This is a genomic window from uncultured Erythrobacter sp., assembly GCF_947499705.1.
GTDB lineage: Bacteria > Pseudomonadota > Alphaproteobacteria > Sphingomonadales > Sphingomonadaceae > Erythrobacter.
In genome coordinates, this window is sequence record NZ_CANMPJ010000001.1 from 97,501 (window position 1) to 212,843 (window position 115,343).

94 protein-coding genes, 2 tRNA genes and 2 rRNA genes (1 of these 98 running past the window's edge) are annotated in these 115,343 nt (G+C 58.4%); 47 read left to right on the forward strand and 51 right to left on the reverse strand.

Going from position 1 to position 115,343, the window contains the following annotated elements:
* Nucleotides 1–269 precede the first annotated feature (269 nt).
* The 4 genes from Q0837_RS00375 to Q0837_RS00390 all read left to right on the forward strand — a co-directional run bounded on the left by Q0837_RS00375 (nt 270) and on the right by Q0837_RS00390 (nt 5,595).
* A 23S ribosomal RNA gene (locus Q0837_RS00375) occupies nt 270–3,060 on the forward strand.
* Nucleotides 3,061–3,194: 134 nt separating this feature from the next.
* Nucleotides 3,195–3,309 (forward strand): 5S ribosomal RNA (gene rrf / locus Q0837_RS00380).
* Between the two features lie 118 nt (nt 3,310–3,427).
* Nucleotides 3,428–3,504: transfer RNA gene (locus tag Q0837_RS00385), tRNA-Met, on the forward strand.
* 108 nt (nt 3,505–3,612) lie between these two features.
* Nucleotides 3,613–5,595 (forward strand): serine protease, encoded by a 1,983-nt coding sequence (locus Q0837_RS00390; RefSeq protein ID WP_298463748.1) that lies wholly within the window; start codon nt 3,613–3,615, stop codon nt 5,593–5,595.
* A 55-nt stretch (nt 5,596–5,650) separates the two neighbouring features.
* Here Q0837_RS00390 and Q0837_RS00395 read toward each other — a convergent pair whose 3' ends face one another.
* Nucleotides 5,651–5,929 (reverse strand): hypothetical protein, encoded by a 279-nt coding sequence (locus Q0837_RS00395; RefSeq protein ID WP_298463750.1) that lies wholly within the window; start codon nt 5,927–5,929, stop codon nt 5,651–5,653.
* Nucleotides 5,930–5,961: 32 nt separating this feature from the next.
* Nucleotides 5,962–7,965, reverse strand: coding sequence for a TIR domain-containing protein (locus Q0837_RS00400; protein WP_298463753.1), 2,004 nt, complete (start codon nt 7,963–7,965; stop codon nt 5,962–5,964).
* A 62-nt stretch (nt 7,966–8,027) separates the two neighbouring features.
* Here Q0837_RS00400 and Q0837_RS00405 point away from each other — a divergent pair, with 62 nt between their 5' ends.
* Nucleotides 8,028–10,148, forward strand: coding sequence for a hypothetical protein (locus Q0837_RS00405; protein WP_298463756.1), 2,121 nt, complete (start codon nt 8,028–8,030; stop codon nt 10,146–10,148).
* 104 nt (nt 10,149–10,252) lie between these two features.
* On the opposite strand, the gene Q0837_RS00410 is transcribed toward Q0837_RS00405, so the two are convergent.
* The 9 genes from Q0837_RS00410 to Q0837_RS00450 form a co-directional block, all read right to left on the reverse strand.
* Nucleotides 10,253–12,124, reverse strand: coding sequence for a methyl-accepting chemotaxis protein (locus Q0837_RS00410; protein ID WP_298463759.1), 1,872 nt, complete (start codon nt 12,122–12,124; stop codon nt 10,253–10,255).
* A gap of 93 nt (nt 12,125–12,217) precedes the next feature.
* Nucleotides 12,218–14,032, reverse strand: a complete 1,815-nt coding sequence (locus tag Q0837_RS00415) for a methyl-accepting chemotaxis protein (protein WP_298463761.1) — start codon at nt 14,030–14,032, stop codon at nt 12,218–12,220.
* Nucleotides 14,029–15,564 carry a bifunctional diguanylate cyclase/phosphodiesterase gene (locus Q0837_RS00420; protein WP_298463764.1) on the reverse strand — a complete coding sequence of 512 codons (1,536 nt, stop codon included), beginning with the start codon at nt 15,562–15,564 and terminating at the stop codon, nt 14,029–14,031. The genes Q0837_RS00415 and Q0837_RS00420 overlap by 4 nt, the downstream gene beginning before the upstream one ends.
* Before the next feature lie 112 nt (nt 15,565–15,676).
* The gene (locus Q0837_RS00425) at nt 15,677–16,543 is read right to left on the reverse strand and encodes a CheR family methyltransferase (RefSeq protein ID WP_298463766.1); all 867 of its coding nucleotides are present in this window, start codon (nt 16,541–16,543) and stop codon (nt 15,677–15,679) included.
* 4 nt (nt 16,544–16,547) lie between these two features.
* The gene (gene cheB / locus Q0837_RS00430; protein ID WP_298463769.1) at nt 16,548–17,693 is read right to left on the reverse strand and encodes a chemotaxis-specific protein-glutamate methyltransferase CheB; all 1,146 of its coding nucleotides are present in this window, start codon (nt 17,691–17,693) and stop codon (nt 16,548–16,550) included.
* Nucleotides 17,690–18,055, reverse strand: a complete 366-nt coding sequence (locus Q0837_RS00435; RefSeq protein WP_298463771.1) for a PleD family two-component system response regulator — start codon at nt 18,053–18,055, stop codon at nt 17,690–17,692. Before Q0837_RS00435 ends, cheB begins: the two co-directional genes overlap by 4 nt.
* A gap of 55 nt (nt 18,056–18,110) precedes the next feature.
* A complete protein-coding gene (locus Q0837_RS00440) occupies nt 18,111–18,563 on the reverse strand; it encodes a chemotaxis protein CheW (protein WP_298463774.1) in 453 nt (150 codons plus the stop codon).
* The gene (locus Q0837_RS00445; RefSeq protein ID WP_298463777.1) at nt 18,560–20,917 is read right to left on the reverse strand and encodes a chemotaxis protein CheA; all 2,358 of its coding nucleotides are present in this window, start codon (nt 20,915–20,917) and stop codon (nt 18,560–18,562) included. The genes Q0837_RS00440 and Q0837_RS00445 overlap by 4 nt, the downstream gene beginning before the upstream one ends.
* A gap of 60 nt (nt 20,918–20,977) precedes the next feature.
* Nucleotides 20,978–22,345 (reverse strand): MATE family efflux transporter, encoded by a 1,368-nt coding sequence (locus Q0837_RS00450; protein ID WP_298463781.1) that lies wholly within the window; start codon nt 22,343–22,345, stop codon nt 20,978–20,980.
* A 135-nt stretch (nt 22,346–22,480) separates the two neighbouring features.
* On the opposite strand from Q0837_RS00450, the gene Q0837_RS00455 reads away from it, so the two are divergent.
* Nucleotides 22,481–23,245 carry a class II aldolase/adducin family protein gene (locus Q0837_RS00455; RefSeq protein WP_298463784.1) on the forward strand — a complete coding sequence of 255 codons (765 nt, stop codon included), beginning with the start codon at nt 22,481–22,483 and terminating at the stop codon, nt 23,243–23,245.
* Nucleotides 23,246–23,277: 32 nt separating this feature from the next.
* On the forward strand, nt 23,278–23,841 hold the full coding sequence (locus Q0837_RS00460; protein WP_298463788.1) for a (2Fe-2S)-binding protein: 564 nt from the start codon (nt 23,278–23,280) through the stop codon (nt 23,839–23,841).
* A gap of 3 nt (nt 23,842–23,844) precedes the next feature.
* On the opposite strand, the gene Q0837_RS00465 is transcribed toward Q0837_RS00460, so the two are convergent.
* Complete coding sequence (locus tag Q0837_RS00465; RefSeq protein ID WP_298463791.1) at nt 23,845–25,968, reverse strand: TonB-dependent siderophore receptor; 2,124 nt, start codon at nt 25,966–25,968, stop codon at nt 23,845–23,847.
* 149 nt (nt 25,969–26,117) lie between these two features.
* On the opposite strand from Q0837_RS00465, the gene arsC reads away from it, so the two are divergent.
* The gene (gene arsC, locus Q0837_RS00470) at nt 26,118–26,462 is read left to right on the forward strand and encodes an arsenate reductase (glutaredoxin) (protein WP_298463794.1); all 345 of its coding nucleotides are present in this window, start codon (nt 26,118–26,120) and stop codon (nt 26,460–26,462) included.
* A 5-nt stretch (nt 26,463–26,467) separates the two neighbouring features.
* Here arsC and Q0837_RS00475 read toward each other — a convergent pair whose 3' ends face one another.
* Together Q0837_RS00475 and Q0837_RS00480 are read right to left on the reverse strand one after the other, a co-directional pair.
* Nucleotides 26,468–27,832, reverse strand: coding sequence for an MFS transporter (locus Q0837_RS00475; RefSeq protein WP_298463796.1), 1,365 nt, complete (start codon nt 27,830–27,832; stop codon nt 26,468–26,470).
* Between the two features lie 60 nt (nt 27,833–27,892).
* Nucleotides 27,893–28,735, reverse strand: coding sequence for a hypothetical protein (locus Q0837_RS00480; protein WP_298463799.1), 843 nt, complete (start codon nt 28,733–28,735; stop codon nt 27,893–27,895).
* A gap of 81 nt (nt 28,736–28,816) precedes the next feature.
* Here Q0837_RS00480 and lipB point away from each other — a divergent pair, with 81 nt between their 5' ends.
* Both lipB and Q0837_RS00490 read left to right on the forward strand, forming a co-directional pair.
* Complete coding sequence (gene lipB, locus Q0837_RS00485) at nt 28,817–29,506, forward strand: lipoyl(octanoyl) transferase LipB (RefSeq protein ID WP_298463802.1); 690 nt, start codon at nt 28,817–28,819, stop codon at nt 29,504–29,506.
* Entirely contained in the window at nt 29,503–29,745 is a 243-nt protein-coding gene (locus Q0837_RS00490; protein WP_298463804.1) for a hypothetical protein, read from the forward strand. Before lipB ends, Q0837_RS00490 begins: the two co-directional genes overlap by 4 nt.
* A 5-nt stretch (nt 29,746–29,750) precedes the next feature.
* Here Q0837_RS00490 and Q0837_RS00495 read toward each other — a convergent pair whose 3' ends face one another.
* Complete coding sequence (locus Q0837_RS00495; protein ID WP_298463806.1) at nt 29,751–30,866, reverse strand: alkene reductase; 1,116 nt, start codon at nt 30,864–30,866, stop codon at nt 29,751–29,753.
* A gap of 67 nt (nt 30,867–30,933) precedes the next feature.
* Here Q0837_RS00495 and Q0837_RS00500 point away from each other — a divergent pair, with 67 nt between their 5' ends.
* A complete protein-coding gene (locus tag Q0837_RS00500; protein WP_298463808.1) occupies nt 30,934–31,830 on the forward strand; it encodes a DMT family transporter in 897 nt (298 codons plus the stop codon).
* On the opposite strand, the gene Q0837_RS00505 is transcribed toward Q0837_RS00500, so the two are convergent.
* Both Q0837_RS00505 and nadA read right to left on the reverse strand, forming a co-directional pair.
* Nucleotides 31,827–32,378 carry a hypothetical protein gene (locus Q0837_RS00505; RefSeq protein WP_298463811.1) on the reverse strand — a complete coding sequence of 184 codons (552 nt, stop codon included), beginning with the start codon at nt 32,376–32,378 and terminating at the stop codon, nt 31,827–31,829. The genes Q0837_RS00500 and Q0837_RS00505 overlap by 4 nt on opposite strands.
* Complete coding sequence (gene nadA, locus Q0837_RS00510; protein WP_298463814.1) at nt 32,378–33,379, reverse strand: quinolinate synthase NadA; 1,002 nt, start codon at nt 33,377–33,379, stop codon at nt 32,378–32,380. Before nadA ends, Q0837_RS00505 begins: the two co-directional genes overlap by 1 nt.
* 105 nt (nt 33,380–33,484) lie before the next feature.
* On the opposite strand from nadA, the gene Q0837_RS00515 reads away from it, so the two are divergent.
* Nucleotides 33,485–35,104, forward strand: a complete 1,620-nt coding sequence (locus tag Q0837_RS00515; protein WP_298463817.1) for a class I adenylate-forming enzyme family protein — start codon at nt 33,485–33,487, stop codon at nt 35,102–35,104.
* 51 nt (nt 35,105–35,155) lie between these two features.
* Here the strand turns inward: Q0837_RS00515 and Q0837_RS00520 are convergent, their stop codons facing one another.
* On the reverse strand, nt 35,156–36,289 hold the full coding sequence (locus tag Q0837_RS00520) for a hypothetical protein (RefSeq protein ID WP_298463821.1): 1,134 nt from the start codon (nt 36,287–36,289) through the stop codon (nt 35,156–35,158).
* Between the two features lie 338 nt (nt 36,290–36,627).
* Nucleotides 36,628–37,506, reverse strand: a complete 879-nt coding sequence (locus tag Q0837_RS00525) for an MBL fold metallo-hydrolase (RefSeq protein WP_298463824.1) — start codon at nt 37,504–37,506, stop codon at nt 36,628–36,630.
* 193 nt (nt 37,507–37,699) lie between these two features.
* Between Q0837_RS00525 and glpK the strand changes: the two genes are divergently transcribed.
* The gene (gene glpK, locus Q0837_RS00530) at nt 37,700–39,169 is read left to right on the forward strand and encodes a glycerol kinase GlpK (protein WP_298463828.1); all 1,470 of its coding nucleotides are present in this window, start codon (nt 37,700–37,702) and stop codon (nt 39,167–39,169) included.
* Between the two features lie 19 nt (nt 39,170–39,188).
* Here glpK and Q0837_RS00535 read toward each other — a convergent pair whose 3' ends face one another.
* Nucleotides 39,189–39,653, reverse strand: coding sequence for a DUF1465 family protein (locus Q0837_RS00535; protein ID WP_298463830.1), 465 nt, complete (start codon nt 39,651–39,653; stop codon nt 39,189–39,191).
* Between the two features lie 152 nt (nt 39,654–39,805).
* The gene (locus Q0837_RS00540; protein WP_298469700.1) at nt 39,806–40,003 is read right to left on the reverse strand and encodes a DUF465 domain-containing protein; all 198 of its coding nucleotides are present in this window, start codon (nt 40,001–40,003) and stop codon (nt 39,806–39,808) included.
* A gap of 252 nt (nt 40,004–40,255) precedes the next feature.
* Here Q0837_RS00540 and Q0837_RS00545 point away from each other — a divergent pair, with 252 nt between their 5' ends.
* The 5 genes from Q0837_RS00545 (at nt 40,256) to tilS (ending at nt 45,960) form a co-directional block, all read left to right on the forward strand.
* Nucleotides 40,256–40,423 (forward strand): YdcH family protein, encoded by a 168-nt coding sequence (locus tag Q0837_RS00545; protein WP_298463833.1) that lies wholly within the window; start codon nt 40,256–40,258, stop codon nt 40,421–40,423.
* Nucleotides 40,424–40,491: 68 nt separating this feature from the next.
* Nucleotides 40,492–42,762 (forward strand): phosphoenolpyruvate--protein phosphotransferase, encoded by a 2,271-nt coding sequence (gene ptsP, locus Q0837_RS00550; protein WP_298463836.1) that lies wholly within the window; start codon nt 40,492–40,494, stop codon nt 42,760–42,762.
* 164 nt (nt 42,763–42,926) lie between these two features.
* Entirely contained in the window at nt 42,927–43,754 is an 828-nt protein-coding gene (locus Q0837_RS00555) for a helix-turn-helix domain-containing protein (protein WP_298463840.1), read from the forward strand.
* A gap of 202 nt (nt 43,755–43,956) precedes the next feature.
* Nucleotides 43,957–44,934, forward strand: a complete 978-nt coding sequence (locus tag Q0837_RS00560) for a hypothetical protein (RefSeq protein WP_298463843.1) — start codon at nt 43,957–43,959, stop codon at nt 44,932–44,934.
* A gap of 96 nt (nt 44,935–45,030) precedes the next feature.
* Complete coding sequence (gene tilS, locus Q0837_RS00565) at nt 45,031–45,960, forward strand: tRNA lysidine(34) synthetase TilS (protein ID WP_298469702.1); 930 nt, start codon at nt 45,031–45,033, stop codon at nt 45,958–45,960.
* Between the two features lie 27 nt (nt 45,961–45,987).
* On the opposite strand, the gene Q0837_RS00570 is transcribed toward tilS, so the two are convergent.
* The 5 genes from Q0837_RS00570 to zwf all read right to left on the reverse strand — a co-directional run bounded on the left by Q0837_RS00570 (nt 45,988) and on the right by zwf (nt 54,088).
* On the reverse strand, nt 45,988–46,884 hold the full coding sequence (locus tag Q0837_RS00570) for a L,D-transpeptidase family protein (protein ID WP_298463845.1): 897 nt from the start codon (nt 46,882–46,884) through the stop codon (nt 45,988–45,990).
* Nucleotides 46,885–47,025: 141 nt separating this feature from the next.
* Nucleotides 47,026–49,818 (reverse strand): phosphoenolpyruvate carboxylase, encoded by a 2,793-nt coding sequence (locus Q0837_RS00575; protein ID WP_298463848.1) that lies wholly within the window; start codon nt 49,816–49,818, stop codon nt 47,026–47,028.
* Complete coding sequence (gene glk, locus Q0837_RS00580) at nt 49,815–50,804, reverse strand: glucokinase (protein WP_298463851.1); 990 nt, start codon at nt 50,802–50,804, stop codon at nt 49,815–49,817. Before glk ends, Q0837_RS00575 begins: the two co-directional genes overlap by 4 nt.
* Nucleotides 50,804–52,609, reverse strand: coding sequence for a phosphogluconate dehydratase (gene edd / locus Q0837_RS00585; RefSeq protein WP_298463854.1), 1,806 nt, complete (start codon nt 52,607–52,609; stop codon nt 50,804–50,806). Before edd ends, glk begins: the two co-directional genes overlap by 1 nt.
* Nucleotides 52,610–52,618: 9 nt before the next feature.
* A complete protein-coding gene (gene zwf / locus Q0837_RS00590) occupies nt 52,619–54,088 on the reverse strand; it encodes a glucose-6-phosphate dehydrogenase (protein ID WP_298463857.1) in 1,470 nt (489 codons plus the stop codon).
* Between the two features lie 140 nt (nt 54,089–54,228).
* Between zwf and Q0837_RS00595 the strand changes: the two genes are divergently transcribed.
* From Q0837_RS00595 to Q0837_RS00605, 3 genes are all read left to right on the forward strand, one after another.
* A complete protein-coding gene (locus Q0837_RS00595; RefSeq protein WP_298463860.1) occupies nt 54,229–55,263 on the forward strand; it encodes a LacI family DNA-binding transcriptional regulator in 1,035 nt (344 codons plus the stop codon).
* Nucleotides 55,264–55,646: 383 nt separating this feature from the next.
* On the forward strand, nt 55,647–56,840 hold the full coding sequence (locus Q0837_RS00600; protein ID WP_298463863.1) for a S8 family peptidase: 1,194 nt from the start codon (nt 55,647–55,649) through the stop codon (nt 56,838–56,840).
* 42 nt (nt 56,841–56,882) lie between these two features.
* Entirely contained in the window at nt 56,883–57,644 is a 762-nt protein-coding gene (locus Q0837_RS00605) for a DUF6065 family protein (protein WP_298463866.1), read from the forward strand.
* Between the two features lie 14 nt (nt 57,645–57,658).
* Here Q0837_RS00605 and Q0837_RS00610 read toward each other — a convergent pair whose 3' ends face one another.
* Together Q0837_RS00610 and Q0837_RS00615 are read right to left on the reverse strand one after the other, a co-directional pair.
* A complete protein-coding gene (locus Q0837_RS00610; protein ID WP_298463868.1) occupies nt 57,659–57,925 on the reverse strand; it encodes a hypothetical protein in 267 nt (88 codons plus the stop codon).
* Nucleotides 57,926–58,153: 228 nt separating this feature from the next.
* Nucleotides 58,154–58,951: a transglutaminase family protein gene (locus Q0837_RS00615; protein WP_298463871.1), complete on the reverse strand. Its 798-nt coding sequence runs from the start codon at nt 58,949–58,951 to the stop codon at nt 58,154–58,156.
* A 245-nt stretch (nt 58,952–59,196) separates the two neighbouring features.
* Here Q0837_RS00615 and Q0837_RS00620 point away from each other — a divergent pair, with 245 nt between their 5' ends.
* Nucleotides 59,197–60,717 (forward strand): hypothetical protein, encoded by a 1,521-nt coding sequence (locus tag Q0837_RS00620; RefSeq protein WP_298463874.1) that lies wholly within the window; start codon nt 59,197–59,199, stop codon nt 60,715–60,717.
* A gap of 234 nt (nt 60,718–60,951) precedes the next feature.
* Here Q0837_RS00620 and rimO read toward each other — a convergent pair whose 3' ends face one another.
* Nucleotides 60,952–62,331 carry a 30S ribosomal protein S12 methylthiotransferase RimO gene (gene rimO / locus Q0837_RS00625; protein WP_298463877.1) on the reverse strand — a complete coding sequence of 460 codons (1,380 nt, stop codon included), beginning with the start codon at nt 62,329–62,331 and terminating at the stop codon, nt 60,952–60,954.
* A 72-nt stretch (nt 62,332–62,403) separates the two neighbouring features.
* Here rimO and Q0837_RS00630 point away from each other — a divergent pair, with 72 nt between their 5' ends.
* Nucleotides 62,404–62,811 carry a DUF1761 domain-containing protein gene (locus Q0837_RS00630; protein ID WP_298463879.1) on the forward strand — a complete coding sequence of 136 codons (408 nt, stop codon included), beginning with the start codon at nt 62,404–62,406 and terminating at the stop codon, nt 62,809–62,811.
* Here Q0837_RS00630 and Q0837_RS00635 read toward each other — a convergent pair.
* The 4 genes from Q0837_RS00635 to Q0837_RS00650 form a co-directional block, all read right to left on the reverse strand.
* Nucleotides 62,808–63,920, reverse strand: a complete 1,113-nt coding sequence (locus Q0837_RS00635; RefSeq protein WP_298463882.1) for a TrkA family potassium uptake protein — start codon at nt 63,918–63,920, stop codon at nt 62,808–62,810. The two genes, Q0837_RS00630 and Q0837_RS00635, sit on opposite strands and share 4 nt — an antisense overlap.
* Nucleotides 63,921–63,943: 23 nt before the next feature.
* Entirely contained in the window at nt 63,944–64,708 is a 765-nt protein-coding gene (surE, locus tag Q0837_RS00640) for a 5'/3'-nucleotidase SurE (protein ID WP_298463885.1), read from the reverse strand.
* Complete coding sequence (gene serS, locus Q0837_RS00645; protein WP_298463888.1) at nt 64,708–65,988, reverse strand: serine--tRNA ligase; 1,281 nt, start codon at nt 65,986–65,988, stop codon at nt 64,708–64,710. Before serS ends, surE begins: the two co-directional genes overlap by 1 nt.
* Before the next feature lie 100 nt (nt 65,989–66,088).
* Nucleotides 66,089–68,449: a TonB-dependent receptor gene (locus tag Q0837_RS00650; RefSeq protein ID WP_298463889.1), complete on the reverse strand. Its 2,361-nt coding sequence runs from the start codon at nt 68,447–68,449 to the stop codon at nt 66,089–66,091.
* 119 nt (nt 68,450–68,568) lie between these two features.
* Here Q0837_RS00650 and Q0837_RS00655 point away from each other — a divergent pair, with 119 nt between their 5' ends.
* On the forward strand, nt 68,569–69,204 hold the full coding sequence (locus Q0837_RS00655) for a TetR/AcrR family transcriptional regulator (protein ID WP_298463890.1): 636 nt from the start codon (nt 68,569–68,571) through the stop codon (nt 69,202–69,204).
* Nucleotides 69,205–69,212: 8 nt separating this feature from the next.
* Here the strand turns inward: Q0837_RS00655 and Q0837_RS00660 are convergent, their stop codons facing one another.
* Entirely contained in the window at nt 69,213–69,989 is a 777-nt protein-coding gene (locus Q0837_RS00660) for a hypothetical protein (protein WP_298463892.1), read from the reverse strand.
* A gap of 85 nt (nt 69,990–70,074) precedes the next feature.
* On the opposite strand from Q0837_RS00660, the gene Q0837_RS00665 reads away from it, so the two are divergent.
* Nucleotides 70,075–70,752: a Fe2+-dependent dioxygenase gene (locus tag Q0837_RS00665; RefSeq protein ID WP_298463894.1), complete on the forward strand. Its 678-nt coding sequence runs from the start codon at nt 70,075–70,077 to the stop codon at nt 70,750–70,752.
* A 12-nt stretch (nt 70,753–70,764) separates the two neighbouring features.
* On the opposite strand, the gene Q0837_RS00670 is transcribed toward Q0837_RS00665, so the two are convergent.
* The 5 genes from Q0837_RS00670 to Q0837_RS00690 form a co-directional block, all read right to left on the reverse strand.
* Nucleotides 70,765–71,472, reverse strand: coding sequence for a hypothetical protein (locus tag Q0837_RS00670; protein WP_298463897.1), 708 nt, complete (start codon nt 71,470–71,472; stop codon nt 70,765–70,767).
* A gap of 84 nt (nt 71,473–71,556) precedes the next feature.
* Entirely contained in the window at nt 71,557–72,471 is a 915-nt protein-coding gene (locus Q0837_RS00675; protein WP_298463900.1) for a hypothetical protein, read from the reverse strand.
* Entirely contained in the window at nt 72,468–74,297 is a 1,830-nt protein-coding gene (locus Q0837_RS00680; protein ID WP_298463903.1) for a glycosyltransferase family 2 protein, read from the reverse strand. The genes Q0837_RS00675 and Q0837_RS00680 overlap by 4 nt, the downstream gene beginning before the upstream one ends.
* 13 nt (nt 74,298–74,310) lie before the next feature.
* Nucleotides 74,311–75,864, reverse strand: a complete 1,554-nt coding sequence (locus Q0837_RS00685; RefSeq protein ID WP_298463906.1) for a hypothetical protein — start codon at nt 75,862–75,864, stop codon at nt 74,311–74,313.
* Nucleotides 75,865–75,907: 43 nt separating this feature from the next.
* Nucleotides 75,908–77,116: an NAD-dependent epimerase/dehydratase family protein gene (locus Q0837_RS00690; protein WP_298463909.1), complete on the reverse strand. Its 1,209-nt coding sequence runs from the start codon at nt 77,114–77,116 to the stop codon at nt 75,908–75,910.
* Nucleotides 77,117–77,606: 490 nt separating this feature from the next.
* On the opposite strand from Q0837_RS00690, the gene Q0837_RS00695 reads away from it, so the two are divergent.
* On the forward strand, nt 77,607–78,665 hold the full coding sequence (locus tag Q0837_RS00695; RefSeq protein WP_298463912.1) for an endo-1,4-beta-xylanase: 1,059 nt from the start codon (nt 77,607–77,609) through the stop codon (nt 78,663–78,665).
* Nucleotides 78,666–78,671: 6 nt separating this feature from the next.
* Here Q0837_RS00695 and Q0837_RS00700 read toward each other — a convergent pair whose 3' ends face one another.
* Complete coding sequence (locus Q0837_RS00700; RefSeq protein WP_298463915.1) at nt 78,672–80,582, reverse strand: HAMP domain-containing sensor histidine kinase; 1,911 nt, start codon at nt 80,580–80,582, stop codon at nt 78,672–78,674.
* A 99-nt stretch (nt 80,583–80,681) separates the two neighbouring features.
* On the opposite strand from Q0837_RS00700, the gene Q0837_RS00705 reads away from it, so the two are divergent.
* A complete protein-coding gene (locus Q0837_RS00705) occupies nt 80,682–81,335 on the forward strand; it encodes a response regulator transcription factor (protein WP_298463918.1) in 654 nt (217 codons plus the stop codon).
* A 27-nt stretch (nt 81,336–81,362) separates the two neighbouring features.
* Here the strand turns inward: Q0837_RS00705 and Q0837_RS00710 are convergent, their stop codons facing one another.
* The 3 genes from Q0837_RS00710 to Q0837_RS00720 all read right to left on the reverse strand — a co-directional run bounded on the left by Q0837_RS00710 (nt 81,363) and on the right by Q0837_RS00720 (nt 84,216).
* On the reverse strand, nt 81,363–82,415 hold the full coding sequence (locus Q0837_RS00710; protein WP_298463920.1) for a hypothetical protein: 1,053 nt from the start codon (nt 82,413–82,415) through the stop codon (nt 81,363–81,365).
* Nucleotides 82,416–82,489: 74 nt separating this feature from the next.
* On the reverse strand, nt 82,490–83,647 hold the full coding sequence (locus Q0837_RS00715) for a hypothetical protein (protein ID WP_298463923.1): 1,158 nt from the start codon (nt 83,645–83,647) through the stop codon (nt 82,490–82,492).
* Between the two features lie 47 nt (nt 83,648–83,694).
* Entirely contained in the window at nt 83,695–84,216 is a 522-nt protein-coding gene (locus Q0837_RS00720; RefSeq protein WP_298463926.1) for a hypothetical protein, read from the reverse strand.
* A 236-nt stretch (nt 84,217–84,452) separates the two neighbouring features.
* Between Q0837_RS00720 and Q0837_RS00725 the strand changes: the two genes are divergently transcribed.
* The 5 genes from Q0837_RS00725 (at nt 84,453) to Q0837_RS00745 (ending at nt 89,726) form a co-directional block, all read left to right on the forward strand.
* The gene (locus Q0837_RS00725) at nt 84,453–85,292 is read left to right on the forward strand and encodes a hypothetical protein (protein ID WP_298463929.1); all 840 of its coding nucleotides are present in this window, start codon (nt 84,453–84,455) and stop codon (nt 85,290–85,292) included.
* Between the two features lie 317 nt (nt 85,293–85,609).
* A complete protein-coding gene (locus Q0837_RS00730; RefSeq protein ID WP_298463931.1) occupies nt 85,610–87,193 on the forward strand; it encodes a ferritin-like domain-containing protein in 1,584 nt (527 codons plus the stop codon).
* A 28-nt stretch (nt 87,194–87,221) separates the two neighbouring features.
* Entirely contained in the window at nt 87,222–87,917 is a 696-nt protein-coding gene (locus Q0837_RS00735) for a hypothetical protein (RefSeq protein ID WP_298463934.1), read from the forward strand.
* Nucleotides 87,918–87,939: 22 nt separating this feature from the next.
* On the forward strand, nt 87,940–88,908 hold the full coding sequence (locus tag Q0837_RS00740; RefSeq protein ID WP_298463937.1) for a DUF692 domain-containing protein: 969 nt from the start codon (nt 87,940–87,942) through the stop codon (nt 88,906–88,908).
* Nucleotides 88,905–89,726, forward strand: coding sequence for a DNA-binding domain-containing protein (locus Q0837_RS00745; protein WP_298463940.1), 822 nt, complete (start codon nt 88,905–88,907; stop codon nt 89,724–89,726). The genes Q0837_RS00740 and Q0837_RS00745 overlap by 4 nt, the downstream gene beginning before the upstream one ends.
* A gap of 12 nt (nt 89,727–89,738) precedes the next feature.
* Here Q0837_RS00745 and rtcR read toward each other — a convergent pair whose 3' ends face one another.
* On the reverse strand, nt 89,739–91,325 hold the full coding sequence (gene rtcR / locus Q0837_RS00750) for an RNA repair transcriptional activator RtcR (RefSeq protein WP_298463943.1): 1,587 nt from the start codon (nt 91,323–91,325) through the stop codon (nt 89,739–89,741).
* Between the two features lie 258 nt (nt 91,326–91,583).
* Here rtcR and Q0837_RS00755 point away from each other — a divergent pair, with 258 nt between their 5' ends.
* From Q0837_RS00755 to rtcA, 3 genes are read left to right on the forward strand one after another with little or no spacing between them, the layout of a single operon-like run.
* The gene (locus Q0837_RS00755) at nt 91,584–92,822 is read left to right on the forward strand and encodes an RtcB family protein (protein ID WP_298463946.1); all 1,239 of its coding nucleotides are present in this window, start codon (nt 91,584–91,586) and stop codon (nt 92,820–92,822) included.
* 41 nt (nt 92,823–92,863) lie between these two features.
* Nucleotides 92,864–93,280, forward strand: a complete 417-nt coding sequence (locus Q0837_RS00760) for a hypothetical protein (RefSeq protein ID WP_298463949.1) — start codon at nt 92,864–92,866, stop codon at nt 93,278–93,280.
* On the forward strand, nt 93,277–94,299 hold the full coding sequence (gene rtcA, locus Q0837_RS00765) for an RNA 3'-terminal phosphate cyclase (RefSeq protein WP_298463951.1): 1,023 nt from the start codon (nt 93,277–93,279) through the stop codon (nt 94,297–94,299). The genes Q0837_RS00760 and rtcA overlap by 4 nt, the downstream gene beginning before the upstream one ends.
* A gap of 61 nt (nt 94,300–94,360) precedes the next feature.
* Here the strand turns inward: rtcA and prfH are convergent, their stop codons facing one another.
* From prfH to Q0837_RS00780, 3 genes are read right to left on the reverse strand one after another with little or no spacing between them, the layout of a single operon-like run.
* Nucleotides 94,361–94,978: a peptide chain release factor H gene (gene prfH / locus Q0837_RS00770; RefSeq protein WP_298463953.1), complete on the reverse strand. Its 618-nt coding sequence runs from the start codon at nt 94,976–94,978 to the stop codon at nt 94,361–94,363.
* Nucleotides 94,975–96,081 (reverse strand): RNA ligase RtcB family protein, encoded by a 1,107-nt coding sequence (locus Q0837_RS00775; protein ID WP_298463955.1) that lies wholly within the window; start codon nt 96,079–96,081, stop codon nt 94,975–94,977. The genes prfH and Q0837_RS00775 overlap by 4 nt, the downstream gene beginning before the upstream one ends.
* Nucleotides 96,081–96,818 (reverse strand): hypothetical protein, encoded by a 738-nt coding sequence (locus tag Q0837_RS00780; protein WP_298463959.1) that lies wholly within the window; start codon nt 96,816–96,818, stop codon nt 96,081–96,083. Before Q0837_RS00780 ends, Q0837_RS00775 begins: the two co-directional genes overlap by 1 nt.
* A 560-nt stretch (nt 96,819–97,378) precedes the next feature.
* On the opposite strand from Q0837_RS00780, the gene Q0837_RS00785 reads away from it, so the two are divergent.
* From Q0837_RS00785 to Q0837_RS00830, 10 genes are all read left to right on the forward strand, one after another.
* A tRNA-Leu gene (locus Q0837_RS00785) sits at nt 97,379–97,465 on the forward strand.
* Nucleotides 97,466–97,999: 534 nt separating this feature from the next.
* Nucleotides 98,000–98,740, forward strand: a complete 741-nt coding sequence (locus tag Q0837_RS00790; RefSeq protein ID WP_298463961.1) for an NUDIX domain-containing protein — start codon at nt 98,000–98,002, stop codon at nt 98,738–98,740.
* Entirely contained in the window at nt 98,727–99,722 is a 996-nt protein-coding gene (locus Q0837_RS00795) for an SPFH domain-containing protein (RefSeq protein ID WP_298463964.1), read from the forward strand. The genes Q0837_RS00790 and Q0837_RS00795 overlap by 14 nt, the downstream gene beginning before the upstream one ends.
* Before the next feature lie 11 nt (nt 99,723–99,733).
* Nucleotides 99,734–100,627 carry a hypothetical protein gene (locus tag Q0837_RS00800; protein ID WP_298463967.1) on the forward strand — a complete coding sequence of 298 codons (894 nt, stop codon included), beginning with the start codon at nt 99,734–99,736 and terminating at the stop codon, nt 100,625–100,627.
* Between the two features lie 408 nt (nt 100,628–101,035).
* The gene (locus tag Q0837_RS00805; protein WP_298463970.1) at nt 101,036–101,743 is read left to right on the forward strand and encodes a DUF4145 domain-containing protein; all 708 of its coding nucleotides are present in this window, start codon (nt 101,036–101,038) and stop codon (nt 101,741–101,743) included.
* A gap of 449 nt (nt 101,744–102,192) precedes the next feature.
* Nucleotides 102,193–103,314 carry a hypothetical protein gene (locus Q0837_RS00810; RefSeq protein WP_298463973.1) on the forward strand — a complete coding sequence of 374 codons (1,122 nt, stop codon included), beginning with the start codon at nt 102,193–102,195 and terminating at the stop codon, nt 103,312–103,314.
* A 6-nt stretch (nt 103,315–103,320) separates the two neighbouring features.
* On the forward strand, nt 103,321–105,225 hold the full coding sequence (locus tag Q0837_RS00815; protein WP_298463975.1) for a hypothetical protein: 1,905 nt from the start codon (nt 103,321–103,323) through the stop codon (nt 105,223–105,225).
* A complete protein-coding gene (locus Q0837_RS00820) occupies nt 105,226–106,338 on the forward strand; it encodes a hypothetical protein (protein ID WP_298463978.1) in 1,113 nt (370 codons plus the stop codon).
* The gene (locus Q0837_RS00825) at nt 106,335–108,278 is read left to right on the forward strand and encodes an HAD family hydrolase (RefSeq protein WP_298463981.1); all 1,944 of its coding nucleotides are present in this window, start codon (nt 106,335–106,337) and stop codon (nt 108,276–108,278) included. Before Q0837_RS00820 ends, Q0837_RS00825 begins: the two co-directional genes overlap by 4 nt.
* A gap of 27 nt (nt 108,279–108,305) precedes the next feature.
* Nucleotides 108,306–109,241 carry a PfkB family carbohydrate kinase gene (locus tag Q0837_RS00830; protein WP_298463985.1) on the forward strand — a complete coding sequence of 312 codons (936 nt, stop codon included), beginning with the start codon at nt 108,306–108,308 and terminating at the stop codon, nt 109,239–109,241.
* Here the strand turns inward: Q0837_RS00830 and Q0837_RS00835 are convergent.
* Nucleotides 109,235–109,726: an NADAR family protein gene (locus tag Q0837_RS00835; RefSeq protein WP_298463988.1), complete on the reverse strand. Its 492-nt coding sequence runs from the start codon at nt 109,724–109,726 to the stop codon at nt 109,235–109,237. The two genes, Q0837_RS00830 and Q0837_RS00835, sit on opposite strands and share 7 nt — an antisense overlap.
* Before the next feature lie 47 nt (nt 109,727–109,773).
* Between Q0837_RS00835 and Q0837_RS00840 the strand changes: the two genes are divergently transcribed.
* Nucleotides 109,774–110,118, forward strand: coding sequence for a hypothetical protein (locus tag Q0837_RS00840; protein ID WP_298463991.1), 345 nt, complete (start codon nt 109,774–109,776; stop codon nt 110,116–110,118).
* A 456-nt stretch (nt 110,119–110,574) separates the two neighbouring features.
* Here the strand turns inward: Q0837_RS00840 and Q0837_RS00845 are convergent, their stop codons facing one another.
* Entirely contained in the window at nt 110,575–111,624 is a 1,050-nt protein-coding gene (locus Q0837_RS00845; RefSeq protein WP_298463994.1) for a tyrosine-type recombinase/integrase, read from the reverse strand.
* Nucleotides 111,625–112,280: 656 nt separating this feature from the next.
* Here Q0837_RS00845 and Q0837_RS00850 point away from each other — a divergent pair.
* A complete protein-coding gene (locus Q0837_RS00850) occupies nt 112,281–112,766 on the forward strand; it encodes a hypothetical protein (RefSeq protein ID WP_298463997.1) in 486 nt (161 codons plus the stop codon).
* 1,668 nt (nt 112,767–114,434) lie between these two features.
* Here Q0837_RS00850 and Q0837_RS00855 read toward each other — a convergent pair.
* Both Q0837_RS00855 and Q0837_RS00860 read right to left on the reverse strand, forming a co-directional pair.
* Nucleotides 114,435–115,277: a TniB family NTP-binding protein gene (locus Q0837_RS00855; protein WP_298464000.1), complete on the reverse strand. Its 843-nt coding sequence runs from the start codon at nt 115,275–115,277 to the stop codon at nt 114,435–114,437.
* A protein-coding gene (locus tag Q0837_RS00860) for a Mu transposase C-terminal domain-containing protein (protein WP_298464003.1) crosses the window boundary here: on the reverse strand, nt 115,274–115,343 show its 3' end. 1,595 nt of this gene lie beyond the right edge of the window; 70 of the gene's 1,665 nt are visible here — the last part of the coding sequence; its start codon lies beyond the right edge, outside the window; the stop codon is at nt 115,274–115,276. Before Q0837_RS00860 ends, Q0837_RS00855 begins: the two co-directional genes overlap by 4 nt.

Sequence of the window (115,343 nt, forward strand, 5' to 3'; positions counted from 1 at the left end):
GGTAAAACTTCCGATTAGATGAAACGAAAGCAGATCCGGCTTAGGCCGGTCAGGCGGAACGTCCGCCGAACTTTGACATTGTGAATGGGTTTTTAAATCGATGCCGTGGCGGTATCGTCGCAAGGGTTCAGACCTTAGGGTTTGAGATCCGTACGCGATCGATATCATCACAAATCAATCAAATTGATTATCTGGCTGAGATAATTCCTCCGCATCATCGTTAAGACGCATGGCCGTTATGCAAGGCTGTCGTTGATGGTGTGGATTCTCAAGCGTGAGGTAAGAGCATTTGGTGGATGCCTTGGCATGTACAGGCGAAGAAGGACGTGGCACGCTGCGATAAGCGTCGGGGAGATGTGAGCAATCTTTGATCCGGCGATTTCCGAATGGGGAAACCCACCTTCACCATTTCTTTCATTGATCCCTCGGGGTCACTGAGAGAGGTGGAAAAGGTATCACCTTAGTGAATATATAGCTTTGGTGAAGCAAACCCGGGGAACTGAAACATCTCAGTACCCGGAGGAAAAGACATCAACCGAGATTCCCGTAGTAGTGGCGAGCGAACCGGGACCAGGCCAGTGCCTTTTCTATTATTAGCAGAACATTCTGGAAAGTTTGGCCATAGCGGGTGACAGCCCCGTATGCGAAAAGACTAGAAAAGGACTTGAGTAGGGCGGGACACGTGAAATCCTGTCTGAACATGGGGGGACCACCCTCCAAGCCTAAATACTCGTACATGACCGATAGCGAACACAGTACCGTGAGGGAAAGGTGAAAAGCACCCCGATTAGGGGAGTGAAACAGTACCTGAAACCGGATGCTTACAAGCAGTTGGAGCCCCATAGGGGGTGACAGCGTACCTCTTGCATAATGGGTCAGTGACTTAATCTAGCATGCGAGCTTAAGCCGTTAGGTGTAGGCGAAGCGAAAGCGAGTCTGAATAGGGCGACTGAGTATGTTGGATTAGACCCGAACCCCGGCGATCTAGGCATGAGCAGGTTGAAGGTGCAGTAACATGCACTGGAGGACCGAACCGTTTAATGTTGAAAAATTATCGGATGACTTGTGTTTAGGGGTGAAAGGCCAATCAAGCCGGGAAATAGCTGGTTCTCCGCGAAATCTATTGAGGTAGAGCGTCAGATGTATGCCGATGGGGGTAGAGCACTGGATGGGCTAGGGCTGCGCGAGCGGTACCAAACCTAACCAAACTCCGAATACCATCGAGTCTTGTCTGGCAGACAGACGGCGGGTGCTAAGGTCCGTCGTCAAAAGGGAAACAGCCCTAACCTACAGCTAAGGTCCCCAAGTCATTACTAAGTGGGAAAGCATGTGGGAATCCCAAAACAACCAGGAGGTTGGCTTAGAAGCAGCCATCCTTTAAAGAAAGCGTAACAGCTCACTGGTCTAAATAAGGGTTCCTGCGGCGAAGATGTAACGGGGCTAAAGTAATGCACCGAAGCTTAGGGTTCATAGTTTACTATGAGCGGTAGCGGAGCGTTCCGTAAGTTGATGAAGCCGAAGGGTAACCGACGGTGGAGATATCGGAAGTGCGAATGCTGACATGAGTAGCGATAAAGAGGGTGAGATGCCCTCTCGCCGAAAGACCAAGGGTTCCTGCGCAACGCTAATCGGCGCAGGGTGAGTCGGCCCCTAAGACGAGCCCGAAGGGGGTAGTCGATGGGAAACAGGTTAATATTCCTGTACCTGGAGATGTGTGACGGATGGCGGAAGTAGTGTGGCCTTATTGGATTGGTCATGCTGCCAAGTTGTTCCTGGAAATAGCCTCTCCGTATAGACCGTACCCGAAACCGACACAGGTGGTCAGGTAGAGTATACCAAGGCGCTTGAGAGAAGTATCCTGAAGGAACTCGGCAAATTGCCTCCGTACCTTCGGAAGAAGGAGGCCCCATCAGAAGGCAACTTTTGGTGGGGGGCACAGGCCAGGGGGTAGCGACTGTTTATCAAAAACACAGGACTCTGCTAAGTCGGCTTCAAGACGACGTATAGGGTCTGACGCCTGCCCGGTGCTTGAAGGTTAAGAGGAGGAGTGCAAGCTCCGAATTGAAGCCCAAGTAAACGGCGGCCGTAACTATAACGGTCCTAAGGTAGCGAAATTCCTTGTCGGGTAAGTTCCGACCTGCACGAATGGCGTAACGACTTCCCCACTGTCTCCAGGATATGCTCAGCGAAATTGAATTCTCCGTGAAGATGCGGAGTACCCGCGGTTAGACGGAAAGACCCCGTGCACCTTTACTGCAACTTCAGAGTGGCATTAGGAAGAAACTGTGTAGAATAGGTGGGAGGCTTTGAAACTTGGGCGCCAGTCCGAGTGGAGCCAATCTGTGAAATACCACCCTGCTTGTTTCTGATGTCTAACCAACTACCGTTATCCGGTAGTGGGACCCTCTGTGGTGGGTAGTTTGACTGGGGCGGTCGCCTCCTAAAGAGTAACGGAGGCGCGCGATGGTAGGCTCAGGCCGGTTGGAAACCGGCTGCGAGAGTGCAATGGCATAAGCCTGCCTGACTGCGAGACCGACAGGTCGAGCAGAGACGAAAGTCGGTCATAGTGATCCGGTGGTCCCTCGTGGAAGGGCCATCGCTCAACGGATAAAAGGTACGCCGGGGATAACAGGCTGATGATTCCCAAGAGCTCATATCGACGGAATCGTTTGGCACCTCGATGTCGGCTCATCACATCCTGGGGCTGGAGCAGGTCCCAAGGGTTTGGCTGTTCGCCAATTAAAGTGGTACGTGAGCTGGGTTCAGAACGTCGCGAGACAGTTTGGTCCCTATCTGCCGTGGGCGTCGATACTTGAAAGGAGTTGCCCCTAGTACGAGAGGACCGGGGTGAACATACCTCTGGTGTACCAGTCATGCCGCCAGGCGTGCCGCTGGGTAGCTATGTATGGACGGGATAACCGCTGAAAGCATCTAAGCGGGAAGCCTCCCTTGAGATTAGGTATCTTCGAACCGTCATAGACCATGACGTTGATAGGCTGGGTGTGGAAGCGCAGTAATGCGTGGAGCTAACCAGTCCTAATAGTTCATATCGCGCTTGAGAGTTCGCACTATCAACGACAGCTTTGCCTTGTTGGCATGCGCTGTCTGCGATGGAGGAATTCTTCAGCCAGATACGCCCAACACACCTTGAACAAGGTGCATCGATTTAAACCCGCATCCCACAAGCTTCATTGCTTGGTGGTCATAGCGTCTGTGACCCACCCGATCCCATCTCGAACTCGGCCGTGAAACCAGACCGCGCCGATGGTACTATGTCTTAAGGCATGGAAGAGTAGGTCGCCGCCAGGCATTGCAGCTTGTGGGGAGCGTGGTTCAAGAAAACCCATTCATAAGTCAAAGGGCTGGCCTTACAGGTTGGCCCTTTTGGCGTCTCTGGAACACTCTTCGGGACGCACACGCTAGGTGGCGCGGGATGGAGCAGTCCGGTAGCTCGTCAGGCTCATAACCTGAAGGTCGTAGGTTCAAATCCTACTCCCGCAACCAGCGTTCCTCTCAATTTGCAATGCTAGTCAGCCTCACTGGTTCCGGTGGGGCTTTTTGTCGTTCTGGCTGGAGGAAATTGAGAGGCGGTGGCAGTTCTTGCCGTGCGCCATGACCCCAGCTAGTTTTGGCAACGCAGTTCGGGGGAAAGCGATGCACTTCAAAGCGGCCTTACTTGGATTGGCGATCCTCGCTGTTCAGGTTTGCGCTGGAGAGGCCTTGGCTCAGGACCCGATCAACGGCGCTGTGCACGACGATACAAGCGAAGTGTTCGCTGAGAACGGCGAAACGCCGGTTCTTCTTCTCCGTTTGTCCGATGATCTGCAGCCCGACCAGCGCGTGGCTGCGGAAACCGTGATCGGGTCCCTCCCGACAATTGCCGTCGGCGCAGGTGCAACGCATCAGATCGCGCCGCACCCTTCGATGGGAGAGCTATTGGTCCTCCACGAAATTCAGGGGGCCGGCCCTTTCGAACGTTTCGCACTCGATGAGCAGCTGGAACGTCGTGGTGCGATGCCGCTCGATGCGGTCTACGAATTCTACACCTCCGATTTGGCTCTTGAGAATGCCTGGGCCTCCAACGTTCCTCTGCCGATCGAGCTTGGCGATATCGAGCAGAGCGGTTTTGCGGCACATCTACGCGAGCGACTGATGGTGTTGGCGCGGCGCGCGGCCCTCGTGAATATGGCGCGGCACAACAGCTCGGGGAGCATCTCGGTTTGTGTCAGCAACACTTTGCCGCCCGCTAGCCTCTGCCCCACGCCGCGGCAAGGCCGGAGGTGGAACGAAGTCTCGGAGAGCGAACCGATCTACATCACTGTCGAGGCGGACAAACCACTCGCCAAATTCGTCTCGATTGCGGCGATCAACCGTGACGGCGGCGTCAGGCATGTGATGACAGGAGAGGCGGCTGCGTATCTGACCGAACCCGCACCAATCGTCGGCCAAGCATCGCGTGACGAAGTAGCCGCTCAGAGCCGATGGATATTCGCACCGGATAGCCCGCTAAACGAGCAGCTGGCGCCTGGTCATCACGACTTGCTCATCCTGACCAGCGAGCGGCCCATTCCGACTTCTCTATGGGGGCAGAGCCTGACGGGGACCGTTTCTTCGGATGTTTGTGCCGAGCCGTTCGAGGCTGGGTTATGCCGCGCCATGCAGGGCAAAAGGGGGAGCTTGGCACCTGATCAGGAGCACGACATCACCGTCATCCCTGTCGCCGTGCGCGGCTTTGTTCCCAGGACTCGCCGACTGGTGAGGGGATCGCCCGCCAGCCGCGCCGTGTCACTATGGCAGGCACAATTGCTCCGCTACCGGAAGATCGAGCTTGATACGCGAACAGCGAGCGGCAGAAACAGGTTCAGCTTCAAACAGTCGCACAAATGCGGCGGCGCTTATATCGGGGATGGGTTCGTGTTGACTGCCGCGCATTGCATTCCGGATGATGTCAGCGAGATGCGGATACGACTTGGTTCGCGCAACATCGCCCATGGCGGCCAGACGTTCAAAGTGCGCTCTCTGGTCCAGCACAAAAGAGGAAATGCGCGAGCTCGGCGGGTCGATCTGGCGGTCATTCAGCTGAAGGCGTCTGCCGAGGACTTGCGTAAGCTCGGAAACAACTTGCAAGAAGTTCCACTCGCCACCGATCGCAATCCCCGCTTTGTCGACGCCAGCGGCCTGACGGTCACAGGCTGGGGTTTCCAGAAAGCACGGCTGCCGGGGCAGACCGGATGGCTGGCCGCCGACGGGACCCGGCAAACGCAGCCCGATAGATTGAGCCAGCTCGTGCTTGATCAGGTCGACATGGCAGAGTGCCGCGCGCGATCAGAATACTCGGCCTATCTTTCACGAGACATACTGTGTCTGCGCGGCGCAATTCGGGGGGGAGATTCCTGTTCTGGTGACAGCGGCGGGCCGGTTACCAGCCGCTCTGCGAGTGGGCGGCGATTGGTAGGGATCGTCTCAAGCGGGATCGGTTGCGCTTTCGAAGACCTTCCGGCGGTCTATGTGAAGGTCGCCCAGCATACGGGCTGGATCGACCGAGCGAAGGCCAAGATGCGCAATTCGCGCGCGGGATATTACGAATTGGATTGAACGCCTTCCCTCACGCGTTGGTGCGAGGGAAGGCGAACAAGTCTGTCAGGCGATGTTACTCGCTGGAGCGGCGATCACCAGGGCCGGTAGGCGCCATATCGTCTTCGTCCGGCGTCGTGCGGTCGCCCGGCCCGGTGCGATCATCGCTATCGTCACCGTCATCCCCATCATCGCCGTCATCGTCCGTGCGCTCATCGACTGGATCGCCATCGTCCTCTGGGACGTCGCTGGCCATCATCGTGTCTTCGGTTTCGTCCGCCTCTTCAGGCGCACATGCGCTGAGGCCCAGCGCTATGGCGCTTCCCAGTCCGAAATAGATTGCAGTTTTTCTCATTAGAGTTCCTCCTGTTTTAACACTCACCATAATCAATCAAAGCCGAGCCGCGCCAGCATCGCCGCAAAACGGGGATGCTGCCGGATGGGGTCCAGCAGTGGGTCGTTTTTCAGCTGGATCAGCCCGCCGTCGCGCGCCTCCCATGCTGCATCCAGTGCACCAAGCGCCTCTTCTTCGTCGCCCCATTGCGCGTGAACCTGCATATATTGGTAGTTGCTCTTGTCGCCTTGCCGATCGCGCAATTCGCCAAAATGCTGCTGCGCCGCCGCGCTATTGCCGAGGCTTTGCTCCGCGATGGATAGTCCAGTCTTTTGCCAAACGAACCTGCGTTCTTTTTCGAACGACTCCTTGGCGGCCTGAACATCGCCGAGCGCCAGTTGTGTGATACCCACGAGGTAATGCGACATGGACGCATTCGCCTGCATGGTGAGAGCATCCCTGAAGCGCTCAATCGCAGCGTCATATTGCCTGGAATCATATTCGATATTGCCGGCGAAGCGGAACACGCGAGAATTGAGCGGGTCCAGCCCGAGTGCGCGGCCAATCGCTTCGCGTGCGGCCGTGAAATCGCCCATCCGCGATCGATACACGGCATAACGACTTTGGATTTCGGCGTCGCCCTGACCGAACTCTACCGATTTTGCATAGGGTTCGCGCGCCTTGTTCATGGCCAGCAATTCGTTCGCGTAGATGTAGCCAACAACGCTGTGACCGTCGGCAAATTCCGGCGCCAGGCGGATAGCCTCGCGCGCTGACTTCAGGCCCTCTTCAGCCCCTTTGTCGCGCTCTGACCGGTCACCGTACAGCGTGCCGATCAAGGCAAGAGTGCGCCCGCGCATTGTATGAGCGGCGGCGTAGGACGGATCGATCGCGATAGCTTCGTCGAACTTGGTGAGAGCCGCGCGGTCGCTCGCTTCGTCGATGGCAGAATCGTACAATTCTTGCCCGCGAAGGAAGGCGTCATAGGCGGCGACATTTTCGGTTCCGCCCAGATCGGACTGATCGCTGTTGTCTTCGTCCGCGGTCAGTTCGCGGATGACGTTGGTCGCTATCTGTCCCTGTAGTGTCAAAATGCTGCCGACCGGCCCGACTTCCTCAATGGGCAGGAGAGTCCTGTCGGCGCGCCCTTCGATCAGCTCGCCCCCTACATCGAGCCTCTGTCCATCTAGCGCGACCCGGCCCGTCAGCAGGTAATCGACCTGCAATTCTTCGCAAATGGCGCTGGCTGTTTTGCCGCTTTCCTTGAGCGCCTGCGACGATGTTTGCGCCGCGACATGGAGCAAGGGGTTGCGCGATAGCTGGGTGCGGATCTGCTGCGAGATCCCGGACAGAATTGCCGATTGGTCGCCCGCTTCGCCGACGACGTCGAACGGCATCACGGCGAGGCGCTTCACGCCTCCTGCGCCGGTCCAAAGCCCGCTGCCCCATGCAGCGAGGCCGACGGCTCCAATCGCTGCCGCGCCGCCGCCTATGATCGCGGCACGGCGGTCTAGCTGAAAGCCCGATCTTGATGGTGCTGGCGCGGACGACGGAACGCTGCCGACAATAGTAGCTGGCGGACCCGATGGAATTTCGCCGCCTGCTGCACCGCGTTTCGCCTTGATCGCATCGATCAACTTTATCGTTTGCGGATCGCTTGCAGAGCCGTCGCTGGCCGACATGTCGATCCACTGGAACTGGCGGAACCCGAGCGGCGGCAAGCTGCCATCCATGGATACCGGGATCAGAACACTGCGATCGCGCCCGCGCGTCGCCTCATCATGAACCCAGTGCGACGCGATTGAGGTCTTGGTCCACAGCACGACGACCGCCGCGGCATTTTCAAGGTTGAACTCGGTTACCTGATGAAAGCGCGTGCCGCCTTCCAGCATACCGTCCCACCAGACGGAGATGCCTGCGGCCTCCATCGCGTCAAAAATTTGTTGGGCGCGCGGTTGGTCAACCCGCGAATAGCTGAGAAATACATCAGGTCCGCGTTCGCCAGCTTGTGCGCCCGAACCTTCGTTCGGCGCTGGTGGTTGATCTGAGCCGCCCATTCGTCCCCTAAGGCTATCACTGCTTTGGCTTTCAGGTGCGACCCCATTTCGTATAAACGCAAGTGTTATCGCAGGTTATCGCATCTGTCGAACCCCTGTGGTGCTTGCTGGCATGGAATGACGTCGATACATGGAAGATCGGGTATCCGGCATTGGGGGTAGGAGCGATCTCATTGGCAGCAAACAACCGGTCTGCGCTTGCCCCGCCTCTGCCGCAGCCGGTCATGGCTATTGGGGTTACCGGTCATCGCAGTTCACATCCCTCCTTCCCAAAGGATCCGGAAGAGCTGATTGCGGCTGTTTCGGAGTGTCTGGAGGCGATTGAGAAAGAGGCGAGGGCAGCGCAGATCGTTGGTCTGGACGATCCCGGCCACGGTTTCCGACTTGTCACTTTGCTGGCTGATGGCACGGACCACATCGCTGCAGACGCTGCTCTTGCACGCGGATGGGAATTGGCGGCCCCGTTGCCGTTTGGCGCGGATCTGAACCGGGCCATTAATGCGCAACCAAAGGACGCAGCCGATGCTCGCGCGATCCTGCATGGGGATCAACCGCGCGATCCGGCAACGGCGAAGCGGGCTGATGCGATCAGGGACTTGTCAGCCGAAGCGGTAAAGTTCGAGCTTGCGGAGCAGGATGCAGAGATCGAGCGATGCTTTCTTTCCTCGCTCGGAGCCCCTGAAAATGCTGAGCACGCGGCATCCTTCCTCTATCAGGCGTCGCACCGTGCCGGGCTTGCAGGACGAATCCTGATTGAGCAATCCGACGTTCTCATCGCGGTTTGGGATGGTGAAAGCACGGTCGCATCGGGCGGAACGGGTCACACGGCTGTCCTCGCTCTTGAGGCCGGCGTTCCGGTCATTTGGATCGACCCTGCCGCTCCTGAAAATGTCCGGGTCCTGCATTTTCCCGAGGCTCTTCAGGCACCCGGCGATCCCATCGAAAAGGCAAAGTTCGGTATCGAACTGCAGAGCATCATAGGCTCCAGCATCGGGCTGGCGCCATCGGATACGAAGGGACGCTTTGCGGGGCTGGACGCTCTTGCGCCAGAATTGTGGCGCGCTTCCAGTTCCTTTCTCAGTCACGCCTATCGCCGGATTGAGGCGTTGTTCGGCGAACACAAGTGGGGCCGGAAATTCCGCTCAATCAAAGAGCGTTATGAGCGCCCCGAGGAGATCGTTGAGGGAAGCGCCGCAGATTTGATCGCAGCGCTTGGGCAGATCGGGGGCGAGAGGCATTCAATCCATAGTACCGCCGAAACCAGCGTCCTTCCGCACTTCGCCTGGACCAATGCGATCGCTTCGATGACAGCCGATCGCTATCGCTCGGGTATGGTGATGAACTTCGTCTTGGGCGCGATGGCGATCATTTCCGGCGTCCTGTATCTTCCACTGGTCGACACGTCGCAGAAATGGATGTTCGCGGCGGTCGAACTGGCGATATTGCTGGCAATCGTGGTCAACACCGCTGTGGGTCAGCGATCCCGATTGCATGGACGATGGCTGGAGACCCGCCGGGCAGCCGAGTATTTGCGGCATGCGCCCTTGCTTTATGCCTTTGGCGTTGCCCGGCCATTGGGTGAATGGCCCAGCCCGCTTAGGAGCCAATGGCCTGAATGGTATGCGCGCATGATCTCCAGAGGCATGGGCTTGCCGTCGGTGCGGATCGACCATCAGCATTTGCGCGCGGCGGCTCGCGTGCTCCAGGACCATTTTGTCGTTCCTCAACGGGACTACCACCTTTCGAAAAGCAAGCGTCTGCACACAGCGCATCATTCGATTGAGCGTTTGGCCGAACGGCTGTTCGCATTGGCTATCGCCATCGTTGCCTCATATCTCGCATTGTCCGGGGCGTCGGCCTTGGGCTTTGTCGATCCCGCGCTGCCCAAAGGGCTTGCCAAGTGGTTCACAGTGATCGCGGTCGCACTGCCGACGATCAGCGGCGCGCTCGCGGCGATTGGCTATTTCGGGGACTTTGACCGGTTTGCCGACATATCGCAGGCGGCGGCGCAAAAGCTGGATGGACTGGCGATCCGGATCGACCTCTTTCTGACATTGCCGGACGAGCGACTGACCTACGATCAATTCGCCGATCTGGCCCGAACCGCAGACGAGCTCGCCTTTGGAGAAATCCAGTCGTGGCAGGCCGTGTTCAGCGGTAAACGGACGACGGTGCCTGCTTAGATGGGATTAGGCGTTACGCTGCGGCCGTCACCACTTGTCACGTCGTTTCCCGACCAACGCGGCCGGGAAGTAAACTGGATCGAAAGGCAATCGCAGCTTTCGACTTACGCTTCGCGCACGCGCTGGAGGAATGCTTTCACCTGATCGCCGAGTGTCGAAGCTTGCACTTCGAGATCATTGGCACTTGTCAGCACCTGACTTGCGGCTGCTCCGGTAGATAGCGAGAGTTCGCGGACGTCTTCGATATGTCCAGCAACCTTCTCTGTGCCGCGCGCGGCCAAATCGATGCTTTGGGCGAGATCCTGTCCAGCAACCGACTGCTGATCGACCGCGCTGGCGATGGAAACGGCGGTTGTTTCCAGTTCCTTCACCTGGCCGGCGATTGAGCGCAGCGCATTCACGCTGGCTCCGGTTGTGTCCTGCATTGCCCGGATCTGGTCGGCGACCTGTTCGGTTGCACGGCTGGTTTGCATCGCCAGTTCTTTCACCTCGCTCGCGACGACAGCAAAGCCGCGCCCCGCTTCGCCGCCGCGCGCCGCTTCGATTGAGGCATTGAGCGCGAGCAGATTGGTTCGCTGAGCGATGGTTTGGATCAGTTCGACGATCTGGCCGACTTGTTCCGCTGAATCGGCCAAGGCTGAAATCGTTGTGTCAGCCTCGCTGGTGGCATCGGTTGCCAGTCGTGCAAGATCGCTTGAGGTTGCGGCCTGACGGCTGATCTCTCCGATCGACAGGGCAAATTCATCACTGGCCGCTGCGGCCGACGTTGCACCCGAATTGGCATCCGCCATGTCCTGCGCAACCAACGTGGTTCGGGCGCTCGTTTCCTCGGCGGTTTCAGCCATCTTGGTGGCGGTGCTGTGAAGCTCGCTCGAGGCGTCTGCCACCTTGTGCACGACCTCACCGACAGTGCGTTCGAATTGCTGTGCGACTTCGGTCAGCAGCTTGGTCTTGTGGGCTTCGGCTTCTTCGCGTTCGCGTTCACGTTCGCGCTGCATCTGTATTTCTTCTTCGGCGCGCTGCGCTCTTTCGCGGGCCCAGGTCTCAAGCTTGCGGTTGGCGCGTTTGAATAGATCCAGCGCAGAAACCATGTCGCCGATTTCATCTTTGCGATCGCGCCCGGCGATTTCGAAATGACGATCACCTTTTGTCAGGCGGATCATGCCCTCGGTCACTTCGCCGATCTTGCGGGAGAAATCGCGTGAGAGGTATGAAAGGCCGAGCAAGAGGATCAGTCCGGCGATCAGTCCAAGCCCGGCGACAATCAGCACCATCGTGAAGAAATAGTCGACACCGGTCTGCTTGATGGACTCGCTTGCGGAGGTGAGGTCATCGGAGAAATTCTGTGCTTCTGCGACCAGTGCATCACCGCGATCCGAGACTTGGTAGGCAAGGGCTTCGGATGCCTCAGAACGTCCCTCGCTCTGCATCACAGAAATGAGCTGCCCGAATGTCGCATTGTATTCGGTCAGATCGGTCTGGATCTTGTCGGCACGCGGGGAAAGCTGCGGGATGTGCTGCCCAACCACGCTGCTAATCTTGTCGAGTTGCTGGACGGCGGTCGAAAAACTCTCGCGCCGCCGCTCCAATACGGCTGGCTCGCGCTCGAATATGAAGCGGGCGGAATGGTAGCGAAGCTCGCCGGTCGTTCCGTGGAACTCGGACGAAGTGACGACTGCAAGCTGGACTTCGTTTGAGACTTGGTATCGGGACCAGAGTTCATTCAGACCAAGGCCGAGCACGAGCGACATGGCGAAGCCGATGGCGAAGAAGCTGCCGAAGATCGTGTGAATTTTTGAAGCAAGCCTGAGGTCGCGAAACCAGCCAATGCGTTCGATTGACGTTTTTGGGGCGTTTTCGGGCAATACATCCGCTTCAGCAGCGGGAAGGTCAGCCTGGAACTCGGCTAGCAAATCCTGCGGGAACTCGGGAACCGCATGTTCCTCAAGCTCATCCCGACTCGTCATAACATTCATGCCGCAATTCCCCCACGGGCCAATCGCGGCAATTCCTGAATGAAAATCCTTTATATTGTCTTGATCTGCTCCGTATTTGCCGCAGTCGAAGTCTTAACCCGTCCTTACCTTATTCAGGAACCGATCGACCTGCGTGCGCAGGGTCGCCGATTGCTCTTCCAGATCGGTCGCACTTGCCAAAACCTGGCTTGCCGCCGATCCGGTCGACAGTGAGAGGGCGCGTACATCTTCGAGATGACCAGATACCTGCTCGGTTCCGCGTGCAGCCAAATCGATGCTGCGGGCAAGATCACGTCCGGCCAAGGATTGTTGGTCGACAGCGCTGGCGATCGCGACGGCGGTCGTTTCGAGCTGCTGTACCTGATTTCCGATGGTCCTGAGCGCGCTGACACTTGCGCCCGTTGTGTCCTGCATACCGCGAATTTGCTCGGCAATTTGCTCGGTCGCGCGGCTGGTTTGCATTGCCAGATCTTTCACTTCACTGGCGACCACCGCAAAGCCGCGTCCGGCTTCACCGCCGCGCGCCGCCTCGATCGAGGCGTTGAGCGCCAGCAGGTTCGTCCGTTGCGCAATCGTTTGAATCAATTCGACAATCTGACCAACCTGTTCGGCGGAGTCTGAAAGAGCAGAGATTGTGACATCTGCTTCACTGGCAGTGGCCGTTGCCTTGCGTGCCAGCTCTGCAGATGTGGCCGCCTGGCGGCTGACTTCACCGATCGACATGGCAAATTCGTCGCTTGCCGCGGCGGCTGCCGTAGCGCCGCGATTGGCTTCGCCCATGTATTTCGAGACTTCGCCTGTTCTTGTGCTCGCCTTCTCCGCAGTTTCGGCCATTGTGCCCGAAGTCGAATGAAGCTGGCTGGAGGACGATGCTACGCTGCTGACGACCTCGCCAACCGTGCGTTCGAACTGATCGGCGACGTCCTGAAGCGCTCGGTCGCGTTCCAGGCGAGCTTCCTCGCGTTCTGCCTCACGACGTGTCTGCTCTTCGAGCTCGGCATTGGCCTTTTCTGCCCGTTCTCGGCTGAGGCGCTCCAGACGCGAACCGGTTCTGTGGAACACCTCCATTGCCCGGGCCATTTCCCCGATTTCGTCCAATCGGTCCTTGCCCGGCACGGTGACGTCCTTGTCTCCGCTCGCCAGCTTGGACATCTGTGAGGTCAATTCGCGCAACGAGATACTGATGGTGCGATGCAGATATCGATCGGCGATCAAGGTCAAAATGGTGAGGATCACTGTCAGGCCGACCCAGATCGATAGCAACGTCCAAATCAGATCTGATTCCGATTCCGCGATTGCAGCTTCGTCCCGACCAAGACTGCCCGCGACTTCCAACGCCGCATCGAGCACGATACCACCATTAGTCTCGACATTGCTCGCCGAAGTAGCGCGAGTATCGGAATCGGCAGTTCCTGCATCAAACGCTGCGATTTCTCGGCGGAAATCGGCGACGCTTTCACCGATCAGTCCCAGTTTGGCATATGCGGACGGATTGGTTTCCATGACCATAGACCGGAGCGGTGCGATCTTGGATTCAGCCCGGTCAAGGCGATCCAGCGCCGCGCTGGCGCGTTCATCCTGCCCCTCCGCAAGATACATCTCTGTATGCCGCTGCGCTTCGCTGAGGTCGAACAGCAAACGTTCGGCAGCAATCACATTCTCATGCGCGTTTCTGACGCTTTCCGAACCCTGGCCAAGTTTAACAAAGCCGAACACAACAAACAGGCCTGCCAGCAGCGCGAAAGTCAGATTGATGCCGAAAAACACCCTGACCTTCTGACCGATGGAGAGCGCCGCGAACCAGCCTGTGGGACTCGTGCGAGCCGCTGCAGGTCCGGTGAATGAACCGGCATTCTCCGCCGCGTGCTCAGCGGCCAGGTCGGCGGCAATTTCCTGGATCGCAGTCATGCTGCTTTCCCGCTTTCTTGTGCAGGTTTCGGATGGAGCTGTGCTTCCTGCGCGGAGATGATCTGATCGATCTCAGCAGCTGGAAGAGCCTTGTAGAACAACCAGCCCTGGATCTGATCGCACCCTGCGGTCCTAACCATATCCGCCTGTTCATTGGTCTCGACGCCTTCGGCCGTCACCGCCATGTTCAGCGCCCGGGCCATTGCGATGCTCGACAACATCATGGCGCGGCTGCCGTCATCTTCGCCCGCCAGTTCGACCAGGCTGCGATCCAGTTTCAGCTTCTCAAACCGGAACTGGCGCAGGAACCCGATTGACGCGTATCCGGTGCCGAAGTCATCGAGTGCGATATTGACACCAAAGCCGCGGATCAGATCGAGCGTACGCTCTGCCACCACCGGGTCGAGGACGAGACAAGTCTCGGTAATCTCCAGCTCAAGCTGGTGCGGCGGAAACCCCGTGTCTTCGAGCACCTCACCAAGCTGGATTGGAAATTCGGGATTGCGCAATTGTGCCGCAGAAATGTTGACCGAAAGCGTTATGTCGCCCCAGCGCAGCGCATCGGACACAGCCTGGCGTAAGACCCAAAGACCTATCGCGTTGATCAGGCCCGATTCCTCAGCAACGGGGACAAAGATATTGGGGCCGACTTGGCGGCCGTCTGCGCGGTTCCAGCGCAGCAGCGATTCCACCGCGACGATCTCGCCAGTGCTGGCATTGACGAGCGGCTGATAGGCCAGAGCGAATTCGCCGTCGGCCAACCCGCAACGCATCTCATCGTCCAGCTCGCGCATTGCTTCGCGGCGCTGGTCGAACGTCTTGTTGAACCAGGTGCAGCGCATTTTGCCGCTGCGTTTTGAAGCATACATCGCGACATCGCTGCGGCGGAGCATTTCACTCGAAGGGAGGCGGTTGTCGGCTGTGCTGCGGGCCAGTCCGATGCTGGCCCCCATTGCGATCTGTCGGTCGCCGACTTGCACGGGGATCGAAAGTTTCTCCAGCAGTGATCGGCAGATGCCTTCGAGGATCGTGCCGGAAACGGGGCCGCTCATCACCGCTGCGAATTCGTCACCGCCCAGTCGGTAGCATGTGGCCTCGGATCCGCAGGACTCTCTTAAGAGTTCGGCGCATTGCTGGATCAGCTGGTCGCCAACAGCGTGGCCGTAATGGTCATTGACCTGTTTGAAGCTGTCCAAATCGACAAGCGCGATTGCAACTTCGTCACCTCCTTCGGAGAAGCGCTCGATATCGGCATGAAGGGCGCGGCGATTGGGAAGCTGGCTCAGACTGTCAGTGCTGCCCTGTGTTTCCAGTTCTCGAACGCTCGCAAACCCGGTCCATGCAAGCAGAAACAAGGTGGCGGCATAGACAAGGACACCAGCAATGAGCAGCGGCGCAACGGATACGACCTCAATCTGATCGCTGGCGATCACCGCCATTAGAATGAGAGCGAAGACGATGGAAAGGACCGCAAGCGGTACGGCAACCAGGCCGTTGGGCGTCAAGCGCCAAGGCTTGCTTAGTTCCAGCACCCAATATCCCCAAATGGCGCCTGTTAGCGCGGTTGCGACCGATGCGATTGGCTAACGATGTCAGGCTAAGGAAGCGTAAAGCTCAAGTGCAGCAAAAGCCGCAAAGGCAGCTTTAGACTCGGATTGTGCGCAACTCGGTCGCTGCGGAGAGGTCAATCGGCTTATACAGGCTTGCATGGTCAGCAACCGGGGCGAATTCCTGCGTCTGGCCGACCACGGTTTCCCCCGCGCCGAGCATAAGATATCCATCCGCTGCCAGCGCTCCGGACAGCCGTGAGAACGCTCTGTGCCGGTTCGGTTGAGCGAAATAGAGGAGCACATTGCGGCACAGGATCAAATCAACCGGCTGACGGACCGGAGCATCATCGAGCACGTTATGCTGGCGAAACCGCGCAAAGGCGCGGGTGCGATCGAGTATCTGCCAGCCTTGCTGACTTTCCTCGAAATGGGTCAGCATTTGCGTGACGCCAAGCCCGCGCTGGACCTCGAATTGGCTGTATAGGCCGCTTCGTGCCGACGCGATGGCGCTGTGCGACACATCAGTTCCCAGGATATCGATGGTCCAGCCGTTCCAGCGTTCTGCCTGATCGGCGAACAACATCGCCAGCGAATAGACTTCCTGCCCTGTCGAGCATCCGGCACACCAGATGGATAGCCGCCGACTATGCTCGCGCCGACTTGCGAGCTCCGGCAGAATATCTTCGGGCAATTGATCAAAAGTCGGCTTGTCGCGGAAGAAATAGGTTTCGTTGTTGAGCAGCGCTTCGACAACTTCCTGAGAAAGCTTGCGCCCCTCGATCGAGTTCTCGGGCTGTGCCAACAGGCAGACCAATTGATCGACATTCGTGATGCCGCGCTCGCGGAAAACACCCGCCAACGCGCTGCCGACACGCCAGCGTCTGCTTTCGGTCAATTGCTGCCCGGTTCGGGCGGCAAGCAGATCGGCGATTATCTGGTGGGAGGCTTGGCTGACTTCCAAGGGATCACTTCCGCGCCGTAGCGAGTGCGGGAGCCAGCGATACAGCGGCTTTGCCGAGTGCGTCAGGCGGGCCGACCAGACTTGTCAGCCCGGCCTTCGCAACCGCGCCCGGCATGCCCCAGACCGCGCTGGTATCCATGTCCTGCGCGAATATCGTACCGCCCTTGTCGAAAAGCTCCTGCGCGCCTTCTAACCCATCGCGCCCCATACCTGAGAGGATGATCGCCAATGCGTGGCCATCGCATGCCTGCGCTATGCTGCTAAGCATCGGGTCTACCGAGGGCATGCAACCGCTCCGCGCGGGCTTCGGCGATGTCCGGACGACCAACCGCTCGCCAGCCCTGCGCACCACCATGTGCCCATGCCCAGTGGCGACGGCGATTTCACCCGACCTGATCTCTGTTCCATCCTCGGCGATCTGGGTGGGCCGGTTGCTCGCGGCTTCGATCTGCCGGGCAAACACCGGGATGAAAGAGGTTGGCAGATGCTGAGTGATCAGGATCGGGAGATCGAATTCTTCAGGCAGAGTACGCAAAAAGAGATTCAGCGCGTGGATGCCGCCGGTGGAGGCTCCGATTGCAAGGATCTCAGGCCGCTTGGTCCTTTTGACCAGTTCCTCGTTCGCTGCGCCTCCAGCTTGAACGTTTTCAGTGGTTTCGACCTGCGCCGGATCGCGTCCACCCAACGCCCGAATCTTGCCAAGCAGCTGGCTTCGGTAGTCATCGGTGAAGCCTCCGGGGCGAGGTTTCAGCATCGTATCGGCTGCGCCCATCGATAGCGCCGAGATCGTATGCTCGGCCCCGTCTGCCGCTAGCGAGGAAACCACCAAAACCTCTGCGCCTTCACCGGTTTCCAGCAAAGCCGGTAGCGCTTCCAATCCCCCAATTCCGGGCATTTCCAGATCTAGCAGGATGACATCTACCGGCGTGGTTTTCAGCTGGGCAATCGCGCGTTCTGCGCTGCTCGCCGTGGCGACCACCAGCATTGCTGGATCGCCTTCGACCATGCGTTTGAAAATCGTCCGTACTGTCAAAGAATCGTCGACCACCATGACACGCACTTTGCCCGGCGCAGCGTCGGAACTGCGCTGCGATGAGGGTGCTGGGCTGTCCTTTGTCAGCCTGCTTTTGGAGGCCGTTGGTGCGTTCACGCGAAGCCGACCAACTGCAGCTTGATCTGAAGCGTTTCGTGATCGAATGGCTTCATTACGTATTCGTCGGCGCCGGCATCTATTGCCTCACGGATATGAGCGACATCGTTCTCTGTAGTGCAGAAGACAACTTTGGGCGCGTCTCCGCCCGGGCGCTGACGCAGCTGCACCAGAAATTCGATCCCGGAAAGCACCGGCATGTTCCAGTCTAGCAGGATCACGTCGGGCATGCTCTGCTCGCACTGATCGAGCCCTTCTTGCCCGTTCTCCGCCTCGTCTACAGAGAAGCCGAGCGTTTCAAGTATGTGTCGTGAAACTTTACGGATAACGCGCGAATCGTCGACGATCAGGCAGGATTTCATGGCGACCTCTATTTGGGGTTTTGCCGTACGCTAGGGCCCAGCCGTATATAATGGATTAAGCGGCAACCCCGAGATCGTCCTTTTTGTCCGCAGGTCCTGCGATCAGCGCTTCGAGATCGATCAACAATGCGGGGCCGAGCGTCGTTTCGATCATTCCTGTTGCCACTCGTGACCATTCGGGCCCAAATCCGCCCGTGACCTGTTCGGGAGTGGTGACGCTTGAGGTGATATCGTCGATGGCATCGACCACAAGTGCGTAAGAATGGCCACCAACATTCACAACAGCCGCACGCGGATCAGTGGGCCATTCAAGCTCTTCGAACCCCAGTGCCAGGCGGCAGTCGATCACGGTCAGCGCCTGACTGCGAAGGGCCGTTATCCCGGAAATATAGTTTGGTGCGCGCGGGACCGGGGCGACGGCTCCGACTTCGATGACTGATGTGACATCGTGCGCGTGTAGGGCGCAATGCCGCCCGGCTATCTTCGTCATGACCAACAGATCGTTCATGCGCGCCTCCTGTCGCCGGTCGACCGCAAAGCGGCTAACAGGCCTTCACGGTCATATCGGTAGATAGTGGTGTCATCGTCTGCGGCCTCGGGCTGGCTGCGCAGCCGGATCACCGCAGTGTCTTTTGCGTCGGGAGCAGGCTCAGCTTCCTCTGCGAGTACAATCGCGATTCCATCGCCTGAGCTCTTTCCGACGATGGCTTCGTAGCCAGCGGATTCAACCAACGGTGCTAGGATGGTGCGCGACCATTCGCTGTCGGGCAAATAGCATACAGGCCTATCGGTTGGCTGTGGTGGTTCGCCGTACCGGGCAAACAATTCGTGGCCGTCAACCAGCGTCACAGTGCCTTCGTTCACGAGTGTAATGCCCTCGACCAGCGGGTCGTCAGGCACAGGTTTCATCTCCTGCGTCAAAGGCAAGGCGTCATCGATGTCGCGCACCGCATAGAGCAGATCGCTTGCGCCATCGGTGAGGCGCAGGGTGCGAATCCGTTCTGCAGGAAGCGGCCCATCGGGAAGGCCGATCAGCGGCAGGATTGTTCCGTCGATGACGGCTCTGGAGGAACCGATCGTGCTTTCTACCGCGCTTGCGTCGACTGTTTCGATGCGTTGGACCAGATCCAGTCGAATGGCGCTACGGCGTCCGGCGAAATCTGTGAACAGCATCGCATGATCGGTGTCGCTGGTTGCCGCTACGACGCTCTCTTCCCCCTTGCGTTTGATCTGGGAACGCGTGTCGGAAACGAGGCCATTATTCTTTGCGATCAGCGGCATATCCAGGACCAGGATAGGCTGACCATCCTCCAGTAGCGTAGAGCCACCGTACAATTCGGTCGCCATAATAGCGCGCGGCATCGGCTTCACGACAAGATCGCAGATCGTGTGAATGGTATCGACTGCGAGCGCGAAGAGGTCTCCATTTGCGAGCCGCAGAAACACCAGAGTGGCGTCGCGTTCTTCGACACAAGGTTCGATCCCCAGGACATCGGCCAGGGATAGACACCGCGTGCGCCGATCCCGGAATGTCACGAGCGCGGTGCCGCCCACATGGGTGTAGTCGACGGTCTCGGTGCCGAGATGGACAATTTCCTCGACATAGCTTTGTGGGATGGCGAAGCGCTGGTTCCCCACTGTTACGGTAACGCCTGCAATGATCGAAAGCGTTAGCGGGACTTGCATGTAGAACAGAGTGCCCAATCCGGGGGTGCTGCTCACTATGATCGAACCACCGACTTTTTCCAGGTTCGCGCGCACCACATCCAGTCCAACGCCGCGCCCCGAGACTGTGCTGACCTCATCGGCGGTCGAGAATCCGGCCGTGAAGACGAGGTCAAGCAGTTGTCCGCTGTCCATTGCGTCGACTTGTTTTTCGGTGACGATGCCCTGGGCAATCGCTTTGCGCTTGATCTTGTCTTCTTCGAGCCCGCGGCCGTCGTCGCTGACCACGATCGAGATCTTGTTGCCTGATTGGCGCGCCGCGATCGCTATCGTGCCGGTTTCCGGCTTGTCGGCAGCAAGGCGATCCGTGGGTGCCTCAATGCCGTGATCAATCGCATTCCTGATAATGTGCGTTAGCGGGTCGCGAACCGACTCGATCATTTCTCGGTCGAGTTCCACATCGCCGCCTTCCAAATCCAGAACGACTTGTTTCCCGAGTTCGCTCGACAAATCGCGAACGAGCCGGGGCAGGGCTCCAAACAGGGTTTCGATCCGTTGCATCCGCATGCGGGTGATCGCGTCTCGGACATCGGACAGGATTGTGGTCAGCCGCTCGAACGGACCGTCGATGGTCGGCTGGGTTCCTGCCTGGCTCAGGCGGTGGGCCAGATCGTTGCGTGCCAGAACCATGTCTGAAACGCCGCTCATGACGCGGTCGAGCAGTTCTACAGGGAGGCGGATCGTACGTTGGGCAGGTATCGATGTGTCAGCCTTCTTCGCGAATGGTTCATCGCTTGCCGCTGTAACGACCGATTCTTCTGCGGACGTTTCTCCCGCATCCAGCGCCGCAATCAAAGCCTCATCGCCTCCGGTACCAAGTTCTTCGCCGGCTTCGATCGCATCGACCATCTCGGCAATTCTGTCGACGATGGCGAGCACTGCCGAAACCAGATTACTGTCGGCTTCGCGGCGACCTGCTCGGACATCGGCGAGCGCATCTTCTGCAGCATGACTGAGCGCCGCCAGGCGCGGAAAATCGAAAAAGCCGCAATTGCCTTTGACCGTATGGACAAAACGAAAGATCGTATCGAGCCGCGCGCGGTCGGCTGGATCGGCTTCCCAGGCGATGATTTCGCCTTCGCTGGCCTCCAGCATTTCCCGCGTTTCTGCGACGAATTCCGCCAGCAGTTCATCCATGTCGCCCGCGCCCCTGTTCAGTAGCAGAGACCTCTATGCCCGGCGATGGTTAATGAAGGGCTACTTCCCGCCCTGAGAAGCCGCGCTGGAGAAGAGCACGTAGCGGATGAGGAGAACGGCTGTGACCGCGCCGGTAAGATTGGCGGCCAGTTCTGCGGCATAGACCGCCGAACTGCCCCAGCTAGAATGGAGCAACCACGCAATCGGCAGCATGACTGCGAACACTCTAATTATCGACTGAAACAGCGCAAAACTCGCCCGGTCGACCGCGTTCAGGATGCCGTTGGCAACGATCAGCAGGCCGAATCCGGCGTAGCCCCAGGCGGCGATCCTCAGATAGAGTTTGAACTCTTCGATCACGTCTGGTTCGTCGGTGAAGAAGTCGGCGAACCATTCACCAGCAGCTACCATTGCGATGGCGATGCCGAGGCCCCACAGAATGCAGAACCCTCCGGCATAGATGGCAGCTTCGCGCGCGCGACCAAACTCTTTCGCGCCCCAGTTCTGGCCGACAATCGAACCGATGGAGCCGGAGAGCGCCAGAAGCGGGACCACAGCGAAGCTCTGCAACCGTCCGGCGGCGCCGAACCCGGCGACAGCCGCCTGTCCATCGAGTGCGACTACAGCTGTCAGGATCGAAAGGCCGATCGGGTTGATCGCATTGGAAAAGGCAGCGGGCACACCGACGCGCAAGATCGCGGCCATCGGCTCGATCACATTCCCTTTGAACATGAGCGCGGGATTGATCGGTATCGGGCTGCTGCGCACCAGCCATACGGCAGCGGCAACGCCGAAACCCCAGCCAATAATGGTGGCATAGGCTGCGCCGACGATCCCATACCCTTCAAAGCCGAGCGCTCCGGTGATCAGAAACGGATCGAGTATCCAGTTGGCGACCGCATAAGTGATCGAAACATAGCTGGTCTTGCGCGCTTCGCCCTGGCCGCGCAGAACCCCGTTGAGGCCCATAATCGCCAGGATCAGCGGAAAGCCGAGGGCGAACGGCTCCATGTACAGCTTGATCAGCGGCATCATCCGCTCATCGGCATTCATCAGCCGAAACAGCGGATCGATCAACGCGTAGAGCACGAGCCCCATCACGAGACCCGATGCGACGGCAAAGACGATCCCGAGATTGGCCCGGCGGGCCGCTTTCTCCGAATTTTCTTCGCCCAGAGCCCGGGCAACAACGGAATTGATCCCGACCATAACGCCCACACCGAGGCTCGAGAGAGCGACGGAGATCGGGAAGATGAAGGAGATTGCCGCCAGCGCGTCGCCGCCCAGCTGACCAATGAAATATGCGTCGACCAGCCCGATCGACATGATCGCGGCTACACCGATGATCATTGGCAGCGTCTGGCTGACCAAATGACCCGGGATGCTCCCAGTGACCAGTTTGGCCGTGCTGTTGCCGCTTCCGCTCATGAGCTTCGGCGCGTAGCGACGCCCCTCCATCTTGGCAAAGTCATTCGTCTAATAGGGGATGCAGGAATCCTTGTGCAGCGCCCCTTGATCATGCGATATGCTGGCCAAACGGATTTAAGCGGAAGGGAATCTCCGATGGCGACGCAGCTCAAACCGAATATCGAATGCAGCAAGGAAGAATGGCAAGCGCGGCTCGATCTCGCGGCGTGCTATCGCATTTTCGATCATCTCGGCTGGTCGGAATCGATCTACAACCACATCTCACTGAAGGTTCCGGGAGAGGAGGACACGTTCCTCATCAATCCGTTCGGCTTGCTCTACGACGAAGTTACCGCATCGAACCTCGTGAAGATCGATGTCGAAGGCAACAATGTCGGCGGATCGCCCTACATGGTGAACAAGGCGGGCTTCACGCAGCACGCCTATTTCCATAAGCATCTGGGTGAGCGCGCAGATGCGATCTGCCACGTCCATACCACTGCAACGATGGCAGTATGCAGCCACAAGGGCGGCCTGCTGCCGACCAATTTTTACGCCTGCAATTTCCAGAACCAGATCGGCTATCACGATTTTGAAGGCGTCACGGTCCGCGCTGAAGAAGGCGAGCGGCTGGTTGAGAACCTTGGCGATCACACCATCCTGATGCTGCGCAACCATGGCCCGGTGGTCATGGACAAGGGTATCCAGGGCATGTTCGTGAAGATGTGGGCGCTGCAACGTGCCTGCGAAATTCAGGTCGCTACGCTCGGCATGGGCGATCCCAACATCGTTCCGCAGGAAGTCGTCGATGTGCACCAGCGCGATATCTCTGTGATGGCCAGCCAGGGCGGTGCAGGTGTGTTCGATTTCGAAGCGTGGAAGCGTAAGGCCGACAAGATCGACGACAGCTGGCGCACCTGATCCTGAGCAAAATAGCAAGCTAGGATGCGCTGATGCCGCGCATGACCGTCAACAACAGGCCGATCGAGTTCGATCTCGATCCCGATATGCCGCTGCTTTACGCGCTGCGTGAGGCTGCGAACCTCACCGGCACCAAGAGTTGTGGCGGCGGTGATTGTGTCGGCGCGTGCATGGTGTTGGTTGATGGGACGGCTCTCCGCTCGTGCCGGATTACCATTGCCGAGGCAGAGGGCCGCTTCATCACGACGATTGAAGGACTGTCGCGTGACCGCTCGCATCCGGTGCAGCAGGCATTGGTTGCCGATCAGGCGATCCAGTGCGGATATTGCACGCCCGGCATCACCATCGCAGCGGCCGCTCTGCTTCAGCGCAACGTCTCGCCCACCAAAGAGGACATTGAAGCAGCAATTACCAACATGTGCCGCTGCGGGGTGTACCCGCGTTTGGTCGAGGCGATCCAGCGGGCTGGCAGGGTGACGCAGCGCAGCGAAAGTATCAGCGCAGCACCCGCACCCGGGATCAGCGCGGAGGACGCAGCGGAAACCGTCCCGGCATTGCGCGTTCCCTCGGATGCCGAAGCACCCGAGGGCGAATAGCTTCTAGAACCGTCCGGTAACTGCAATCCGCGCGTTGATCGGCGCACCGACCGTTGCCTGATGAGTCGCGTGCGAGTTCGGGAAGTACAGCGTGTCGGTCAGGTTCTCGACATTTACCTGAACCCGGAAATTGTCCGTCACATCGAAATAGGCCGCTGCATCGATCCGGGTGTAGGCGGGCAGCACGGCCGTGTTGCCGTTGTTGATGAAGCTTTCATCCTGATGGGTCAGGCCCAGCCCGATACCGAGGCGGTCGGTCAGGGTGATCTGGTTCCAGATCGAGAACATGTTTTCGGGCAGCTCGCGGGGGCGCAGACCGGTAGGACCAGCCTGTTCGACCTGCTCGCCATCGAGAAAGCTGTAGCCTGCTGAAACAGTCCAGCCGTCAGTCACCTGCCCCTGCAATTGCAGTTCAAAGCCCTGGATTTGCGAATCCACGATCACAAATGCGCCGGGGTCGTTGTCATCGACTTCCGGTGAGCTTTGCTCGATCTCGAAGATTGCAGCTGTCAGGCTGAGGCCCTGCATGAAATCCCATTTGATCCCGGCTTCAAGGTTCGTGAACCGGTCTGGCTCCAGCGCATCGTTGTTGCCATTGATATTGGCGAACTGCTCACCCGAACGCGGCAGGAAGCTCTCCGAATAGCTCGCATAGATCGAGATGTTCTCTTGCGGTTTGATGATGATACCGCCGCGCGGGGAAAATTCCTCGTCCTTGCGGGTGCGCAGGTCGGCGGCGGGCACATTCAGCACTTCGATGTCGAAGCTGTCGAACCGCGCGCCGACGACCAGACGGAGCCAGTCGGTGACCTTGATCTCATCCTGAATATAGGCCGAGAAAACATCGATTTCGACCTGGGTGAAATCGTTCAGGTCGTTGAATGTGTTGGTGGTCGGGATACCGTCGGCATTCACCCCTGTATTCCCGCGCAGAGCCAGAGGGCGGGTGGCGAGAAAGAACTCGCGATCATCCTGCGTGGTGTCGAAAAAGGAATTGAATCGGTCCTGATCGGACGAGGTGTTGATGTATTCCGCGCCCACCAAAAGCGTATGCCCAACGCTGCCGGTCTGGAACTCACCGATCAAATTGCCGGTCAGGATCAGGTTCTGCCTTGTGGTCGTATCGATATAGCCATCAAGTTCGACGATGTTGGTCGCCGGATCGTAATTTGTGGCGAAGAAGTTTGAATAGACCTTGTCATAATCGCCGTAGAACGCGCTGAAATTGGCTTTCAGGTTCTCGGAGAATTCGTGCTGGAGTGTGGCGCGGAGCAGGTGGGCTTCGAGGTCCGTGAAATTCTCTTCCGGGTCGGCAAATTGAACATCCTGGAGCGCTTCCACCGGGCGGCCATCGTCTCCGGTTGGAATGCCTCGATCAACGAAGCGTTCGTGGTCGGCGAACTCGTAAGACAGGTCGAGCAGCGTGTTCTCGCCGAGTTGGAATCGCACGGTCGGGTTAAAGCCAATCCGGTCGCCATCGTAGAAATCGCGGTGGTTGGCGAGGCTTTCGTAGGATGCATTCACCCGCACGGCGACATGCTCGCCGGCGGCAAGGTTGATGTCGCCCTGAATGCTGAATTCGCCGAACGTATCGACCGCGATCTGACCGCCGCCAAAGGTCTCGCCAATCGTACCTTTCTTGGTCACGCGGTTGAGGATGCCGCCCGTGCCGCCTCGCCCAAATAGTAGAGCGTTGGGGCCGCGCAGAATTTCGACCTGTTCGAGGTTGTAGAGACCGCGATAGTACTGAACGTCGTCGCGCACGCCATCAATGAAGAAGTCGGCCGTCGAGCGTACACCGCGAAACACGATGGCATCGCGGTGACCTTCACCCTGAGAGGTGTTCACGCCAGGCGTGTAATCGACGATCTGGCCGATGCTGGTGAAGCCGCGTTCGAGGATTTCCTCCTTCGTGGTGATCGTGACACTTTGTGGAACATCGATGATCGGGGTCGGCGTCTTCACCGAATTCACCTGATCAGAATAGAGCACGTCCCCTCGCACTTCGATCACGCGGTCGCCGTAAACGGCACTGTCCTCTGCCGTATCAGCAGTTTCAGCCGCCGCGGGGAATGCGAGAGCCGCGCATCCGAGGAGCAAAGCGGTGCGCGAAATCGTGTGAATCATGAGGTTCCTTCCGTCTGTGAGAAAGGCGCTATTGCAACTTATTCTCAACTGCAAGGAGGAAATTGCGAATTCGTCGCAAAAAGAGGGCGTGTGGCAATTCTGTCGCGCCTGCGGTAGCGGATCGGGCTGGAAACACGGGAGATTCGGCAATGAAGGCAACCATCTGGCACAACCCGAAATGCGGCACTTCGCGCAAGACGCTTGCCATTCTGGAAGAGCGCGACGGCGTCGACGTAACGGTGGTCGAATATCTCAAGAACCCGCCAAGCCGAGACAAGCTGGCGCAGCTTTACGCCGATGCAGGGATCACACCGCAAAAGGGCCTGCGCATTCGCGGTACCGATGCCAAGGAGCGCGGGCTGCAGGATGCCGATGCCGACACGGTGCTGGATGCGATGGCTGCCGAGCCGATCCTGATCGAGCGGCCCTTGGTCGAAACAGACAATGGCGTGCGCCTCTGCCGTCCGCAGGACGTGGTGCAGGAAATCCTCTGATCAGTTCAGCGATCGGTGGTGAGCACGCTGTCCGACTGCAGGCCGCGCCAGCCGAGGATCACTACGGCCAGACAGAGCGCGATGACCAAGCCAAAGCCTAACCAGTCGCTCACATTATAGAGCCAAACGCCGAGCGCGGGTGCGTAGATGAAACTTGCCCCTGCGACAGAAGCAACCACGCCGGAAGCTTGCCCTTGCTCGGCACGCGTAACCGCAAGTGAGGTGCCCGCCGTCGTGCCCGGTCTGAACAGACCGAAGCCGAGTGAAGCGATGGAATAGCCCAGCGCGATTGTGTGCAGTTCCTGCGCGGCACCAAGGATCGCGGTCCCGAATGCGGCGACAAGAATGCCGGAAAGGGTGGCGGCGCGCGGACCGAGGTTGAAACGCGGGATCAGCCCCCACTGCGCCAGCAGCGTCGCAATAGCGCCGCACATCAGCACGATCCCGACCGGACCGGCGCCAGCCTCTGGAGTGTCTCGCAAACCCAACCGGTCGAGCACCAGAAAGCCCGAAATGCCCAGGATCATTGCTTGCGCGTGGCCGCCGATCAGTCCGGCGGTGACCCACGGGCGAAGGCGCGGTTCGAACCATGAAAGCCGGGCCGGCTCATCATCGCTCGAACCATCATCACTGGCTTCGCCATAGTCATCTTGGCTGTCGCTTGGCGCGCCGGAGCCGCTCGAATAGGCGACGGTGCTTCCTCGTGCGGCAAATTGCGGCTCGTCATTGGGGAGCCGCCAACGCAATACCACAAGCGCCGCGACGCCCAGCAGCGCAAAGCAAATGAACGGTCCGGTCAAGCCAAGACCCATGAACGGCAGCACCATCAGCGGCGCGAGGGCAGGACCAATAACCGTCCCAAGACCAAAGCTGGATGCGATAAGGGAAAGCGCCTGTGTGCGTTCGCTGCGCGGCGTGCGCGAGGCGACATAGGCTTGCACCGCTGGCGGCGCGGCGCTTCCGAACCCGCCATAGAGGCTGCGTGCGGCAGCGAAGGCGATCAATGCCCAAAACGCGGTCAGCCAACCTGAAAGGCCTGCCCACAGCACCACTCCGCAAAGCGCCATCGACACGACGAAGCCGACCAGTCCCAGAGCCATCATCGCCTTGCGCCCGCGCCGGTCGGATCGCCTTGCCCAGATCGGAGCACAAACGACCCAGAGCAGGGCAGACCAGCTATAGGCGAGGCTTATCCAGACATCGTCGACTTCCAGCGCGGTGCCGATCGACGGCATCACCGATTGCATCGCGGTGTTACCCGCAGCCGTCACCAGCATGACCGTGAACAGCAACGCCATTCGCCCGCGCGAAATCGGGTTCGCGGCTGGCGGCGAATGCGCCGCGTCTAAATGGGTATCGGCTTCGGCCATGCTGACGCCGCGCTAGGCCAGCCAGCCAGCGCTTTCAATGCGGCACTGCGCCGCGCGCGCTTATTCGAACGTTTCCGTCATCGCTTCGCGCGAAGGGCCAGCCAATTGGCGGTGGACTGCTGCGAGCACCGCCAACAGCAGAGCTCCGACAGCGGCATTGATCAGCCCGGAAACCACACCATTGCCGATATTGGCAATCGATTGGTCGAAAGCAGAAAAGACTGTGCCCAGCACCATTGTGATCAAAAGCGAGACCACGCCGATGGCGATGATCAACAGGATGAAGAACGATATCAGACGGAATGAATTGCCCTTGGTCAGACTCCACGATCGCAGCATCGCCTTGAACGGGTTGAGCTCGCTTTCAATCGCGATGACAGGTGCGATCAGGGAGAATTTGACCACCAGATAGAGCACCACGCCAAGCAGCATGATTCCGATCAGGACTGCAAAGGCTGGAGGCAGGAACGCTCCAACGATCCCCAGCGGCAGACCGACCGCTATCCCGGCGAACAGGGCGACTAGGATCTGTGACACGAGATAAGACGGCGTGCTCTTTAAGCCTTGCATCAGCGCCTCCCCGACTGTCGGTCGTGTGCGGTCAGTGAGCAATGCAAGCAGACTGAGCGTCCCGGTGAACTGCGCGACAGCAAGGATAACGAAATACACCCAGTTATCGGTATATTGCTGCTGCAAGGCAGCGAAGGCAGCGTTCATCGCCACTTCGGGATCGGTGCCGGGAGGCGCTTCGACCGGGGTAGGGTTGATCGCTTCAGGCACGAACAGCGCGAGCGCGAAATAGGGCAGGAAGAAAAACAGCCCGACTACTGCGAGCACCGTGTCGCGATTGGCGCTCAGCATGGCTGTCGCCTCGTTCCAGGCCTGTCCCATGTTCAATTGCACGTCTTGATCCCCCAACCGTGTGGCGCGGTTTCGCGCCAATCACCTCTTGATAAGCGCGCTCAATGCCCCCACGCAAAGGCCATGGCAAGCGTTGCACAGCGGAATGACACTGGGGAAGCGGTCGAATGGCTCCGCGAGAGCACGCGTGTGCCCTACACACAGGCGCTTGAGACGATGGAAACCCGCAACCGCGCCATCTCCGCCGGAGAGGCTAGCGAACTGATCTGGCTGCTCGAACACCCACCGGTCTACACCGCTGGAACCAGCGCCGATCCGGCTGAGCTGGTCGATCCGCGGTTCGAGGTGATCGAGGCCGGGCGGGGCGGGCGCTACACCTATCACGGGCCTGGCCAGCGGGTCGGTTATCTGATGTTGGACCTGAACAAGCGCGGCAAGGATGTGCGCTGTTTCGTCCATGCGATTGAAGGCTGGGTGATCGCGACGCTGAGCGACTTTGGAGTCGAGGCGTGGCGTGCCGAGGGACGGGTCGGCATCTGGACGCAGGATATCGACGGGCGTGAAGCCAAAATCGGCGCCATCGGCGTCCGCGTACGGCGCTGGGTCACGATGCACGGCTTCTCGGTCAATCTCGACCCGGACCTATCGCATTTCGACGGCATAGTGCCTTGCGGGATCGAAGAGTTCGGCGTCACCAGCCTAGCGCGGCTCGGCAAATCAGTTTCGACCGAGCAATGGGACGAAGCTCTTGTCGCGCGCTCAGACGAATTTCTTGACGCGCTGGATGCAGCTGGGCGAAAGGCTTGCGGATGAAACGCGCTACAATCCTTCTCGCCCCCCTCCTGCTGTTAGCGACAGCGTGCGAAGATTCTGCCGATCCTGATACCGGCACGACCGAACAAGGTGGTGAGGTTGCGGGCGACGTGCTGGGCGGGTCGATCAGCGACGATATGATCCCGCTTGAGGAATTGCAGTCGCAATCTCCGCCAGCAGAACGGTCGGCAGATGACGCCGAAGAGGCCGCATCGGACGACGCGGCCTCCTCTGAATAGCTGAATTACGCAGCGCTGGCTTCGGCCTGCTCTTCTTCCATTGTTGGATAGTCGATGTAGCCCTGCGGGATCGGGAAGTACCAGCTCTTGGGCACATCCTTGTTCGGGTTGAAGGCCGCGCCAACCTTGATCCGTTGCTCCAGATCCGGGTTCGAGATGTAGGGACGACCGAAACTTACCGCATCGCAGCGTCCGCTCGTCACATCGTCATCGGCTTCCTGTGCGCTGTAATCCGAATTCAGGATCAGCGGGCCGGAATAGTTGGCGCGAATGACGGGGTCCTGCTGAGGCACATCGGTCTGGCCGAACGTGCCGTCCGGGCCGGGCTGGCGCAGCTCGACGAACGCCAGGCCCAGCTCTTCGCACACCTTGGCCGCAGCGCCGAAGGTCGCAGCCGGGTTGCTGTCATCGGTGCCTTGGGAATCGCCATTGGGCGAGAGCCGAATGCCGACGCGGTCAGCGCCCCATACGTCGATCAGCGCTTCGAGAATTTCGCGCATGAAGCGGGTGCGGTTTTCTGGCGAGCCGCCATATTCGTCAGTGCGCAGGTTGGTGCCGTCACGAAGGAACTGGTCGACCAGATAGCCATTGGCGCTGTGCAATTGCACACCGTCAAAGCCCGCCTTTTTGGCGTTCTCTGCCGCCCGGCGATAATCGCCGATTGTGCGCTGGATGTCCTCATGCGTCATCTCGCGCGCGGTTACATATTCCTGCTTACCAACCGGCGTGTGGGCTTCACCGGGAGCCTTGGTCGCGCTGGCCGAGAAAGGCGGCTGGCCATCGAGGAAGTAGGGGTGAACGATCCGTCCCATATGCCACAGTTGCATCACGATCAGGCCGCCTGCCTCGTGGACGCCTTTGACAATCGGCTTCCATGCTTCGGTCTGCTCGTCGGTCCAGATGCCGGGAGCTGACGGCCAGCCAAGGCCTTCCACACTGATGCCGGTTGCCTCGGTCAGGATCATACCTGCGCCTGCACGCTGGCGATAATAGGTGCCCATCATTTCATTGGGCACAAACATCGGATCGGCGGCGCGGCCGCGCGTGAGCGGGGCCATGAAGATACGGTTCTTGGCTTCGAGAGCGCCCATTTTCAGCGGCTGGAACAGAGCGTCATGCATTGGCGAAATCCTCGCGTTCAGTTTCAATTGGCTATTCACTTGGAGAAGTGAGCGCTAAGTCGCAAGCATGGAAAATGAGGGGGCCTCCGAAGCAAAACTTGTCAGCCCGCGTGGATGGTTGCTGCTGGCGGCCTTGCTTGGCGGCAATGTCGCGTTGGCTATGGGGCCATGGTTCGTGCGCGAGGCCGATACCGGGCCGGTGAGCGCCGCATTCTGGCGGCTGTTTCTGGCGCTGCCATTCCTGTTAGTTTTCGCGCGGGTTGCCGGTCAGCGCATCGGCGGGATGCCGCGCAAGACGCTGGTGCTGGTCGCCATCGGTGCGACCGCCTTCGCTATGGACCTTGCCAGCTGGCATGTCGGGATCGGCCTGACGCGGCTCGGCAACGCCACGCTGTTTGGCAATGCCGGGTCGATCATCCTGCTGTTCTGGGGCTTCATCGTCGCGCGCATGGTGCCGCGCGGGCTGGAGTGGCTGGCAATTGTCTGCGCGCTGGGCGGGGCGGCGATCCTGCTTGGGCGCAGTCTGGAGATTTCGACGCAGACCTTCGTCGGCGACCTGTTCTGCCTGACCGCAGGCGTGCTCTACGCGGTTTACTTGCTGACCCTGCAAGGCGAGCGGGCGCGGTTTGGGGCGTGGAGCCTGCTCGCATGGGTGAGCATCTTCGCCTGCCCGGTGCTGCTGACGCTCGCTTTGGTGCTCGGCGAGCCGGTGTGGCCGACAGACTGGACGCCGATCCTGATCCTGTTCGTCACCAGCCAATTGATCGGGCAGGGCCTGCTGGTGTATTCCCTCGGCCACTTCCCGCCGCTGGTGATCGGGCTAGCCTTGCTGACCCAGCCAGCGGTGGCAGCGGTGATTGGCTACGCGCGGTTCGGCGAAGTGCTGATGCCGCTGGATGTGGTCGGGATGGTGCTGCTCGGGAGCGCGCTGGTGGTGGCGCGGGCGACGCAGCGGCGGGCCTAGCTTGGATTGAGCGTGGCTATGCCGCAATGCTTCCTGATCTCGTCCGACAACCTATTGAGCAAATCCTCAGCCTCTCTCTCGGTCTCAATAATTAGCTTTTCATAAGTCGGCAGAAATTTCTGCCCATCAAGCTGCCCTTCTTTATACTTCTCTCGAAAAGCGGCTTCCACATCTCCGGTCTTAGAAACTAGAACTTTTAGTTTAGCAAAATCACCGGTGAGGCTTTGGAAGTAAACCCTCAAGATTAGATCAATACGCTCAAAGCTCCTTGCAAATCTCTCATCCTGTTGGACATTGAGATCGAACGCTTGATTGTAATCCAGTTCTCCAAGCATCACTCGTCGAAAAGTCATCGCCTGAGTCCCAGCAAGCATTTGCCACCGTTCAATCAGCGAATAAAGCTCTTCACCTCGTTCGAGGAAACGTTCGATGTCTCTTTCGCTTCTTGAGGCCTCTCTTTCTCGCTTTGAGAGGTCACGCTGAGCCAAGTATGCCAACAGCGCACCAAGAAAGCCCGTGACGACTGGCAGTAAGGAATCGAGCAGCATCAATCCGCCGAAAACGGCACCTTGCCCAGATCACCCAGACCTACAGTCCCGCCAGCCATGCCCAGCATCCGGTCCAGACTCCGCTTCGCTTTCAACCGCATACCTTCCTCGATCTCGATACGAGGCTCCAGATCGCGCAGGGCGGTGTACATCTTTTCCATCGTGTTCAGCGCCATATAGGGGCAGATGTTGCACGAGCAGTTTCCGTCGGCGCCTGGCGCACCGATGAAGGTCTTTTCGGGTAGCGCCTTTTCCATCTGGTGCATGATGTGTGGCTCGGTCGCGACGATCAGCGTGTCGCCTTCAAAGCTCTTCGCAAACTTCAGGATCGAGCTGGTCGAGCCAACGTGATCGGCGTGGTCGATGATCGTCGGCGGGCATTCAGGGTGCGCAGCGACCGGGGCATCGGGGTGCTTTTCTTTCAGTTTCAGCAATTCGGTTTCGCTGAACGCCTCGTGGACGATGCACACGCCCGGCCACAGCAGCATTTCGCGGTCGAACTTGCGGCTCAGCCAGCCGCCAAGGTGACGGTCAGGGCCGAAGATGATCTTCTGGTCGGCCGGGATCTGCTCAAGGATCGTTTCCGCGCTGGAGCTGGTGACGATGATGTCCGACAGCGCTTTCACCTCGGTCGAGCAATTGATGTAGGTCAGCGCGATGTGATCGGGGTGTGCCTCGCGGAAAGCCCTGAACTTCTCCGGCGGGCAGCTGTCTTCGAGGCTGCACCCTGCGTCCATATCGGGCAGGATCACGGTCTTTTCCGGCGAGAGGATTTTGGCCGTATCGGCCATGAATTTCACGCCGCAAAACAGGATCACGTCCGCATCGGTATCCGCTGCCTTGCGCGACAATTCGAGGCTGTCGCCCACGAAGTCGGCAATGTCCTGAATATCAGGCGTCTGGTAGTAATGCGCGAGGATCACCGCGTTGCGCTCTTTGCGCAGACGGTGGATTTCAGCGAGCAGATCGTCGCCCGATGGGATTTTGGTTTCGATGCTCATAAGTCTGATCCCGCTAACTTTGTTTCGTTCGATATAGAGAATGTGACGCAATTTTCGAGCGATTTCCGCGCATGCTGTGCTAGCCTCTCTGGCGGGGAGAAATGCATGTACCAGCTTGATCTGAAAGAGGCCTATTGCCCGGCGCAGGCGGACACCGAGTATCGCGAGCGCACGATTGAGGAGATGCTGCGCGAACAGGTGGCGGCCCGGCCCGGTGCCATGGCGCTGCGGGAATTGCTTGGCGATGGGACGGTCGGGCGCGAATGGACCTATGCCCAGCTTCTGGCCGACGCGGAGAAATGCGGGCGAGCGCTCGCCGCGCGGCACACCGCCGGCACACGGATCGCGATCATGGGCGGCAATTGCCCTGAATGGGTGCTGGTCCAGCTTGGCGCGGCGATGGCGGGGCTGACTATCGTTACGGTCAACCCGTCCTTCACCCCGCGCGAGGTGCGCTATGTGCTGGAACAGTCTGGGTCTGGCGCAGTCTATTACCAACCGCATGTGCGAGGGAGTGCACTCCGCCCGGTTGTTGATGAGGCCGCCGCAGGGCTGCCAGCTTCGGACTACATGATTGATATCGAGGATCACGCCGAACTGTTCTCTGGTGCAAGTGACGGCGAACTGCGCGAGAACAAGCCGCTCGATATCTGCATGATCCAGTACACATCCGGCACGACCGGCTTCCCCAAAGGCGTGTTGCTGCATCAACATGGCCTGGTGCAGAGCAATTATGACGTGTTCCATCGTTGGGGACTAAAGACCGGGCAGACGGTGACCTGTCCGTTCCCGCTCTTCCACACGGCGGGTAGTGCGGTGTGCGTTCTGGGTGTGCTGTCACATGGAGCCACTTTGTTACTGGTTTCCGTGTTCGATCCGGTCGCCGTCGCCAAGGCGATCGAGCGCGAGAAGCCCGAAGTAGTCGGCGGCGTCTCGACCATGATCTTTGCGATCATCGAAGCAGCGCGGGCGACCGACACCGATGTGTCGTGTGTCCAGACGGTCGTAAGTGGCGGTGCGATGGTGCAGCCCGAGCTGAACCGCGCGGCGCAGGAGACGTTCGGCGTGCCGATCTTGATCGTCTACGGCCAGACCGAAACCTCCCCCGCAATCACCGCCGCCTGGCCGACCGATACCGGCGCGGAACTGACCGAAACCATCGGTCAGCCATGCTCGCATATGGAAGTGTCGATCCGCTCGCCTAGCGACAATTCGGTATGCGCGGTCGATGAGCAAGGCGAGATCTGCATGCGCGGCTACAACATGATGGTCGGCTACAACGACAACCCGCAGGCGACCTCCGAAACGATCGACGCCAATGGCTGGCTGCACACCGGCGACCTCGGCAGTATCAGCGCGCGCGGCTATGTGAAGATCACCGGTCGCGTGAAAGAGATGATCATCCGTGGCGGCGAGAATCTGTTCCCAGCGGAGATCGAAGCCGCGCTGCTTGAGCACCCCGCGTTAGCTGAAGTAGCCTGCGCAGGCGTACCGGACGAGAAATGGGGTGAGATCGTCGCGTGCTTTTTGCGGCTCGCGGACGGCGCCGACCGACCTTCCGACGATGAGCTAAGAGTCTTCATCCGCGAGCGCCTGTCGCCGCAAAAGACCCCTGCGCATTGGGTGTGGGTGAAGGAGTTCCCGCTGACGGGTTCGGGGAAGATCCAGAAGTTTCAACTCGCGGAGAGCTTTGTGAAGGGGGAGTTGGACAGCGATTTAGTCTAATTTCCTGACAAGAGAGCGCTTGTTCTGCAAACCGTTCTATACCTCTGGTCATTAACGCTTCATCAAGTTGCCAGACAAGTCAGAAAACCAATTGAGTTCATCTTTAATATACTCGACCTTATCAATCCTGCTTCGGGCAATAGGTTTTTGCAGCATCTTCAACCGCTTATGAAATTCATCGATAGCGACGTCAAATTCAGCCAGATCGTCCTCCAAGAGGTGAATGTCGCAGAGCTCCCACAGTGCCAGATTTTGGTGGTCACCATCAGCTGCAAGCCTCGTGACATTCCTTAAGGTGTTCGAGGGCGCATGAGTTCCTCCGCCTATTGGGCATCCGTAATGAGCTAGTATTGATGAACAAATGTGGTTGAAGCACTCGTATGCGGAACGCCAAAACTCTGATTCAGTAGCATTATCTGATCTCAATATTACAAGATGGCTGCTTATTCTTTCTCTATCATGGCTTAATACTTCGCTGCGATTAGTTTCAAAAATTAGCCAAGGGTGAGGTAGTTGGGTTGCTAGGTCTTCGGCAAGAGAAATCATCGTATCAAAACGAATATGATAAATGCCTAGGCGTCTGATGCACTCAACAATCTCCGAGGACATATGATCTATGTTGCCGCTCGAAACAAATTCACTTAGTTTATAGCTACGACCGAGGACTTTTCGAATTAGTAATGGAATGAACGTTTCCACTACGTACTTGTAGGTAAGGGGTTGTGTCTCACCATCATCGAATACGATCATGTTGATATGTTTTGGGTTTCCGAAATTCCGAGCGTATTTCGAGGCTAACTCCTGCCTCTCTTTGATGGAAAGATCTAACTCTGCCATTCCTGTAATGGCGTGGGAGACTGCTCGACGAACATGGGCGGTAGAAAAGGCTCCGCCATCACGTTCAATTGATTCCTCGATGTATGGAAAAATGTGGAGTGCAATCGAGAGGGCGGTTCTTGCTGGAATCCCGATATTGACGAGCGAAGAAATAAGTTTCTCGGATTCGAATTCGGAAGCTGCATGAGTTGAAACTGCTAACTTTCCATATTTCACTTGGACTCTGCGATCTACTTCAGACAGACCTAATTCGACTTCCCTAATCGGCTTGTTTAAAAAAACTTTGCTGAAGTGATTGTCTCGACCTGCGACGACATTACCGTCGCCGTTGATATCTTGGTCTACCACGTCTTCGACCCTGCCGAACTTAATTATTATCGCGACCGGCAACTTTGTTTTCTTTGCCAGAAACGGATTGGATATGACCGCTGTTGTTCTTGTAAATACTGTTCACCCTAAATAGCGCGAAGACGGACACGCAAAGAGACAAGAACGAGCAGGCAACAGAAAAAATCTCGATTTCAGTCAAAGTATGGTTCCCCCTGATGATTGCGCATCTTGAACGTTAACTGTGCCAAATCAAGCGATTTGTGGCATCTCTTAGAACTGAATTTGGGGGCTTATGCGGTAATTGCCAAGATAAGGTCGACATCTCTTCCGACACACGTTCGCCGAAATGGGTTAGGTCAATTCTTCCGCCAAACTTCGCCATCCAGCGCCGCCAACCCGCGCTTTTCCAAGTCGATCAGATGCGCGGTCACGCTCATCTCGGCTGCTCCGATCAGGCGCTCGTCCAGCCCCTTGTACATCGCCGGGATGAAGTCCGAGACCGGGCGCGCGGCTTCGCCCAGCAACCGCAGGATCTGGTTCTCGCGCTGACGGCGGTGGCCGATCATGCCGCGCACCAATTGCTGCGGCTTGGTGATCGCGGCGCCGTGGGCCGAGTGGTAGACCTTGTCCTCGCGCGCCATCAGCTTTTCGAGGCTCGCCATGTAATCGCCCATGTCTCCATCGGGCGGGATCACGACGCTGGTCGACCAACCCATCACGTGATCGCCCGTGAACAGCGAAGCGCTTTCTTCGAGCGCGAAACACAGGTGGTTGGAGGTGTGGCCGGGGGTTGCGACCGCGGTCAGCGTCCAGCCTGTGCCTCTCATTTGCTCGCCATCTTCGAGCACGCGGTCGGGCGCGTAAGTCGTATCGAAGGCTTCGTCAGCGCGCGGCAGATCGGTCTTGAGTACCAGCGGCGCACAGCCGACGATGGGTGCACCTGTGCGTGTCGCCAAAGGCGCAGCGGCGGGCGAATGATCGCGGTGCGTATGCGTGCACATGATTGCCGCGACTTTAGCATCGCCGACGGCGGCCATGATCGCATCGATATGCGCGGGATCGTGCGGACCGGGATCGATCACCGCGCAGTCGGGGCCGCCGATTTCTCCAACCACATAGGTCTGTGTGCCGGTGTAGGTGTAGGGCGACGGGTTCGGCGCAAGCACGCGCTTGACCAAGGGTTCAAGCTGCTCAGCCTCGCCCGTGGGCCACGGTTTGGGGGGTATGCCTGCCATGCACTTGCATATGGAGAGAGGAGCCTGACCTGTCGAGTGCGAGCCCACCCCGCTGCAACTAGGCTCGCTGTGCTCACCAAGTTTCGCTCCCCTCCCGCTTGCGGGAGGGGTTGGGGGTGGGTTAGTCCCTCACCAATAGATCCTAAGGCGCGAGCATGTCGCGCTCACGCAGCGAAGCGGTACCGCAGAAAACATGGCCGACTACATTCTTGTCTTGGACGAAGGCACGACATCGACCCGCGCGATGCTGTTTGCGAGCGACGGAGTGCTTGCTGCGAGTGCGCAGAAGGAACTGACGCAGCATTATCCGCAAAGCGGCTGGGTCGAGCATGATGCGGCAGAGATATGGGACAAGACCTTGGCATGCGCCAACGAGGTAATCCCGAAGGCCGGCGGCGCAGCCATGATCGCGGCGATCGGCATCACCAATCAGCGAGAAACTGTGGTTGCGTGGGACAAGTCGACCGGCGAGCCACTAACTCGCGCCATCGTTTGGCAGGACAGGCGAACCGAACCGTTCTGCATTGAATTGCGGCAGGCGGGGCACGAAGCCGAGGTTCAACGGCGTACTGGCTTACTGCTTGATCCCTATTTTTCCGGTACCAAAATGCGCTGGATGCTGGACAATGTGCCTGAAGTTCGCGCGGCGGCGGACGAGGGCACGCTGGCATTCGGAACGGTCGAGAGTTGGCTGATGTTCAAGCTGACCGGCGGCGATCATGTCTCCGATGCGAGCAATGCCAGCCGGACGCTTTTGATGGAGCTGGCGGGCGAACAATTCGATGAGGGCCTGTGCGACTTGCTGGGTGTGCCGCATGCAGCCCTGCCGCGTGTGGTCGATATGTCGGGCGCGCTCGGTGAGACGGAAACTAGCCTGTTCGGACGCGCCATCCCGATCACGGGATTGGTGGGCGATCAGCAGGCAGCGACCATTGGTCAGGCCTGTCTTGCACCCGGAGAAACCAAGGCGACTTATGGCACTGGCGCTTTCGTGCTGACCAACCAGGGCAGCACGATCCCTCGTTCGGAGAACCGACTGCTTGGAACCGTCCTGACCCAGATTGGCGGGGAGCGGACCTATGCGATTGAAGGCTCCGTGTTTGTTGCGGGCAGCCTTGTCCAATGGCTGCGGGACTCGCTCGGCATCGTCGATGTCGCGAGCCAGACTGAAGAGCTTGCCAAGTCGATCCCCGATTGCGGCGGCGTTACCATCGTACCCGCGCTGTCGGGACTGGGCGCACCGCATTGGCGGGCCGAGGCGCGCGGCGTGATCACCGGCCTTAGTTTTGCGAGCGGCAAGGCCGAGCTGGCGCGTGCTGCACTCGAGGCGATGGCGCACCAGACATACGATCTGGCGCAGGCATTTGCCGCAGATGGTACGGCTTGGGGAACCTTGCGGATCGATGGCGGCATGGCTGCCAATGACTGGATGGCTCAGGACTTGGCTGACATGCTCGGTCTGCCCGTTGAGCGGCCCGACTTCATCGAAACAACCGCGCTTGGCGCTGCCATGCTCGCAGCTGCAGGGGCAGGGCTGTATCCCGATCTCGACAGTGCGGCGCAGACAATGCGCGGAAAACTCGCGCGGTTTGAACCGAACATGGAAGCGGATGTCAGGGAGGATCGGCTGACGCGCTGGCGCAAGGCGCTGGCGGCAGCCTAGTTCCTATTTGGCCTAGTTCCTATTTGGAAAGAGCACCTAGCTCGCGGCCGATCCGTTCCTGGAATGCACGAACGGGAGAGGCCAGCTCGTAATTCTGACGCCAAGCCGCATCAAGCCGCGCGACGCGGCGATGCAGCCGCTCGGTTTCATCGATCAAAGCACAAGTTTCCGGTTCGAGCATCTTAAGTTGCACCGGATCGGACGGACGGTTCTCAGGAAGCGCACCATGTTTGCGCACCTGAAACTCCGAAAGTTCGCCAGAGAAGAACGCCCGCTGATTTAGGAGCCATGCCAGAACATGCATCATGCGCGTGGTGGTCTTCAGGCCTTCGGTTGAAAGCGCGAGCCGAACCATGGTGTCTTCGTCATTCGCCGGGGTCTTTGCACCAAGCGCGAATACCGCTCTGACCTCATCGGCCAGAACGAGCGCTTCGCCATAGAGAGCCTCGATAATCGGGCGGGAAAGACTGGTGGTTCGAACCATGATTCGATCCCAGCGCTAGGCCTCGAATGCGCGCATCGCCAGCAGGCTAACGATATTTTCCCGGCGTTTTCGAAAAGCGTCCCGCGCCGGTACAGAAACGCCAAAGCGTTAGTGAGGCGAGCTGTTCTCGGGCGGCGATCAAGCGTGCCGCGCTAAGCAATTATGTCCGGCAGAAGGCTGTCTTCGATGATTGAAATCTGGTCCTTGAGCCGCAGTTTCCGCTTCTTCAACCGGGCGATCTGCAGCTGATCAGTCGATCCGGCTTCCGTCAATGCAGCGATCGCCGCGTCAAGATCGCGATGCTCGGACTTGAGCAATTCGAGCCGCTTCTGGAGCTCCTGCTCATTCATCCCGTTCATCACTCCCAATGCACCGAACGATTCGGTTTTCTGATACGCGCAAATACCGGCCAAAATTGGCGATCCTGCTCAGCGGGCATCATCAATCCACAACGATTCACCGCATGTCACTGCGACAACACCGATTCACCGGAATGAATAGGTTTGCAAGTTAATCATCTTGTGGTTTGATCCTGATGTGCGGTTCGTCCGCGAGACGAGTCGCTCCCCGGGGGCAATCCCCCGACATAAAGGAGAACATCTATGGCGTCGTCCGCAGCAACCTCCCACGTCAACGCGCTTGAGAACAAGCACGCCGGCCTCGAAGCGCAGCTTCGCGAAGAAATGGCCCGCCCAGCGCCCGACACTGCGACGATCCAGGCTCTCAAGAAACAAAAACTCAGATTGAAGGAAGAAATCACGCGCGCCTGAAGGCGCAGCGATTTTCTCTTTACGCGCGCTTTGATTTTGGCGTGCGGGTTCTCTAGGCCGGTCGCATCATGACCGCCGCTGCTTCTGCCCGCCAAATACTGACCCGCCTGCACGAGGTGATGGCTTCGCGCATGCACGCGCAGGGCAAGCTCGACCGGGTTGTGGAGATTGTCGGCGAGTGCCTGACGAGCGAGGTGTGCTCAATCTACCTGCTGCGCGAAGGCATGCTGGAACTGTTTGCGACGCAGGGCCTCAACCAAAGCGCTGTGCACGTCACGCGCATGGCAATCGGCGAAGGCCTGACGGGTACTATTGCCGACAATGCTGAAATGCTGAACCTCGCAGAGGCGAAAGCGCATCCCGACTTTCAATACAGGCCGGAAACCGGCGAGGAGAAATTCCATTCCTTCGCGGGGGTCCCGATTGTCTACCGCGAGCGTGCGGTTGGTGTGCTGTGCGTCCAGCATCTCGACCCGCGCCGTTACGAAGATATCGAGATCGAGGCGCTACAGACGACCGCAATGGTCCTGTCGGAATTGATCGCCAATGCCGAACTGGTTGACGAAGAAGAAGCGCGCGGTCTGAGCGAAGGGCATACCGGGACGCAGACGGTCAACGGTCTGACATTGGTCAAAGGACTTGGCGCGGGCCATGCTGTCTATCACCAGCCGCGCGTTCAGATCACGCAAGTGATGGCCGAAGATATCGAAGCTGAACGCCAAAGGGTCTACCGCGCGTTCGACAAGATGCGTGAGCAGATCGACAACCTGTCCAGCCAGGCGGAATTTGGGGTCGGCGGGGAGCATGAAGAGGTGCTCGCGACATACAAGATGTTCGCCTATGACGAAGGCTGGTCACGGCGCATCAACGAAGCGATCGACAGCGGTCTGACCGCCGAAGCGGCTATCGAGCGCGTTCAGCAGCACACCAGAATGCGGATGCGAGAGATCGACGACCCGCTTCTGGCCGACCGGATGCACGATCTGGAGGATCTTGCGAACCGATTGGTGCGGATTGTGTCCGGACAGCTCGGCACTGCCGCGTCGCAAGGTCTGCGCCGAGACACAATCCTGATCGCGCGCAATCTCGGTCCGGCGGAACTGCTCGAATATGATCGGCGCCGCTTGAAAGGTGTGATTCTGGAGGAAGGCTCGCTCACTGCCCACGTCGTTATCGTAGCGCGGGCGATGGGTGTACCGCTGCTCGGTCAGGCGAAGGGCATCCGCGGAATCATCCGCGATGGTGACGAGATATTGCTTGATGCGACCGCTGCCAATGCGGCCATCCGTCCCTCTACGCAGGTCGCCGAAGCATTCGAAGCACGCTTCGCCAAATCGCGCGAGAAGCAAGCTGCCTATGCCGATCTGCGGGACGTTGAGCCTTTCACGCGCTGCGGCACACGCATCCAGGTGATGATGAATGCCGGGCTGCGTGATGACATCAGCGCGCTGGCGATGACTGGTGCCGACGGCGTCGGTCTGTTCAGAACCGAGTTCCAATTTCTCGTCTCGGCGACCTTGCCACAGCGTGAGCGCCAGATGCGCCTCTATCGTGATGTGCTGGACGCGGCGGGGGACAAGCCTGTGATCTTCCGCACGGTTGATATCGGTGGCGATAAAGCGGTGCCCTATCTGGCTTCGGATATTGCCGAGAATGACGAGAACCCGGCAATGGGCTGGCGCGCCTTGCGACTGGCGCTGGAACGCGAAGGCTTGATGAAGGCGCAGGCGCGTGCGTTGCTCGAAGCGGGTGCTGGCAAGTCACTCTATGTGATGTTCCCGATGGTCTCCGAACCGTGGGAGTTCGACGCCGCCAAGGCCGTGTTCGACGAGCAGCTGGCATTTCTGCGCAAGCACAAAAAGCTGTTACCCGATGCGATACATTATGGCGCGATGCTTGAAGTGCCTGCGCTTGCCGAAGTGCTGGATCTGCTGCTGCCCAAACTTAGCTTCCTTTCGATCGGTACCAACGATCTGACACAATTTCTGTTTGCCGCCGACCGGGCCAACCCGAAAATCGCGCAGCGCTATGACTGGTTGAGCCACTCGATCCTGCGGTTCTTGCGGCGGGTGGCACAGGAGACCAATGGTAGCAGCGTTGATGTTGGTGTCTGCGGCGAAATGGGCGGTCGCCGGTTGGAGGCACTTGCCCTGCTCGGGATTGGATTCCGCCGCCTGTCGATCACGCCCGCTGCAGTCGGACCAATCAAGGAATTGGTGCGGAAGGTCGATCTGGCCGAGCTGAGCGAAGCAGTCACCGGCTGGCTCTCGGATCCCAGCGTGAACATGCGCGAGCAGCTCAGCGGGTGGGCGGCGGAGCGCGAAATCGAATTCGACTGAACCTGCGCCGCGAGCGCTGCGCCCCGTTTCCTGGGACCAACAGTGCTGCATGGCGGCCAAAGTGTTAGATTGTATTTCTTAGGCAGCGAATCGTTGACAGCGGGCACAACCGCCGATTTTGTGCGTAGTAATACCAACAACCACAGCAAAACGTGGGCCGGGTCATGAGCGACGAACAGGAAAGCGCAGTGCAGGAGCTGCCTCTTATGGGGGCAGGGGACAAGCTGCGCGCTGCTCGCGAGGCCATGGGCGTCGATATCGAGCACATCTCTGCGCAGACCCGCATTCCCAACCGCCATCTCGAAGCGATCGAGAAGGGCAAGTTCGATTCTCTGCCCTCGCGAACCTATGCGATCGGCTTTGCGCGGAGCTTCGCCCGGGAAGTCGGTCTGGATGATGTTGAAATAGCTGACGAGGTTCGCGTCGAGCTGGCGGATATGCAATCGCACCGCGCGGTGATGGCTGCTGGGATGGAGCCGGGCGATTCAGCCAAGCTGCCCTCAGCCGGTCTCGCTTGGTTCGGCGCGTTTGCAGCGCTTTTGCTGGCTGCCGGCGTCGTGGCGTTTGTAAGCACCTATTTCGGGGCTGGCACAGGGCCAGGTCCGTTGATCGCCGAAGGCAATGCAGCCGAAGCTGAAGTGGACGCCGCACTCGCGGAGAATTCCGCAGGTGCAACGGGTCCGCTTAGTTCGGCAGGCCAAGTGGTGTTCACCGCGCTGGAAGACGGCATCTGGGTCCGCTTTTACGAGGATGGCGGCGAACGCCTGCTGGAAAAACAGATGTCGAGTGGCGAGAGTTTTGAACTGCCCGCAGGCGTAACAGAGCCGCGAATCAATACCGGCCGTCCTGACGCATTTGCCATCACGATCAACGGGCAGGCTGTCCCGAAGCTCTCCGATGAGCCAGTTACGCTCGGCGATACTCCGATTTCCGCAGCGGCCCTGCTCGCCCGGGCCGATGTGCCCGACAGCGCTATACCTGCGCCAAACTGAACCTTTCTGCCCTATTTCCCCTGCGTATAAGATGCTTCCCGGTCTCGACTTGACGGGCGGCAACCGGCACAGATTCTGTCCGTGTTCATGCGCGGCATCCTAGATGTCGCGAAGCCATTTGGCCGCGAACGGCAGCATTAGGCAGCTACCGCGTGCCCGCTCGGAGAATTCCGGGAGCAATGAGAGAGGGAGCCGACCAGAGATGAAAAGCCTCGCCGCGAAGACAACCACTCGCCTATTGGCGCTTGCCGTTGGTGCCGCGACAATCGCGACCAGCCCTGTTCCGGCGCTGGCGCAGGACTCAGCAACTGACACCCGCCTGCGCAAGATCGAAGCCGAAATCCGCGCGCTGCAACGCAACGTCTTTCCTGGCGGAGATGGCCGGTTTTTCGAACCGCAGATCGCCGCGGGAGAAACTGGCAGCAGCAGCGCAAACACCAACGCCAGAACCTCAACCACGGCTGTGACCGACATCTTGGCGCGGCTTGATGCGATTGAGCTGCAGATGCAGCGTTTGACGGCGATCACCGAAGAAAACACCAATTCGCTCTCGCTGGTGCAGACCAGGTTGGCAGCGCTTGAAACGAGCGACACACCTGCGCTGGCAACAGAAACCGCTACGGAAGGCGAAGAAGCCGCGACTGACACCAATCTGGCGATCATGACCGGCGGCGCGTCGGGAGATGGCGCAACCCGTCAAATCGAAACCGAAACGGCGAGTGATGCTGTCCAAGGTCCGAGTGCCGAGCGGCTCGCAGCCGTCCAGGCGATCACCAAGCCGCAGACGGACGATTCAGCGGATGACGAGTATTCCTATGGCTTCCGCCTTTGGAATGCTGGCTTCTACCCTGAGGCTCGTCAGCAGCTTTCCGGCTTTGTGGAGCAATATCCATCCCACTGGCGTGCAACCTATGGCCGCAACCTGTTGGGACGCGCGTTTCTTGACGATGGCATGGCGGAAGATGCCGCTCGTTGGTTCCTGCGCAATTATCAGGCCGATCGCACTGCGGCCCGGGCGCCCGACAGCCTGCTGTATCTCGCCGAAGCGATGATCACGCTGGAAGACACGCGCCGCGCCTGCATCGCGCTTGCGGAGTTTGGCGAGACGTATCCGGCCGTCGCGAGCGGGCGTTTGTCGAGCAAGTACGAAGAAAGCCGCGGCAAGGTAACCTGCGAGTAAGCGTCTGACTGGACGCAGTAGGGGGCTCTCATTGATAGGCCAGTCGATCCCGAACTGATCCGCCGCTTTGCCGAGCGGCTAGAGCGTCTGTGGCCCATCGATGAGCGGACTGGTCCGCTGGGACTGGCCGTTTCAGGCGGTCCCGATAGTCTCGCTCTGTTGTTGCTCGCCAATGATGCAATACCCGGTGAGATTGCAGTCGCCAGCGTCGATCACGGCCTGCGTCCCGAAGCGGCTGACGAAGTGGCTCTGGTCAAAGCCGTTTGCAATCAGCACGACATTCCCTTCACCGGGTTGAGCACGCGCGTAGGCGCGGGGAACCTCCAGGCCAAAGCGCGCGAGGCACGCTACCGGGTGTTGACCGAGTGGGTGCGTGACAAGGGTATCGGTGCGCTGGCCACCGCACATCATGCCGATGATCAGGCGGAAACGCTGCTGATGCGGCTCGCTCGGGGAAGCGGGCTATCGGGCCTCGCAGGCGTGCGGGCTGCTGCGTATCTTACCGATGGAGAGACGCCTCTGCTTCGGCCACTCCTCGGGTTCCGCAAAGCCGAACTGAAGGAGCTGGTCGCAACTTCGGGCATCCAAGCGGTGAGTGACCCCTCCAATGAAGACACAGCTTTTGATCGGGTGCGGATCAGGCAGCATCTCGCCAACCACGAATGGCTTGGCGTCGACGCCTTGGCGGCGAGCGCGGAAAATCTCGCCGAAGCGTGGCGAGCAATTGAATGGTATGCCGGGCTCGATTGGGATGAGATGGTCCACCGCGAAGACGCGGCCGCCTTTCGGTACTACGTCAATGTCCCTCGCGTGATCGCGGTTGAGACGATCTGCCGCATTATCGGAGAGCTTGGCGGTTTGGCGACGCGCAGCGAAGCGGCGCGCGCTTATGACCGGTTATGGCGTGACGAAAACGCCTCACTATCCGGTGTGCTCATCGTGCCGGGTGCCGAACGGATTGAACCGACAGGAGTGACAATGCGGGTTTGGCGCTTCGCTCCGGAGCCACCGCGCAACACCAACTAGTGCGCGCGACCGCGCCCCAAAGCCGGTTCAACCGAGCTTGTCGCCGACGCTAACCATCTTGCCGCGCGTGATCACAACAACGTCACCGCGTTTGGCGATCGCAAACAATTTCTCGGCAAACGGATCGGGCACTCCGACGCAGCCATGGCTGGCGTAGCCGTTGATCACAGGCGAGCCGTGAATTGCGATACCGTCCCATGTCAGACGCAAGGTCCACGGCATCGGCGCGTTGTTGTACTTCTCGGAAACGTTGTCCTTTTCCTTGGTCAGGATCGGGAACTTGCCGACGGGCGTTGGGTGGCTGCGGGTGCCGAGCAGAGCCACTGCCGTGCCGATTTCGTGGCCATCGCGGAATGCGCTGATCACACGCGCATCAAGATCGACGGTGATGACCAACTTGCCCTTTTTGGGCGCGCGCGATTCGTCCCAGAACCACTCGCCATATTTGATCGTGCCGGAGACCGGCAGGATGCTTTTGATGACGAAGGGATCGTTGCTTGCAACCTGACGCGATGCAGCGGGCACGCGGGTCGTAGGTTGCGGTGTCGGCAGTGTTTGAACCTGAGGCTCAGTAATCATTCGCGCAGCCGGGCCGCGCGGAGGCTCGGTATTGGCCAAATCCGGGGTTTCTACAGGCGCCGCATCTTCCAAAGGCGGAAGGCCGGGTTCGAACGGCTCGGGCGATGCACCCGCTTCGACCGATGGGCCGTAAGGTTGAGGCAAGCTTGGATCAACCACCAGCGATTCTCCGCCGGTTGTTGGATCAATCTTGCGGATCGCATCTTCGGCTTCGCTGGCAACTTGCTCAGCAGCATCGGCCGCCTGACCGGCGGAAGACTGGCCGATGGCGATGGTGGCACCGCCGGTGACGGCAGCGATTGCCGCTGCTGCGGCAATGTGGAGCGGTTTGAGTCCCTTAATCATGCGGAGCATTATGCCCTGTTAGGCGCGTAATCTCCAGAGGCTAACGCAGCGGCGTCCCTGCGAGGGACGGAGGAACCGTGAATTCGTTAACGTGAATTCTTGTTACTTGCGCGGTATTTGGCCCTCGCACTGCGCCGCATCTTACCCATGCGCCCCAAAGTGATTGGCGATTGTCGTGCCGATTCGCAGCGACAGATTGTAGGCACTTTCAATCGGATCGATCAGTTCTCGCCCAATTTTCGCATAGCCCTCGGTCCCGCTATCCGGGTAATCGGCAGGAGCCTCTACCGCGAAATCCTGCGGTGCCGGGAAATGCGTTGGGAAGGCGCGGCGCATCTGCGCCAGCGCATCGTCGATCCGCAGCGAGAACACCATTTCGAGCACGTCTTCGCGGCTGATATCATTGGCTCGGCTGAAGACCGGCACCGACACCGCCTTAAGGAAGATGTGCTGCATCAGGGCGAGCCGCAAAGCCTGCGCCGCCCCGATCATGCGCCGGGTGGTCTCGCGATTTTCGTCGCGCTCTTCGGCGGGTAGCAGGTCGAGCAAGCGGTGGAATTTGAGTGCATCGACCCGCAAGCGTGAAGCTAGGCGGCGGAACACCCCGGTCCGGTCATCCTTGGTGAGATATTCGGCCAGCGTTTCGCAGGCGTTCGACAAATGCGGTTCGGTCCCTCGATATGGGCGACTGGCCCAATAGGCGGAGTTGAACAGCTCGCCATGAGCCGCGACAGTTTTGATACTGGCGAGCGCATTGGAGGCGCGGGCGAGGCGCAGCAATTGCTGCCCGCGCGGGCTTTCCTCGATCAGCGCGGCGAGTTCCTCATAAGAACCATCGGCTGCACTTCCGATCCCGGCGATGACATTCACCGGGTAGCCAAGCTGTTGCAGGATCGAGTTATGCGGAATGGCGCGGATCTGGCGCAGGTTCATATCGCGGTCGGCGGACAGGTCCGATTGACGGCGCGAGACACGGCTTCCGGTCGAATTCAGCAGACCCAGCCCGAACGCAGTAACTGCACGCGAATAGGTCGCGCTGCGCAAATGCTGGCGTTGATGCGCGCGGATTGCGCGGTAGAAATCGAGGCTGATATCGGTGCGTTCGTAGAGCGGGTCGGCGCAGACCTCGGAGCGCTCAGGCCCTTCGGTCACGATCCGCGTAAGTGTCGCTCTGGCGAGCTCTGGGGTTGCGAAGTGGAGGTATCCGTCGCCGCCCTGGAAACTGACCTCGGGTTCAAGCTCAATCCCATTGCGTACGAAACGACTGCGCGCCCACAGGCTCATTGGCCAGGTTAGTCGGTCTGCAAACCCGCTAGGGTGTGCACCGCGGCCCATGCTTTCGCCGTGCGTGTTGAAGATCAGGGCGGCGACATCGGTCAGGCCGTTATTCTTCATCGCCTGCGCAAGGCGGCCTTGAAGCCGCTCAATCGCAAGGCTGGCCGGAATCTGCCCGACAAACCGCCCGGCATCGGAAAAGCCGGTCTGGATGCATGCGCGACCGCGCAGGCGTACATAGTCGCGGTACTGCTCTTCCGAGCAGAGCGCTTCGAGGAAGCGTCCGCCGTGCTCAAGCGCGCTTTCGGTTTCGAACAGAGGTGAGACGTCGACTTTGTCTTCAATGCCGAACAGCTTTGCGAAATAGAGCGACGCGAGAATGGTTGAAGGCTGTTCACATTCGGCGATCAACATGCGGATTGGCGTATCGGCGTCGATGTGTTCGAGGATCTGCGCCATTGCCAAGAATTGCCTGATCGCGGTCGAGCTTTCGATGGCGAGGCTGGCAAAGTTGGTGCGCAGCGGCTGCACCTCCTCAAGCATACGCCGCAATGTCGCCATTGCACCCTTGCTGGCGAGATCGAGCGCGGTTGGGTCTTTCAGCCTGCTCCGGATTGCGTTGTGCAACTGCTTGGCGTTCACCCGGAAGTGGATGTGTCCCATTCCAAGCCCATCGGCGCGCATCGCCGCCGCGAGTGACTTGAGAGCAATCGCGAGCGCTGTTTCGGCGCCTTGGGCCTCATCTTCCAACGCGGCGATGATCGGCGCGAGCGAAGTGAGCTTGGCCGGATCGTTCGCGCTCAACCGATTGGCAGCAGCAGAAAGATCATTGGGCGCAGTCAGGTCTTCGGAGAAATTGCGTGCGCTCCTAGCCGCTTGCTCCGCCCCTGCTTGGAGCGTGGAGATCAGGTCATGGGCTGGATTGATCGCTTCAAGATCAGCGGCGTATCGTGACAGTCGCTCTGCCTTTTCCGAGAGCCTGAACCGGATGGAGGTGTACCACTTGATATCGGTACGCCCGTCCATGTCGTAGCCAACCCAGCTCGCAAAACGGAATGGGATTGGACGGAATTCCTGCCATTTATCAGGGAATTGCTGCGCCGCATGCTGCAGCATCTCCTGCACAATTTTGGACCGCGCATCTTGCGCATTGGCGAGCGCCTTCACCACTTCGCCGTGCTCGTAATCGAGCGTGACCGCAGGGCGTTCACCACTTGCGCTGCAAACTGTACGATCAACCGCGCCTTCGGAACTCGCCGCTTGCGCGACTGCGCTGGACTGGTCCGGGGTCAGCAAGAAGGTCGGGTGCGCTGTAAACACAGCATGCAGGAATGGCGTTTCCCAATGCGCCTTGAATGCATCGAAGTCGTCCTGATTGGACAAGGCGTCCGCCAATGCCGTCTGGTTCGCCTCAGGCGCAACCGGCGAGAGGTTTCGCTGCAACCGCGCGGCACGTGCCTGAAGGCTGGCACACTCCAGTTCTTCAACCAGCGCCTCGAGTGCTGAGAGATCCATGGTCCCTCCTTCGAGAGCGCGCGAAATCTCCAGGCTGAGCTGAAACACCGGATTGAACAGCGGCGTTTCGCGCGTGCGGACGTGCAACTGCTTAAGCCGTTCCAGCAGGTCGGGGACGGTGTTGAGGGGAATCGTTTCGGTCACTTGCAATGTTCCTGAGCAAAGGCGGCTGCGGCACCATACAGGCCCGGTTGCGGATGGACGATAAGTTTGACGGGCAAGCTGGCCATCAGGCTCGCAAATCGCCCTTTAGCGGCAAAGCGCGAGGCGAAGCCGGAAGCGAGAAGAGTTTCGCGGATACGGTAGCCAAGACCGCCAGCGATAACCACGCCCGATGCGCCCTGGATCAGTGCGATATCACCGGCAACCGATCCCAGCGCCAGACAGAACCGGTCGACCGCTGCGGCAGCAAGGCTGTCTTCGCCAGACATGCCCGCTGTCCAAACCTCGATATCGTCGAGCTCCATAACCGCACGGCCCTCCATAGCGGCGAGCGTGTGGTAAATGTCGACGATGGCTGGTCCGGAGACGACACGCTCGTCTGACACCCTTGTATGCCGTTTGCGCAACTGCGCGAGAATGGCGTCTTCGATCGCGTCAACAGGGGCAAAGTCTCCGTGCCCGCCTTCAGTTGCCTGGACGTGCGTTTCACCGTTTGAACCGCGCCAGAAATGGGCAACGCCCAGGCCGGTGCCAGGACCGAGTACGCTGATAGTGCCCGTTGCCGGTAGCTCGACCTCAGGACCGGCAAGGTGCAGGAACTGCTCGGTAGGCGCGCGGGAGGCAGCATGAGCGACCGCAGCAAAATCGTTGACTATCGTAAAACGGTCGCAGCCGAGCTTTTCCTCGATCAACGGCGGGCGGATGATCCACGGATTGTTGGTGAAGCGGATGATATCCTGTTTGATCGGCCCTGCGACCGCCATGGAGACAGCGTCGGGCAGGGCGCCGCCCATGCGCTCGCGGTAGTCTTCCCAAGCGGTTTGGAAGCTCGCGTGATCTTCCGTGTGCAGTGTGGCTGGTTCACCGAGTGCAATCGAGCCATCCTCGGCGATCGTCGCAATGGCGAAACGCGCATGCGTTCCGCCAATGTCGACCGCGACGATTTCCGTTGAGCCGCTCGTCGGCATCAGAGGCCCGCGCTCGCAAGCATAGCGGAGGCGCCTTTTTCAGCGCCGTCCGCGTGTGTTTGCATCATCCGGAACAGCTCCCGGCCGACACCCCATTCAACCTGAGGGTCCGGGGCGGGGGTGCGTGAGGATAGATCGGAATCGGTCGAAAGCGCGCCTGTTTCTGCGCATACCCGGATGACGTCTCCATCCCGAAGCAGGGAGAGCGGACCACCGCCTTTCGCCTCAGGCGTACAGTGGATCGCTGCGGGCACTTTGCCGCTCGCGCCTGACATCCGGCCATCCGTGACAAGCGCGACCTTATGCCCGCGATCCTGCAGGACGGCGAGGGAAGGCGTCAGCGCGTGGAGTTCGGGCATACCATTGGCGCATGGACCCTGGAAGCGCACGACTACCACGACGTCCTTGTCGAGTTCACCGGCTTTGAACGCTGCGACGACATCGTGCTGGGTTTCGAAAACACGGCATGGCGCCTCTACCGTCCAGCGATCGCGCGCTACAGCCGATGACTTGAAGCACGCGCGGCCCAGATTGCCGGTGACCAGCTTCATCCCACCATCGGGCTGGAAAGCCTCGCTCACCGAGCGGAGCATGGAGTCATCGCGGGTTTCGGTGATGGGTGACCAGCCAAGCTCTTCTTCTTCGAGCACGGGTTCGGAGGTGTAGGCCTCCATCCCGCCTTCCGAGACGGTCAGGATATCACCGTGCGCCAGCCCGGAATCGAGCAATGTGCGGATGACATAGGCCATGCCGCCTGCACTGTGGAACTGGTTCACATCGCCCGAACCGTTGGGATACACCCGCGCCAGCAGCGGCACGACGCTCGACAGCTCGGCCATGTCGGTCCAGTCGATCACGATCCCCGCCGCGCGCGCCATTGCGGGGATATGGATCGCATGGTTGGTCGATCCGCCGGTGGCGAGCAGGCCGATCACCGCGTTCACGATTGCTTTCTCGTCAATGACTTGAGCGAGCGTGCGCTCTGTGGTTCCGGCAAGCTCGGCAAGACGATGCACGGCGGCGCGGTCCAGGGCCTGACGCAGCTTGGTGCCCGGCGTGACGAAGGCCGCGCTGGGCACGTGCAGACCCATCATCTCCATCATCATCTGGTTCGAATTGGCGGTGCCGTAAAACGTGCAAGTGCCAGGCGAGTGATAGCTGCCCAGCTCGCTTTCGAGGAGCGCATCGCGGCCAATCTCTCCGGCAGCGTATTTCTGGCGGGTTTCCTGCTTCTGCTTGTTCGAAATACCCGACGGCATTGGGCCTGACGGCACGAAAACGGCGGGCAGATGACCAAACCGCAGTGCGCCGATGATGAGGCCGGGCACGATCTTGTCACAGATGCCGAGTGCAGCGATGCCGTCATACATCTGATGGCTCAGCGCGACCCCGGTCGAGAGCGCGATTATGTCGCGGCTGAAGAGGGAGAGTTCCATCCCGTCTTCGCCCTGCGTCACCCCGTCACACATGGCTGGCGTGCCACCTGCAACCTGCGCGGTGGCGCCGACCTCGCGGGCATAGATCTTCATCCGATCGGGATAGCGGCCATAGGGCTGATGCGCGGAGAGCATATCGTTGTACGCGGTGACGATACCGATATTGGGGCCGCGCTTGTTCTTCATCGCGTCCTGATCCTCCAGCGCCCCGGCAAAAGCGTGGGCGAGATTGGAGCAGGCGACGTCCTTGTGCTCGGGCTTACGGTCGCCCTCGCGCTTCATCAGCTCGAGATAGGCGGCGCGGCTGGCGCGCGAGTTTTCGATGACGCGCTCGGTTACCCGGTGGATTGTGTCGTTGAGACTAGTCATGCGCAAACCTCAATCATGCCAAGTGACTCCGTCGCGTTCGGTCAGGGCGATCGCTGCGCTCGGCCCCCAAGTGCCTGCGCCATAGGTTTTCGGTGTGATGCCTGCTTCTTCCCAAACAGCGCGGATCGCGTCGACCCAATGCCATTGTGCTTCGACCTCATCACGGCGGACGAACAGTGTCTGATCGGCCTTGATCAGGTCGAGAAGCAGCCGTTCGTACGCGATCCGGCGATGCTGACCGACAAAGGCGTCGGGCATGGTAATTTCGAGCGGCACTTCGCGCAGTTTCACCCCGTCGACGCCGAGGCCGGGAACCTTCGCCATCAGCGAGAGGGTGATGTTTTCTTCGGGCTGGATGCCAATCACGAGCCGGTTCGGCTGCATGTTGGATGCGCCGCCCTGACCTTCGAAGATCGAGTGAGGCACGCTGCGGAACTGGACGACGATCTCTGTCACCCTCTCCGGCAGACGCTTGCCGGTACGCAGATAGAACGGCACGCCTTTCCAGCGCCAATTGTCGACATGCGCCTTGATCGCGACAAAGGTCTCGGTGTCGGAATCCGTGCCCAGTTCGTCGTCATAGCCCGGCACTGCTTCGCCTGTGATTGCGCCTGCGCGATACTGGCCGGTCACGGTTTCGCTGGGTTCGACTTCGCGGAGCGCACGAAGCGCCTTCACTTTCTCATCGCGGACTGCGGTTGCGTCGAAGCTGGTTGGCGGCTCCATCGCCACCAGCGCGAGCAATTGCAGCATATGGTTCTGCACCATGTCGCGCAGCGCACCGCTATCATCGTAATAGGCGACCCGCGATTCCAATCCGACCGTTTCGGCGACGGTGATCTGGACGTGATCGATATAGTTCGAATTCCAGATCGGCTCGAACAGGACATTGGCAAAGCGCAGCGCAAGCAGGTTCTGCACGGTCTCTTTGCCGAGATAATGGTCGATCCGGAAAATCCGGTCTTCGCTGAAGGCTTCGGCTACAGCATCGTTGATAGCGCAGCTGCTTTGGAGATCAGTGCCGAGCGGCTTTTCGAGGCCGATGCGGACGTGCTCTCCGGTCAGGCCGGCATGCTGAAGCCCGGCAATGGTCGGGCCGAACAGGCTGGGTGCGGTCGACAAAAAAATCGCCAGACCGCCTTCGCCGTCTTCACTGCCTGACGGACCGACCTTTTCGGCGAGCGCGTCAAAGCCTTCGAGCGTGCTGGCGTCGAGCGCCTGATAGCTCAGCCGGTTGAGAAATTCGGCCATCCCTCCGCGTCGCTCATCAGGCAGGAACGTCTCCAGCGCTTCACGCGCCATCTGACGAAACTCCTGATCGCTCATCTCGCTGCGCGCGGTGCCGATGATGCGTAGGTTTTCAGGCAGCAGGTTGTCTGCGTCGAGGGCGCACAGCGATGGCAGCAGCATCCGCCGGGACAGATCGCCGGTCGCGCCAAACAGCAGCAGCCGGTCGGCTGAAATCACAGGTGCGGCCATTCGTCGGGTCTCCCATCGGCACAGCTATGGAACAGTGCCTATCCGTCCTAGCGCGATGCGCAAATCTCGGCCATAGGTTGCATAGCTATTCAAATGCGCGCCGCATGAAGTCAGGGGCGCTTTGCCGGAGGGATCAGGCTTTGGACGCGCCAAAAACAGACTCCGGGCGCAAACCCGGACGAGTCACCAGTTTCGAAGTCGCCGAACGCGCTGGCGTGAGCCAGCCGACCGTGTCGCGCGCGCTTTCTGGTTCTTCAATGATCAGCGATGCGACCCGCGACAAGGTGCTCGTTGCGGCCAAAGAGCTTGGCTACTTCGTCGATGAGCGAGCCGCCCGGCTACGGCGTGGACATACGGGCACGCTGGCGACAGTGGTGATCTGCAAGCCCGGCGGCGGCGCGCGTGATGTCAACCCGTTCTCCTATGCATTGCTCGGCGGGATTTGCGCAGCTGCTGCTGAGCGCGGTCTGGAAGTCCTCGTTTCGCTGCAGGCTGAAGAAGACAAGCTGTTCGGGCACTTTGTCGAGCGCGGTCAGGCCGAGGGATTGATCGTGATCGGTACGACCGCAAACCGGACGGCTTGGGATTATTTCCGCAAGATCGGCGAGAAAACCGAACCGGTTGCCTATTGGGGTTCGCCACTCGGCGATCTCGATTGGGTTTCTTCCGACAATGACGTGGGTGCCAGACTGGCGGCCGAACATCTCGCCGAGCGTGGCTGCAAGAATGTGGTTTGCGTCGGTTCCAGCGGCAGTCCGCAGCGTCAATTTGCTGAGCGCGCCGACACGTTCCTGATGCGTGCAGACGAGCTCGGCATGAAGGCCGAACTCGTAGAGATCGAACCGGGCGGGGATCGGCGGGATCAAGGCCGGCTGGCGGCGGAAAAACTGCTGTCCAACAACATGGACTGCGACGGGATATTCGCCGTCTGCGATGCGCTCGCTTTTGGTGTCATGGAGGCATTGCAGGCGGCGGGAAAACATATCCCTGATGACATCAAACTGGTTGGTTTCGACGGGATACCCGCTAGCGAACTCACAAATCCGCCGCTCTCGACGATCGAACCCGACCTGGATCAGGCCGGGCGTCTGTTGGTGGAAGCCGTAACCGGCGACGGTCCGCACCCAAGCATCCGGCGCGTCCCGGTGAAATTGCTGGTGCGTGGAAGCAGTTGACGGCCCTGCACAACAAATCTGCCCGCTGATAAGGCAATCGCCGATCGTTAGCTCCCAGAAACACAGGATAGGCATTCTCGCCGTTTCGCCATGCTTCGGCGACTCTAGGGCTGTTTTGCCAGTCAAATCAGCGTTCTGCGAGGCTGCAATCGTAGTGATTACATAATTCAGTTATGTAAAACTAGAATGATGTTGCCGTGAATCTACAATCAAATACATAGAATCGAAGTATTATGATGAAATCAGCTCATGATTCGGTGATTTAGTAAGTTGCTGTAAGATAAATTGAATAACATGAAGCTGACCGGGTGTGGTATAATACCACCGTGCGGTCCGTGAGGCCGCGTCGCGCATGATACAAGCCAAACCATTTGGAGATTATCATGGCTAAAAAATCCAGCACTGCTCGTAAGACAATGATCGTGACCTTCAAGAAGAAGGATAAACGGGCAAAGTCAGACGACAAACAGTCGATCCTGCAAAATGCGATCGGTGAAGAGCTCAACTTCGTGACGGCTGACAGTGTTTCGACACAGGCACGGCCGGTCGCATCGGGGCAGGATATGATGAAGGTCGGCTACGACGTGAATCGCTACGAAGCGCCAATCCTGATTGCCAATCTGACCGATGCCGAGGTCGAAAAGCTCAAGAAGGACAAGGACATTGCCCGCGTCGAGGAAGACGGGGAAATGTTCGCTCTCGACGGGCCTGACGCGCTTGCGCAATCGATCCCTCCAGGTGTCTCGCAGATCAAGGCGCCAGATGCGTGGCCCAGCAGCATGGGCGAAGGCATCAAGGTGTTCATTTGCGACACCGGCATCGATTCCGATCACCCCGATCTTGTAAAGAACCTGCGCACCGGCAAAAGCTTCGTACCGACCGAAAGCACGACCGAAGACTTCAACGGACACGGCACACATTGTGCGGGCACCGTGGCTGCGGTCGACAACAATATCGGCGTCGTCGGAGTGGCGCCCTATGCCTACCTCTATCCAGTGAAGGTGCTGTCCAGCACGGGTAGCGGCAGCTGGAGCTATCTCATCGCCGGTCTCGACTGGATTATGTCGAAGAAGGGCGCACGCGTTGCCAGCATGAGCCTTGGTGGAGGCGGTGCGCCGCAAGCGCTCGCCGATATGTGCGAGGCCGCTTATGACGACGGCGTCCTGCTCGTGGCTGCTGCCGGCAATAGCGGGAACGGTGTCCAACCGCTTTTCCCAGCACGCTATCCGCATGTGATGGCTGTTTCGGCGATCGACTTTAACGATCAACTGGCGTCGTTCTCGAATACCGGGTCGGAAATCGAGCTCGCCGCTCCCGGTGTTTCGATCCGCTCGACCACGCGCGGCGGCGGATACGGCAATCTGAGCGGCACTTCGATGGCGTGTCCGCATGTCTCAGGTGCGGCAGCGCTGACCTGGGGTTCGCATCGAAGCGTGAACAACAAGCAAGTGCGCTGGTTGCTCAACACCTTTGCGGACAAGATTGGCGATCAGGACCCGAACAAGTTCGGCAATGGCCGCGTCGACTGCAACACGTCGGCGTTCTGGATCGGCACGCCGCAAGAGCATACGCTCTGAAGCACGCCGATGAACTGAACTGAGTCGATTTGGGGGCAGGACATGGAAAACGAGCCACTTGCGGTAACAATCATTCCGTTGGTGGATGCGTTTGAGCGTCCTGTCCCCTCTTCGCGCAAGACCCGCGAGACGGTGCCCGCTGGCTATGGCCGGCGCGAGCAGTGTCGCCCTTTCGTCGAAGCAAACGGAGCCGGCCTGACGATCCCATCCCCGTTTGCGTGGGGGTATTGCCTGGAGAAAGATGTTCCAGCAGGCGCACGCGCATTCCGCTCACCTGTATCGGGCGGATGTTCTGCGCGAGTATTCTATGTTCAGGACGATGCAGCAAACCACTTTCGCGGAAATCAGTTTGCGGTGCCTGACAGCGTCACCGCGCGGACCGGACCCATGGCTATTCCGGGGCTGAGCTTCTTCGAAATGTCCGACCAGCAGCAACAGGTGAAGTTGCATCTGCCCTATATCCTGCGCACTGACGAAGGCATGGCGTTGCTGTTTGTCCCGCCGATCAACCGCTCAAGGACCGACGGATTGCAACTGCTTTCCGGTCTTGTCGAGACCGCTTGGTACGCGGATGCTGTCAACATGGTTTTCACCCTGCCGCCAATTGATCAGCCGGTCCATGTGCAGACCGGCGAGCCGCTGGCGCAGGCGATTCCGGTCCCAACTGCAGCGACGCGGACCAAAGTTGACTTGGCGGAAAGCCATCGCAAGCAAGTGCGAGTTACGCTCGATGCCATGGCCGAATGGCGGACGCAGAAAACCGAGGACCGCTCGGCCTACAAACGCCTCGCTAAGTCGCGCTGACGCTCTCTTGAGCCTTATTCAGGAAGCGCCTGCATCTCGCCATCTGGTTCGACGCGCTTGATTGCAGGGTCGTTCGCGAGCGCTTTGAGGCCGTTCGCATCAATCTCTGCCACTATGATCGGCATGCTCTGCATCCGATTCACTATTTTCACGCCTTGCATCGCACTCACATCAGCGGACGAGTTCTCTTCCAAGGTGATAATCACGCGCTGTTTGTATTCGCTGTCCTGCTCGTTCCGCTCGAAAACGGCCGCGAGTTCGGGACTGATTGAGGCAGGCATAGTACCCTCTTTCGTGTCGAGAATTGGGCCCGGGTCAGCCGCATCCGGCGGCTCCACGACAGAGTCGCCATTGCCCAGAGATGCTTCGTCGACGCAGGCAGACACCAAAACTGTGCAACAGGCGATCATAGCCATCCTGCCCGGGCGAAGGTTCCCAATCATTGTCATGGATTGACCATAGCACAATTGGGCAGGTTTGTGTGGCCCAATCCTGCCAAGCGCGCTGCACTAGACGGGCCTTACATCGACTGAGCAGGACAGAAACGTGTTGGGGCCAAAGCTGGTCAGGAAGCTTACGTCGGCTGCATCGCGGCCCACGCCGATCTTCGCGGTCTGAGTGGGGTCGGCCATGCCTGTGGCGTCGATCAAATGCCATGCGCCGCCGTCTTCGTTTTGCGGGTTTTCGAGAAACACTTCGGCGACGGCGTGGAAGTCCTGCGGGGTCACCCCAGGGGCGTAGCATGCGACATAGCGAGCCGGAATGGTGGAAGCCCGCGCGAGCGTAACGAGGACATGCGCGTAGTCGCGGCATATCCCCTGCCGACTGACAAAGCTCTCCGCCGCATCGGTTGAAGCGTTGCTGGAGCCGGGCACATAGCTGAACTTGGTGGCAAGCCACTGGCTGATCGCTTCGATCCGCGCGCCGCCTTCGGTTCCGGCGAACTCCTCATGCACAAAGTTCTGAAACATGTCGGCTTGGCAATATCGGGAATCGAACAGGTACTGGACCGCTTCGCCCGGCATTCGGTGCGGTGCGATGCGTGACAGAGAAGAGATGTCGGTCACAATCCGCCGCGGTTCGATTGTCGCTTGGTATTCGACTTCGATCAGGCCCTCAGCGCGCAGCCAAATCCGTTCGCCGATATCGTCATGAGCACCCACGCGCGCAAAGTGCTCCGTCGCGCTGACGTTCGTTTTCGCCTCAAGCACCGATTGCTCGGGAAGAGCAGCCACTTCGAATTGCAAGAGCGCGTCAGTCGGCTGATCGAGCTGAAAGGCGAAGTGGGTCGAGATAGCGATGGTCATGTGCTGTCCCAACGTCTGCAAACAAGAGAATGGTAGACCCATTGCGCATGGATGACGAGAAAGCCACGCAAATCAGGTTCGATACAGCATTTGAACTTGCGAATTCGGCGAACCAATGTCTGATTGAAAGCGCAAAAGAGTCCACTTGTCGCTGTTGTCGCGCACAGCATAGAACAGCACTTTATCAATCATCAGGGGCGTTGAATTCCATGCATTTTCGAATCCGTTCGAGCAGAGTTCTGGCGATGTCACTTGTTCTAGCAGGCCCTGCGGTGGCGCAGGATGATCACAGCGCAGACGACACACCCGACTTTGCAGCTATGAACGCAGAAGAACTGGTCCAAACACTGCGATCTTCCAAAAACCGGTGGAGGGAAGAGCCGTGCGACTTTGGTGAGCCGCTATTCACGGCGATGTCGAGCAAGATGCCGGACAACCCGAGCGTTCATCGCACTTTGAAATTCTCGCAGATATTCTGCGCCGATGAGCAGGGAGAATACGCGAAGGGCGCAGCATATGTTGCAGAGCTTGAAACGACAGATCCCGAAGTCAACCTCCTAAGTATGGCACTGTATTTCGGTCGACGAAGTGAGGATGCCGATGGTGTGCTAGCACGGTTGCGTAAGCTTGATTTCGACGGCGCTAGCGAACTTGATGAAGAGAGCTTCTGGCCGGTCACCTGGATGATCTATGATGCGGGTAAGGCGGACGAACTGAACGACCTAGCACTCGAATGGTCCCAAACTGGAATATTCGGTGCCTTGAGTCTCAATCTGCAGTCGGGTTTGGCGTTTCGTGCACTAGGATCGGCAGCGCGTCAGGAGCGCGGCGATCTAGCAGGCGGCTTGCTCAACTACATTACCAGCCCGCGAAGCTATGTGAGCCTGCTGACTGATCGAAAATACGAAACAATCTGGCCTCAGATCGAGCAACGCGCTGGCAAGAATCTCTCTTCGACTGGGAAGCGCAATGTTGAATTGACGCTGGCTCGACTGGAGAATTCCCCCTCGGACCGCGATCGGTTCTCTGACGCTGCGCATGCACTGCATTTCAATGGTCAGTTTGAGGACGCGATTGACTTGGCGGATCAATGGCAACGGCGCGAAGAGCGCGGTGTCGCGCTTGAAGAAGGTGATGCATGGGCGCTGAATATTCAGGCCTATGCCTATGACTCGCTTGGACAGACCGCCAAGGCGGATGCAGTGTTCGACAGGCTGGCAGCAGTCGATCCAGACGAGAATGGCTGGGTGGTGAGCTTCGTCATCAACCGCGCATCCCGGTTGGTCGGGCAAGGGCGATGGGAAGAAGGGCTGGCAGCGACCGAACTGGCGCGTTCTGTGGCAGAAGAGAACGGCAACACCTATGCCAAGTTGCTCATCGCGAGAGACCGAGCTTGTGCGCTCTTGAAGCTGGACCGAATGGATGCCGCAATGAGCGAGTTGGAATTCATGCGAGAGAACGTGGATGATGGTGCGAAGATAGTTGTCCAAGGCCTATTGTGCTTCGGTTTCAAAGATGAAGCGGCGAAGATCATGTTGGACATGTTCGCCGACCCAGACAAACGAGTCACAGCAATCGATGCGTTCGAAGTGGGAGATCTCGACCTGTTCTACACGCAATCGCTACTGCCAGATGCCAGCGATCTACTCGCCACATCGCCCGAATTGGCAGCTGAACTGGCGAAGTATATGCGCCCCATGCCGGAGGATCTTATCCCCGCCGCCTCACTGAAACGGGTGAAGCTCGACCTGCCAAGCTGGAACTGACCTGAGCATTTCGACCAGTCCGTTCGCAACGAAGTGGAACGACGGTCACACTTTCCTACTTGGGCCGACCCCGCTACCACTGGTAGCGATTTGGGTTGCACCGGAGAAAGCGTTTGAGTTGGAAAAGTGTCAACTTTGCCATTTGGGCTCAAAATCCTGATAAATCGAGGGAAATAGGCGATATGATTGCCTGACGGGGTGTCAGTTTTGTCAACTTCGTTCGTCGCGTCTGGGCTAGTCTGATGTGATCACGCCGAACAGGTCATGCGCGTCGGCGTCTTCGACGGAGACGGTAACGATGTCTCCAGCGGCCAGTGTTTCGGGAACGTTGCGCAGATACACCGCTCCATCGATTTCCGGCGCATCAGCCTGGGAGCGTCCGGTCGCGCCAATATCGCCGTCTTCGTCGGGTTCGCCGACCTCGTCGATGATCACTGGAATATCCCGCCCGACTTTTGCGGCGAGCTTGGCCGCGCTGATCCGGGCGGTGACTTCCATCAGGCGCTGGTAGCGATCTTCCTTCACCTCTTCGGCGACAGGGTCGGGCAAGTCATTCGCCTTGGCACCTTCGACAGGTTCGAAGCGGAAAGCGCCGACGCGGTCGAGTTGTGCTTCTTCGAGCCAATCGACAAGATATTGGAAGTCTTCTTCGGTTTCTCCGGGAAAGCCGACGACGAAGCTCGAACGCACGGCGATGTCGGGGCAAATGTCGCGCCAGCTCTTGAGCCGGTCGAGCACTTTGGCCTCGTTCGCCGGGCGGCGCATGGATTTCAGAACCTTGGGTGAGGCATGCTGGAACGGGATGTCGAGATACGGTGTCAGCAGGCCCTCCGCCATCAGCGGGATTACCTTGTCGACATGCGGATAGGGGTAGACATAATGCAGTCGCACCCACGGAGGCCTGCCGTCCGGAGTGCGCAGCTGGCCCAGTTCACGCGCCAGATCAGTCATGTGCGCCCGGACCGGCGAGCCTTTCCACATCCGCTCTTCATGCCGGGTATCGACGCCGTAAGCCGATGTATCCTGGCTGATCACCAGCAGCTCTTTCGTGCCAGCTGCGACCAGCTTTTCCGCCTCGCGCAGAACCGCATCAATCCGTCGGCTCGCCAGCTTTCCGCGCAGATCGGGAATGATGCAGAAAGAGCAGGAGTGATTGCAGCCTTCGGAAATTTTCAGATAGCTGTAATGGCGCGGGGTCAGCTTGATGTCAGGCTGCGGGATCAAGTCCACAAACGGTCCCTGCGACGGCGGCGCGTGTTCATGCACCGCTTCAACCACGGCTTCGTATTGGTGCGCTCCGGTGACTGCGAGCACTTGTGGATGCGCCGCGCGGATCGCGTCAGCCTCTTCGCCCATACAGCCGGTAACAATCACGCGGCCATTTTCCGAGATTGCCTCACCGATGGCAGCAAGGCTCTCTTCCTTGGCGCTGTCGAGGAAGCCGCAGGTGTTCACCAGCACCACGTCGGCGCCTTCATAATCGGGGCTCATCGCATAGCCATCGGCGCGCAGCCGGGTGAGGATACGTTCGGAATCCACGAGCGCTTTGGGGCAGCCGAGGCTGACCATGCCGACGCGTTTCTGATCGGGGAGTGAAGAGGGTGTGCTTGCCATTATGCGCGGCCCACTACACGGGTTCGAGCGATTCCGCTACAGATTGGTCGGTCGCGTGAGGAGGGAACTTATATGAACGATTTCGCAGTGTGGCCGGTGCTCGCTGGAGCAGCCGCGTTCTTCGTCGTTGGAGCCATCTGGTACGGCGCGCTCTTCAGCAAAGCGTGGCAAAATGCTGCGGGCATGTCTGACGAAGATGTACAGAGCGGCAATATGGCGCTCATTTTCGGGCTGACATTCCTGTTCGAAATGCTGATCGCGATGGTGCTGTGGCACCTCGTCGCACGGACCAATCCAGCGCCGCATGTCGTGATGATGATGTCGGTCGGTTTCGCGGTCGGCGTGATGGTTCCGGCGGTGGGAATTCACTACCTTTATCTGCGCAAGACGTTGAAGCATTTCCTGATCGATGCCGGACACATGATTGTCGGCATGGCGGTGATGGGCGGGGTGTTTTTGCTCTTCAGACAGGGGCCTTAACTGCCCCCATTTCCGTTGGAGTGTCCATCACCGCGAGAATTGCCATTTTCGGTCGGGACAATCTCTACGATGATATCGCCCGCTTGCAGGTTCTGACATTCGTCTTCCCAGAACCCGATGGCACGCCCATTGCGGTAGATTCGCAGGCCGCGTCCGCCGGTTTGCAGTTCCGAAATCGAGCAGCCGCATTCTTCTTCTTCGACCACGCGTTCGACCAGTTGCACGCGGCCGGTCACCGAAGCGAGGTCGGCCAAATAGTCTGCTATGTGGGCGCCTTGCGCTGAGCCTGCGAGCAGCAGTCCTGTGAAACGCACCGGATTGATGACATTGTTTGCACCAGCCTGCCGCGCCAGCAGCTCATTGTCGTCTGCGCGCACGACCACGCTGATCGGCACCTTGGGCGCGAGATGGCGCACGGTCAGCACGATCAGGATCGAAGTGTCGTCCCGCCCCGCCGACACCAGCACACTGTCCGCTTCATGGATGCGCACTGCCTTCAGCGTCTCGTCGCGGGTCGCATCGGCGGCCATCACATTGACTCCGAGCTTTTCGGCCTCGTGCAGCCGTTCCTCGCTTGGATCGACAACAACGATATTGCTCGGATCGCTGCCGCGCTCGATCAGTTCCTCGACGCTCTGCGAGCCCGATACGCCGTAGCCGAGCACGACCACATGGCCGCTGAGTTGTTCCTGGATCTTGGCCATGCGCCACTTCTCCCAGCTGCGCTTGATGATGAAATTGTAGGCGGTGCCCACAAAAATGAAGAACACCGCAAATCGGATGGGTGTCACGATAACTGCCTCCACAAGCCGCGCACGGTCGCTGATCGGGGCGATGTCACCAAAGCCGGTGGTGGTGATCGAGATCATGGTGAAATAAACGACGTCGAGAAAACTGACCTCGCCATCGAGATTGTCGACCAGCCCTTCGCGATCGAACCAGTGGATCATGATGACGATGAAGATCAGAACCAACGCCGCGCCGAGGCGGATGCTCAAATCGCCCCAAATCGGCAGACGCACTGCACGGCGCAGCGGTTTGAACCGCTTTTTCTTGCGGCGCTTGGGCGTGTTGCCCGAAAAGATACGATCCACGTCGCGCTTCGCCATGCGTCTGTGCTCCCTCGCGCGCCTTAGCTCTCGAAACGCCCGGCAAGCGTGTCGATCGAGGAATAGTGCGTCAGGTCTAGTTGAAGCGGCGTCACCGCCACATAGCCATCGTCGATTGCTTCGAGGTCGGTGCCATGGTCGAGCGTGTGTTCGATAGCGTGCAGGCCGAACCAGAAGTAACGATGCCCGCGCGGGTCGCGCCCTTCGACAATCGAGCCGCGCGAATAGTCGTGAAAGCCCTGTCGGACGACGCGAATGCCATTCACTGCCTCAGGGGCGCGCGGCGGGAAATTTACATTGACGAGAGTCCGCTCGGCAAAAGGTGCATCAAGCAGTGGTTTGATCACTTTCGCCCCCCACTCCCGCGCGGCGCCAAATTCGGTGTCCGTGCCGTTCGTCTCGCGGCTGTAGACCTGGCTAAGTGCGATGGCGCGGATTCCCGCAAGCGCACCTTCAATCGCGGCTGACACGGTGCCCGAATAGGTGATGTCATCGCCGAGATTGGCTCCGCGATTGACGCCGGACAGGATCAGGTCGGGTGGGCCATCCATCACTTCGCGAAGTGCCATCATGACGCTGTCTGTCGGGGTGCCGGTGACAGCAAAGCGGCGCTCGGCAAACTTCTGCAAGCGGACAGGGCGGTTGAGCGTTAGCGAGTGGCCTGCACCCGATTGCTCTTCGGATGGCGCACAGACCCAAATGTCGTCGGAGAACTGCCGCGCGATCTCTTCCAGCACCTCAAAACCGGGCGCGTGGTAGCCATCGTCATTGGTCAGAAGGATGCGCATTACGAGGCGGGCTCCAGCTTGGTGACCCCTCCCATATAGGGATGCAGCGCCTCTGGCACGGCGACGCTACCATCAGTCTGTTGGTAATTCTCGATAATTGCCACCAACGTGCGACCCACTGCGAGGCCGGAGCCGTTGAGCAAGTGGAAGAACTCGGTCTTCTTCTTCTCACCCTCGGGCCGATAGCGCGCGTTCATTCGGCGCGGCTGGTATGTGCCGCCATCGGAGCACGAGCTGATCTCGCGATAGGCACCTTGGCCGGGCAGCCAGACCTCGAGGTCATAGGTCTTCATCATGTTGCCCATGTCACCCGCGCATAGCGCCACTACGCGGTAATGCAGGCCAAGCGCCTGAAGCAATCCTTCGGCGATCGAGGTGATGCGCTCGAGTTCGGCAGGGGCTTGCTCGGGTAGCGCCGCACTGATCAGCTCAACCTTCTCGAACTGATGCTGCCGGATGAAGCCGCGCGTGTCGCGCCCTGCTGCGCCCGCTTCCGAGCGGAAGCAGGGGGTCAGCGCCGTGATACGCATAGGGAAATCGCTCTCGGTAAAGATCTGCTCGCGGAAGGAATTGCCCAGTGTCATCTCCGACGTGGAGATCAACAGGCGACCATCGGTGGTGCGGAACAGGTCTTCGGCAAACTTGGGCAACTGGCCGGTGCCGTACCCCGCTTCTTCATTGATCAGCAGCGGCGGATTGCATTCGGTGTAGCCGTGATCGCGTGTGTTCGTGTCGAGCATGAATTGACCGAGCGCACGGTGGAGCCGGGCAATATCGCCGCGTAGGAAGGTGAAACGTGCACCGGAGATCTTCGCACCGGTTTCAAATTCCATACCCAGCGCCGGGGCGATATCAGCATGCTCCTTGGGCTCGAAATCGAAGCTCGGCTTTTCACCCCATTCGCGCAGGAAGACATTGTCCTCTTCGCTTTCCCCATCGGGGACCGAAGGATCGAGCAGGTTGGGCAGGGCAAGCATTGTTGCTTTCAACTGCTCGGCGAACGTCCGATCGCGCTCCTCGAGATCAGGCATTGTCTTTTTGAGTTCGGCAACTTCTGCCTTCAGCGCCTCTGCCTTTTCGGTGTCGCCCTGGCCCATCGCCTGGCCAATCGCCTTCGAGGCTTCGTTGCGGCGTGATTGCGCTTCTTGGAGCTGCGTTGTCAGCTTGCGGCGCTCTTCGTCCAGCGCAACTATCGCCTTGGCAACAGGCTCCATTCCGCGCCGTGCGAGCACTGCGTCGAAAGCGTCGGGATCGTCTCGGATCAAGCGAATATCGTGCATGCGCAGCGCTTAGAGCCTGCTGCATCGATTTGAAAGTGCTGAGAATGGGCGGGGTCGGCGCATGGGTTTGGAGAGGAGCGCCGACCCCTAAGAGAACCGCCTAGAAATTGACCTCAGCCGTTAAGAAGAAGCGCCGTGGATCGCCGTAGAACCCGGTCAGCGTTCCTTCGAGGCCGAGTGTCGGGACGAATGGTGTGCCCGGAGGCGTGCCGCCCGCGACAAAGTTGTACCCGGCGACGATGTATTCCTTGTCGAACAGGTTCTTCACATGCCCGCCGATGGAGAAAAGCCCGCTGTCGCTGGTGTAAACGATGCTGGCGTCGACCAGCACAAAGCCATCCTGATCAAGGAAGGGGTTGGGCGTTTCAAATTGGCTCGCATCGGAACGCAGCGAGGCGTTGCCGATGAAATCGATCATCCCGTCGGCTGCGGGGACACCGAGAACAAAGCCCATATGGCCAGTAATGTCCGGCGTGTTCTGGAACACCCGCTGGTCGGCAACATCGACCCCGAAGGCGTCGATGAACGTGTTGAAGCTCGCATCGAGCACGCCCAGCGACCAATTGACGTTGAAGCGGCTGCCGTCGCCCCAGAAATCGCGGCCAACCAGCGCGCTGCCTTCGAACTCGAAGCCGTTGACGTCCGCCGATGCGGCGTTGGACGTGATGCCGATGAAGCTGTCATTCACCCCGTCGCCATTGGAATCCAGTCCGACCGAACCAGGTATCTGAACGTCGTCATACTGGCCGAGGAATGCTGCGAGGCTGATGTTCAGCCGGTTGTCGAGCAGCGAGGCCTTCCAACCGATTTCGTAACTATCGACGGTCTCGGGCGCGAAGCGCAGGAATTCGAACTGATCGTCGAAATCGACATCGCCATCGCCGTCGAGATCGGGCGCGGCGGTGGTCTGCCCGCGCGGGTCGAAGCCGCCGCCTTTGAAGCCCTGCGAATAGGTGAAATAGATGTTGTGATCGGGCGTCGGAGTCCAGCTGATCGAAGCGCGCGGATTGAAATCCTTGAACGTTTCGCTGCCTTGGAAATCGCTGGTGGTCGCGATTGGAATGGCGGCGCTACCCGGCACGAAAAGGTCTGAGAAGCCGCCGATGAATGTGGTGCGCAGCACCCGGCTGGTGCGCTCGTCATTGGTGTAACGGCCACCCAAAGAGACGCTGATCGTGTCGGTCACATCGAAGGTGAAATCGCCGAACACCGACCACGTCTTTGTCCCGACATCGCCCAATGTCTGCGCGTTCAGGCCCGGCAGGTTGATTAGAGTGCCCGTGTTGAACAGCGCCACGTCGAACGCGGTAAAGGCGTTGGCGTCGAGGTAGTAGAACCCAAGCACGCCCGAAAGCCGGTCGCCTTCGTAAAGCAGTTGCAGTTCCTGACTGAACTGGTCGTTCTCATAGATCGCTGGCACATCTAGATCGGCGGCGGGCAGGCTGTCGAAGTCAATCGGCGTTGTCGAGGAATCCTCTCGGTAGCCGGTGATCGATTTCAGCGTCAGCGTGTCGGTCAGCTCAATCGCGATGTTGAGCGCGCCGCCATAGGCCTCAACCTCCTGATCGACGACGTCGAGACCTGCTCGGGTATCGAACACGTCATCCAGCACTGGCGCGCCGGTGAACAGGCCGGGGATCAGTCGCGAACCCTGCCGCGCTTCGCTTTCGTCAATGATGTAATCACCCGACAGGCGGACGAAGAGCGGTCCATTGTCGAATTCTATGGTCCCACGCGCGCCCCACACATCGCGGTTGTAGTTCTCGGTGCCGAGGTTGAGATTGTCGCCGAAGCCGCCACGCGAGAGGCGCGCGCCGCTGGCACCGATCTTGAGGTTGTCGGTGATCGGGGTTGATCCGCTGATGATCAGGTCGGCCTGGTTGAACGAACCGTATGTGCCGCGAATGGACACGCTGGTTTCGTCGGGCAGGGCCGCAGTCACATACTTGATCGCGCCGCCAATCGTGTTGCGTCCGTAGAGCGTCCCCTGCGGGCCGCGCAGGATCTCGATCCGTTCGACGTCATAGATATCGAGCACGGCGGCCTGTGGGCGGTTGAGATAGACGTCGTCGACATAGAGGCCGACGCCCGCTTCGAAGCCTGCAACCGGGTCCTGCTGGCCGACGCCGCGGATGAAGGCGGTGAGGGTGGTGTTGGTGCCGCGACTGACTTCGAGCGTGATATTGGGAACAACCTGCGCGAGTTCGGTCAGCGCCTGCACGCCGTTGCGCTCCAGTGTTTCGCCCGTGATCGCGGTGACAGACAGCGGCACATCGATCAGCCGCTCGTCCCGCCGCCGGGCGGTGACGATAATGCCCGGACCTTCGTTTACATCAGCAACGTCGCCGTCGACGCCGGTCCCGTTTCCGGGCGCATCCTGAGCAGCAGCAGGTGCCGCAATTGCAGCAAGGCCTGCACACCCGGCGAGCAGCAGCGCACGGCTGCGAAGTACGGTTTTCATGGTCGGTTCCTCTCCAAACCCTCTAATGAATGGTTCAATATTGAAAGTTGAACCAACTTTCAAGTTAGGACTTGTGCGCGATACCATCGCGCCCTAGGCACACATCCAAGGAGTAGGGGATGGACCAGCCAACCGGCAGCCAGACTAGCGTCGCAGAAAACAAGGCTCCGCGCACCGAGCGCGGGCGCAAGACGCTGCGTAAACTGCTCGATGCCTCGGCCATCGAGTTTGGCGAAAAGGGATTTCATGAAGCGTCGGTGAGTTCGATCACCCGCCGAGCGGGCGTCGCCTTGGGCAGTTTTTACACCTATTTCGACAGCAAGGACGCGCTTTTCCGCGCTCTCGTCGCGGATATGAGCGACAATGTCCGAACCAGCGCACGCGCGGCGCTTTCGGACGATATGGGCGCGCTCGAGGTTGAGGAGGCCGCGCTCGGTGCTTTCCTGAGCTTTGCGCGCGAGCACCGCGAAATCTACCGTATCATCGACGAAGCGGAATTCGTCGATCCAGCCAGCTATCGCCGCCATTACGAGACGATTGCCGGGCTGATCGAAAAGCGTTTGGCAGCAGGCACAAAAAGCGGCGAGTTCCGCGAAGGGCTAGGCGAAGTAGAAGCCTGGGCGCTGATGGGAATGAACGTGTTCGTCGGTCTGCGCTACGCCGTCTGGGCAAAGGAGGGCGAGGGTCGTTCACCGGATGACGTGGCGGCCGTGGTCAATTCGCTCCTCGCCAAGGGTATCGCCCGCCGCGAATAACTCGCGCCTTAGGGCTGCGGTAGGTCCAGCAGAACACGCGCAGCGAGCGCAGACACCTGCCCAGCTGAGGCCGGCTGATCGGGCGGGATTGGTGCACCGTCGGGCCAAAGAGCAATCATCTCATCCAAGCTAGCCTTCACCGAATCCGCTTTCGGCGTATCGAGCCGGTCGGCCAGTTCTCTAGCAACTGTCACAAAACCCCAGGCGTCTTGATATTCGCCGGGATCGGTGACTGTCTGCTCCGGAACGGCGATCGTGTATTCGTCGACCGTGACCTCCATTAGATAGCGGATCAGCGCAACGGGATCGCCGCCCGCCCCTTCGCGCACCGATGCGAGATTGGCTTCTGCAGCTTCAAGCTGTGGCTCGATTTCAGCGGCTGGCTTTCCGCTTTCCAATGCTGCCGAGACTGCTTCGAATGGTGCCGCGTCGAAGCCGACTTGCGCCAAACCCGCACGCTCGCTGGCATGGGTTTCCGAGACGGGATGAAGCAAGTGCGGGGCTGCTGCTTTGCTATCGCCTGCACGGTAAAGTGCGATGCCAGCGGCAACGTGGCCCGACATGAAGGCTACGCGCTGCGGCAGAGAGAGCGCGCCAACATCGCCGCCGCTTTCGCCGCCTTCACCCTCACCGGCCTCGCCGCCGCCTTCTCCGGCTTCCCCGGTCTGGGATGTCTGCGCTGCTTCTCCGCCTTCACCACCTTCTCCGGCACAACCAGTCAGACCTGCACCAGCAAGCGCGGTGGCGAGGCCCAGCCCGGCCCAGGTTTTTAACTCGACTTTCATTGTGCGTCCTCCAACGATACCGTGTTCGCCCTGAGCAATAGCTTCAGAGGGAACAGGTGCAACTCAATATCGGGCGGTCCTAGGCATGATCCTGACGATTTCGGCGATCGAAGACGAAGCGAAGCTGGCGTTCCTGCGCCGCCGGATCGACGCGCTCGATTGGCGCGACGGAAAGGCCACGGCAGGTAAGGTCGCCGCCGCCGTCAAACAGAACCAACAAGCAGTGATGACCGGTACGGTGGGCCAGGAGATTCAAGAGCAAATCCTCCCGCTGATTAGCAAAAACTCGGTTGTCAAAGCAGCGGCGCGGCCACGGCAGTTTACGCCTCTGATGATCAGCAAGACCGGTGATGGCGGGCACTATGGGCCGCATGTCGACAATGCGATCATGGCACCGAACGGCACGCGCGTGCGCACCGACATCGCCTTCACGCTCTTCCTCTCCGATCCCAATGAATACGAAGGCGGCGAGCTAGCGATCCATACCGCTGGCATGATGTCAGAGGCGAAGCCAAATGCTGGCCAGCTGGTGCTCTATCCCGCGACCAGCATCCACGAAGTTCGCCCCGTGACCGATGGCGAACGCATCGTCTGCGTCGGCTGGATCGAAAGCCTTGTGCCTGATCAGGCGCAGCGCGAGATGCTGTTCGACTTGGAGAACCTGCGCGTTTCGTTGCGGCAGTCGCTCGATCCAAATTCGATCGAGTTGCTGACGCTCGACAAGAACATCGCCAACCTGCTGAGAATGTGGTCGGTTACCTGAGCGCGGGCTCGGTCAGGCGCGTGCCGCGCGCTTCCGGTTGGTTTGCAGCGTGAAATAGATGATCAGGGCGACCCCAATGACGCTCGGCCCCGCCCAGACCACCGGATTGAACACTTCCTCTGGCACCCAGCGGATCAGACCAACGGCCATGAAGGCGGTGTAGGCTGAAATCCCCATGCCGACCAAGGCGCGGAAGTGTTCGCCGATATAGGCGGTTCGCTCGACGTCTTTTCGCCACACGAACGCCAATTGCAGCGTCATCGCGACGACGCCCAGCGCCGCGACAGCCATCATCAGAGGTTCGCCAATGCCGAAGCCGTAATAGCCGCACCACAGCGCGGAGACGATCACCGACGCCATGACAATCTGGTATCGCGGAGTGCGCAGTGCGCGGCGTTCGCGCCCATGCTTGACGACTGCCAATCCATAATCGGCAAAGCCCATTGTCAACAGGCCGAGATAGAGCATCATCCAGCCGAACAGACCATCGAACAGCTCGCGGTCGGTTACAGAAGGAATGCGCTCCTCCGGGCCATAAAGAGAGAGCAGCGCCATCGCCACCGCCAGTGCACCCGCCACGATGAAGCCGTAGCACGCAATCCGCCCCCATTTGCGGTGCGCCTTCGCGCCCTTCCGCGTCGCGATCGGCACCCAAAAAGCGATCAGCCCGGTGGCTCCGGCAATGACATGTGCGATTACAAGAGCTTCGAACAGATGCATCGCGCAAATGGATACAGATTATGATGCGCCGGTCAAAGTGCTCGGTTGGCCGCGTGTTTTCCGCGAAGTTGGCGCCTCTCGCTGCTAGTCCAAGCGCACCCGGATGCCCGCGCGTCCGATCAATCCGGAGAAGTCGCGCGTCGGGATGTTGGACGCATTGTCGATATATCCGACCTCGCCAAAGCCGACGACCCGCCCGAATAGCGGTCGCTCAATGCCGCCGCTGATCCGCCAGACATCGTCATCGCGGGCGATCGGGAACTGCTGGTTGAACGGGTCTTCGAAATCGCGGGTTACGTAGGAGACGCGCGCGAAGACAAGCGTTTCTCCTCCCAGAGGAGCCCTCACAATCGCGCGCAGGCCAATGCCTTGATAGCTGAAACGATCATCTTCGGCGTCGATGTCGATGACATAGGCGGCGACATTGATCGATGTGTCGCTGCCCGGGCGGCGCCATTGGTGACGGACTTCGCCCACCAGCTCATCCTGATCGAATCCGGAGAACCGCTCTTCGCTCTGATTGCGATACCCATAGCGGACGCGCGCGACGCTGGTGTGGCCGCCGCCATGGCGGACAATCAGCTGCGCATCGCCGCGAATACGGTTGAAGACCCGGCCTTCCTCGCCGATCACATGATCGTAAGTGCCGCCAAGACGCGCGCGGATACGACCGCCCTGAGCGATGGGAATGTCCTGGCTCGCTCCAATGCCGACTGCATAGCGATTGAACAAGGATTCAACTGGGAACACCTCCGCGCCAACCCGGGCGAAGAGCCGGGTGTCGTCGATCTTGTAGCGCGCGATGGCGGCTCCGCCGATCACCCCTTCGAGCCGGTTCTGTTCGATATCGGCTTCGATAATGTCCGGTGGCACGACGGCGCGGCCGCCATAGGCCTCAACTTCAAGCTCGAATGGGTCGGCGTCGCTCTGCGCGAGAACGGCGGCAGGGCTGGCCAAAAGTAGCGCTGCAAACAGGGAGGTGTTTGATCGATTGTTCATGCGGCTTTCTCCGAGCCACTGGGGATGGATGTTCGTTTGACCGGTCGCGCCGAGCGCCTGATGCGGATCGAAAGCACCGATTCCAGCGTGTACCAGGCGCGCATCGCGCGAAAGGCGAGATATTCGGGCATGGCGAGCAGCGCCAGCCATTCCCGGTTGATCAGGATCGCAGCCACGGCGACCAGAGCCGGCGCGCCGACAAGCACGGCGACAATGGCCTGCCACACCAGCGCATTGTCGGTTCCAGTGTCGGTCAGCAGCTGGAACAGTCCGAAGATCAGGATCGGCACCATCATCGCGCGCCGCGCGGAGTTGAGCAGCATGTAAGGCAGCACCAGCTTGCCGCGAACACTCAGGCTGCGCGAGACGAGCGCTTCCTTGGCACGCGAAGTGACATGATAGACCGAGCGGAACCAGCGCATGCGCTGCTCGCGCATATGCGCGACGGTTGCGGGGACTTCGGAGATATAGCGCACGCGCTGATCGACGATCGCGTGATAGCCAAGCTCCGAAATGCGGAACGACATGTCGGTGTCTTCGCCATTCATGCCGGTCGCGAAAGGTCCGGCCTGGCGCAGCGCTTTGGACCGGTAGAGCGCGAACATTCCTGGCACGCCGATCAAGCCCCAGAACGCGCTGAGGGCCGGGGAGTAATAGCCGTGTTTGAGCAGCACCTCGACGAGCCTCGCGCGGTCGAATAGTCCGCCGCCGGGCGGCATCGGAATACCGCCGACCACGCCGATATGGGGATCGTGGAAATTCTGCACCGCGAGCGTGATGTTGTCGGCTGCGATCTGCGTGTCTGCGTCGATCCGCAGCACCAAATCGTGCTTCGCTTCCTCAACCCCGCGATTGAGCGCGTAGGCCTTTCCTGCTCGCGCTACATGGATCACGCGGCCTTTCAAGGCGACAGCGCTTTCAAGTGCGGCGCGTGCGACTTCGCCTGTACGATCGCTGGAATTGTTGTCGAGAATGATCAGCTCGATCTCTTCTGGATATTCCTGCGCTGCCTCGTCGATATGGCGGATGGTCTCGGCAATGATGTGGTCTTCGTTGAAGGCGGGCACGATCACACTGACGGGCGCGGAGAAGTCCTTCGCCGCAGAGATTGCGCGCTCGATCACGCCGATCAGGTAGAGTTGCAGAAACAGCAGCGGCAGGAACAGAAAGACGCCCGGCCCGATGCCTCCGAGGAGTGTAAGTTCGCGCATGCCCGCAACAACGGGGCTATCGAGCGATCCGACATAGGCCGAGATGAAACCGGCAATCGTTGCGGTCGCTAGGAAGCGCAGCAGCATCCGCAGGTTCTCTTGCTCACCGGTCATGACTGGTTTCTGTTCCGGCATGGCTCCACGTTCGACCAGCATTAGCGAAAACAGTCCGAAGCCGATCAGTCCGGCAGTGATCTGCACCACCGTAAGTGGGTATTGCGACCCAAAGACAGAGAAGAATGCGCTGTTGACGAGGTCCATTACCGCGCAGATCGCCAGGAACCGCAAGATCAACTCGCTCGCGAAATAGAACCGCGCGACCGGACTGCCCGAGGCGAAGATCGAATAAGCGATGTAGAACGAGACGATGTAGGTGCGGATCGCGATCGAGTGCTCACCGGCATAGGGTGCGAAGATGTAGTCGCTATGCGGGAACAGCCAATCGTATAGCCCTGTCTGGAACAGCCACAGCTGAACCACCGAGAGAATGCCGAAAGTCAGCAGCAGGGCAGGCGCGCGCAGGGTCGAGACTCGAACTGACAGGCCTTCGGGCTGGCTGTCGACCGAACGAAACTCGATCCCTTTGCGGATCGCACTGTCCTGTGCGGGACTCATGGGCGCCCCACCATCACTGCTCGGCAGCTATCGCCGGAGCGCCCGCCGCGCTCACGAGCAGCGCCACTCCGGGCACGGCAGGCAGCGGACCGCTGCCGAGCCGCTGCGCGCGGATCGGATTGCCCGCACCGAGTTCGCGATAGACCAGCCAGCTTGCGCGTCCCTGCGCAGCTTGCCCATTGCCGACCGCTGCGCCGCTGCTGACCACCTGTATGCTTGCGCCGCTGGCGCCTGAGGCAGCTTCCCACCGATCAGGGTCAAGGCCACCGATCAGGTCGGTTGCCGCTTTCGCATCCGGTGCGGAAAGGTCGCTTGCGTTGATGGCGACACTGCCTGCGCTGGAGAGCAATCCGCGTAAGGTAGCGAGTTCGTCGGTCAAGCCTGCCTCGCCGCCGCGCAGCACGGTTTCGGGTAGCAATTCTGCTACCGATTGAGCGATGTCACCGCAGCGCACATCGTCGGCGTCGTATGCCGAGATTGAGATGTCGAGCGCGTTGGATTGGCGCTGCAACTCGGCTGGGATAGCGACGGATTGATTGAGCCGCTCGGTCTCTGCGCTGACACGGCGCGAGAACAGCAAGCGGTCGTTCATGGTTACGACGACATCCCGCTCCAGCTCATTGGTTGCAGGGCCAACTTGCAGACGCAGATCGAGCGCTGATGGCAACTGACCGTCCGGCAGATCCGCTACGTCATAGGCATAGCGCCAGTTCACCCGCCGGGTGAATTTGCGCAGTCCTTCATTCGTGGGATCGCTTGAAAGGGAGATCGGATAGGCGCCGGGCATGGTGAAGGTGCTGCGGCGCTCGGCTTCTCCGGCAAGGGTGGTCAGCGCATCGGTTGCCATGCCGCTCGCTGCAAACAGCGGCCGGTATCCCTTTTGCTGCAGGATCGCCGCCTTGTGCAATGTTGCGGGAGCGCCCGTACCTGCTGTCTCACCAGTCCAGCTTACCGGAACCCTGTCACCCCAAAGAGCCAGGCGGTCCCGCGTGGTTGTTGGTGCATCGGACAGGTTGAGCTGAAGGCCGCTCTCACCGTCAATGCTCACCACTGCGGCGATCGCATCGTCGGTGGTGCATTCGGCAATCGGCCCGCGCCCTTGCAGGCTGAGCCCGACCGATAGAACGCCCGATGACAGATCGGACGGGGCGAGCTGCACTTGCAATGCGTCTGTCCGCTCGCCTTCACGCAGAAGGAAATCGGCACGCTTCACACCGTTGATCGTGACACGCAGAACGCCTTCCACGTCCTCGGCGACGAGGCTGGTGAAAGCGAGATCGAGGTCGCCGGAAACCGGGCGAGCATCGACCGGCAGACGAAATTGCAGACCTGCGAAGGACGGTAGCCCGGAGAGGATGATGGGGCTTTCGTCGGTGATCGGTGCGCCAAATACCGCGCTGCCATCGACATCGAAGTTGGCGAGCACGGCATCATCGCGGTCCTCGAACCGCTGGATATCGCTACCCGTGGTGCGCTGCCAAGCGGCATCGAACGCGCCGCTTTGGCCAAGCAGGATCAGAATCCCGACCAGCACCAATGCCAAAATTCCCAGTCCCGCTAAACGCATGGCCTGCCCTCCTGTTTTCGTTTCTTTTGCCGCCAATCCAGCTTTAGGCTGCGGCGGCTTGGGGGTTCTCGAAAATCTGCTTCTGGCGTTCCCGGTTCCATGCAGAGCGGGCTGGGATCATAGACAGGTCGACACGGTCACTATGCCGCTTGGACAAGGCAATCGTGCCTTCGAGCAACGCGCTGTCGAGCAGCGTTGGGTCGAGACCAAGCGCGAGGAAGGTCTCATTGCTGACTACCAGCTCGTTCTCTGCTGCCTCGGCCCGCGGGTTGGGGACGTGCGCGATCTCGGCCCCGGTGCGATCGGAAACGAGCCTTGCAAGATCAATGATCGTCAATGTCTCGGCGACCTGATTAAGGATCTTCACTTTTTCGCCGCGCTGCGGCGGGCTGCCGACAGCGAGCTCAATGCAGCGCACTGTGTCGCGAATATGGATGAAGGCACGGGTCTGACCGCCGGTGCCGTGCACCGTCAATGGATGACCAATCGCTGCCTCAACCAGGAAGCGATTGAGGACCGTGCCGTATTCGCCATCATAATCGAATCGGTTGATCAGGCGCGGGTCGAGCTTCGTCTCTTTGGTCTGCGTTCCCCACACGATTCCTTGATGCAGGTCGGTGATCTTGAGCGCATCGTTCTGCGCGTAGAATTGGAAGAGCAGCTGATCGAGCGACTTCGTCATGTGATAAACGCTGCCCGGCTTGGTCGGGAACAGGATCTCGCGCGATTGTGGCTGACCGTGATCGTCGGTCACCGCAACGTCGAGATACCCCTCGGGTATAGAGAAGCCGTTGCCGCTGTATCCGTAAACACCCATCGTGCCGAGATGGACCAAATGCGTGTCGGGCGAATGCTGAGTCAGTGCGACGAGCAGATTGTGCGTGCCGCTGATATTGTTGTCGACGGTGTAGCGTTTCTCGTCCGGGCCGCGCATCGAATAAGGCGCAGCGCGTTGCTCGGCGAAATGCACGACCGCATCTGGCTTGCCATTCGCTACTAGCGTATCCAGCCGCGGCGCTTCCCGGGCGATATCGAGATGCTCGAAATGGATAATCCTGCCGGTCAATTCGCGCCACGCTGCAATGCGTTCCTGCAGTTCGGTGATCGGCGTCAGGCTTTGCAAACCCAGCTTCGCATCGATTTCGCGGCGCGAAAGGTTATCGACGATGGTCACGTCGTGACCGCTCTTCGACAGGTGGAGCGCTGTCGGCCAGCCGCAGAAACCATCTCCACCAAAGACAAATATACGCATAAGTACGGACCCTAATTGCACTTTTATTGTGCGGACAATTGTAGTCCGCGCCAATGGCTGTTTGATGAACCGTTACACTTGAGCGCTGAGTTGAGATGTAAACAATGTTATCTAAAAATTGACCATTAACTGGATTTTGCAGGTTCAATTTTTACATCATTTTACTTTTCGAAGTTGTAAGTTTTTCATCGATACCTTTGTGTGGCGCGAGAGGCGTCGGGCTGCATCAGGGCATCGATCCCGCTCTTGGAGCTAGGATTTCAGCGGTTTGCGGCCGAGACATGTCCGTAGTTAGTCCTGTCTGTTGACAGTGCTGTGCTTCGGTCGATCTTAACCGCGCGGACAGTCGATTGAAATTGAGCGTTAATCGATCATCGCTCACATGCTCGACCTCGCCGATGTTCAACGGCGAGCGAATAAGAACGTTGGGAATTGGATGCAGCGGCGCGAATTTCTTGGCAAGATGGCTTGCGGCGTTGCTGCCTGTGGGATGCCGTCGATCGCCTTGGCCGATGAGAGTTTTTCCCTTGCGAAACTCGCCAATTCTCGCGGGCTGCGTTTTGGCAGCGCAGTGTCCCGCAGGGCGATGGGGTACCGGGACTACTCCGAACTGTCCTTTCTGCACTGCGACACGCTGGTCGGGGAGAACGCGTTCAAATGGCGGCATATGGAACCGCGCGAACGCCGCCATGATCGTCTAGGTGCCGACTGGACCATCGATTTGGCGCGGCGGAAGAACAAACGCTTGCGCGGTCACTGCTTCGTTTGGAACCACCATGACCGCATGCCCTTTTGGCTGGTCGATCAGGCGAGCGGATTGGCCAAGCGCGATGCGCGCGAGATCACGCGGAAGATGTGGCGGCATGGCTCGTTCCTTGGCCGCGAATTTCCTTCGATCAAATGCTGGGATGCGATGAACGAGGCCGTTGACCCGGCCACCGGCAAACTGCGCGAAACCGAGTTCACCCGGCTACTCGGAGGCAGGTTTTTCGATCTCGCTTTTCGCATCCAACGCCAGAAGAGCCCCGAGGCTCGGCTTGTCTACAATGAGACGATGAGCTGGGAGGCTGAACCCACCCACAGGAACGGTGTGCTTCGCCTGCTCGAGCGAGGGTTGGCGCGAGGCCTTCCGATCGATGCATTGGGTATCCAGAGCCATATAGGCAAGACGCTGGGCAGGCCGCGTGATGAACGGGCTTGGCGGGATTTCCTAACAGAAGTGCGCGGCATGGGCCTGGACGTGGTGCTATCGGAGTTCGACTGCAGCGACCGCAATATCTCCAACACTGATCCGGATTATCGGGACCAAAGGGTGGCCGAGCATTGCAAGGCCTATCTCGACATCACACTCGATTTTCCCAACGTGACCGAACTGATCGTCTGGTCGCTGGCCGATGGGCCGAGTTACATGAACCGCGACAGCTACCCGCCTTGGCGCAAGAGGATCGATGGTCAGGCGCTGCGGGGGCATCCGTTCGATCACAAGTTGAGGCCGAAACCGATGCTGACGGCGCTTAAAAATTCGCTGGCCAATGCTCCGATGCGTTGAAGTTGTTCAGCCGCTTGGCAGAGTGATCGTGCCCACGGTTCCCTCACCCGGTTGTGATTCCATTTCGAATTTGAAGCCATGACGGCGTGCCAGGTCATGGACGATAGCTAGTCCGAGGCCTTCGCCCTCGGATGCCTCGGACTTAGCTCCAGATTGTTGCACGTTTTGCAGAGTGGCGTGATCCATCCCTTTGCCGTCGTCGCTAACGGTGATCCGGCAGTCTTGGTCCATGGAGAGCTTCAGCATGACCTTCGCGGCACCCGCATGACGGATCGCGTTGGCGACAAGGTTGCTGGTGGACCGGATCAGGGCAAGAGCCGGAACGCGGGATTCGCAATTATCTGTCTCGACCAGAAATTCGATCCCTGCGTTCTCCGCTTCGGCTTCGAACATGTCTTTCACTGCTTTGACGACCAAAGTGAGTGAATAGGGCTCGGCTTCCGTCTCGGTATTGGCGAATCCAGCGCGGTTATCCCGATCGGAATATTCGTTGGTCAATTGCTCCAAATAATCGATGGCCTCGCCCAGCCTGGATTGGAGCGCAGGCGAAAGCCGATCCGCCTCGCTGCCAACGGCAGCCCTCAGGCCAGTGATCGGCTGACGGATATCGTGGCTTGCCGCCGCCAGCTGTGCCTTGTGCCTTGCGGCTGCGTCACGCGCCCTCGCATACTCGCGCTCGGTTTCGAGCAGGCGGCGGTCCGTTTGCGCTTGAGATTCGAGCGCATCAATCCGTTCGGCCACCATTCGATTGCGTTCACGGCGAGAGCGAAGCACGTCGACCAGTAGCAGCATGAGCATGCCAATTCCGGCCAGCAGTCTCAGCGTATCACGGGTGAACTCGATTGTGAGGTCGGAGAGATCGCGGCCAAGGTAATAGGGCTCCACCAGCAGCGCGCCAATGGCGCTGGCGAGCAGGATCGCGCCTGCAGCCAATCGCAACGGCCGGGCAATGTCGAACCGCAGCGCAACGGTAATCGCGAACAAGAATAGTCCGAGATACAGCGCCCAGAGAATGTCTGGAGTAGAATTCGAGTAGAGCGCAATCGCGATCAGAGGCACCATCAACGCCGCTGACGCAGCGACACGGATCACGCTATTCTCGAGCCGCAATTCCTTCCGAAAACCGAAGAGGAAGACATAGAGTATCGCGAAGATCGCAAGCAAAGTTGCTGCTTCCCACCATAATCTGGCGGTCAGCGAGGAGGTAACAAATGTCGTGGTGAACAGCGACGCTTCATTCTGAAGCATTGTGACCGAATAGGCGATCCCGATCAGGACACCTAGCGGGCGCGACGTAAGGTAAGATACGATCGCGAGGATAAGACCTATGATAAGCAGCGTCGCGGTGAACCCGCCTTTGAGCAGTACAGCCACAACCTGATTGGTGCCGAGTTCGCCTTCGCGAAAGATCCCGATATTGGGGTTGTCCGAACTGGCGGTATTGATGAGCGCAAGGCAGCTTTGTCCCGCGCCGACGGTGAAGCTCTGCGAACGCAGATAGGTGAAATAGCGCGCGCTAAGCGGGCGGTCTTTGCCCGTCTGGGTAGCGAGTATCTCAACCGGCGCGGCGCCTTCGCAGCTTAGATAGACGCGCGGGGGCTCCACGAAGATGCCGCCGATGCCGATGATCCGTCGCAGGTCGGCCGTGCCGGGTTCGGCAGGGTTGGTGAAGGGCAGGGCGATCCAAGCGCGCCAATCGTGAAACTCCGATACGCCGCCTGATCGCCTTTCACTTTCAAACCGGCCCTCACGATACTCGGCTAGCGCCTCTGCCAGATCGATTTCTGCGCCCGCCTCGGTGATGAGGTAGGACGCCGAGCCCTCGACCATCTCGTTGGAACTGCCGGGCTGGAGCACCACAGTTTGCTGGGCAGCAGCATGGGCAATGGGCGCCGCGGCGAAGGTTAAGAATGCCAAGCAGGCGGCCAAAAGCCGGAAAAAAACGGTCTTCCCCTGCATCGCCCTTTGTATACGGTGCCAACCAGGAATGGCGATGGGCGCTTGGGGGCGATCTGATTGAGCTTCGGGAGAACCTGTACGGCGGTGATCGCTGACGATCATGCGATCATCCGCGACGCACTGACCGCTTCGATCACCGATGAAGATAGGTTGGACGGCCACCGGATCGAAATCGTCGACCAGATCGACAATGGCATCGATGCCATTGTCGCTATCCGCAAGCATCGTCCCGATTTGCTCATGCTGGATGTTACCATGCCGCACGCGGGAGGCACCGAAGTGCTGCTCGAAGCGCGGCGTTGGTCGCCTGAGACCAAGGTGATCATCTTCACTGGCGTGGAAGCCGTCGGCAAGATCGCCGAACTGGTCGAAGTCGGCGCCGACGGCGTGTTCTGCAAAGCCGACGATATTGGCGAGGTCACACGCGCCATCCCGCGGATTCTCGAAGGAGGCAGGATCGTCTGCAGCCGGTTCACTCGTCTGCTTGAAGACAGCGCCGAACTGGAACCGCTGACCGACCGGGAACGGCAAGTTCTGAACCAGGTTGTTGCGGGCCGGACCAATCGCGAGATCGGCGAAGCGCTCGGCATCAGCATCAAGACGGTTGATCGTCATCGCACCAGCGTGATGGGCAAGACAGGCTCGCATTCCGCGGCCGAATTGATCGCCTACGCCCTGCGCGAAGGTTTGATCGATCCGCGTTCGAGCTAAGTTGGAGGCCGGCACTGTCTTTGATCCTTAGCGGAAAATGCAGTTGGAACCGGCTCCGGCTCCGTCGATCCGGGCATCATCGCCCGCGCCATCGGTGATCATCATCATCCCCTGCCATTCGAATTCATTGTCCAGCGTGCCTTCTGTCACGGGTTGAGGTGCGCTGGACAGCGCAGAGACGGGATCGCCTGCTGAAACGCCTGTTTCGAGGGTGGGTTTGAGCGGGTATGTCCGGTCGTCACCTTGCCGCATGAACCAGCCCGTGAAAGCGCCTTCCTGAATGGTCAGCGAAAAACCAGGATAGGCCGCATTGTCGGCGGGCGAATTGGGGCATTCGCTCATGATTTCTGCGATGGCTGGGTCTCCAATCAAGGGTTGGAGAGCGCCGAGCACTTCGGTTGATGGGCTGCCGAACGGGTATTCTTGCCGCTCGCCTTGGCCGTGAAAGATCGTGATGCCGGTCGAAGTGGGGCGAACCTCGGGGCGGATATCGACCAATGCAAGCAAGGGTGACGTCCAGCTTTGCTGCGGCAAATAGCTTTCTATCGACATCAATGAAAGATCGCTGCCTCTATTCGTGACTGGATATTCGGTGCGGTCGTCAACCGGCGTGCCTGCGAAGCTCCAGCTATGGCTTGAAGCTAGAGACACCTCTTCTTCTTGGGTGCTCGCTTCCACGCTCTGTGAGACGCGCTGTACCTGATAATCCTTGTACCACGCGATCTGGAGCAAAGTGAAACGCGCACGGGTGTAGCGCGAGTACTCGATGATACCCTCGCAGGCGTTGGAAAGGCAGGAAACTTCGTCGTCGCCGCCTTCGCCTTCCCAACGCGCTGAAATGAGCGCGTGGCCGTTCGTATGATCGGGGGCAACGCAAACCGCGATATCGAGACCGAAGTCATCCTGCACCGAACCGTCAAGAATGGTCATCTCACCGGTCTTGCAGAGCCTGCTCGCGATTGTGCTCTCGGTTGCGAGTTCGGAGGCTGCTGTCACCTCTGCCTTTGGCGTGGTGGCGCAGCCAGAGGCCAACACGGCGACGGCCAGCGCCAGAAGAGAGGGAGAGCTTGAACGGAGCATGGTCAAATCCTTTCACTCACGAAAATCGAAGCGACCCGGCTGCGTATTTGCAGCCGGGTCGCCGTCACCTTGGATCAATAGTCCTTGAAGGGATAGACTGCGCCGGTCTTGTAGACCGCTCCGCCAACCCCGACCCCGCCGCCGGCACCGAAGCTGATACCGTCAAAGCCAAGGGTGTTTCCGGCGAAGTCGACGCCGCCCGACAGGCCGACAATATAGTGGCCGGAGACCACCGCCGAAGTGCCATGGTCGCTGCCAACTCGGCTGGTCGGGATGGTCGAACGCGACAGCCCGACGGTCACATCACCGACCACCTCGGCCTTCGGTCCGGCTCCGACACCGCCGGTGAAGAACCAGCGTGCATTGGGGCTCTTCTTCAGCTCGATCGCGATCCCAGTGGATGCAGATCCGGCGACCCAGGCCGCGCCGCTGCCGCCAACCGTGATGGTCAGCGTCTTGAAGTAGCCGCCGCTTCCGCCACCGGCGCTGCGCACACTTGCACCGCTGGACGTGCCTGCATTCAGCGCTGGCAAGTTACCCATGTCGCGCAGCGCCGTGTGGCTGGTGCCGCATGCCCGCAGGAGCCGATTCACACCATTGCGAGAACGATCCTTCATTGCGTCTTTGAGCTGGTTCAGCATGTGCGACCGATTGAGGCATTTCGTCAGGTTGGCGAGCGGATTGTTGTCGCCAATTTCCTCAATCACCGTCTTGGCCACTGCGATCCGATCAGAATTGCGGACCTTCTTGATGCAGGTGCCTCGCTTGCCGCGCAACATGTTGGGTTTGTAGCTCAGCCCTGTGTTGCACCATTTTGCGGGATTTACATGGAAGCAGCTATTCTGGTTCAGCCCGCCGCATGCCGGTTTGGGTGGCTTGATCACGCATGTGCCCCGTCTGCCGATGCGTGGTTTGTAGGTTAGACCGGCATTGCACCATTTCTTGGGATTGGGGCTGACGCAGCTGTTTTGGTTCAAACCACCGCAGGGCTTGGGCTTTGGTTTGGGTTTCGAAACCTTCTTGATGCAGATGCCGCGCTTCCCGATACGGGGCTTGTAAGTCAGCCCGGCCTTGCACCATTTCTTCGGGTTCACATGGACGCAGCTTTTCTGATTGAGGCCGCCGCATGACTTTTTGAATGAGGCCGCCTGAACCGGTTCGGTAGGGGCAATCATGGTCGTACCGAGCGCCAATCCGAAGACTGCCGTCGCCTGAAAAATCATCTTGAACATCGTCTTATCCTCCATTGAGATTGTGTTGTTGGTTGGGGTTGGATTGATCACCACGGCTCGACATGTTCGCCGTCGTCGACGGGGAGATCGTCGTATTCTGGCCCGTCATATCCAGGCTCGTCCGGGTAGGGCTCTGCGCCTGTAAAGCTGTCGACACGGTCGAGGTGATAAGTGATCGGGATTAGCGCCTGGGTGCGGCCCCGAAGCGTGTCGTCATCGATCCATTCGAAACGGATGTTCGACATCAGCGGCAGGTCGCGCCCGGCGAAGCTGCCATCGTTCGTTTCACGCAAGTCGGTGAGCACGACCTGACCCGGATTGATCTTGAAGATCAGCATATGGACCCAACCGTCTTCGGCGTGGGCATGGCCGTTTTCGACAACGATCCGCTTGCCGATCTCGCGGATTTCCCAAACTCCGTCGATTGGCAGGGGATCGAGCGGTTCAACCTGGTCTACGGTCGGAAGCAGCGCTGGTATCTGCGCCTGGGCGGTTTGGGGCAGCGCTGTCGTGCCAAGCGACAAGGCGGCTGCGGCGATTGCTAACCTTTTGGCAGTTGTGCAGGTCATTGTTTTCTCCTCAAATCGAGCGGTTCGAATGTGAGGAATTTGTCGCAGCGACCGGACCAAAGCGGAATGAGGTGCATCCCCCAATCAGGCGGGGTTTCCGTTCATCTCCGCGCAAGTTGGGGCAGGTCAGCGGGGACTGAGAATTGGGGGGAGCACCCCATCGTCATTGGCCGGAAAATCGCGATGCTGGTTCGCGTTCAATGAGGCGGCGCACCGCCGACCAAGGAGTAAGAGACATGCACAAGATGACGAACCGCATCATGAAGCTGGCGATCCTTTCAGGAGCGCTGGCCGCAACTCAGGCGCAAGCGAGTGTGAGCAAGATTTGCCTTGAACTGCCGACGGGGTCGAAAACGCTCTCGGCAGAAATCGCCAGTGGCTGCCTGCCGACATCACCCCGCCATGAGGGGAAGTTCACCCTTGAGGTGGATCAGGCCAATGCAATGATCCAGATTGATGGCGAGTTCAGTCAGATTGGCGATCAGCGTATTGGGACTGCCGATTGCATGGGATCGCAAAGGCTAACGCTCAATGCCGAGGCCGTCGAGCCGAGGCGCTACAGCATTATCTTCAACGGCCAATACAAGGGAGTGTTCGACGTGTCGGACGGTGCCGGGCAATCCGGCTGCATCGGACAGCATGGTTCGGTAAGAGGCGAGGCGGACATTGAAGTTCTCCGGCGCTCCACATTCGAGGGGTGGGTTGCGGCAGAGTTGGGCGAGCTTGCAGAGTTGACCGCACCCTCGATGGGCGAACTGGTCGGTCAGTTGCTGGGCAACCACCCGGAAAGCATGGAGGGACGCGGCGTGGCTGATGTTCGCATCGGCAAGGCGCGCTGGCAGCAAAGAATGGAGTTCAAGCCTGGGCCTGGTCCAGGCGGGCGAGGCGCAGCCCCCTTTGTGGCCGTCCGTATCGAAGAGCACGGCTATCTCGATGATAGCGTTTCCGGCCGCCGGGTCTTTGCAGTCGTTCGCCAGACGCAGGAAGGCGGTTGGACCGTAACTGAGCAATGGCAACAATGGATGTGCGCACGCGGTGGTCGCTCTGGCCAATGGAGCGGAGAACCATGCGTTTGATGCATCTTCTCGGCCCGGCGACGTTTCTAGAATCGCGGCGACTATCGAACATACCTCGACGATTGGCAGTATTGGGGGATTAGATAAAATCGGCTGACAGGATTTTTGAAAAATGCTCTCTACACTTCAATAGGACATCTTCGGAAATTGGATTCTTGTATTTGCATCTGAAGTGTTACAGAATATTAAGTGTTGAAGACGAGAAATACAAAATATTCGATGAGATTCAATTTCCTTCAATCCTGCAAAGGCTTCCGTGATTGCGATTGTTTTCAATTGGGCAATGATCGTACGCGATGCCAAAGAAGTGAGGCTGTATGAACAAGCATGATCCGATCACTCGTTTTACACCGGCTGAAAATCACCTAATCGAAACCCTCAATAAAACGCTTGATCGCGATACTGCGCTCGCCGAACTCAAGAAATTGCTTCAAGTCGCGGTCCAAATCGAACTCGCGACAATTCCGATTTATCTCTACACGTATTATTCGATCAATCGGACCGTACACAGCGGCGAGAACATGCGGCCAAGCGACATATTCGCCAACAAGACTGGCGGCATGATCATGAGTGTAGCAGTCGAAGAGATGCTGCACATGTCACTCTCTTCGAACATTCTCTATTCGCTCGGCCAGATGCCGAAGATGTATCAGCTCGCACCCGACAGCTATCCCACATTGCTTCCGGCTCACCATCAAACTGACAAGTGGCAACCCGAAGGTCCCGATGGCTCGCACGATGTCAAAATTCCGCTCGGCAAGCTCAATTACGAGCAGCTTTGGCATTTTCTCCAGATCGAATATCCGGAAACCATGGACGCGGTCCCGGAAAACAAGGACTGGAAGACCATCGGGCAGGTCTATTCCTATGTCCGCTGCATCATCGCGACCAAGTGGATCGAGGATGAGGATTTCCGCAAAGGCAGCGCCGAGCACCAAATCCAGAGCTTCAACTATTCGCCCAACAACACGGACACCGTCCACACCAAGGGCAAGTTTGATCCCTGGTCACCAGCTCCGGAAACGGCCGATCCGGACGCAGAGCCGTTTGTTGGCAAGAGCGCAGCCGAAGGGGCAATCTATTCCAATGAGGAAGACAGCCACGCCGGGATGACCGAACTGGTCACGATCAGCGGCAAGGAAGACGCCTATGTCGCGATCGACACGGTCTGCGATCAGGGCGAGGGCTATGCGCAGCCGCACATGCACGATTTGCCGACCGATGATCCGTCTAAGCACGAACTGTCGCACTATTATAAATTCCTGACGATCCAGGGGCAGTTCGCGGAATACAAAGCGCATTGGGAATCTGGCGGCCTGAAAGAACGCCTGCCCAAATATCCCGCTCCGCCGCCACCAGTGGAGCCGACCATAGGGTCCGGCGAACTCGCCGAAGTTGTGATCGACTATCCCGATAATCCAGTCACGCACGAATACCCCGAAGAGCTGCAGCCAATCTCCGACTTCTGCAACGGTGTGTTCCAATACATGCTGGTGCTGACCGAGACGCTGTATCTGGTGCCGCCGCAAAGCCAGCGACTGTTCTTCAATGAAGGGATGCATCGATCAATGATTTGGGTGCTCGACAAGCTCATCAAGACGATGCGCGATATCCCGATCACCGAAGGGAAGCATGCGGGTAAGTCTTTCGCGGCCACGTTCGAGAACATCAATCTCGGCCCGCGCGAAAACTCCTTCGCAACACTCGGCGTGCTGGGCAAGAAAGCCATCGCTGCTGCCGAGGCATTGATCGCCAAGGACAAGGCAATGGATAATCCTGCGAACAGCGTGATCTACTATGTCCAGCAGGCATTATCGGCCACCGACGCGCAAGGCGCGCCGCAGCATCTGCCCGATGTGAAGGCATTCTGGGACGGCGACAAGCCAGTCCCAAGCAACTGAAATCTGATTAAGAAGTGGGAGTATTCACATGACCCAAGCGCGCAGAGGCCGTGAACATCTGAAGCAAAAGCCGGAAACGGGGCCTGGCGAGCCTGTGCCAACGCCATATCCTTTCGCAAAGGCTCCGGCGTTTTCGAAAACCGTCGGCACACAGCCGGAAGGGCTCCCGCTGCACAGCTGCATGGGCCTAAACAGCTGCAAGGCATCCGATCGCTACGGTTTGGAAGGGCATTTCGACCCGGTCACTGGCACGAATGTGCAGAACGATTGCGCCGGTCAGGGGTATTGCGCGACCACGCCTGCCCATACCTGTCACGTGCAGAACAGCTGCAAGAACCAAGGTGGGTGCGGATTGTACGGAACATCGAAAGAGCTGGAAAACCCCGCGCATAATGATTGCCGCTCGCTCGGTTCCTGCGCCGTGCCGATCAATGCCGAGCGGTTCAGCACAGACGGCGCAAACCGCGGCAAAAGTGTTTGGCAGCGCGCGCGCAAGGTCTTTGAAGAAACCGTCTGGCCGCAGACGCGGGCCGAGCTGCTCAACAAACAGTCGATGGGCAAGGTCGCCTCCGACTGCGCCTTGCCCAAAGAGCTGGGAGACGCGCCAGCCGAGTTCGAAGGCAAAGGCCCAGCCTATCAATGGGTGTCCAACAACAACATGAATCGCGGCAACATGACCGCTTGTGGTTCGAGTGGGACGAGCGGCGCTGGTGGTTGCTCCTGATTTCAGGGTAGTCTCGCACCCAATGAACCCCGCCATCGCGACAGAAATGCTGCAGGCCTTGCGCACGCCCGAACTCGGGCAAGGCCTGGGTCTAGGACTGCGCAATGTTCATTTCGAGCACATTCTGTCGTCCTGGCCGGAGGTCGATTGGTTCGAAGCGATATCCGAAAACTTCATGGATTCCGGTGGAAGGCCGCGTCATGTCCTGGACCGTATCGCCGAGCGCTATCCGATTGCGCTGCACGGCGTATCGCTGTCGATCGGTAGTAGCGATCCGCTGAACTTCGAATATCTTCGCCGGTTGAAGGCTCTTGCCACCGACATCAATGCGATGTGGGTGAGCGATCATTTGTGCTGGACTGGCTTTCAAGGCGCGAACTCGCACGACCTTCTGCCGCTTCCGCTTACAGAGGAAGCACTGGCCCATGTCATCAGCCGGGTGAGGGTGGTGCAGGACTTTCTCGAACGCCCGTTGATCCTCGAAAATCCGAGCAGCTATCTGACCTTTCGGCAATCGACGATTAGCGAGCCAGAGTTCTTCCGCCGACTGGGGGAAGAGACGGGCTGCGGGTTCTTGCTCGACGTGAACAACGTCTTCGTGAGCTGTTTCAACGCCGGCTACGACCCCGCCGCTTACATCGATGCATTTCCTTGCGAGCGCGTGGTTCAGATGCATCTCGCAGGCCACGAGGATTGCGGTGACCACATGATCGACACGCATGACCGCGCCGTTCGATCGGAGGTCTGGGAATTGTTCCGGCGGGCGTGGGAAAGAACGGGCGGCGCAGCGACCTTGCTGGAATGGGACGGAAACATCCCGGAATTCGCCGAATGTCATGCGGAGCTGCTGAAAGCCCGCGACTATATGGCTTGGCAGGCTGGCGGGAATGGTCAGTCGGTCCAGCCAGACGGCAACACATCTTCCCATTCTACGCCCATCGACTTCCTGATTCCCGATGCGATGGGGCAGACCGAGCTGGTCGATCCGTGACCGCGCAGAGCGATCCGTTGCCCACCGTTCAACGTTGGATGCAGCAGGCCTTGATCGCACCGGGCAGAACCGATCCCGAAGCGATTGGTGAATTGATCGATCAACCGGCAAGCGGCAATGCGGTTCAGCGGCTCGCGATCTACCAGCGTAGCTACTACGACCGCTTGCTCACCTGCATGCGCGAGCAATTCCCGGCGCTTTGCCATGCACTAGGTCGTGAGTTGTTCGACGATTTTGCGCTGGATTACCTCCAGGCCAATCCACCAGAAAGCTACACGCTTTACGATCTTGGACGACGTTTTGCCGGGCATCTGAAGGCGTCACGTCCGGACCGTGACGCGGCTGATGGGGACAAGGAGAACTGGATCGATTTCATGATCGAGCTGGCCCTGTTCGAGCGTCAGATATTCGTGATGTTCGATGCTCCGGGGCACGAGGGCAAGGTGTTTGCAGATGCAGGCACCCCCAACGAACGACTGGCGCTTCAACCATGCTTCGCGATCTGCGCTTACGCTTTCCCAGTCGCGCGATATTATCACGATGTGAAGGCAGAGGCCGAGCCAGACTTTCCGCCCGCACAGGCCAGTCACTATGCGCTGGTGAGAACCGATTACGTCACTCGAACGCTGGCGGTCACTGCGCCTCAATATCGCCTTCTTGAGTTACTGCTGGCCGGAGGCAGTGTCGATGACGCATTGGCTCGGAGCTCGGCCGACTATGGCCTCAACCTCGATGACGTGCAGGAACATTGGGGGATGCACGGCGGGTTGAAGACGAGCTGGCTCAGCCTGGGCTTTTTCATTGACAAGGAACTGTGAGCAGCGCCCGGCTCACGCAAAATGGCTTGCCCAATCGAGGCCAAATTTGGCGAGGTATTTGCGCAGCCGATCTGCATCGTTGACCGATTTTCGGTTTGCGCGGGAGATTGCGAACAATGTGCGCCCGGCATCGGACAGACTGTCGCTGCGAGAGCAGACCTCGATGACATATTCGAGTTGCGCGCGATCAAATGGATCGATCTTGGCGAAGGCTTCCTCACCCAAAAGCTGGGCTAGTTCGGTGCTGCTAAAGGTCTCACCTGACCACAGATTGGAAAGTCGGCGTGTTTCCAGTTTCACCGCATCGCGGCCGATCCGCCCACCGGCACAGAGCGTAGCCATGCGCGTCACGCTAGCTGCCAGATCGCGAAAGTTGCCCTGCCACAAGGCTGATGGGCTTTCGGCAAAGGCCAGATATCGCTCGCGCGCTTCCTTGTTGAAGGTCACGCGCGCGCCCTCACGTTCAGCAAAGCGCTCGAGCTCGTAATCGAGGTTGGGTGCGATGTCCCCCCTCCGTTCCGCAAGGCCAGGCATCGTGAAGGTCCAAAGGTTGAGCCGAGCAAACAGGTCTTCGCGAAAATCTCCGGCGGCGACTTCGGAGGTAAGATCGCGGTTAGTGCCTGCGATCAGCTGAAACTCGCTCTGCGCTTCTTTGTCCGAACCGACGGGTAGGAAGCGACCGTCTTCGATTGCGCGCAGGATCATCGCCTGCTCGTCGAGGCCGAGTTCGCCGATTTCGTCGAGAAACAGCATTCCCGTGTGTGCGGCTTTGAGCAGACCGGGCCGCTCCTGAACGGCGCCAGTGAACGCCCCCTTCTTGTGCCCGAACAACGCCGACATTGCGCCGTCACCCTTCAGCGTAGCGCAGTTCACCTCGACAAAGGGCCCTGTCACCTGATGTCGTAGCTTTTTCAACTCGTAGATCTTGCGCGCCAGCTGGCTCTTGCCCGCGCCGGTAGGCCCCATCAGCAGGATCGGGGCGCGGCTTCGCACCGCCACCTGTTCGATCTCTTCGATCATCCGGTTGAAGGCCGGGTTGCGCGTCTCGATACCGCTTTTCAGGAAACTCGCGCTTTCCTCTGACGCCTCGGCAAACCTGCTTGCGATGGAATCGTAACGCGACAGGTCGAGATCAATCGAATTCCACGTCCCGATCGGTTGCGGTTTTCCTCTGCGCGGCTGGGTCTGGAGCAATTTGCCCGGCAGGTAGCGTGCTTCGGTCAGCAGAAAGAGACAAATCTGCGCGACATGCGTGCCTGTGGTGATGTGGATCAAGTAGTCCTGGTTATCGGGATCGAACGGAAACTCCCGCGCAAAATCGAGCAGCTTTCCGTAGACTTCTTCGAAGTCCCATGCGTCTTTAAACTCCATGGCATGCGGCACGATCTCGGTTTCTGGCGAGACACTCTCGATATCTTTGACCACGAAATCGGCGAGCCGGCGATGCTGCTTCCCGTGGATCAGCACAAAGCGATCGACGCGCAGGTCTTCCTGCATGCAGATGCTGACCGATGGGCGCCACTTGCTCCAGCGTTCCGGCCCGAACTTGCCGGCGTCCAAGGTTGAACCGAGGAACCCAATGACGGTGGTTGGTTTCATCCCAATACGATACAGATGTATAAGTGACGATACAAGAGTCTACAAAAGAAGCAATAGGCTCGCGATCCATTATGGCTTTCAAAAGTATAGATAATCAATAAAAACAGAGTGATAGATAGGGTTCGAGTGTCTCTGATCGCAATTGGCACACCCGGTGCATTACTATGACCGTCGGGCAGTCGAACACCCGGCACGATGCGGCGAGAATGGGCGGTCGGAATGGGCCGGCCGCCCAAAGCCGGCAAAAAGGAATTCACGATGACCCAGACGACTTACGAGTATTCTGAAACCGAAGGTGGGTCGCCGATCAAGATGTGGACTCGCGGTGTTCCGGTCGATGATCGGGCGCGCGAGCAGCTTTCCAAGGCGGCGCAGATGCCGTTTATCTTCAAACATGTGGCCGCGATGCCCGACGTGCATGTCGGTATCGGCGCGACCGTTGGCTCGGTTATCCCGACCAAGGGTGCGGTGATCCCGGCAGCAGTCGGCGTCGATATCGGCTGCGGCATGATGGCGGCGCGGACCTCGCTGACTGCGAGCGATCTGCCAGACAACCTTGCTGGTATCCGGTCCGCTATCGAAGCGGCTGTGCCGCATGGGCGGTCCGGTGCGCGGGGTCGGCGCGGTCCAAAGCGGGACAGGGGCTCATGGGGCGAACCACCTCAGGCCGTTGTCGATGCCTGGGCGGACCTCGCGGTTCGGTTTGGCAACATCGTCGCAAAGTATCCGCGGTTGAAGAACGCGAACACTGTCGTGCATCTCGGCACACTCGGTACGGGCAACCACTTTATCGAGCTGTGTCTGGATACCGAGCAGCGTGTCTGGGTGATGCTTCACTCCGGATCGCGGGGCATCGGCAACGCGATTGGACGGTTCTTCATCGAGCTTGCCAAGCAGGATATGCGCAAGTGGCATATCAACCTGCCTGACGAAGACCTCGCCTATTTCCCGGAAGGGACCGATCATTTCGACGATTATGTCGAAGCGGTCGAATGGGCGCAGGACTTTGCCGCGCTGAACCGGCGAGTGATGATGACCCATGCGCTCGATGCGCTGCGGTCGCAGATCACCAAGCCGTTCGAGGCTGAATGCGAAGCGGTGAACTGCCATCACAACTATGTGACGCGGGAAAACCACTTCGGCGAAAACGTACTGGTGACCCGTAAGGGCGCAGTGCGGGCAGCGAAGGGTACGCTCGGCATCATTCCGGGTTCGATGGGAGCAAAGAGCTTCATCGTCCGCGGGCTTGGCAATGCGGAAAGCTTCGATAGCTGCTCGCATGGCGCAGGGCGGGTGATGAGCCGGACACAGGCCAAAAAGCTGGTGACGCTCGACGAGCACATCGCGGATACTGCCGGTGTCGAATGCCGGAAGGATGCGGGCGTGATCGATGAAACGCCCAAGGCCTATAAGCCGATCGAAGCCGTGATGGCCGCACAGGCCGATCTTGTAGAGATCGTGCATACACTGAAGCAGGTGGTGTGCGTGAAGGGGTAACCCTTCGCGGGCATCGCCTGCTTTTAAACGAGGAGTTCAGCATGCGTGGACAATTCTTCTGCAAGGGCTGCGGCGGACCGATCACCGGTGTGATCGAAGTGGAGTCACTCAAAGACCCATCAGTCAAGCGTCCCTCGCTTAAGCTACAACAACCCGTTGCTCCATGCGGTTCGGGCTATAAGTCCCGCTACAAATCCTATGATCCAGGAGGCTGGAGCAAGCAAAAGGCCACCGATCCTGAGCCAACCTATTGGCTCAATCCTGACGATGTTAAGCCGTACTCGAAATACATCAAAGGCCGATGCATTGGGTGCTGCGGGATCGCGGGGCTTGACGGTCCCAACCACCAGTGTGCGAAGTGCGGAGCGGAAATCGGTACTGAAGAAAGCGACTGCTACACGCCGTATATCTTCATCACCGAAAGCCGAAACATAGAATTCGAACGAGAAGACAGATGATCACTATCGACGGCTCCGAAGGAGAGGGCGGCGGGCAGGTGCTACGCTACGCTGCCGGCCTTTCGCTCATGACGGGCGAGCCTTTCACCATTCACAATGTTCGCGGCGGGCGGAAGAAGCCTGGCCTGATGCGCCAGCATGTCACCGCGATCGAAGCGGCGGCGATGGTAGGCAATGCCGAAGTAAGCGGCCTGTCCGTAGGATCGGAGGAATTGACCTTCCGGCCTGGCAGCGTCGTGCCCGGCGAGTATCACTTTGCTGTGGGCACCGCTGGCAGCACCGGGATGGTGCTGCAGGCGCTGCTCGGGCCGTTGATGCAGGCGAGCGAGCCATCGCGCGTCGTGATCGAAGGGGGCACTCATGCAAGCCATGCGCCACCGTTCGAATTCACCGCGCGCACCCTCCTGCCGCTTATCGCCAAGATGGGTCCGAAAATTACTGCGACGCTTGATCGGCATGGGTTCTTCCCCCGCGGCGGTGGACGGATTGTGGTCGAATTCGATCCTTCTGACCTACGCCCGATTGAGCTTATTGATCGCGGGAAGTTGCTTTCGACCAAGGCCGAAGCGGTTGTAGCGGGTATCCCTTTCGATGTCGCAGACCGCGAGTTGAGTGCAGCGCGCAAGGTGCTGTCCGACTGGCCCGAAGATGCGTTTCAGTCAGTACAACTGCCCGCCGATCACGGCCCTGGCAACGCCCTGTTGATCACGGCCGAGTTCGAGAACGTGACGGAGGTCACATCCGGCTTCGGCAAGATTGGTATGCCTGCGGAACGGCTCGCCAAAACGGCTGCCAAGCGTATGGCCGGTTACCTCGGGTCGAGGGCGTTTGCTGGCCCATATCTGCAAGACCAATTGCTTTTGCCGTTCGCGATGGCAAAGGGCGGCGCGTTCACGACGGTGAAGCTGAGCGAGCATACGCGCACGGCATCGCAGCTGATCGAGCGCTTCACTGGTACCGGGTTCAAATTCTCCGAGACCGGGGAAGGGACCCATCTGGTGGAGGTTGCTCCCGGCTAATCCGCACCATCCTTCGGAACTCGAACGAGCAAATGGGGATGCGAGTACCAAGTGGCCAATTCTAGCGCTTCAGCTTGAATTTCGGTCCCTGGTACACGCGCACCGCGTTGCCGCGTTCGACCTGCAGGTTCTGTTCCCATAGCTGCGCATTGGCTTTGCCCGCTTCAGCTTCCTGCTGCTCCTCCAGCATCAGGGCAATCTTTAGCCGGGCGGTCTTCTTGTTGGCGAATTGCGACCGCTGCTCCTGGGAAACGCAGGTTAGCCCACTTGGCCCATGGACCGCGCGAATGGCGCTGTCGGTCTTGTTCACATGCTGCCCGCCGGGGCCGGATGCACGGATCGCCTGGTAGGTGATATCGCGCTCGTCGAAGCCCGCAATGTCGCTTGGGTCAGGCGCTTGGCGGACGCCAACGAACCAGTTCTTGCGCTTATGGTTGGGGCGGAAAGGGCTGGTGCCGATCCAGCGGACTGTGCCCGTGCGCTCGCTGACGAATGTCTCGACATCCGGACCTTCGACCTTGAGTAACATGCTGGCGCAGTCATCGGTCACCTCCAGCACCGAGCATGCGAGACCCATTGCGGCGGCTTCCTTGCCAAACGCTTCTCCCAAGCGTTCCACGCACCAGCGACATTCCTTTGGCCCTTGCCCGGACGAGATATGCAGGATCGCGCTGTTCATGAGCGCCTCCTTTTGTAGGTGATGATGGGGCGGAAGATCGCGACCACTTCGATCAAGCCCGCCTGCGACAGATCATCGATCACACCTTCTATGTTCTTGTAGGCTTGTGGCGCCTCCTCGAACACCAGATACTTGTCCTCGCAGATCACCCGGCCGCCCAGATCGGTGCGTTCCAGATCGGTGATCGAGTATCGCGAACCGAGTTTGGTGCGAGCATCCTTACGCCCCCATTTCCTTCCCGCCCCATGGGCAAGGGAATGCAAAGCGATCTCGTCCCGGACCGCTTTCGGCGCGACGAGGTAAGTCATCGTGCCGCGCGAGCCGGGGATCACCACCAGGCCTTTGTCAGCGGGAGCCGCGCCTTTCCGATGCAGCCAGCCATCTTCGTGCGGCGTCACGCTGTTGTGGAAGATATCCAGTTTCAGCGCGGCATCGGCGCCGAGCTTGCCAAGGAAGCGCTCGGCAATGATGTCACGGTTCAGTTTTGCCCAACTCATCGCCTCATCATGCCGGGCGAGGTAGTCGTCGAAAGCCGCCGTGCCGGTCAGCAATCCCCCACCTTGATACTGGCGAACATGGCTTCGCAGGATCGCTTCACCCAAGCCGCGCGAGCCGCTGTGCGTGAGGAGATAGACCTGATCTGGATCGAAACGATGTGCTTCGAACAATTGCGGGCTTTCAATGCTCTCGACAATTTGAAACTCGGCGAAGTGGTTGCCTCCACCAATCGTCCCAAGGCTGTCGCTATCGAGGCTTGAGGTTAGACCCCTTTTGTCCAACCGATCTAGCCTGTCACCCGGCCACGGGCCTTCCAAGTCGACCAGCTTCCTGACGGTCTTATCGCGCTTGAACTTTCGAGCCTCTAGATCGGTTTGCCAAAGCGCCATGCCGCAGCCGATGTCGTTGCCGACCAGGTGCGGATAGACATGGCTGCGAGACCAGAACGCGGCTCCGACGGGAATGCCCTGTCCAGCGTGCAGATCAGGCAGGCCGACCGCTTGCTCGATCCCGGGCAGATCGGCTGTTTGATGCAATTGATCGATCGCCTTCTGCTCGATCCAGCTTGAATCGGAGCCGATGAGGCGAACCTTCTGATACGTCATCAGTTCACGCCTCCGTTATTGGTGAGTCCGTGCGACTTGAGCTGCTTCTTCGAAAGCTGTTTCATCGAACAAACTTCCCAGCCGCCCGGCTGATCTCGCCACCTTTGTTCAATCAGTTGATGGCGCAAATGAGCCTCCGTGCAGCGCGGATCGCGCGTGAGGTGGATCTCGAACCAAATGCCTTTCCGCTTCATCCGCACATGTAGAGGGGACAAAAGCTCAAAATCATCGAACGGGCCTTCTGGATAGGCCGCAAGCCAGCGGCGGTATGAGCGCCGCTCGATCCCGAGAAGTTGGCGAAGTCGCGCCGTTTCTTTCACCCGGCCGTCAACCGGATCAACATAGAGATCCGGCCACCAGCCATCGAGCGGTTGCACACCGCCAAAACGGCCTTGTCCGAGCCATTTGCCATTCGCATCGACATGGATGGAAACCATGATGAAATCCTCCAGATGCTCGCGAATATGCATCTTCACCGTGCTGCCTGTGTCGAGCTGCTGGCAGATCTCGCTGAAGACATCGTTCCAGAGACGTCCACGCTGCTTGAGCAGATAGCGCCGCAGCGGCGCGAGGTTCTCATTGAGCGACTTGGTGTAAGCGGCAGATTCCCAGGCATGCCGTTTGTGCCCGATGAATGTGCGCCCCGGATCGGTGCGCCGCTTCAGCTTCGCAGCCGGCGCATGGCGAGAACCCCACCGCGGACGTTCCACGATGACCTTGAACATATCAGCGCGCATCGTTCACCTCCCGGCTGCGAGAGTCGAGCAGCTGTGAAGGGTCTCGGAGATTTCCGAGCCGCGAAACTGTATTGTAGTAAATTGATGCGGCGATGTGCCGCACGAAGTCTGTTGCTACGCGAGCGAGCTCGCGTCGATCAGAATTGCCCATGACAATTGTTCCTGACTGGCAAAGAATATCAGTGTGGATGATTGTGCAGTCTGGGTATTCAGCATGATCCACTCCTTTCCTTGCGTTGGAACAATTGAATCGAGGCACGCTGCTAGGCGTGCTCGATTTCAAGATCAAGCACTTTTTCATCGAAACCAATCCTGTGATGGCTCATCACCTGAGTCTGGCGTGGCCGGATCACCTCAGTTGGTACGACTTGTCGTGGCGAGTGCCAGCTTGCGTTCCATTGGCAAGGATCGAGCTGTCTTGCAGCAAGCGACGCAGTACGCCTTGAATGCTACGCGTCGCCTCAGGCGTGGATGGAACAGCGATCAATAATCGTCCTGAGGGCGGAGATGCTGGTTGACACGGTTCGGCGCATAGTCTTAAGGCCCGCCGCCTGTGGTGAGCCCAGATGGCGGAATTGGTAGACGCGCCGTCTTCAGGTGGCGGTGGGGGCAACCCCGTGGAGGTTCGAGTCCTCTTCTGGGCACCATTTGTTCTTCTCACGTTCTCCCAAATAATCTATAAAAATGTGAAGCGACAGAATCTAGGTCATTTATGTCCTAATGTGTCCGGCGTTTCCGACAAAGTTAGAGTCATGTTCTTGATCTGAGAATCTGCTAAGACACTCGTAACGTGCTATTGTGACCAGTAAGCTGCGCAGTCTTCGTATCCTCACTTAAACTGATCAGATCAATTGTCCGAAAAATGTATACACATTTCGGACACCTCTCAGAGTGTCACCGATTCCGTAGCTCCGCTGGCGCACTGGTCCCGTATTCAATGATGCAGCACGCTTCTCTTCAAATGAGTAGTGCAATTGTGTCCCTGTGTGACAACTTGAGCAACCAACCAAGTCTGCTTGGCTGGTTGCCTTTGGTGAAGCCGAAAACGGTCCGTCCATTTAGATGATTGGTATCCCAAATCGAAGGGCCTCGCACAGTTGTGCGCCAGACAAGAGTGATATCCTCTTTACATATATCTAATATAGTTATATCTATCATGCGACTCATAAGCGGATAGGCGCATGACCGAAGAAGAATTCCTCCGAAGCTACGACGCGAAGAGCTTTGAGCGTCCTTCTGTTGCGGTCGACCTCGTGTTGATGAGCGTTAGAGACGGGCAAGTTGTCGCAGTTCTTCAGCAACGATCCGAGCACCCGTACCAAGGCCATTGGGCACTACCAGGCGGGTTTGTCCAGATTGGCGAAAGCCCTGATGAGGCGGCGACTCGTATCCTGAAAGACAAGGCGGGGATGGATCAGTGCTTCCTTGAGCAGCTTTACACATTTGGTGCTCCTGATCGTGATCCTCGGACCCACGTTATTTCGATTGCTCACTTTGCCCTGTTGCCGTTTGAGCGATTTGAGAAGGCGCTGGACCGAAAAGCAGACCTTGCGTTGGCGACTATCGATGTTCCTTGGAAGGGGGAGGCTGGAGGGGCTGTGAGGGCGTTGGACCGGCAGGGTTCAAAACTATCACTCGCCTTTGATCATGACGAAATCCTTGGCCTAGCTGTCAAGCGACTGAGGGGCCGTCTCGATTACTCGCCAATCGCTTTTGCGCTTCTCCCGGCGCTCTTCACTCTTCGCGACCTTCAGGACGTGCATCAGGCGATCCTTGGCGTGGAGTTTAGAAAGCCAGCCTTTCGCCGCCGCATGCTCGACGCGGGCTGGATTAAGGGCACCGGCAAGAAAGAGTCCGGACAAACCTTCCGGCCCGCGGAATTATACACACTCAAGAAAGGAGTGAAGAATGGCACAGATTAGCAATTACGGCATCCTCGCCCAGCTGCGAGCAGATGCCAGTCACCACATCATTCGCTACAAAAGCGGTAAGATGAAGCAAAGCGGGCGCGGAATTGTGTGCTGGTTCCGTCCGGAAACCGCCAGCATCGTCGAGGTTCCTTTAGACGACCGGGAGATGAGCCTGTTCGTCAAAGGGCGCAGCGCCGACTTTCAGGATGTGAATGTGCAAGGCGTTCTGGGCTGGAGAGTTCTGGAGCCAGAGAAGCTGGCCGAACGCATCGACTTCACCATCGGCTTGCAGTCTGGTCAGTATCTGAAGGAACCGCTCGAACGCATCGAAACCCGCTTGCGCGGTCTGATCAATCAGGCGGCCTTGCAATATTTGGCTGAGAAGCACGTCCGCGAATTGCTCGACTTGGGCGTCGACCCGTTACGCGAAGGCATCGAAGCGGCGCTCGCTAGCGAGCAGTCTTTGGCTGATATCGGTATCGAGATCGTCAACATTCGCTTGGACAATCTTGCGCCAAGCAGTGAGCTGCAGCGCGCATTGCAAACTCCAACTTTCGAAGCTTTGCAGCAGAAGGCAGATGAAGCGGTCTATGAGCGGCGGGCGATCGCGGTCGAAAAAGAGCGCGCGATCGCTGAAAATGAGCTCGTCAGCAAAGTCGAGCTGGCGAAGCAGGAAAAGCAGCTTATCGCTGAAGAGACCGGCAATGCCAAAGACCGCGCAGAAGGTATCGCTCAGGCTCAGCAGATCGAAAGCGATGCTGAAGCCAATCGTATCCGCGTTGTCGATGGCGCAAAGGCAGAAGCGCAAAAGGCACAGATGGATGTGTATCAGGGTGTCGCCCCGGCCATCATCCTTGGCCTTGCCGCACGCGAGTTTGCGCAGAAGCTCGATAGGATCGAGCACCTCAATATCACTCCGGACATGGTGGCCAGCCTGCTGAAAGAGTTTGGCGGAAAATCTCCACCAACTCCACCGCTTGCTGCCGTGGAGTAGAGAGGCTTGATATGACTTCCCTACCTGCCCGCGTCGTCTTCGTAACTCGCGAAACCGAGTACGAACTGCTCATCAATCGCCATGCCACAGTTGAGCAGGCTAGGTTTTTTCTGGAAACGCGCGGGCAGAAGCTCTCGGTGCTTGAAGACCGTCATGAGCGTTTCCTCGAAACGCTAAAACTGGCACGGGCAGCAGTGCCCGATGAGTGGCGGCAGGCACTTGTCCAGCGTGCTGATCTGGATCGGTTCCTCTTTTCTGCAGAGGACATTGTCGTCCCCGTTGGTCAGGACGGACTAGTCGCCAATGTCGCAAAGTATCTTGATGGTCAGTTCGTGATCGGCGTGAACCCAAATCCAGATCTCTATGACGGGGTGTTGGTGCAGCATCGGGTTGAGAGCTTGCCGAAAAGTCTGGCGGCCAGTGTGGCACAAGACTGGGACTGTCAACAGCGAACAATGGTAGAGGGCTCGCTCGACACGGGCGAAAGATTGTTCGCGCTCAATGAGCTTTTTATCGGCCATCAGACTCATCAATCCGCCCGCTATGAGATTGCCTGCGATGGCACGCGTGAAAATCACAGTTCGAGCGGCGTTATCGCCGCAAGCGGAACCGGGGCCACTGGATGGGCTCGCTCCATTATGGATGCCACGCACCAACGCATTGACCTCAGACACGACGAAAGAGCCATCGCTTATTTTGTCCGCGAACCATTCCCGAGCGTTGCAACGGGTACAGATTTACGCGCGGGCAAGATCGAGACGAAACCCCTCACAATCACCTCGCGCATGAATGATGGCGGCGTGATCTTTGCAGACGGTATCGAGCAGGACTACCTGCCCTTCGATTGGGGAAAAACGCTTACTGTAAAGCCATCAGAACGTTCGCTGAAGCTAGTGACGGCATGACGGCGACGCTCAACGCAAACGATGTGTAGCTTTGAGCCAAGAGCGGCCTATGTGGTTACAAGCGCAGCACTTCAGAAAGCTGACCTTCAAGCGGATCAATGAAACGGTCATCAACAGTCAATTCAGCGACCGTTCGAGCCGACTGCGGAAACCTCGCAATGTTATTAGATCCTGCGAGAAGGACCGATGCGTCGAGTAACATTCCGCATCAATCTCCCATGCTTTTGCGGTGTTGGACAGCTGCTGCGGCGCCGCGGACAGTGAAATAGCGTCATTCGTCGTGTCACAGTACATGCGACCTGACGCCACTGTCTTTTTGTGCTTTGAATTTAGTTTTAGATCAAGCTGCGGCTTTATTCAGCGAAGCACCAACGACACTTATGTAAAGACGCAATAGTAGGGGTATTTATGTTCGACAGCTTTGAACGCCGGGACGGTCCGAATGAGCGCAAGAAACTGCAATGTAATTCCTGCAAGCGCCAGACTATCCACACGCTTGAAGCTCAGTGCATCGGCCGATGGCAAGAGGAATTTGGCTGCGGGCACAGTGCTGATGGTGGAGTTGAGTTCTCGTTGTACCGCTGCGGAGCCTGTGACGAGGTTTGCTTCGAGACTTCATCGTGGTGCAGTGAAGAATACGATCATGATGACGAGGGAAATATTTATCTGCCTCGGACAGAAATCCAGTATCCGCCCCCGTCCTCTGCGGACTTCGCATTCGACACCGATTTCACACCGCACGACCTCAATGAGCTTATTGATGAAATGCTGTATGCCTTGGCAGGCAGCAAACTCAAACTAGCGACTGTTGCTTTGCGTATGGTGGTAGAATTCATCGTTACTGACACTAAGTGCGCCGGTCGGAACCTGATGAGGAAAATCGATGACCTACATGCCAAGGGCCATGTCGATCAAAATCAATTAGCTTTGCTCCATAAGATTAGGGAAAAGGGAAACGCGGGTGCCCATGAGCGGAAAGCAATGAACCGAAACGAGATGGTTGCTGGTATTGGCCTCGTGAACCTGCTGCTCGAGAAGCTGTACAACAGTCCCAAGCGACAGGAAGAGATCGTAAAGAAGGCCAATCAAGCATTCCAAAGCGATGATGATTCCTAAGACAGTAGGCTGCTAGGGTAGGACCAAGTTACGACCGCTGCGGTGAAGGGAATTTTCAGTCGTCGAACGCTAAGGGCAGTTTGACCGCTCATAGCCGACAGCTGACCGCCCGTTCTCGGGCGATGGACATTGAAAAGCAGAATTTGGTACTCAATTCAGTTCTCAAAATAACGCATCTCCGACATCCATCTTCCCTAAACGGGTGAACGCAGATTGAAACGGTGTATGAGACCAACATGCCAGCCTTTGCTGACTCTCGACTCCCATAGATGACAAATAGTCCAAGGCTACAGATCTGAATCAATAAAAGACTGTAGTTGCGTATAAAACCGGGGAAACTCGACCGTAGTTAGATTGCGGACTTTTCTTTGAGCACTACGCTTTAGACTAGGAACGGGCACACCAGCACATCTGTGAAGCCCAAGAGTACGGTTACTGGTTAGGACGGTATGATCAACGCGCTCGCTTTAAATCTCATCGCAGACGTCATGAGTTGGGATACAGAGGAAGCGACAAAGGAGTATGCCTGGCTAAAGTTGATGGCCTCTGTGAAGTATGACGGCTACTCCGACTTTCGGGCGGGCATACGCTTCCTTGAAAGCTTAGCCACATGGCTTCGGCAATTTGATGTCGGAGATAGGCCACGAGCTTACGCTTTCGTGAAAGAGCGCCTGGTTTATATCTCTCAAGCTGAGATGCAGCGGGTGGTCGAGGTCTTCATACCTGAAATTGTCACACCTTATCTCCGTAGAGTCGCCGCAATTGAATCGAATTTGAGGCCGTGGGAAGTTTGGGGGAGCGCTGAGGGCGTCGCGACCTTCAATCGATTGCTCCGCCGTTCTCTTTTCGTGGGTTTGAGTGACGGGAGCAGGATTGACGTGCTGCGGCGTGTCAACTCTCCTCGGCTTGTCCAGGATCAGTTCGTGCCGATGCTCGATATCGGCGAAGAGAAATGGGCCGATTTGGGAAAAGAGCTAGTTGATGCACAGGAAGATGCGACTGCGAGATTTGACCATGTGTATCTTGTCGACGACTTCACGGCTTCTGGAACCACCTTCATTCGAGAAGTCGATGGCGAATGGAAAGGGAAGCTTAAGAAATTCAATGACTTGGTCTTGAAGGCAAGAGGGGTTCTTGGAGACGCGTTTCCCTTGAGCAAGGGCTACTCGCTTCATATTCACCATTACATCTCGACGAGGCAGGCTAGGGGCGCCTTGGAGGAACGCGTCGAGGAGGCAAAGGTAGGACTGGCCGACCGTTCATTTGGCGACGTCACAGTCACCGAAGGCTTGCTCCTTCCTGTTAGTCTAAAAATGTCGGACGAAGAAGATGCGGAAATGCTCGGTCTCTGCGACCACTATTACGATCACCATCTTTACACCCGCCTCAAGAAGCACTGTGATGAAGCTGGGCAGAGCGATATGCGACGCGGCTATGCCAACTGCGCTCTGCCTCTTGTGCTTGAACACAACAGCCCAAATAACTCTGTTCCGCTGTTGTGGGCCGCTACAGATGGTCGGGATGGGCACGCCATGCGTCCGCTCTTCAGAAGACGTGACAGGCACGGTTGAGAGGCAATGGCAAATCCCTTTTTACGCCGAGCAACAGAGTATGTGCGCGACGATGCGTCGTTCCTTGCTATCGTAAGCCCTGCACCGCTGACGAACTTTCTGGCCAGAAGCGATCACAAAGAAGAGATGTTCGAGCTTCCTGTCCGGATCATCGGTGAGCCTGGCAGCGGAAAAACCATGCTCGCCAAGCTCGCCGAGTTTCGGATGGTGGACGCTATCTTGAGCGATCTGTCCAGCTCAACCAACAAAGAGCTGGCAGCAGCACTTGCCGATGCCGGATTTCTAGCTGACGGCATTCCAAATGTCGCAGCAGTCCGCGAACCCATGGAGTCGGACTACAGAGACTTTTGGGAGCTACCTTACGATGAAGCTGTTCGGACCAAGCTGGCTTTTTGGTTCGCGCAAGCGCGGACGATGCTCGGCCTGATCAGAAATCTCACGGCCGGTCGACGCCGCGGGATTGATGATTTCCGGTTTGTCGCCCGCGATTCGTCGGAGGCTCAGGTTGATCAAATTGGCGGTCTTGGCCCAGCTGGCATCCGTGAACAAGCGATTCAAGTCCAACGGGCGATCTATTCGGTCGTAGCTGGATTGCGTCCACCCAAAATTGAGGATCTGCCCGTTGAGGCTGTGTGTCCTTACAACCCGTTCGAGGCAATAAGCCACATCGAGCTCGAATGGGGTGGAAAGGAAATTTCCTTAAGCCCATTGGTTATGTTTGACGATGTTCACGCTTTGCACCCTGATCAACGTGATGGCCTTTTTTCGGCGTTGGCAAGGCGAGAAATCCGCATTGGACGATGGTTGATGATGCGTCTGGACGCCCTCAGTCCCGGGGCCGTCCTCGGGCAGCCCGGTGCACAAGAGCGTCATAACCTCGCGAGTGGTCGAGACTTTGTCGAAATTCGAATGCAGGGTTCCGCCAAACGTGGCGTAGAAAGGCGTCAATTTCGTACAATGGCGCTCGACATGGCAAACAGGTATTTGCCCCTTGTGCAACCTTTGAAAAATCGAGGTGCGACCGACTTTGCCTCTCTCCTTTTGGGTGATCCACCCCGAATTACTGCAGGCCGTCTCTCTGATCTACGCCAGACCGTGGACCGCGATCAGGAGAAGTTAGAGATTACCGACGTACGGCGTAAGGAGCTCGAGCGAATGGTGGGCGAACAGTTGGCCAGTCCGACCGGACCAAGAGCGCCCGAGGAGGTTCGGCAGGCGATGACTCGAATACTAATGCATCGTTACGCCAACCGGATTCAACACCTTACTCCTTCTCTTTTCGAGGACTTCGATCCTGATCCACGCACCCCTTTGAAGGTCAACGCGAGCGTCATGGATGGTGCTCACATCCACCTGCGGCACAGTCACCAAAGACCCCTGCATTACGGTATTGAAGATCTCTGTGATGCGAGCAATGAAAATGCCGAAATCTTCCTACAGTTTGCTGGCGCACTAGTGGCCCGAATGGAGACGCTCGCCATCCGAAATCGGAGTCCCGCGCTGACACCAAACGCTCAGGAAGGCGCGCTGATTGAAAAAGCTCGCTCAATAATGACCGGGTGGTCGTTTGCATACGCGGCAGAAGTCCGCCGAATGGTCGATGCCGTAGCAGCGGACTGCGTGGAGGCCTCTTTGGTCCCGAATGCCACTTTGGGACCGGGGGCAAATGCGGTAGCCGTGCCAGAGGAGGAGATGGAGAAGCTGCTGAGCGCCGACGATGAGTTGGCCCTGATCTTAAAACACGCCCTGGCGAATGGCGCCATCATTGTTACGAGAAGCTACGGCCAAGGGGGAAAGCTCTGGTGCCTCATTGAGCTCTCAGGAACCGTCTGTCTCGCGCACGGCCTAACTCTAAAGCGCGGTGGGTTTCTTGAAAAAAAGATCGCGTTCCTTAGGGAGGTGATATCCTAGATGTCTCGGGAGTATTGGAACAATTGCATCACACACTTCGATGAGGAAGTTGAGCAATTCAGCGAGGCATACTTCGGCGAGGTTCATCGAAAATGCCTCCTTGTCGCAGCTGCCGGGTTCGATCCAAGATCTAAGATTGTTGCTCGCCAGCTTGCAAATATCCTCGGCGACAGGCTGCAAGCATTTTTTGTCCGGGAGGAACGCGGAAGAGCTGACGCGAACCTCGTGACGAACGCTGATGCAAATGAGGCCCACCTCCGCGAGATTGTTCCGAACAGTAAAGTCGAGAGGGTCGACATCTTTGGGGATGATGGTGCTGCGGTCGGAGGTTCTCGTATCGCGTCGATACTTGCCAAACTCAACGTGGACGACTCTATAACGGACATAGTCCTCGATATGAGCGCGCTGTCCATCGGAGTTGGCTTTCCGATTGCAAAAATTCTCCTTTCTGAATGTGAAGGAGCAGCTAATCGCGCATTTCATCTATTTATAGCTTCAAACCCCGAGTTGGACGACCTTATTGAGAGCGAGCCGACAGAGCTAGCAATGCCCGTGAAAGGTTTCTCGGGAGTTGGGAGTCTTGCTCAAACTCTCGAACCAGCTCGAATCTGGCTTCCTCAACTGGCCCGGGGTCGCAAGGCAGCGTTGGCCAAAGTTGGACTGTCGGTTGGCGAATTCTACAAGGTCTGTCCAGTAGTTCCATTTCCAGCCAGAGACCCGCGGCGAGCCGATGCGCTCGTCGGCGAGTATGAGAATGAACTAGTCAACGAGTGGCAAGTGGATCCTCGTGATCTCGTTTATGTTTCTGAACGCAATCCGCTGGACAGCTATCGGACCATTTCAACCTTAAAAGAGCGATACGACCGAACTGTAGAAGGCACCTATGAGTCCCTCATTATTCTGTCACCAATTGGCAGCAAGGTGATGGCCGCAGGTGCTTTGATGGCAGCAATCGAGCACGATCTGGCGGTGCATTACGTAGAGACAGCTCGCTACGAGTTCGACGGCACTAGCTCAGAAAAGGCCACTCACCCTGATTTGTTGGTTCATGTCCTTTTGAGCGGACCGCCTTATGAGGACTACAGCGGTGTAGTCTCTGAGGTAGAAGCGTGACCAGCAGTTTTGCCTCGAAACTTGATGAGCTAACCGCGACCGCAGAAATATTCTTCGAGTTCGATGCCGCCTCTATAGCTTCGAGTTTAGCTGACGGCCGTGATCGGCACGCCATTGCCGTCGGCTCAGGCGGATCGGCGGCATCTGCTGCCTACTTTGCTCGATGTCGTCAGACCTTGGGCTTGGGCCCAACGAGTGTCGAAACGCCGACGGCGATTGTTTTGGGAGCTAGCTCCCTCTCAACCTCCAACGTCTGGCTCTTTAGTGCTGGCGCGGACAATGCCGATGCCCGCGCCGCAGCAATGGCAGCGTCTCAAAGGTGCTCACCTCGCATCGACGTTGTTACACGCGGCAGTGACGGTTCGGCTGCTCAAATGGCCCTGGTGCGAGGTGGCCAAGTACATAGGGTGCCGGTGGCAAGCGAGAGCGACGGCTATCTGGCGACACATTCTATGGTGTCCACAAGTATCGCGCTCTCACTGGCGTCGGATATGTTGGCCCATGACGCATATGGGAGCGAGAAAATCGTTGAGACGATTTGCAGACAGATTGCGAACATGCGGACCTCCTCGGTCCGCACTGAACTGGTTGATCGTTTTTCATCCCTCCGATCGACAGATTCGGTAATTCTGTTGGCCGATCCGCTTCTGGCACCGATTGCGTCGATGCTGGAAACGTCCTTATGGGAAGCATCGCTTTGCCCAGTTCAGGTCGCCGATTTTCGAAATTTCGCGCATGGGAGGCATAGCTGGCTTCATCATCGCCCGGACGAAACTCACCTGATCGCACTCACGACTTTGGACTCGCATGGGCTTTGGAATGCAATCGACCTCGCATTGCCGAGACCGATCCGTCGCTGCCGTTTCGACTTTCAAGATGGTGGGCGGCTTGCGAACGCATTGGGGCTCGTTGATGCGTTGGGCATAGTCGAAGCGATCGGCGAAGTCTTGAATATTGACCCCGCCAAGCCTGGTTACGGTCAGTTTGGTCCGCTCTTGTACGATGACAATGCGCTCGAACAAGTTGCAGTCGGTTTGCCAGGCAGCGTGCGCCACAAACGATCCGCGATGTACCGAATGGATGAACGGTCGACTCACCCTGCGTCACTTCGAGATGCGGCTAAAAAGACGCTATCGCACTTGAGATCGATAAGGATCGCCGGAGTTGTTTTGGACTATGACGGCACCATCGTTTCGACTGCAGATCGATTTTCGCCGGCAGCGTCGCCGATCGTCGAGCAATTGGAGCGGTTGGATGCGGGAGGCATTGCGATAGGTATAGCAACGGGCAGGGGGCATTCCGCCGGAGAGGGCCTGAGAGCAGTCCTGCCGGTCGAGATGCATTCTAGAGTGGTTGTCGGTTACTACAACGGGAGCCATGTGGTGCCGCTTACTGTCGATATTGAGCGTGATCCCCCGCCGCCGGATCCCGTTATCGGCGAGATGGCAGCTTGGCTGATCAAGCGTAGCGACCTCTTTTCTTCCACCGATTATAAGGTCGGAAAGGTTCAGATCACGATCAATACCTCACTAGTTCGGGATCCAATGCGTTTCGGACGCGAACTGGAATCGTGCTCTTTAGTGTCCGACGGCCAGGTGAGAGTTCAAAAATCTGGGCATAGCTTTGACATAGTGTCCGGGAAAGTCAGCAAATTGAAGGTACTGGCAGAAGTCCGCTCGAAGATTAAAGACGGATTGGAAGTTCTATGCTTTGGTGACAGTGGAGCGTTCGGTGGGAATGATGCCGAATTGCTTGGGCACCCTACGGGGATCAGCGTGGGGGATGTGGACGGCACGATGGACGGTTGCATATCACTGTTCGACGGGAGGCTATCTGGCCCAGAGGCACTTCTCAGGGTCCTCTCTGCTCTGGTAGTGTACGATGACAATGGAACCTCGAGATTGGATATCGATTCCTTAAATCTCGACATATTGGAGTGATGGGTACATAATGAGAACATTGGAGTTATGAAATACGCCCTTCCTCATATTGATGTTATCGGCTCAGGCTTCACCGCTCTTGATCGCATCTATACCGATGGCCGCTTCGACACGGAAAGTCTGGGCGGTTCCTGTGGCAACGTACTGGTTTCTCTCGCTTGGTTGAGTCGGCAGGTCGCGCCAGTTTTAGCACTTGGAGATGACCGTGAGGGAGAATATCTCCTTCACGAGTTCGTAAGTGCTGGAGCCGATACGCGCTACATCCACCGTCGCACTGGCTTGCGTTCGCCCATCCTAGCACAAGAGCTCGACACAAGAGCGGGAGTTCATGACTTCAGCTTTATCTGTCCGGACACCCTTTCAGACTTACCCCGATTTCACCCCATTGGCGATGTTGAGCTGTGCGCGGCTAAACCTGCGCTCTCACGGTGTTCCGTTTTTTATGCAGACCGCTTGTCGGAAAGTATTCTCGAAGCCATGAGGACCGCTTGGTCCGCAGGTGCGATCGTATTTTTCGAACCCTCGCAAATCGAAGATGATCACCTATTTGCGCTCGCGATGGGGATGGTGACAATACTCAAGTACTCGAATGATCGTATCGACGGGCAGTTGACATCTGATGAGGATGGGATTGTTCGTATTGTGACCCACGGTGCGGCAGGTCTTGAAGTCGCTGGTGGCGGAGCCTCCCAATGGTTTGAAGCGGTTTCAGCTCCTCAGGTTCTCGATACATGTGGCTCGGGAGACATGGTTAGCGTTGGAGTGATTGACTGGATCATCGGCAACGCTTTTGTCCGAGAAGACCTGTCGTTGACAAAACTGACACCAGGTGTAGCTGCTGGCCAAAGGTTGGCTGCGGAGAATTGTGCCTATGCCGGTGCACGCGGCTTGTTTCACAATAAAGGTTCAGCATATGCGCGTCGTATGCTGGATGCGACCAGGTCTGGACCGCCCTGTTATTGAGCTGCTTCGTAAGCACGTTCGCCTTCGAGCTCGCTTTGCAACTGCTGTCGCAGTTCCATCAGCATCGTACCAAGCATGTTGCGGCCAACCCCGTCGACTTCGCCCCATAGGCGGTTGACTTCATTGTCGACCGTGGCGCTTTCAACGAGCCGGACGTCTCCTGTCGAAAGCAAAAGCGCCTTCAGGTCCTCGTGCTGCTCGAATTTTGCCCGTAGAACCGCCCGCATTCGGTCGAATTTGGTCTTGGACCAGCCCGGCGCCACGTCCCAGTAATATAGCCCATGTGCTGCCATCGCCAACAACGCGGGAGAAGGCGAATTCATCAGCCACTCGCGGACGGCCGGCTTGCGAGGCTTGCCCGCCTGATAAGCGTGTTCGCTGGTTGGAAACCGCTCGCCCTCGAATTCAATCTCGCGCCTGTAGAGATTGCTGAATGCGCCGTAGGGTTTCTCACTCGCGCGGTAAAAATGGATTTCTTCGGTCATCGATTGCCTTCTTGCAAATTCACAATAATTATTACATGCAAAATTGCATGAAGGCAACAGCCGAGCAACTCGCAACCTTGCAAGAGCAGATTGCTGCTGCGCGTAGCCAGACTGCTCTGTCTGACACGGAGATAGGCAGTATCTCAGGGGTTCATCCAAGCCAGGTCGGCAGGATTGTCCGCGGCGAATTCAAGACCATCAGCTTCAATGTCGTGCAAGTTTGCAAAGCACTCGGCATTGCGGTCGAAAGTGCGCCGCGAAACCTTTCAGAAGAAAGTGACGCTTGGCTCCGTCTAGAGGCAAGCTTGCGAGGCCTTTGGGACAAGACCCCCGAAGGTGCTGACAAGATTGTGAAAGTTCTCGATACGATCAGCACACTTCGTCAGAGCTGAGCAATGGTGTGGCGGTGCGCCGAAAAACTTTCAAGATACCATATCATTGCTTCGGTCTACATTTTTTGTCTCTGATCAGCGCTACGTCCGCTTTTTGGCAGCCGAAATGTACTTTCGAACAACTGAGATTGGGTCGCCAAGTAGCCACAATACCCCTTTTCCCAGATATCCTGCTGAGTAGGCGCAGACTAAGCCTTTGCTTCTCGCGATCTTCTTCGGTTAATCCGGGTGCCAATTGCGAATTCACAATTAGAAGACCATTCTCACGCCGTGCGTGTTGCCGCATCTTAGTCCAGCTACGATCAAAACGCTCAAAGACGTTGCGGGCTACGCGGAGCGAGGCGTCGGAATTTACTCTCATTCGGCACTTTCCTAAATCTTGAAACCCAAATTGCGGGCCACTGCAGCTTGAAAACCGAATGATTGGCATTGCTGATCAGCTACATGTCCGCGAGTTTAGTCATCTGCGAACCGTTTCGCCAGCCTTGCGCTCGCACCGCTCCTCGTGGCCAATTTCGCTCCGTATCGCATTACAGTACGCGAATCGCGCCATCGGTACGCCTGCATGATTGCTGGGAGGCTCTCTCCAAGTGCAAAGTTGTCCTGGGCTACACCTACTCTAATCGAATGAGAGGAAAGCGATCGCAGTTCACGTTCAAATCTCTCTCGACCCATGGAACCGAGAAGTCCTTTGTCGAACGCGCGCCGCGCTAACCTTCTGTAGATCAGCGTGATGCTGTTGGGATGTAGTGGCTCCGAGCCAAGCCGGTCGACTGACCGGTCGAAATGTAGGTAGACGCGGCGGAAAAGTGGTCCCGAATTGATCTTCATCCTTTTCTGCCAAGCGAATATAGCTTTCATTGCTGCTGGCGACAGATATGCGTGCTGACCTTCGCTCGCTTGGTCGGTTTTGCTCGACGGGATGAATAGAACACCCGCGCCATCACTTTCAGGTCCCTCGATATGCCGGCACTCGATCGCTACCAACTCGGAGCGTCTGCATCCTGTGTCGTAGGCGATGCGAAGCAGCGCGGCATCACGCTTGCCCAGAGCATCGCGCCGACACGCCGCAAGTAAGTGCGCGATACAGATTCCCTTGGGCGGACTATCCAGATCGGCAATATCTCCTTTGAAGCGGATCCCCTTGGCCTGGGTCTGTTTGACGCCAAGCACCCTCTTCATGGCGCGGCGCTCGAAGGACACCAGTGCGGCTTTCGTGGGGTCTTCCAATTCCATCAGCCGATAAGCCCTGCCTACATTGACCAGGTAGCGCTCGATCGTTGCAGGCTTGCGGGTTTTTAGCTTGCTCTCCTCCATGCCGGAAAGCGCGCGGATCCATGCAGCCACCAACTTGGGTGTCGCCTTGGCTGCATCTGTTTTGTTCTGACGGCACCACTCGCTCCACAGCGAGAGATCTGAGCTGAATGCCCGGCGCGTGTTCGCAGCCCATCCGCGGACCACTGCATCAAGTATGTCGGGATCAATCGTAGTTCGCGGTGCGATCAAAGCGCGGACCTCGTCGATGAGGTCGACTGGATCGAGCTGGGAGGTCTCTCTTCTGGACACGAAAATCGCTTTGTCAGGTGGTTTTGACTGGGCATCTAGTAGTGATAATGTACAATTATCAACACTGTGTGACTTATTGCAATGACCCAAAACGTGATTGAGTATAGGACTTGGCTATGAGTAGGCCTCCAAAACCCTTCGCGAGCTTGCCTTGGTCAACCCGACTGGCCTGCGCCATGGAGGCTGCGCTTTCTCGTGTTCATGCGCTAGATGCCAGAGTTTCCTCAAGTATTTTGCTAAGGGTTTGGCAAGCCCGCGCAGCGTTGACGGGCTATGCCGAAGCTCTTCGAATGCAGCATTTGCCAATTGAGGAAGTGGACGTTTTTTCGCACTTTTGTGACGTCAGGCTGCCTGGGAGAGCCCTTCCTGACACTACAGGAAGTCCATTTGATGAGTTCCCGATCTGGGAGCAAAGGCTACGATCAGGCGAAAATGCGCATTGGCACGAGCAACTTCCATTCTCTTTCGAGGCGCCGCAAGGCTGGGATGAGGCGCCCAAGGTTGTCCGCGCTCTAACGCTCTTCGATGCTTGGGTCCGCGCGGACGAGAGCAAGTGGCCTTGGTTGCAACTGCCGATCCTTTTGCACCAATTTGGCGTGACAACTGAAATCCTGCCCAATTTGGTCGCAGGAACAAATGCGCAGCGCAACGCGACCACTGGCCGAGTTGATCAATTGATTGCGATCCTTCGTGGTTTGGTGATGGCAGCCGATACGGGCTTGTCGCGCTTGTCCGCGATGGAAGAAGGTTTGGTACGATACGCAGCTGCGCTGCGTAATGAGCGTCGCCCAGGCAAGATGGAGGAACTCGGGAGGTTACTTTGGGTCGAACCCATGCTGCGCCCCAAGAAGGTGGCCGAGCGGCTCGAGATGACTATTGCGGGTGCAGGCAAGGTCTTGAGCCGTGCAGCTGCGCTGGACTTAATAGTTGAGGTTTCTGAGCGCGATAGCTGGAAAGCCTATGTCACGCCCGATGTAGGGCTAGCACTCGGGTTGTTGACTAAACCGATTGGGCGGCCTCGCAGGTGGCCGAATGCTCCAGACCATATCAGGCCGACCCTAGGCGCATTGGCAGCTCGCTAGCACGCGATCCCGCCAATGATTGCTCAGGCCGATTGAGGAGGGATGACAAATCATCTCTTCGATGCAATAGTTTGAACGACGTCGCAGAAAGAGCGGCACGGAGCGTAGTAACTCCGCTGAACGACTGAGGCTTGGCCAGTGCAACTGGCCGGGTCGCTGTCGTGCATGTCTAGGGCCCTGCCTAAAGACGGCAGCGCGTTCGGACTCAGTCTCGGATGTTACTACGGCCCGGCTTAGAAGCTGGACAGGGAGTAACGACTACATGCGGATAAAAATGAGTGGCTCGTACCGTTCGCATGAGTTTGTCGATGCGGTAGACTGTATTATTCAAACTCTTGTCGCGAATGGGGTAGATGAAATTCGCAGTGCCGACATCTACATCCGGCCATATCGTGGCAACCAGCTACTGCATTTTGAAGATCAAGCGACAGGCACTCCATTCAAGTTGCTGCGGTTTCAAGGCAGTCGCAGTCGCCCATTCAAACCTCGGTCGCCACGAGTAAATCCGGTGGTAGATGATGACACAGAGAATTGAGATGCCCCGGCATACTATTCTTACTAGGCATCAGGTTATCATGCGGTCGAGCTGAAGCCGGTGCAGGCTTGCCATAAGACGCTGCGCGGCTGTTATGCCCTCAAATCGCTCAAAAAGCCGGCCCGACGTAGAACGTCAAGTTCATGATCAGTGTATCGAGGCCTATTTGGCCGCGGCAGGCCCTGCCTTTGCCGAACTGCGCTGTAAGCCAATAAAATGGCGTGGAGATCACAATAAAAGCGCTTGCGCGACCCTCTCATCAACCTTCCTAACTCAAGCGCCAAAGACTCTTCGTTTGAGTTTCCGTCCGTACTATCGAGTTGACTGTTCGCCTGCGAACCGAGCTTTTCGTCCGAATGAGCTATCAGGTTTTCGAAACGAAGCGCCTCACCGAATCCAGGTCGGTGAGCCAGCGCCATTAGCTGAATGCGAGCGGGCGAGAAATGGTAGTTGTTGCGAGTGAAAGCATCGAAATATCGATGGAAGTCATGCCACCTGCTCTCGCTCGGGGTCGCACTCAACTGGAGCAGATCTATGCACTGCTCATTCCACATTTTTGCTCGCCGAAGGACTCTTACCTTTGCAAACCAACTTCGCATCACCCCAATCTTGTCGCTGAGATAACTCAATTGACCATCTCTTGTCCGGAGTCTTCGCAGCCCTTCGACGGAGTGCAATGGAATATCGTGCAGATGACAAAGCCAGCTTGCGCGGTATATCCATTCCTTCCGGATCGTGAGCGGACGTCCGGAGCTAAGCGCTTCCATCCAGCAAACCAGACACCCATAAACCTGACAAGAAGGTGGTAGCAGATATGCTCGAGGACTCCTTACAGTCGCTTTGACAAGAGTGATCTTTGGAATGTCGACCGACCAAGCCAACATACCCAGCATATCATCATAAGAGGACCGTAGGTGTTTTCGAACGCCTTTGTGGCCTGCCCCGAGATGCTTGCCAACCAACCTCACATCGCACCCAAGGTGGCGAAGTAACCCGCGTAGATCTATCTCATGGCGTGTCAGAAGGCGGCCCAACCAAGAGTCAAAAGTTTCGCGCTTTTCAGGTGTAACTCTGAACGCGAGACGTTGAAGTCCTTCGGTCATTCGAATGTTCGCTCGACGAGCACTCTACATTCACTTCCGCGCCGGGAAGAGCTTTGCGGCAGTTTCGAGGTCCTCATACTCAACGATTGAGCGGCCACTGCGCTTTGCCATCTTCAAACCCCAATGCAAAAGACGCTTAAATTCACCGGTGATGCCGCCGCTATGTTCGTAAAGGAACTTGGCAAATCGTGGTTCGGCGAAGCGGTCAGGGTCAGCCAAATGAAGGCCACGAGCCAGTTCACGAACAATTCTTTGGGTCGGTTCGCCAGGCTCCCAAGGATTGAGCTTCAGGATGATCGAACGTTGACCCAGTTCCTCATCTTCCCCGAACACTTCGGCGGCGATGTCTAGACCCGCCAAAACCATCGGGGTTGTACCCTCGCTCATAAGGAAACGCATGGCATCCAGCGTCTCACGCCGGGCGCCACCCGATGCCTTGAGCGTTACATGGATATTGTCGATGCCGACAAGGCGCGTACCCTGCTCACGCAGGAGATCCACGACCTTGAGGTCCGCAGTGCGGTGGATTGAATTCGTGATAATCCATCCTTGTTTCCAGAGCAGAGCCAGATTGATCTTGATCGAGGTCGGATTGGAAGGGATGACGACTCTCAGCATGGCATTGTGAGTTGCATCGCCTTTCAAACGCACTCGCTCGCCCGCGAACTTGGCCTGGATACGTCTTTGTGCTTCGCGAAGGATAGAGGTCTTACCCATTCCCGACTTTCCGACGAGAACGACACATGTCGGCCGTTCTTCAGGCTCGTCGCTAGCGATATCGACAAGAGTTTCGACCGCTGTGCGTGCTTCGTCGAAACCGATCCAGAACGGGCTGGGGGGCATGATTGAAGGGTCTGACGAGATTGCGGTCATGAGTTGCTTATCTCCCAATCACTTTCGCCGAGATCCTTGCCGTCGAGCCATTCAGCGGTTTCGACT

What these genes read in the sequence shown, in the direction of transcription:
- Q0837_RS00830 (WP_298463985.1), top strand. Translation starts at nt 108,306, where the DNA reads ATGAAATACGCCCTTCCTCATATTGATGTTATCGGCTCAGGCTTCACC.
- edd (WP_298463854.1), bottom strand. Translation starts at nt 52,609, where the DNA reads ATGACTAGTCTCAACGACACAATCCACCGGGTAACCGAGCGCGTCATC.
- Q0837_RS00660 (WP_298463892.1), bottom strand. Translation starts at nt 69,989, where the DNA reads ATGAAAGTCGAGTTAAAAACCTGGGCCGGGCTGGGCCTCGCCACCGCG.
- Q0837_RS00630 (WP_298463879.1), top strand. Translation starts at nt 62,404, where the DNA reads ATGAACGATTTCGCAGTGTGGCCGGTGCTCGCTGGAGCAGCCGCGTTC.
- glk (WP_298463851.1), bottom strand. Translation starts at nt 50,804, where the DNA reads ATGCCGACGAGCGGCTCAACGGAAATCGTCGCGGTCGACATTGGCGGA.
- Q0837_RS00760 (WP_298463949.1), top strand. Translation starts at nt 92,864, where the DNA reads ATGCGTGGACAATTCTTCTGCAAGGGCTGCGGCGGACCGATCACCGGT.
- Q0837_RS00650 (WP_298463889.1), bottom strand. Translation starts at nt 68,449, where the DNA reads ATGAAAACCGTACTTCGCAGCCGTGCGCTGCTGCTCGCCGGGTGTGCA.
- Q0837_RS00735 (WP_298463934.1), top strand. Translation starts at nt 87,222, where the DNA reads ATGACCCAAGCGCGCAGAGGCCGTGAACATCTGAAGCAAAAGCCGGAA.
- nadA (WP_298463814.1), bottom strand. Translation starts at nt 33,379, where the DNA reads ATGAGCATCGAAACCAAAATCCCATCGGGCGACGATCTGCTCGCTGAA.
- Q0837_RS00395 (WP_298463750.1), bottom strand. Translation starts at nt 5,929, where the DNA reads ATGAGAAAAACTGCAATCTATTTCGGACTGGGAAGCGCCATAGCGCTG.
- Q0837_RS00810 (WP_298463973.1), top strand. Translation starts at nt 102,193, where the DNA reads ATGATCAACGCGCTCGCTTTAAATCTCATCGCAGACGTCATGAGTTGG.
- Q0837_RS00490 (WP_298463804.1), top strand. Translation starts at nt 29,503, where the DNA reads ATGAAACGCGCTACAATCCTTCTCGCCCCCCTCCTGCTGTTAGCGACA.
- Q0837_RS00610 (WP_298463868.1), bottom strand. Translation starts at nt 57,925, where the DNA reads ATGCCTGCCTCAATCAGTCCCGAACTCGCGGCCGTTTTCGAGCGGAAC.
- Q0837_RS00730 (WP_298463931.1), top strand. Translation starts at nt 85,610, where the DNA reads ATGAACAAGCATGATCCGATCACTCGTTTTACACCGGCTGAAAATCAC.
- Q0837_RS00545 (WP_298463833.1), top strand. Translation starts at nt 40,256, where the DNA reads ATGGCGTCGTCCGCAGCAACCTCCCACGTCAACGCGCTTGAGAACAAG.
- Q0837_RS00460 (WP_298463788.1), top strand. Translation starts at nt 23,278, where the DNA reads ATGCCGCGCATGACCGTCAACAACAGGCCGATCGAGTTCGATCTCGAT.
- Q0837_RS00540 (WP_298469700.1), bottom strand. Translation starts at nt 40,003, where the DNA reads ATGAATGAGCAGGAGCTCCAGAAGCGGCTCGAATTGCTCAAGTCCGAG.
- Q0837_RS00615 (WP_298463871.1), bottom strand. Translation starts at nt 58,951, where the DNA reads ATGACCATCGCTATCTCGACCCACTTCGCCTTTCAGCTCGATCAGCCG.
- rtcA (WP_298463951.1), top strand. Translation starts at nt 93,277, where the DNA reads ATGATCACTATCGACGGCTCCGAAGGAGAGGGCGGCGGGCAGGTGCTA.
- surE (WP_298463885.1), bottom strand. Translation starts at nt 64,708, where the DNA reads ATGCGCATCCTTCTGACCAATGACGATGGCTACCACGCGCCCGGTTTT.
- Q0837_RS00690 (WP_298463909.1), bottom strand. Translation starts at nt 77,116, where the DNA reads ATGCGTATATTTGTCTTTGGTGGAGATGGTTTCTGCGGCTGGCCGACA.
- Q0837_RS00620 (WP_298463874.1), top strand. Translation starts at nt 59,197, where the DNA reads ATGTCACTTGTTCTAGCAGGCCCTGCGGTGGCGCAGGATGATCACAGC.
- Q0837_RS00795 (WP_298463964.1), top strand. Translation starts at nt 98,727, where the DNA reads ATGGCACAGATTAGCAATTACGGCATCCTCGCCCAGCTGCGAGCAGAT.
- Q0837_RS00535 (WP_298463830.1), bottom strand. Translation starts at nt 39,653, where the DNA reads ATGGTTCGAACCACCAGTCTTTCCCGCCCGATTATCGAGGCTCTCTAT.
- Q0837_RS00725 (WP_298463929.1), top strand. Translation starts at nt 84,453, where the DNA reads ATGCACAAGATGACGAACCGCATCATGAAGCTGGCGATCCTTTCAGGA.
- Q0837_RS00840 (WP_298463991.1), top strand. Translation starts at nt 109,774, where the DNA reads ATGAAGGCAACAGCCGAGCAACTCGCAACCTTGCAAGAGCAGATTGCT.
- Q0837_RS00675 (WP_298463900.1), bottom strand. Translation starts at nt 72,471, where the DNA reads ATGAACAATCGATCAAACACCTCCCTGTTTGCAGCGCTACTTTTGGCC.
- Q0837_RS00835 (WP_298463988.1), bottom strand. Translation starts at nt 109,726, where the DNA reads ATGACCGAAGAAATCCATTTTTACCGCGCGAGTGAGAAACCCTACGGC.
- Q0837_RS00570 (WP_298463845.1), bottom strand. Translation starts at nt 46,884, where the DNA reads ATGATTAAGGGACTCAAACCGCTCCACATTGCCGCAGCAGCGGCAATC.
- Q0837_RS00710 (WP_298463920.1), bottom strand. Translation starts at nt 82,415, where the DNA reads ATGCTCCGTTCAAGCTCTCCCTCTCTTCTGGCGCTGGCCGTCGCCGTG.
- Q0837_RS00450 (WP_298463781.1), bottom strand. Translation starts at nt 22,345, where the DNA reads ATGAGCGGAAGCGGCAACAGCACGGCCAAACTGGTCACTGGGAGCATC.
- Q0837_RS00435 (WP_298463771.1), bottom strand. Translation starts at nt 18,055, where the DNA reads ATGAAATCCTGCCTGATCGTCGACGATTCGCGCGTTATCCGTAAAGTT.
- Q0837_RS00720 (WP_298463926.1), bottom strand. Translation starts at nt 84,216, where the DNA reads ATGACCTGCACAACTGCCAAAAGGTTAGCAATCGCCGCAGCCGCCTTG.
- Q0837_RS00525 (WP_298463824.1), bottom strand. Translation starts at nt 37,506, where the DNA reads ATGGCAGGCATACCCCCCAAACCGTGGCCCACGGGCGAGGCTGAGCAG.
- Q0837_RS00680 (WP_298463903.1), bottom strand. Translation starts at nt 74,297, where the DNA reads ATGAGTCCCGCACAGGACAGTGCGATCCGCAAAGGGATCGAGTTTCGT.
- Q0837_RS00635 (WP_298463882.1), bottom strand. Translation starts at nt 63,920, where the DNA reads ATGGCGAAGCGCGACGTGGATCGTATCTTTTCGGGCAACACGCCCAAG.
- Q0837_RS00560 (WP_298463843.1), top strand. Translation starts at nt 43,957, where the DNA reads ATGAAAAGCCTCGCCGCGAAGACAACCACTCGCCTATTGGCGCTTGCC.
- serS (WP_298463888.1), bottom strand. Translation starts at nt 65,988, where the DNA reads ATGCACGATATTCGCTTGATCCGAGACGATCCCGACGCTTTCGACGCA.
- Q0837_RS00465 (WP_298463791.1), bottom strand. Translation starts at nt 25,968, where the DNA reads ATGATTCACACGATTTCGCGCACCGCTTTGCTCCTCGGATGCGCGGCT.
- Q0837_RS00655 (WP_298463890.1), top strand. Translation starts at nt 68,569, where the DNA reads ATGGACCAGCCAACCGGCAGCCAGACTAGCGTCGCAGAAAACAAGGCT.
- Q0837_RS00665 (WP_298463894.1), top strand. Translation starts at nt 70,075, where the DNA reads ATGATCCTGACGATTTCGGCGATCGAAGACGAAGCGAAGCTGGCGTTC.
- Q0837_RS00695 (WP_298463912.1), top strand. Translation starts at nt 77,607, where the DNA reads ATGCCGTCGATCGCCTTGGCCGATGAGAGTTTTTCCCTTGCGAAACTC.
- Q0837_RS00740 (WP_298463937.1), top strand. Translation starts at nt 87,940, where the DNA reads ATGAACCCCGCCATCGCGACAGAAATGCTGCAGGCCTTGCGCACGCCC.
- Q0837_RS00455 (WP_298463784.1), top strand. Translation starts at nt 22,481, where the DNA reads ATGGCGACGCAGCTCAAACCGAATATCGAATGCAGCAAGGAAGAATGG.
- Q0837_RS00790 (WP_298463961.1), top strand. Translation starts at nt 98,000, where the DNA reads ATGACCGAAGAAGAATTCCTCCGAAGCTACGACGCGAAGAGCTTTGAG.
- Q0837_RS00815 (WP_298463975.1), top strand. Translation starts at nt 103,321, where the DNA reads ATGGCAAATCCCTTTTTACGCCGAGCAACAGAGTATGTGCGCGACGAT.
- Q0837_RS00800 (WP_298463967.1), top strand. Translation starts at nt 99,734, where the DNA reads ATGACTTCCCTACCTGCCCGCGTCGTCTTCGTAACTCGCGAAACCGAG.
- Q0837_RS00445 (WP_298463777.1), bottom strand. Translation starts at nt 20,917, where the DNA reads ATGGATGAACTGCTGGCGGAATTCGTCGCAGAAACGCGGGAAATGCTG.
- lipB (WP_298463802.1), top strand. Translation starts at nt 28,817, where the DNA reads ATGGCAAGCGTTGCACAGCGGAATGACACTGGGGAAGCGGTCGAATGG.
- Q0837_RS00440 (WP_298463774.1), bottom strand. Translation starts at nt 18,563, where the DNA reads ATGAACGATCTGTTGGTCATGACGAAGATAGCCGGGCGGCATTGCGCC.
- Q0837_RS00805 (WP_298463970.1), top strand. Translation starts at nt 101,036, where the DNA reads ATGTTCGACAGCTTTGAACGCCGGGACGGTCCGAATGAGCGCAAGAAA.
- Q0837_RS00400 (WP_298463753.1), bottom strand. Translation starts at nt 7,965, where the DNA reads ATGGGCGGCTCAGATCAACCACCAGCGCCGAACGAAGGTTCGGGCGCA.
- Q0837_RS00500 (WP_298463808.1), top strand. Translation starts at nt 30,934, where the DNA reads ATGGAAAATGAGGGGGCCTCCGAAGCAAAACTTGTCAGCCCGCGTGGA.
- Q0837_RS00855 (WP_298464000.1), bottom strand. Translation starts at nt 115,277, where the DNA reads ATGACCGCAATCTCGTCAGACCCTTCAATCATGCCCCCCAGCCCGTTC.
- Q0837_RS00755 (WP_298463946.1), top strand. Translation starts at nt 91,584, where the DNA reads ATGACCCAGACGACTTACGAGTATTCTGAAACCGAAGGTGGGTCGCCG.
- Q0837_RS00495 (WP_298463806.1), bottom strand. Translation starts at nt 30,866, where the DNA reads ATGCATGACGCTCTGTTCCAGCCGCTGAAAATGGGCGCTCTCGAAGCC.
- Q0837_RS00600 (WP_298463863.1), top strand. Translation starts at nt 55,647, where the DNA reads ATGGCTAAAAAATCCAGCACTGCTCGTAAGACAATGATCGTGACCTTC.
- prfH (WP_298463953.1), bottom strand. Translation starts at nt 94,978, where the DNA reads ATGAACAGCGCGATCCTGCATATCTCGTCCGGGCAAGGGCCAAAGGAA.
- glpK (WP_298463828.1), top strand. Translation starts at nt 37,700, where the DNA reads ATGGCCGACTACATTCTTGTCTTGGACGAAGGCACGACATCGACCCGC.
- rtcR (WP_298463943.1), bottom strand. Translation starts at nt 91,325, where the DNA reads ATGAAACCAACCACCGTCATTGGGTTCCTCGGTTCAACCTTGGACGCC.
- Q0837_RS00515 (WP_298463817.1), top strand. Translation starts at nt 33,485, where the DNA reads ATGTACCAGCTTGATCTGAAAGAGGCCTATTGCCCGGCGCAGGCGGAC.
- rimO (WP_298463877.1), bottom strand. Translation starts at nt 62,331, where the DNA reads ATGGCAAGCACACCCTCTTCACTCCCCGATCAGAAACGCGTCGGCATG.
- arsC (WP_298463794.1), top strand. Translation starts at nt 26,118, where the DNA reads ATGAAGGCAACCATCTGGCACAACCCGAAATGCGGCACTTCGCGCAAG.
- Q0837_RS00410 (WP_298463759.1), bottom strand. Translation starts at nt 12,124, where the DNA reads ATGAATGTTATGACGAGTCGGGATGAGCTTGAGGAACATGCGGTTCCC.
- Q0837_RS00605 (WP_298463866.1), top strand. Translation starts at nt 56,883, where the DNA reads ATGGAAAACGAGCCACTTGCGGTAACAATCATTCCGTTGGTGGATGCG.
- Q0837_RS00670 (WP_298463897.1), bottom strand. Translation starts at nt 71,472, where the DNA reads ATGCATCTGTTCGAAGCTCTTGTAATCGCACATGTCATTGCCGGAGCC.
- Q0837_RS00475 (WP_298463796.1), bottom strand. Translation starts at nt 27,832, where the DNA reads ATGGCCGAAGCCGATACCCATTTAGACGCGGCGCATTCGCCGCCAGCC.
- Q0837_RS00780 (WP_298463959.1), bottom strand. Translation starts at nt 96,818, where the DNA reads ATGCGCGCTGATATGTTCAAGGTCATCGTGGAACGTCCGCGGTGGGGT.
- zwf (WP_298463857.1), bottom strand. Translation starts at nt 54,088, where the DNA reads ATGGCCGCACCTGTGATTTCAGCCGACCGGCTGCTGCTGTTTGGCGCG.
- Q0837_RS00775 (WP_298463955.1), bottom strand. Translation starts at nt 96,081, where the DNA reads ATGACGTATCAGAAGGTTCGCCTCATCGGCTCCGATTCAAGCTGGATC.
- ptsP (WP_298463836.1), top strand. Translation starts at nt 40,492, where the DNA reads ATGACCGCCGCTGCTTCTGCCCGCCAAATACTGACCCGCCTGCACGAG.
- Q0837_RS00820 (WP_298463978.1), top strand. Translation starts at nt 105,226, where the DNA reads ATGTCTCGGGAGTATTGGAACAATTGCATCACACACTTCGATGAGGAA.
- Q0837_RS00715 (WP_298463923.1), bottom strand. Translation starts at nt 83,647, where the DNA reads ATGTTCAAGATGATTTTTCAGGCGACGGCAGTCTTCGGATTGGCGCTC.
- Q0837_RS00685 (WP_298463906.1), bottom strand. Translation starts at nt 75,864, where the DNA reads ATGCGTTTAGCGGGACTGGGAATTTTGGCATTGGTGCTGGTCGGGATT.
- Q0837_RS00555 (WP_298463840.1), top strand. Translation starts at nt 42,927, where the DNA reads ATGAGCGACGAACAGGAAAGCGCAGTGCAGGAGCTGCCTCTTATGGGG.
- Q0837_RS00505 (WP_298463811.1), bottom strand. Translation starts at nt 32,378, where the DNA reads ATGCTGCTCGATTCCTTACTGCCAGTCGTCACGGGCTTTCTTGGTGCG.
- Q0837_RS00415 (WP_298463761.1), bottom strand. Translation starts at nt 14,032, where the DNA reads ATGACTGCGATCCAGGAAATTGCCGCCGACCTGGCCGCTGAGCACGCG.
- Q0837_RS00390 (WP_298463748.1), top strand. Translation starts at nt 3,613, where the DNA reads ATGACCCCAGCTAGTTTTGGCAACGCAGTTCGGGGGAAAGCGATGCAC.